Consider the following 98,776-nt stretch of genomic DNA (forward strand, 5'->3'; position numbering starts at 1 on the left):
CAGCGTTAGAGAGCGCATATGGCCATCAGTCAATTTTCCTACAGCAATATTCCTCCCGAGGCGGAAGCGCTTCGCACCGAAGTGCGGGCGTTCATTCTCGACACACTGGCCGATTACCCACCTACCTTGAGTGCGCAGTCCTGGATGGGCTTCGACGCGGAATTCAGCAAGAAACTCGGCGCGCGAGGCTGGGTCGGCATGGCCTTGCCCACAGCCTACGGCGGTGGCGAGGCGGGTCCTTTTGCACGCTACGTGATCATTGAAGAATTGCTGGCCTCCGGTGCGCCGGTATCGGCCCACTGGATCGCCGACCGGCAAAGCGGGCCGCTGATCAATCGCTTCGGTACCGAGCAACAAAAACAGCACTACCTGCCAGCCATTTGCCGGGGTGAAAGTTACTTCTGCATCGGCATGAGCGAGCCCAATTCCGGCTCGGACCTGGCTTCGATCAAAAGCACTGCTGTGCGTGATGGCGATAGCTGGCTAGTCAATGGCCAGAAGGTCTGGACCACCAACGCGCACCATTCGCAGTACATGATTGCCCTGGTGCGTACCAGTGAGAAACAAGCGGCCCGGCATGAGGGCATGTCGCAATTCATCGTCGACCTTAGCCTGCCCGGCATCACCATCCGCCCGATTCGCGACCTGGCCGGTGGCGAGCACTTCAACGAAGTGTTTTTCGACAATGTGCGGCTGCCCGCCGATGCCTTGATTGGCACTGAGGGCAAGGGTTGGGATCAGGTGACCGCTGAACTGGCCTTCGAACGCAGCGGCCCTGAACGTTTCCTCAGTTGCATGGCGTTGTTGAAAACACTGATCGACGCAGTGGGCAAGACCCCTGACGCACTACAAGCGCGGGAGATCGGACGGCTGTCGGCCAAGCTGCTGACGCTGCGCAATATGTCGTTGTCGGTCACGGCACAGTTGGCGGCGGGTGAACATCCAGCCTGGGCGGCCTCCTGTGTGAAAGACCTTGGCAATGCTTTTGAGCAGGAAATCCCCGAGGTAGCCCAGCTGTTGCTGGAAACCGAGCCACGGCAGGACGGCGGCAGCGAGCATGCACGCGTGCTGGCCTACCTGACACAGATGGCGCCCTCATTCTCACTGCGCGGGGGCACTCGCGAAATTCTGCGCGGCATCATTGCCCGCGGCCTGGGGTTGCGATAATGCGCGAGATATTCGAAGCGACGATTGAACGCCTGTTTGCCGATCTGGCGACGCCGGCTTACGTGATGGGCTGTGAAGGCGGCGAATGGCCGGCCGAGTTGTGGGCCGCGCTGGACGAGTCGGGCTTCACCCTGGCGGGTGTATCCGAAGCGCTGGGCGGCGCTGAAGCCAGTTGGGCCGATATGTATGTGTTGGTCCGTGCCGCCGGGCGCTTTTCAGTGCCCGCGCCACTGGGTGAGGCCTTGCTCGGCAACTGGCTGCTGAGCAAGGCCGGCCTGGAGGGAAGGGCGGGTGCAATCAGCGTGGCCGCCAATTCCGATCTGGTGCTTGATGGCGAGCGCGTTTATGGCACCGCCTGCTCGGTCCCTTGGGGGCGCAACGTTGAAGCGGTCGTCGCCATCGCCAATAGCCCAGCCGGTGTTGCGCATGTGGTGCTGCTGCCGCGTAGCGCTGCAAGCGAACTGACGTTGAGTCTGAATGTGGCGGGCGAACCGCGCGATGATTTGGGTTTCACTAGTGCCAAGGTATTGGCGCAAGCACCGTTGCCCAGCGGGCTCGACGCCAATGTCCTGGAATTGGGCGGCGCGATGCTGCGCGCGGCGCAGTCCGCCGGGGCGTTGCACGCGCTACTGGACATGACCGCCAACTATGCCAGTGAACGCAAGCAGTTCGGCAAGGCAATCGGTTCTTTTCAAGCCATTCAACAACAGCTCGCAGTATTCGCTGAGCAGGCTGCCGCCGCCGGCATCGCGGCCGAGGCGGCCTTCACGGAATCCAGTGCGGGGCTCGCCGCGCTGACCATTGCCGCGGCAAAAATCAGCACCGCAGAAGCCGCAAGCGTCGGCGCCAGCATCGCCCATTCAGTGCATGGTGCCATTGGCTTTACCGAGGAATATCCGCTGCATCTGCTCACCCGTCGGTTGTGGGCGTGGCGCAGTGAATTCGGCTCGGCCTCCCTTTGGAGTCAGCGTCTAGGCACTCAGATATGCCTGGGCGGCAGTGATGGATACTGGCCGTTGCTCACCAGCCATGGCCAACAACCCTTAACCCGTCTCGCGAGTAATCCGGTATGAGCCCGTTTCTTCAGATTGAGCGTGAGGGCGGCATCGTCACCGTGCGCATGAACCATCCCGATACCCGCAATGCCCTGACGACGCGTGAGCAGATTCAGGAGTTTGTCGATCTCTGCGCCGAGCTGCGCCGTGATATGTCGGTGCGGGTCATGGTGCTCACTGGCAATGGCAGCGCTTTTTGTGCCGGTGGCAACGTCAAGGACATGCACGAGCGCGGCGGCATTTTCGCCGGCTCGCCGTATGAACTGCGCAATACCTACCGTGATGGTATTCAGCGTATTCCCCTGGCGATTTATGAGCTTGATATCCCAGTGATCGCCGCAGTTAACGGCCCGGCAATGGGTGCGGGCCTCGATCTTGCCTGTATGTGCGATATCCGGCTGGCGGCGCCCAAGGCGATCTTCGCCGAGAGTTTCGTGCGCCTGGGCATTGTTCCTGGTGACGGCGGCGCCTGGCTGTTGCCGCGCATCATTGGTATCCCGAAAGCCAGTTTGATGGCGTTTACCGGTGACGCTATCGATGCAGCCAAGGCGCTGGAATGGGGCCTGGTCGAGCAAGTCTGCACCCACGAAACGCTGCAATCGAAAGCGCAGGCGCTCGCGCGGCGAATCGCCAGTAATCCCGGTCATGCGTTGCGCCTGTGCAAGCGTCTGCTGCGCGAAGGCCAACATATGCGCCTCGATTCGCTGCTGGAATTGTCGGCGGCGTATCAGGCGCTGGCACATCACACCGAAGACCATCAGGAAGCGGTAGCGGCTTTTGTCGACAAGCGTGATCCCAATTACCAGGACCGCTGATTACCCATCGCCCAATACAAGAATCGATCTGGAGTAAGCAAAATGCGTGGCGTATTTCGAGAAGACCACAACATGTTCCGTGATCAGGCCCGCCGTTTCGTCGACCGCGAAATTGTGCCCTACCTGCATGAGTGGGAAAAGAACGGCATCGTTCCCAAGGAAGTCTGGCTCAAGGCCGGTGAGAACGGCTTGTTATGCTCCACGGTGCCCGAAGAATACGGTGGCCCCGGAGGCGACTTCGGTCACTCGGCGGTGATGATCGAAGAGCTGGCGCGAGCCAACGCCACCGCCGTAGGTTTCACCACTCACTCGGAAATCGTCACCCCTTACATCGTTGCCTATGGCAGCGAAGAGCAAAAGCAGCAATGGCTGCCGCGCATGGTCAGCGGTGAATTGATTGGCGTGATTGCCATGAGCGAACCAGGCATTGGTAGCGACCTGCGAGCCATGCGTACTTCGGCGCGGCGTGATGGTGACGACTACATCGTCAACGGTCAGAAGACTTTCATCACTAACGGCGGTAATGCTGGCCTTGTGGTCACTGCCACCAAGATTGACCCTTCGGCCAAAGAACTGACCCTGATCTGCGTTGAGGAAGACCGAGCCGGCTTCGCCAAGGGGCGTCTGCTGGAAAAGATTGGCCTGAAAGGGCAAGACACCGCCGAATTGTTTTTTGATGAAGTCCGGGTGCCCGTCGGCAATCGATTGGGTGAGGAGGGCATGGGATTCAAATACCTGACTCATCAATTGGCTTGGGAACGCCTGATCATCGCGATTCGTGCCGCGCAATCCATCGACACGCTGCTGGAAGAAACCATCGGCTACACCCGGGAGCGCAAGGTCTTCGGAAAACCGGTACTCGACTTCCAGAACACCCGCTTCAAACTCGCTGAAGCCAAGGCCCAGGCCACCATGTTGCGGGTGTTCGTCGACGACTGCCTGGCCAAAGTGATGCGCGGTGAACTGACGCCGGAAATCGCGGCAATGGCCAAACTGCTGGGATCGGAAATGCAGGGCAAGCTGCTTGACGAATTCCTGCAATTACATGGCGGCTACGGCTTCATGAGTGAATACAAGATCAGCCGCGCCTGGGTCGACGCCCGGGTCGCGCGCATCTATGGCGGCACCTCGGAAATCATGAAAGAAATCATCGGCCGTACTCTTTGAAGCACAACTGCATGAGGCAAACTGATGAGTAACTCCCTTTACGACATTTCGCTGAAGCAGATCGATGGAAGCGTCCGCACCCTTGGCGACTATCGGGGCAAAGTTCTGCTGGTGGTCAACGTCGCTTCAAAATGCGGGCTTACCCCGCAATACGAGGGTTTGGAAAAACTGTACCAAGACAAAAAATCCCAAGGCCTGGAAATACTGGGTTTCCCCGCCAACAACTTCAAGGAACAAGAACCGGGTAGCGATGTGGAAATCGTTGAGTTCTGTTCAGTGAACTATGACATTCACTTTCCGTTGTTCTCGAAAATATCGGTTGTCGGCGCGGACCAGCATCCTCTCTACGCCGAGCTGACTGCCGCACAACTCGAAACGACGGGTGAGGGCCCTTTTCGGGAGCGTCTGCAGGGTTATGGAATCGAGTCAGACAACACAACGGACGTACTCTGGAACTTCGAAAAGTTTCTGATTGATCGGCAGGGCACGGTCGTTGCTCGTTTTGCTCCGGACATTGCGGCTGATGATCCTCGTTTGCTTGAAGCAATCGAAGCTCAATTAGTCCAAGAGGCGTGAAGTGGTGCTGACAGTCGATACGGTTAGCGCGCTTCGTGCGCTCGTGGCGCGTGCACGAGGTGAAAACAAGAAAGTCGCGCTGGTGCCGACAATGGGCAACTTGCATGACGGTCATATCGCCCTGATTCATTGCGCAAAGCAGCGAGCCGACTTTGTGGTCGCCAGCATCTTCGTCAATCCACTCCAGTTCGGGGCGAATGAGGATCTGGCCAACTATCCTCGGACCCCCGACGCCGATCGCGAAAGACTGGTCAACGCCGGGTGTGATGCGCTGTTTGCCCCTGCTGTCGAACAGATCTATCCAGATGGAATGCTCAATCAGGCCATCGTCAGTGTGCCGAACGTGTCTGATGGTCTTTGCGGTGCAGCACGCCCTGGTCACTTTGACGGGATGGCCACTGTCGTTGCCAAGTTGCTGAACATCGTTCAGCCAGACGTGGCGGTTTTCGGGGAAAAGGACTATCAGCAGCTGGCAGTCATCCGCTCGATGGTCAGGGATCTCAATATGGTGACTGACGTTGTCGGTGCACCGACGATCCGGGCCGCGGACGGCTTGGCATTATCGTCGCGCAACGGCTATCTGAGTGACCATGAGCGTTCGGTAGCCCCCGTCCTTTACGCTTGTTTGAAGCAAATGGCGGCGAGTATCCAGATTGAGAGGCGGGTGGATGAGCGCCAGTTGATTGAATGTCATCAACGTATAAGCGACGCCGGTTTTCAGCTGGAATACTTTGAAGTCAGGAATGCCCAGGATTTAAAACCTCTGACAAGCACCGATACTCACTTTGTGATTCTGGTGGCGGCGCGCATCGGCAAAACGCGGCTCATTGACAATCTGACAGTGGAATTTCGGACATCAAAAAGATCACCAGAGGAACAACACCAATGAGCCTTTATCGAGCGTTCACTGTTCTTGGCCTGTGCCTTGTCTCTCTTGTCGGCATGGCTCAACAAGCGCCAGTGGATGCCTATGGTGCCGACACCCAGCGTGCCAACGCCTTGCTGGTAAAAGCTGTCGCCGAATACAAAGCCAAGGGCGACACCGCTATGGCCGAGTTCAGCCGGCAGGGAGCCTATGTCGATGGTGAGCTGTACATCTACGTGGTCGATACCTCCGGTGTGATGCTTGCCAGCGGTGGGCCTTCGGTTTCACTGGTCGGAAAACCGGTGGTCAGTGTGCTGGACGACGACCTCAAGGCTGCATTACAACAAGCCATTTCGCAGCCAGAAGACGGCATCGTGCGTAGCGCCGAATACCGCTGGTGGAACTGGCAACACGGCAAGGTCGAGCGTAAGCGCGTGTTCTATCAACGAGTGAAAGATCGGGTGATCTCCGTGGGTTACTACATGCCACGGTCCAGCCCCGAGCAGGCACAACAGCTGCTGCGCCAGATTTCCGAGCAAGTTGCCAGCAACGCGAAAACCACCGTCGAGCTCATTAATCAGCACGATAAGCAGCTTACCCAGGATGATCTTTACGCCTTTGTGGTGGACCTGAAAACCAAGCGGTTCGTCGCTCACGGCTTTTCGCCCCGGCTGATCGGCACCGACTTCAAGTCATTGCGCTCAACCGACGGCAAGCCGATTGGCGAGGACATACTCAAGCAGATGAACGCGCATGAAGCAGGCGAGATCACCTATCAATGGCGCAACCCTATGACCGGGCAGAACGAATACAAGAGGACTTTTCTGCAGCGGGTTAATGGATACGTCGTGGCCGTGGGCTGCTATGCAATCAAATGATCAAGGCAGGAACAACAGGAACCCACTGTCAGGAGCGTACGCATGACTGATTTGGTATTGCTGCATGGCGGAAACCATGGGTCCTGGTGTTGGGAACACTTTGTGGAAGCGTTAAACCAGCAACCCGGATGCTTCGACCGCGTGATCACTCTGGATATGCCAGGGTGCGGCAAGAAGCGCGGTCGGGATGTTGCGTCCCTGCGGCTAGACGACGTGGTCAACGAACTTAATGAAGACCTGCATGCACTCGGCGTGAACCAGGCCGTGTTGCTTGGGCATTCCATCGCGGGGGGCGTGCTGCCAATGATGGTGGTGGCCGCTCCGCAACTATATTCGCAGCTGGTTTACCTGGCCTGCGCATTGCCCAGTGAAGGCCAATCGATTCTGGAGTTGCTTGGCACTACGCTGCATGGCGAAAGCCCGGAACATGTCGGTTGGCCGCTGGACCCAGTGCAAACAACTCCTCAAGCGCTGGCCGTGGCCATGTTCGGTCAGGACTTGAGTGAGCAAACCCTGAGTTGGTTGTTAAGCGAAGTGAGTCAGGACACGACGCCACTCTGTGTGGCGACAGACTCCATCAGTCGTGAGGGGTATCAAGGATCGATCCCGGCGACTTACATCATCACCCTGCGCGACAACATTTTGCCCATCGACTGGCAGCGCCGTTTTGCGCAACGTGCCGGTGCTGGCGTGGTGATCGAAATCGATACGGCGCACGAGCCGTTCGTATCACACCCCCAGCTGCTGGCGGATGTCGTACGGGGTATAGAGCGGCATGAGTGATGGGCAATATCGGTGTTTTAAGCCGGAGCGACGGCACGGCAAATCAACGCAACGGGTTGATCCTGTCCATCATCGTATTCAACTTTGTCTCGTACGTGTGCAGTGGCTTGCCGCTCGCGGTGTTGCCGGGCTACGTCCTCAATGACCTGGGCCTGACCTCGGTTTTCGCGGGTGTGGTGATCAGCTCGCAGTACCTGGCGACGCTCCTGGCCCGCCCCTTGGCCGGTGGCGTGGCTGATCGCCTGGGTGCCAAATACGCGGTTGTGTGCGGGTTCAGTGGCTTGATGTTGAGCGGCGCCCTGACGGCGCTCGCCATTATCCTGCCCACCCAACCCTGGTTGACCCTGACGCTATTACTGCTGGGGAGGCTGGTGTTGGGGGCGTCCACGGCCATGATCTCCACGCCCTGCTGCACCTGGGCCATCGGGTTATGTGGTGCCCCTCGGGCGGCACAGGTCATGTCGTGGAACGGAATAGCGGCTTACGGCGGCACGGCTGTTGGCGCGCCACTGGGTGTGCTGCTGCGCAATTCGATGGGTATCGCCAGTGTGGGACTGTGCACCGTGTTGCTTGGCTTGGCGTTCCTGCTTTTGGCTCTGGGCAAGCGCCCAGCGCCATTGGTTGCAGGCGCCCGGCTGGCTTTTTATCGAGTCCTGTTCGCGGTCATGCCCAACGGCCTGGTCCTGGTTTGCAGCTCGGTAGGATTTGGCGGGCTTACGGCCTTCGTCGCACTGTATTTCGATAGTCTCGGCTGGGACCACGCCGCTTATTGCTTAAGTGGTTTCGGCGCAGGCTTCATCGTTGCCCGATTGTCGTCGCCGGGAATACTGCAGCGATTCAGAGGGTACAAAGTGGTGGGCGGCTGCCTGCTTGTGCAGACGTTGGGCATGCTGCTGATATGGCTCGCGCCTTCGCCTGCGCTGGCAATTGCCGGCGGCGCGCTGACCGGCATAGGGGTGTCATGGGTCTACCCGGGGCTTGGGGTGGAGACATTGGCCAGCACTCCGGCCGTGAACCGTAACTCGGCGCTCAGTGCCCTTTCATTATTCTTCGATATTGCAGTGGGGATGGCCGGTCCGGTGATGGGCCTGGTTGCGTCAGGTTTTGGTTTTGCTGCGATATTTCTCTGTGCAGCACTGATGTCGATGGGCGGGTTTCTGGTAGTGCTCTGCCTATGGCGGAAGGGCCGTATACGCGATTAGTGTTAGTTGTTTAATAGCATACCTCTGTTTCACATAACTGACGTGCAAGTAAGCTCTCCGACGATCTGTCAGCGGGAAAATAACAGAACCAGCTATACCGCTATTGGCCGATTGCTGCGTGTCATGTCGGGTCGGAATCGACCCGAACCGAGCTCTCAGCGATATATACATAACTACAAGGAGTTCAGCGTTATAAGAATTCGACTTATGAGGACGGCAGAGTCTCTGCGGCTGCGTAGTCTGGAAAGGACATCATCGACTCGATCGCTGGGTGCTCGTAGGTTGAGGACAATACGGCGCTGAGTCGATCGCCCAACAGATTCCAGGCGCGTTTCTTCTCTTCGGCATAGTCGTGATGCAGGTAGTGGCGTCTCACCCGAGAGCCGGCCAGCACATGGTTTTGACAGCGATCGATGACGTCCAGGCTGACACTCAAGGCCTGCATCATGGTCGCTCCCGTTCGGCGCAGGTCATGCGGTGTCCAGTCACCGTTCTGGCCGTTGGCAAGGACCAGCGTATCGTCATGACGCCGCCTGGAGAGGGCCTTGCGGTTTTTGAACCGCGCCTGGCGATCGCCGACCTGTTTACTCACCACTTTTACGTCCACATGCCCATCATCCAGCTTGTTCGGGAAGCACCATTGGGAATGTCCCGTTAGGGTCTTCAGTTCCTGAAAGAAATGCAGGGCGAAGGGGGAGAGGAATACATGGTGGTCCTGTTTCTTGCCGCGAGTGCCTTTGACGTTTTCACTGGGGAGGAACCACGTCTGCTGGTCCAGATCGACATTTTTCCATTCGGCCTGGAGCAACTCGCCAATCCGGCACAGGGTGCCCAGGCTGATCCAAAGCGCGAGTTGGGTTTCCTTCTTCAGTGGTCGAATGCCTTCATATTTTTGCCCGGCGGGGAGGCCGTTGTAATCGGTGGTCATTTGCTGGAAGCGGTTGTGCAGTTCCAACAGCTCAGCCGGCGAAAGGATCCGGCTTCGTTCGGCCTCGTAATCGGCAGGGATCAGGGGGGTGATGTCGACCAGCTCCGTTGGATCGCCCTCGACCAGCAACGCCCGCCAAGGTTGGCGCTTTCTGGCCCAGCTGAACATCTGGCTGAGGTCGGCGAAGAAGCTGATCGCTTGCCGGTGAGCGCCGCGGTTGACCACGGTGCGGATCAGCGCCCGAATATCGTGTTCGGAAACATTGTTCACCGCGGTCTTGCCGAGTGCCGGGAATAGGTCCTTGTTAAAGCGCCGTTGCAACTCGGCATTGCCGTCTTTACGCGCGACGCCATCCAACAGCCAGGCCTTGGCCAGATCCTGGACGGTCAGTGTCTGCACCTTCGTCGACTTTTCTTGTGCGGCTTTTGCGTTCGTCGCGGCATGAGCCTGTGCCTTGGCGGTTTTCTTTTGCTCGTTGGGATTGATCTGCTCATCGATGAGCGCTCGGGCCTGGTTGCGGGCCTTGCGGATGTCCGTCAGGGATTTGCGCGGCCAGGACCCGCAGGAGTACTCTTTGTTCTGGTCGCCCCAGCGATAACGATAGAAAAAGCTGACTGACACACCGTCTTTACGGACTGAGATTCGACCGGCGAGATTGCCATCCTCCCGGAGGATGCGGCCGGCATCATCGGCGGTCAGCGACTCGAGTTCTTTGATGGTGATTTTGGCCATAAAATGAGTTCCCCCTACTTTTCCCCCCACAAAAACGTCGGCTCTTGATGGACGTTACTGGACTCTCGTAGAGCAGAACACCGCTGGAGCTCAAGTAAATACTAGCTTAGAAAAATCCAGAGTAAAATTTTGGAAGCTTTCAAGAAGTATGAAAAAGGAGATGGGGTGCTAGGGGTCGAGTGTTCGAATCACTCCGTCCCGACCATTATTCCTGAGTAAAATCAGACTCTTAAGCCGATCAGATAGATCGGCTTTTTTGTGCCTGCGCAAAACCCGCGCAAAACTGGCGCAAAACTACCCGGTGATTTCGCTGATATTCAGATCCGGAATCGCCTCGGACCAAATGATTTCCTCGTGGTCCCGCTGGTAGTTCTTGGTCATGCCCTCGCTCGCATGGCCTGCAATCTTCTGCCCGTCCTTACCGGCTTTCTTGTACAGGTGCAGCGACAGCGCTCGCACTTCATGGAAGCCGGCATCTCTTCTTCCTTCCATCCTGCGTAGAAATGGTCGCTCCTCCGCTTGAGGTCGTGGGTAACAAAACGCCCGCATGTGCGGTCTGTCGAGCACCGAGAGGGGGCGAAAGCTCGACTGAGGAAGTGTAGATCAGGGAGGACTTATCGCTAAGGGCGAATCGCAGGCAAAGAAAAGCCCGCGATGGGGAGGGCGGGCTTAAAGGGATGTTCACTAGGAGCTGGGGTAACAATAGACAATTGACTGTGAAAAGGTCGTGAAAGGTCGCGCTCAGTACGAGGTAGAGATTGCCTGGGCCAGTTGCTGGTCGTTCATCAGCGGCGGCGTGTATGTCGCACGATAAAAGCGAACTGCTTGCTCAAACTGAGCGCCGCGAATTTCGCCATCTGAACCAATGAATGCGAGGGCATCGTCCTTCGCTTTTTTCATCATTGAGGGCCCGTAGACTGTAAATGCTGTTGTACCTCCGAGCACCATCGTTGGGAACAGGGTAGTGGCGCTCAGCGCTCTCTCGACCGGATTCTCGACGTACCACGCCATTGCTTCAGCGCTGATTGATACCATAACGACGGCTGCCAGGGTCTTCCATGAGTCCATTCTTCGATGCTTCCATTGCGATCAGTGGGCGCCACCATACCAGAGCAGGGGATCAGCAGAAACAAGAAGCCGGCGCCGGCACCCGGTGCATCGCGATGAATGTCGAGATCGGCTGAATCACCGACACCACGTCCTCACCAGCAGGCCAACAACGTGTCCGGTTAGATCGGACACGATCCAAGTCGTTGTCCTACTGCCTCCAGGCTGAACGTATGCGGCTGGCGCCTATTGCGGTTTGCGCGCACGGTCCGATGTATTCCAACCCGATCGCGATGTGGCAACAGATCGCCGATTTCCACGCGAACAGCCTCACCGGGGGGGCGGTTTTCCTGAGGGCTGGCGGGTTTTCATGGGCGCCCATCGGGCGAACCGGCGGGCGAGGCGTTCATTGCTAGGCTTCAATGCCAGCAGCGGCTACCGCAAACCGGCAGCCGCCCTTGCGCGCCTTAAACCTTAAACCGCTCCACCAACCGCTCCAATTCATGCCCCAACCGCGCCAGCTCGTTGCTCGACGCGGCGGTTTCTTCGCAGGTGTCGGCCGTCTGGTCGGAGATGTTGCGCACGTTGATCACGCTGCGATTGATCTCCTCGGTGACGGCGCTTTGCTGTTCCGCCGCCGTGGCAATCTGCTGATTCATTGACTGAATGATCGAGACCTTGCCCGTGATGTTCTCCAGCGCACTGACCGCCCGATGGGTGCATTCCACGCTGCTTTCGCTCAGTACCAGGCTGCTTTCCATACCTGAGGCCACGGCGTGGGTGCCGCTCTGTACCCCGGCGACCAGGCTTTCAATTTCTTCGGTGGAGCGCTGGGTCCGCAGGGCGAGGTTGCGGACTTCGTCTGCCACCACAGCAAAGCCACGGCCAGCCTCGCCGGCGCGGGCCGCTTCGATGGCCGCGTTCAGCGCCAGCAGGTTGGTTTGCTGGGCGACGGCTTTGATCACATCCAGTACGCCGCCGATCTTGTCACTTTGTTCCTGAAGATGGCGCACCGCATCGGCCGATTGGTTGAGTTCTGCCGCCAGGCGCTGGATCTGTGCAATCGCCTCACCCACGATTTGTTCCCCCTCGCAGGCTTGTTGATCCGCGATGGACGCGGCCGCAGAGGCTTCTTCGGCATTGCGTGCGACGTTCTGGACAGTGGTGGTCATCTCGTTCATCGCGGTGGCCACATGATCCGTTTCGGCTTTTTGATTGCTGATGCCGGAATTTGTGTGCTCGGTGACTGCCGACAACTGCTCGGCCGCGCTGGCCACCTGGATAACACCGGAGCGAATGCCGTCAATCAGCTCATGAAGGTTGTGCATCATCTGCGCAAGGCCTGATTGCAGTTGGCCCAACTCGTCACGCCGGTCGACCTTTACAGGCTCGGTCAAATCACCCTGGGCAATGCGGTTCACTGCCTGGAGCGTGTGTTGCAGTGGGTTCACTATTTGGCGGGTGATGACCCAGGCGGCGAGTGTACCCAGCAACAGTGCCAGGGCCGCGACGAGTCCCAGCAGGGTCTTGGCAGAGGCGGCATCGGCATCGCGTTTGGTATTTTGCGATTGAATGAGGGTTTGCGTGGTGTCGAGCAACAGGTCACCCAACTGCCCCATCCGTTTAAATAGCGCCGCCTGGTCAATGTCAGGCGTGGACAGGTCGTGCAGGTGTTTCCCGTACTCGTTGACCGCATTTTCCTGCTGCTGGATCAGGTCTTTATCCATCGGCTCGATGAACAGCTCCCGGATACTGTGCAGGTGGGCTGCCAGTTGATCCAGGGTTTGTTGCAACGGTTGATAGGCACTCGCTTGAGCGTTGGTACCGATGCGCAGACGGATGATTCGCAAGTCTTTGGTGTAGTTGCTGATCTGCGCAATTTTTTCAACCTTAAGCCCGCGCTCGGTCAGTGTCACCACGGCGTACCAGCCGGTCGCGGCCAGCAAGAACGCAAGCCCCAGCACCAGGCCGAACCCCCAACTTAATTTAGCACTGACTCGGATATTGCTGATCCAGCCGAACATACAGACTCCTAAAATAAAGCAGGTTGATTATTGATCCCCTGAGTGTCGACCTACACCTCCAATGCTTTAATCGCGAGCATGTTCCACACTTCGACTTGTACCTTGCGTGAAAAAATTATCGGCAGGTGGTGTTCATCGGCTGTAGTGTCACTGAAAGGATACAGCCCTATGTTTTTCAGGCGTTGGCGGGGAGGGTGGTTAGTTAACTAAGTTGATTTTCTGGGAGCCACAATGTTGTCTTGTGCTTTAGTCGAATATTCAGGAGGACCGAGTTCTGTTTGGCCCGAATGCTTGCGGCTAACTACCAAAAGACAGGCGGCAGTCACCAGGTATTTAAAGTTTGATGGTTTTTTTCAGGTAGGAAAACAATTGGTCCTGGCAGGCCCTGTATTGGTTTTCCAGGTTCTCGACTTCCCACATGCGCGCGAGCCAGACGTCATCACAGGCGGCTTCCAAATGGTTGACGGTGGTCATCCAGGCCGTTTGGGCGTTAGCGGTTGCTTGCATTAAATGCAATAGCTCCTCATTAATCGCAAGTGCATTCGGCGAGGGGGGCTTGAGGGACATTAAAAATACTCAGAACTATTTCAATAGGAGGTATGTTTTAGGTTGCGCACTATAAGGCCCTGCTCGCGGGAGGCAGTATTCGACTAATGGCTAACGCGGTGAAACAGTAAAGTTCACAGCTTTTTTGTGCGGGTATTCACCCTGCTTATAATGTCGCTTACGCAGCTGTAGTGTGTTTCACGGATTAAACAGATGATTCGATTCAGCCGATAAGTTGAATCTTGATTCAATCTGCATTCAATAACGTGCAACTGCGTTAGTACGGTCTTAGCTGTCAGTTAGATCAGCGACTGCGGCGTTTTTCCAGTGCAGTACACAGCAGCATGCCGTCGATCAAGCGCCGGTCCAGCTCACGCTTGACCGAGGTTCATGGCCCTGTGACCGTTTGTGCCTGGCACGCCCAATGGGATGAGCAACCGCTCGATGAGCGAGCGAAGATCAAGTCACGCCAAGGCGTGCGCTACTCGCCCCTTTCTTGCTTCATGGCGTTTGGAGCATCGCTTCCACTTCCGCAACGGTTACACGCGCAATGATGCTTTCTGGAATCTTCGAAATATCGGATAAGTTGTAAACCATGAAGTCATCCCCCATGACCTTTTTGGACATCAACTCGAACGACGGAAGTATGCGGGTGTAATAGTGTTGATCGAGCCCGCAGGGGGAGTTTATGGAGTCCTTCGTTTCGTAAAACCTCCCCGACTTTTCGTCCAGGTCGACGCCGACCAGGAAAACCTTGGAGAACCCGACGTGGAATGCCAGCTGTATGGCCAGGTAGGCCACGGTTCGAGCATCAAAAAAGCCCTGGCTCATGTCCTTGCTGAACCCGATGGGTCGTTTCCGACGGGCGATCAAGGAGTGATCGGTAACCAACTCTTTTTGTCTCCCGAGCGCCACATCGAGCCACGACGGCCTTGTAGCCTTGGACAACGGGTAGAGCTGCCCGGTTGGACGAACTCAGGATGATTGCGCATGGTCTGCCCATAGCGCGACCCTTTGGCTGACAGCCATGGCGTAGTTGAATAAATCCGGCTGCTGGTTGGAAAAGCTTCTGTCCGTGCAGGCGTAAAAACTCGGTTTGATGTCGGTGTTCATAAACATCGAAATCGCGCCATTCATCGTAATCATGGGCACGTGCGCAAACTTTTCGAGGGGAAATGATTTGGCTGAAGGGCCGGAAGCAATAATAAAAACCGCGCCTGATTCGACATTCCGACAGGCATCAAAGTCGTGTAGGGTCGGCGAGCGTGCGTTTAAACACGGCACTGATGCGGGTGCAAACAACGGCAGCTTATTATCGCCAACCGGCTTGGCCCCGACGCAGGACATCTGTTTCATCCGACCTATCCATGTTGTGAAATGAAAATACATACATCTCCCGACCTGGAGCCAGCAGTAGAGTTCCTTAATGAAAAAGAATATATAAACGCGCTGACGCTTTCAGAACGTCTGTCCCATGGAAAACTGAAACACCTGCTTGTCCGCTTTCTCAGGCGTGCGGATCGGATATGCCAGGTTCACCCCCCCCCACCGAGCTGGCCATCTGGCGCATTTCCCGACGCAGCACCTATTCCAAGGTCCAACTGGTGGATGGCTCGAAAAAAACTGATGGGTATGGGCTGATTACGCGTGTAACACGGAGAAATGGGCTGACAAGCTCGCCAAGGCGGCGCGTACGCGATATTTCGCGGTCAATGGCGCCGAACTCAGCGGGATTTTTAACTTGCCGCACGGTCGCGGCAAGTTGGTCGCAGGTTCCTTAGCTGACTGGTATTACGGCATGCCCGGCCGCTCCGTGGCGACGGAACCCTTCGACTTCGCCGGAAACACCGGCGACAGGTGAATCAAAAAACCATGAGACGCTCCGTTTCTGCCTGCCGAGGGAGTTGGGATAAAGTACCAGGACCTCGCCGGCCGGCTGTTCGCCGAGAATCCCAATGTGAAACGGTTCAAGACATTGGTGGTGCTGGACCGGGTCAACGTCGGCTTGGAAGTGCCGGTTGCATAAAAAAGTTGGTCGAAGCCTGTCCCCTTTTTTCACCTCGCCTGTCATTCCAGGCAAGTGAACAAAATCGAGAGCTTCTTCCCATGCCCGCCGTCCTCCCTTTGCGCTTGCGCCCGTTGCTCAAACTGAGCCTGATGCTGAGCCTCAGCGCCAGCCCGTTGTTCGTTCCCGTCAGCTATGCCGAAGACAGCGCCGCGCGCCGCAGCTACCAGGTGCCGGCCGGCAGCCTGAGTGCGGCGTTGACCCGCTTTGCCGGTTTGTCGGGGGTCAACCTGTCGATAGACCCGGCGCTGGTCAGCGGGCGCAGCAGCAGCGGTTTGTCTGGTGAGTACGGAGTGGAAGAGGGCTTTGCCCGTCTGCTGCAAGGCTCCGGCCTGCAGCTGCAACCCATGGGTGAGCAGGCCTATATGCTGGTACCGGCGCCGGATGGCAGCAGCCTGGAACTGGCGCCGACGTCGATTCTCGGTACCACCGGCCTGTACGACGGCGACACCTACGCCGGTGGCCAGGTGGCGCGGCGTGGCTCGCAAGGCTTGCTGGGCACGCGGGATTTCATGGAAACGCCGTTCAGCATGACCACCTACACCCAGGACGCGGTAAAAAACCAGCAGGCGCGCACCCTCGGCGACCTGATCGCCAGCGACCCGTCGGTACGCGCCACCAACCCGGCCGGTGGGCGTTATGAGCAGTTCACCATTCGCGGTTTCAGCCTGTTCAACAGTGATGTGTCTTACAACGGCCTGTACGGCGTGCTGCCGACCTACACCATCGACATGGAAATGGCCGACCGCGTCGACATTTTCAAAGGCCCCACCCAGTTGATCAACGGCATCTCGCCGCGCGGCAGCGTGGGCGGCGGGATCAACGTGGTGCCCAAGCGCGCCACGGACAAGGACATCACCTCGTTCACCGGCACCTGGGCCTCCGACAGCCAGGCCGGCGGCGCGGTGGATGTGGGCCGGCGCTTCGGTGAGGACAACAAGTTCGGCCTGCGCTTCAACGGCGTGAAGCAGTCCGGCGATACCGAATGGGACCACCAGAGCGTCGACCGTGAGATGGCCGTGCTGGGCCTGGATTTTCGTGGCGAGCGCCTGCGTCTTTCCACCGACATCGGCCGCACCGAGCGCGACACCGATGCCCCGCAGGAGCGTGTGCAAGTAGCGGCCGCGGCGCCGGTGCCCAGCGCCAACGATGTGCGCCGCAACTACGCGCAGTCCTGGAGCAAGGCCCGCACCAAGGACACCTTCGGTACGGTGAATGCCGAATATGACCTCAGCGATTCGGTGATGCTCTACGGCGGTGTGGGCGCGCGTAAAAGTAACCACGAGTTCCTGCGCCATGCAGTGTCGGTCAGCAACGCAGCCGGCGCGTTTACCGTCTCGCCTCGGGATTTCACCCGCGATGAAAACGTCCGCACTGCCACGGCCGGCGTGCGTAACTGGTTCCACACCGGGCCGGTGAGCCATGAGGTCAACCTGGCCGCCAGCTACTTCTATATGGACTTCACCAACGGCGGTGCGCGTTATGCCAACGCATCGAGCAATCTCTACAACCCCGTGCAAACCCCGACGCCGTCTGTGGCCACGCGCCAGGACGCGAAGGTGTACACCGAGAACACATTCAGTGGCGTGGCCTTGTCCGACACCCTGGGCTTCTTCGATGACCGCCTGTTGCTCACCCTCGGCGCGCGTTGGCAGCGTGTGATCGTGGACGACTGGAGCAATGGCATCAAAGGCAAGACCAACTACGACGAAGAAAAGATCTCGCCTTCGGGTGGTCTGCTGTTCAAAGCCACCGACAAGCTGTCGCTGTACGCCAACTACATGGAAGGTATGAGCCAGGGCAAGATCGCACCGTCCACGTCGAGAAACGAAGACCAGATCTTCCCGCCGTTTATCAGCCGCCAGGTGGAAGTGGGCGCCAAGTACGACGCCGGCGCCTTCGCCGTGACCGCCGCCGTGTTCCGCATCAAGCAACCGGCCTACGAGACCAACTCCACCTCGCTGCTGTTCGGTCCCAATGGCAAGCGCCAGAACACCGGTGCGGAGCTGAGCGTGTTCGGCGAACCCCTCAAGGGTGTGCGCTTGCTCGGCGGCGTGATGTACATCGACAGCAAATTGAAGGACACCACCAATGGCGCCTGGGACGGCAACCGCGCGCCGGCCACGCCCAAGTACAACGTCAACCTCGGCGCCGAGTGGGACGTTCCGACCCTCGAAGGCCTGACCCTGACCAGCCGGGGCATCCACTCCAGCTCCCAATACCTGGACCAGTCCAACGTCAAGGAAATCGACGCCTGGAACCGTATCGACGTCGGCGCCCGCTATGCGTTCAAGGTGGATGACAAGCACATCACCCTGCGGGCGAATGTGGAGAACGTCGCCGACAAGCGCTACTGGAGTTCGGCCGGTGCGTCGGATGACAGCGAGCCGGGGCTGACCCTGTCGACCCCGCGCACCTACCTGCTGTCTGCCACCGTCGACTTCTAGACGCGGATTAAAAAAGTGGGAGGGGGCTTGCCCCCGATTGCGGCGGTTCAGTTGGAGCATCCTTGACTGACACACCGCTATCGGGGGCAAGCCCCCTCCCACAAATGAGAATGTTTTTTGATCGCGCCGCCCCGATATGGAATAGTACCCGCCGTTTTCCCCAGCCGGTCCAGCTGGGGTGTTTTAACGCCGAGGTACCTTCATGCAATTGTTGCGCTCCATCCCCACCTTTGCCGCCTGCCTGCTGGCGTTCTCTTCCAGCCTGTTAAGCGCTGCCCCCATCGACCTCAACGACGGCCAGCACGCGGTGCATCTGCCCGATGCGCCCAAGCGAGTGGTGGTGCTGGAGTTCTCCTTTCTCGACAGCCTTGCCGCCGTTGACGTGACCCCAGTCGGCGCCGCCGATGATGGCGACGCCAATCGCGTGCTGCCCCGTGTGCGCCAGGCCATCGGCCAATGGAAATCCGTGGGCCTGCGTTCGCAGCCGAGCATCGAGGAAATCGCGCGGCTCAAGCCGGACCTGATCGTTGCCGACCTCAACCGCCACCAGGCGCTGTACAGCGACCTGGCGAGTATTGCGCCGACCTTGTTGTTGCCCTCGCGTGGTGAGGATTACGAGGGCAGCCTCAAGTCCGCCGAGCTGATCGGCAAGGCCTTGGGCAAAAGCCCGCAGATGGAAGTCCGCATCGCGCAAAACCGTGAAAACCTGAGAAACATCGCCCAGCAGATCCCGGCCGGTGCCAGCGTGTTATTCGGTGTCGCCCGTGAAGACAGCTTCTCCGTGCACGGCCCGGACTCCTACGCCGGCAGCGTGCTGCAAGCCATCGGCCTGAAAGTGCCGTCGGTGCGCGCCAACGCCGCGCCCACTGAATTCGTCAGCCTGGAACAGCTGCTGGCGCTGGACCCAGGTTGGCTGCTGGTCGGCCATTACCGCCGCCCGAGCATCGTCGACAGCTGGAGCAAACAGCCGCTGTGGCAAGTGTTGGGCGCGGTGCGTCACCAGCAGGTGGCCGAAGTGGACGGTGACAGCTGGGCGCGCAACCGTGGCGTGTTGGCCTCGGAGCAGATCGCCGAGGACGCCCTGGCGATCCTCAAGGGCGGCAAAGCCGTACTGAGCCAATAAGCATGGGCCGTGGTTTGGCCGCAGCCGGCATCGTAGTGCTGGGCGCCGTGTTGTTCTGGCTGTCGTTGTACAGCTGGTCGCCGTTCACCCTCACCGCCACGGATGCCTGGAATGGCCTGGTGCATCAGGGCAGCGTGGGCGGCAATATGGCCTATATCGTCGCCCAGTTGCGCGTGCCGCGTGCGGTATGCGCGGCATTGGTGGGCGCCTGCCTGGGCCTGGCCGGGGCGCTGATGCAAGGCATCACCCGCAACCGTCTGGCATCGCCGTCGCTGTTCGGCGTGACAGCGGGCGCGGCGTTGGGGCTTGCGTTGTTTTCCACGGGGTTGGTCGCACCGCCGTTTGCCGGCGGTGCCTTGCTGATGACCTGCCTGGGCGGCGCGCTGGCCTGGGTCACGGTGTTCAGCCTCGGCGGTGCCTGGTCGCCGACCACGGCTCAAGGTCGACTGGTGTTGGCCGGGGTGGCCGTCGCCGCGTTGTGTGCTGCCTTGACCCGGCTCACGGTGATCCTGGTCGAGGCCCAGGCGCAAAGCGTGCTCAATTGGCTGGCCGGCTCCCTGGCCAACGTCGGTGCGGCGCAGGTGCAATTGCTTTGGCCGTGCACCTTGATCGGCGGCGTGTGGGCGCTGTGGTGCGCGCCGCGCCTGAACCTGATCAACCTCGGCGAAGACGCCGCGCGCTCGTTGGGCGTGGGCATCGCCAGCCTGCGTTTGCAGGTGTTCGTCGCCAGCCTGTTGCTGGTGGGGGCGAGCGTCTGCGCGGTCGGGCCGATCGGTTTTGTCGGGTTGATCGCGCCGAATATCCTTCGCCAGTTTCTCGGCAATGACTACCGCTGGCTGATCCCGCTGAGTGCCGCCTTGGGCGCGGTGATCGTGCTCGGCGCCGACCTGCTCAGCCGCGCCGTGGCGTTCCCGGTGGAAACTCCGGCCGGGGTGGTCACTGCATTGATCGGTGCACCGTTCTTCCTCTTTCTCGCCAGGCGCGCCCTATGACCCAGCCACGATTGCGCCTTTGGCTGCTGCTCGGTTTGTTGCTGCTGGCGACCTTCGTCAGCCTCAGCGCCGGCACCCTGTGGCTCACGCCCGAAACCGTGCTGGAGCGCCTGCTGGCCCATGACGCCCTCGACTTTGAAGTCTGGAACCACCGCCTGCCACGCAGCCTGATCGCGATCCTCGCCGGCTGCGCATTCGGCCTGGCCGGGGCGATTGTGCAGGGCGTGATTCGCAACCCGCTGGCCTCGCCGGAGATCCTCGGCGTGACCCAAGGCGCAGGCTTGGCGCTGACCGTGGCGATCATCAGCTGGCCGCACCTGCCGATTGCCTGGTTGCCGCTGGTGGCCTGCCTGGGCGGTGCCGGTGGTGCGTTGCTGTTGGCGCTGTACAACAGCGGCGTGAGTTTTTCCGGCGTGCGTTTTGCGCTGTCCGGCGTGGCGATTGCGGTGACCTTGTCCAGCATCACCGAGTTTCTGATCCTGTCCCACCCGCTGGACATCAACACCGCCTTGCTCGCGCTCACCGGCAGCCTGTGGAGTCGCAACTGGCACCATGTAGCGCTGGTGTTGCCGTTCCTGGTGCTGATCCCGCTGGGGCTGTGCCTGGCCAAACCGCTGAACCTGATCGCCCTCGGTGATGAAGCGGCCCACAGCCTGGGCACCTTCCTGGGTCGCACGCGTTGGCTGGCGATGGCCTGCGCGGTGCTGCTCACCAGTCTGGGCGTGGGCGTGATCGGGCCGATTGGCTTTATCGGTTTGGTCGCACCGCATATGGCGCGGCGCCTGGTGGGCGGGCATCACCAGTACCTGCTGCCGGCCGCGATGCTGATCGGCGCGCTGTTACTGGTGCTGGCCGACACCCTCGGACGCACGTTGATCGCGCCCAGCGAAATCCCCGCCGGGGTGCTTACAGCGGTGATTGGCGCACCGTATTTTCTTTGGTTGCTGGCACGGTTCAAGGGCTGATGACATGAGTATTCTTCGAGCACGCGAGCTGGATATCGGCTATGGCGCTACCCCCATCGTGCAGGGGCTGTCGTTCACGCCACCGGCGGGCAAGGTCACCGCGTTGATCGGCCCCAATGGCTGCGGCAAGTCCACCTTGCTCAAGGCGTTTGCGCGCATCCTCAAGCCCACGCAAGGTGAGCTGAGCCTGGACGGCCAGGCCTACGCCAGCCTGTCCGCCCGCCAACTGGCCCGGCACATTGCATTCCTGCCCCAAGTGCTGCCGGTGCCCGAAGGCGTCAGCGTGCGCCAGTTGGTCGCCTACGGCCGCAGCCCGCACAACTCGCTGTGGGGACGCCTGAGCGGCAATGACCAGGCCCAGGTGACCCAAGCCATGCAACGCCTGGAACTCGACAACCTGGCCGACCGCGCCCTGGCGGACCTGTCCGGCGGCCAGCGCCAACGCGCCTGGCTGGCGATGGTCCTGGCGCAGAACGCCCCTGTGGTGTTGCTCGACGAACCCACCACCTACCTCGACATCAGCCACCAGGTCGAACTGCTCGACCTGATGGGCGAACTCGCCGCCGAAGGCAAGACCGTGATCACCGTGCTCCACGACATCAACCAGGCCTGCCGCTACGCCGACCACCTGGCGGTGATGCACGCCGGCAAGCTGGTGGCCGATGGCGCGCCGGCGCAGGTGATCAGTGCGCAGTTGATGCGCCAGGTATTTGAGGTGCAGGTGCAGATCATGCGCGAGCCGGTGGCCGGCACCCCCATGTGCCTGGTCGAAAAAAGCACCCGTACCCAAGCCTGACGCGGTCAAAAAATGTGGGAGGGGGCTTGCCCTAATGCCGGCCAGTCAAGAGATAGCACGGGCACACAGTAACCTGTGGCGAGCGGGCTTGCCCCGCGTCGGGCTGCGCAGCAGCCCCAATAAGAGCGCTGCAGTGTGCCAGGCAGGTCCGGGGCTGTGTTTTGGGGCTGCTTTGCAGCCCAACGCGGGGCAAGCCCGCTCGCCACACTTACAGTGTTCCTCCTTAACTGATCGGCATTAGGGCTTGCCCCCGATGGCCATGGGTATCTACACAACGTTGTAGCCAAATCACTGTCGGATTACAGGCACACCGAGCCTGGGCGAGGTGCCGAGTGGTGGGGCAAGGCCCTAATGAGATGGTCGGCCCAGAGGCCGCCATCGGGGGCAAGTCGAATCGTCGCACTGCCCCTCCCACATTAGGATCTCAGTTGGCTTCAGATTTCCACGCAGCCTTCTTGACCTCAATGGCCTTGGGCAACAACCGGTTCTGGAAAAACAGATCCGCCGTCGCCTGCTGCGCCTGGATGATCCCCTCATCAATCGGCAAAATCGGCGAAGGCGGGCGGTTGTCCATGTAGCGCGCAACCACGTCGGCGGGCAGGCCCATGAAGTCGGTCAGTACGTTCAGGCTGTCTTCGCGTTGGCTGCGGGTAAGAGCTTCGGCGGCGGTGAGTTCGTCGAGCAGAGCATGGATAAACGCACCATTGTCCCGCGCATACTCGCGCCGGGCGGTGTACACCGGTCCCGACAGGCCCAAGCCTTCGCCATTGGCCAGCACATGGCTGGGGCTCTGGCTCAAGGCGAGTGACGAGTAGGGTTCCCAAATCGCCCAGGCATCGACGCTGCCTTGTTCGAACGCGGCTCGCGCATCGGCCGGAGGCAGGTACACCGGTTGGATGTCCTTGTAGCTCAGGCCGGCGTTGTTCAGTGCGCGCAGGATCAGGTTGTGGGAGCTGGAACCCTTCTGGAACGCCACTTTCTTGCCCTTGAGGTCCGCGACCGAATGCAGCGGGCTGTCGTTGCGCACCAGGATAGTCTCGGCGCTCGGCTTGGGCGGTTCGGCGCCGATGTACACCAGGTCAGCCCCGGCGGCTTGGGCGAACAGCGGCGGGATGTCGCCGGTGGAACCCACATCCAGTGCCCCCACGTTCAGCGCTTCAAGCATCTGCGGGCCGGCGGGGAATTCGATCCATTTCACATCCGTCTTCGGGAAGCGCTTTTCCAGCAGGTCATGTTGCTTGGCAAGCACCAGGGCGATGGAGCCTTTCTGGTAGCCGATGCGCAGGGTGGCGGGGTCGGCGGCCAGCGCGGTTTGCGTCACGGCCAGCAGGGCCAGGATCAGTGCGGGAAACTTCATGCTTTACCCTCTGTAAAACGATTGACCGGGCGCAGCAGACCGAGGTTTTCACGCAAGGTGGAACCGCTGTATTCAGTGCGAAACAGGCCGCGCCGCTGCAGCTCGGGCACCACCCATTGCGCGAAGTCTTCCAACCCACCCGGCAAGTGCGGCACGAGGATATTGAAACCATCGGCCGCGCCGTTTTCGAACCAGTTCTGCAGCTCATCGGCAATCTGCGCGGGCGTGCCGATCAGGCTGTAATGCCCACGGCCACCGGCAATTCGCCGACCCAATTGCGCGAGGGTCAGTTGCTCACGGTTGGCCAAGTCACTCAGCAGTTGCTGACGACTGCGTTGCCCGCTGTCGGTCAACGGCAGCTCCGGCAACGGCCCGTCCAGCGGGTAGCCGGACAGGTCGAAATTGCCCAGCATGCGCCCCAGCAACGCGACACCGACCTGCGGTTCGACCAGCGCCTGGAACGCCTCGAATTTGGCCTGGGCCTCGGCCTCGGTTGCCCCGACCACCACAAACACGCCGGGCATGATTTTCAGCGAATCCGGCTCGCGCCCGTACTGGCTCAAGCGTCCCTTGAGGTCGGCATAAAACGCCTGGGCAGTGGCCAACGAGGTCTGTGCGGTGAACACCACCTCGGCGGTCTGCGCCGCCAGCACACGGCCAGCTTCGGACGAACCGGCCTGCACGATCACCGGTTGGCCCTGGGGCGAGCGCGCCACATTCAGCGGGCCCTTGACCCGGAAGTGTTCGCCCACATGGTCCAGCAGATGCAGCTTCGCCGGGTCGTAATAGTTGCCGCTGGCCTTGTCGCGCACAAAGGCATCGTCTTCCCAGCTGTCCCACAGCCCGGTCACCACCTGATGAAACTCCTTGGCGCGGCTGTAGCGTTCGCCATGGCCGAGGTGTTCGTCGCGGCCAAAATTCTGCGCTTCGGCGGCGTTGTCCGAGGTCACCAGGTTCCAGCCCGCGCGCCCGCCGGACAGGTGATCCAGCGAGGCGAACTTGCGCGCCACATGGTAGGGCTCGTTGTAGCTGGTGGTCGCGGTGGCGATCAGGCCGATATGCTCGGTCACCGCACTCAGCGCCGAGAGCAGGGTGAGCGGTTCGAAATGGTCCGAGCGCGCCATATGGCTGGCAATCTCGCCGGTGGCGGCGGCGATGCTGTCCGCCACGAACAGCGCATCGAACTTCGCCGCTTCGGCCACCCGCGCCAGGTGTTTGTACTGGGCGAAGTCCAGCCCGGCATTCGCCGGTACGTCCGGGTGGCGCCAGGCGGCGACATGGTGCCCGGTGGCCATGAGAAAGGCGCCGAGTTTCAGTTGACGGCTCATGCTAGAAATCCTTGCGCAGTTGCACGCCGAAGTAACGCTCATCGTCACGGGGTACGGCGCGGTAAATGTAGTTGCCACCGCTGGCCAGCAGCGGTGAGTAGGACTTGTCGGCGAGGTTCTTGGCCAGCAACGCCACGCGCCAGCCGTTGCTGTAGTCGGCCAGGGCCACACTGGCGTTCCAGATGCCATAGGCGCCTTGTTTAGTGTCGACGTTCTGGCTGATGTCGTATTGCACTTCGCTCTGCCAGCTGTAGTCGGTGCCCAGTTCGATGTCCAGGCCGTTATCCAGCGGGATCGTGTAGTCGGCGCGCACGTAGCTTTTCCAGTCCGGGCTGAAGGGCAGTGGCTTGTCGTTGACGTTACACGTCGCCGCTGCACCGGCCGGGCAGGCGAACTCATCGATGCGCGCACGGGTGTAGGCCAGGGCGCCGGAGAGCTTGAGTTGCTGGGTGGCTTGCAGGGCGTAATCGAGCTCGACGCCTTCGGTGCTGACGCTGCCGGCGTTGATCAGGCGAGTCACGACCTGGCCGGCGACGGTGTCGAAAAAGTTGGCCTGGTAGTTGTCGTAGTCGCTGTGGAATACCGCCAGGTTGGTGGTCAGGCGGTTGTTCCAGGCGGTGGCCTTGATCCCGGCTTCCCAGGTGTTGGAGGTTTCCGGTTTGAGCGCGTCGGTATCGCGTGGCTGCATATTGAAGAACACGTTGTAGGCCGGGCCCTTGTAGCCGCGCGAGTAGGTGAGGTAGCTGGTGACGCTGTCGCTGATGTCGTACTGCACGCCGAGGCGGCCGGACCAGCCGTCTTCGTCCACCGAGCCGGAGCTGGAGGTGGCCGGTTGAATCCCGCTGACCGTGGTGGCCGAGGTGGAGACGCGGCGGTGATCGTATTTCAGGTCATCGTGGGTGTAGCGCAGGCCGGCGATGCCACGAAAGCGCGAGGTGAAATTCAGCGTGGTCTCGCCGAACACCGCGTAGCTGTCGCTGGTGGTGCTGTAGTCGGCGATGCCACGGTCGGTGCGCGTGGTGGTCGTGAGCGTGCGCTGATAGGTTTCCTCGTCCTTGCCATGCATGTAGAACAGGCCGCCGACGTACTCCAGGAACTCACCCTTGGGCGAGGCCAGGCGCAGTTCCTGGGAGTATTGGTCGAAGGCCAGCTCGCCCTTGTCGGCGGTGCCGGGGAAGGCGGCAGTCACCGTGCCGAGGCGGTCGCCGTCCTGGTATTGGGTGTTGTCCCAGCCGCGCCAGGCGGTGATCGAGGTCAAGGTGTAGTCGCCCAGGTTCCAGTCCAACTGAGCGGACAACCCTTTGTTGGTGTCCTCGACATGGCTGCGCGTATCGGTGTTGATGTCGCGGTTGTCGCTGGAAGCGCGCACCGGGCTCAAGGCAGTGGTGAAGCCCGGGCTCAGGGACTTGCTGACCACGCCATTCGGCGCGTCGTCATGGGACTGCATGTAGTCGGCGATCAGGGTCAGTGTCACGTCATCGTTGGGGGTGAACGCCAGCTTGCCGCGGATGCCCTTGTGGTTGTAGCCGTTGACCTCCTGGCCGTTGTGCTGGTTGTCGACGTTGCCGTCGTAGCTGCCGAACAGCGTGCTGATCGAGCCCTTGAGCACATCCGGCACCAGGCTGCCGCCGATGCCGAAACGGGTGCGGCTTTCATTGCCGCTGTAGTACGCCTGGTCGATGTAGCCGTGGGTCTCGGCGCTGGGCGCCTTGCTGGTGATGTTGAGCACGCCGGCCGAAGCGTTCTTGCCGAACAAGGTGCCCTGCGGGCCGCGCAGCACTTCGATGCGTTCCAGGTCCAGCAGGTCGAGGGTGGCCTGGCCGGGGCGCGCATAGACCACGCCGTCGATCACCGTGGCCACCGTCGGCTCCACGCCAGGGGAGGTGGAAATGGTGCCCACGCCGCGCACGAACAGCGAGGTGTCCTTGTTCGAGGCGCCGGTGCGGAAGTTCAGCGACGGCACTTGCTGGGCGATGCTTGCCACGCCGTTGCGGTTGTCGCGCTCCAGTTGTTCGCCGTCCAGCACCGAGACCGCCACCGGGACTTTTTGCAGTGACTCTTCACGCCGGGTGGCGGTGACCGTCACCGCTTTGAGCGTGGGTTCCTGTTCGTCAGCGGCAAAGGCGCCGGGCACGGGGAGGGCGGTCAGACCGGCGAGAAGGAATAAGTGCGTGTGCCTGTGCATGGTGTGTTCGCTCGAAAAAATGCCCTGAACCGCTGCGGTTCTTGCGACCGTCAGCGCCTGTGGAAACTGTCTTGGGCATTCGCTTGAGCGAGTAGCAGACAGCGCGCTTTGTTAGCGCTAACATCGACATTATTGGTAACTTGGGTTTAGAGCGTCAAAGAATTAAAAATTATTCCTATATTCTTTTTTGTTGTTAGCAGGATTATCCCGTGAGCGAAGAAAAACCGCGCAAACGCCGTGGCGCCGGGCGCGTCACCTTGAACACCGTGGCCCGCCAGGCCGGGGTGTCGGCGATCACCGTGTCGCGCTATTTCAACCAGCCGGAGCAGGTCTCACCCGAGCGTCGCGAGCGCATCGCCGAGGTGGTGGCCGAGCTGGGTTATGTGCCCAACCTGGTGGCCGGCGGCCTGGCGTCGGCGCGCGGGCGGATCGTGGCGATGGTGATCCCAAACATCTCGGGGCCGATCTTCGCCAACACAATCCAGGGCTTCAGCGACACCCTCAGTCGCCATGGGTATCAGCTGTTGCTGGCGTCCAGTTACTTCAGCGCCGAGCAGGAAGAAAGCGCGGTGCGCGCGTTCCTCGGCTGGTCGCCGGCGGCACTGGTGCTGACCAGCCGCTTTCACAGCACGGGCACCGAAAAAATGATCGCCGATGCCGATATTCCAGTGGTGGAAACCTGGGACTACGTGCCCGACCGCGCGCCGTTGCAAATCGGTTTTTCCCACTACGAAGTCGGCGTCACCGCCGCGCGCTACCTGCATGGCAAGGGTTATCGGCGCATCGCCTTCGTGCAGAACAGCGCTACGGGCGACTTCAGCGCGCTGGAACGGGGTGATGGGTTTGCCGCGACCCTGATCGAGCTGGGTGTACAACCCTGGGTCTTCGCCCCGGACGCCGACCGCGCGCCCTTCGAGGCCGGCAGGCAGGCGATGGAAGCCTTGATGAACCACGCCACACCGCCCGACGCGATCTTCTTCGCCAATGACAACCTCGCCGCCGGTGGTTTGCTGGCGGGGCAGCGCGCCGGGCTGAAGATCCCGCAGGACTGTGCCGTGCTCGGGTTTGGCGATTACCCGTTTGCCGAGATGCTGTTGCCGAGCCTCAGCACCATCAAGCCGCCCGCGTTGGAAATTGGTGTGCTGGCGGCCACGCGGGTGCTGGAAAGCCTTGGAGTAGTGCCGGTTGAGGAGGAAGTACAGCGTTTGAACCTGTTGGACTGCCGCCTGATCGAACGGGAAAGCGCCTGAGCTTTATTTGCGGCCTGGGGGCAATTTGGATACGGTGCAAGCCTGCCCACAAGGATGTCCCCATGACCGAGCCCGCCCCCAAGACCCGCCGCGCCCCCAAAGGTGAAAAACGCCGCGAAGAGCTGCTGGACGCGGCCTTGCAGGTGTTTTCCCTGGAAGGCTACAGCGGCGCTTCGGTGGCAAAAGTGGCGGCCATCGTCGGTATTTCCGTGGCCGGTGTGTTGCATCACTTTCCCAGCAAAATTTCATTATTGATGGGCGTGCTGCAACGTCGCGACGAGGTCAATCAACGAATCGCCGATGAAGTGCGCGCCGAAAAGTCCCTGACCGGGTTGCTCGGCAGCCTGCGCGCGATCAACCGTTCGAACGCCACCGCGCCGGGCGTGGTGCGCGCGTTTACGATTTTGAATGCCGAAAGTCTGCTCGACACCCAACCGGCGTGGGCGTGGTTCCAGGAGCGTTATGCGGGGATCCAGCGGCGCATGCAGGGGCAGTTTGCCGACCTGGTCGCAGCGGGGGAAGTGCGCAGCGATGTGGACATCGCCGGGCTGGTGGAAGAAATCCTGGCCATGATGGATGGCCTGCAGATCCAGTGGCTGCGCTTTCCGGAGCAGGTGGACCTGGTGGCGCGGTTTGACAGCTACATCGCACGGGTCGAGGCAGCTATCAGAACCTGAGTCGAACACAGGCAACATGTGGGAGGGGGCGTGCCCCTCCCACACTAGCCTGAGTGGGGATCAGTTACCCGCAGCACTGCCCTGGCTGCTGTCATCGCTCATGTCATAGCCATCACCGTCGCTGGTGCCGCTATCGCCTTCATTTTGATGCAGCACACCGCCGGTCTTCACCGTCGATTCACGCAGCGTCGAGTTGAGCGCCGAGCGTGGCAGCGGGTTGCTGGTGGTGGTCGACAGTTCCTGGCGGAACGGGTTGACCAGCTTGGCGTTCAGGCGAATATCCTGGGACGACGCGCCCACCGACAGGTTGAAGCTGTCGGCATCCACGACCCATTGCTTGCTCGCCACGTCGTAGTAGGCCAGCGAGCGATCGTTGAGCTCGATGGTCACGCGCTTGCTCTCGCCCGGTTTCAGGAACACCTTCTTGTAGCCCTTGAGTTCCTTGATCGCGCGTTCGACTTTCGGGTTGTTCTGGCCCACGTACAACTCGGCCACTTCGGCGCCCGCGACCTTGCCGGTGTTGGCCAGGTCGAACGACACCTTGATCGGCGCCCCGGCCACCGCCACCCCAGGGGTCACGCTGATGTTGCTGTAGCCGAAGGTGGTGTACGACAAGCCGTAGCCGAACGGGTAGAGCGGCTTGATGCCCTTTTTCTCGTAGCCGCGATAGCCCAGGAACAGGTCGTCCTTGTAGCTCATCTCGGCCAGGGTTTCCTGGTTGTCGAACTTGGGGAAAGTCGCGTAGATCGGGTTGTCTTCGATGTTGCGCTCGATGCTGATCGGCAGCTTGGCCGACGGGTTGACCTTGCCCAGCAGGATCTCCGCCAAGGCCTGGCCGCCGTTCTGCCCAGGGTAGAACGCATGCAGCGCGGCCGGTACCTGGTCGATCCAGTCGCTCATCTTCAGGCCGGTGCCGCCGTGCAGGGTGACCACGGTATTCGGGTTGACCTTGGCGATGCTCTGGATCAGCAGGTTCTGGTACTCGGGCAGGTCGAAGCTGTGGTCGAAGCCTTCACCTTCGTATTCATTGCTGTTACCGGCCGCGACCAGTACCGCGTCGTACTTGGCCAGGTCCTGCGGTGCCACCAGCGAAGCCCAGCTCATCTGCACGCCGACGAGGCCGCCCATGGTCGACAGGTAGCCGTTGCGGCGTGAGTATTCCAGCTTGATGTCGACCGGTTTGCCGGCTTCCAGGTTGACCTTGGCAAACACCGGGATGGTCGGTGGAATGCTGTTGTTCGGCAGCGGTTTGCCGTCGCCGTTGTCGAGGACTTTCTTGCCGTTGACGTAGAGGCGTACGGCGCCGTCGGCACGTACCTTGAACACCTGCTCGCCGCTGACCGTCGGGGTGATCTGGCCGCTGTAGCGAATCGAGGTGGCGGCGGTATCGCCGTTCACCGGCAGGCTGTCGGTGGACCAGTCCAGGTCGACATGGGTGTCGGTGCGGCTGGCGGCCGGGTCGCCGGACCAGTTGGTGTTGCTGAAGAACTCGGTCTTCAAGCCTTTGACGCTGTTGCCATTGCTGTCGGCATGGGTCCAGGTCGAGGTGGCCGGGTCCAGGGACAGCCCGTCGATGAACTCGACCTTGGCGCCTGGCGCCAGTTGCTGCAAACCGCTCAGCTCACTGATGTAGTTGGCGGCCATGACGTTGGCGCTGCCAAAACCGGTAGGCGGCGCGTACTTGGCCAGGGTGCCGACCACGGCGATGCGCTTGACCTTGTTCGCGTCCAGCGGCAGCAGGCTGTTCTGGTTTTTCAGCAGCACGATGCCTTCGCGCGCGGCGTTCAGGGCCACGCGGTTGCTGGTGGCGCTGTTCATGTTGTGGCTGGTCAGCGGCGCCTTGCTGTCGAACTTGTACAGGTAGATCTGCTTGAGGATGCGGCGCACCTTGTCATCGATGGTCGCGCTGCTCAGCTCGCCGCTGTCCAGGTACGGCTTGAGGATGGTGCTGTTCATCTGGTAGCCCATCATGTCCAGGTCGGTACCCGCCTGTGCCGCCGGCAAACCGTCGACCACCGCGTTGTAGTCGCTCTGCACGAAGCCCGGATAGCCCCATTCGGTCTTGAGGATGTCACGCATTAGGTGCTTGTTCTGGCACGCGAACTCGCCGTTCACCTTCTGGAAGGCGCACATCATCATCGCGACTTTGCTGTTCTTCGAGGCGGACTCGAACGGCGGCAGGGTCATTTCGCGCAGCACGCGCTCGCTGATGATTTCATCGAGGTGGAAACGGTTGCTTTCCTGGTCGTTGGCGGCGAAATGCTTGGCGTTGGCCCACACGCCACGCGACTGAATGCCGTTGATCACCGCCGGCCCCAGGCTGGCGCCGAGGAACGGATCTTCACCGGACAAGTACTCGAACGCCCGACCACTGTACGGCATGCGGTACAGGTTCATGCCTGGGCCGGTGACGAACTGATAACCGCCACTGGCGGTGTCATAGCCCAGGGCACGGCCCAGGTCGATGGCGCGACGCGGGTTCCAGCTGGCGGCCAGGTTCGGCCCCGACGGGTAGACCACGCCCTGAGCGTTGCCTTCGCTGGTGTAGCGCACGCCCACGCCGCCATCGGCGCCGTGGATCTGCGGGATGCCGTATTGGGTCAGTGGCTTGACGTCCCAGCCACCGGTGCCGCCGATGTAGGCGAGTTTTTCTTCCATGGTCATCTTCGCCAGGGTCTTGTCCGCAGCCTTTTCTGCGCGGCTTACCCGGCCTTCATCCAGGGCGGGGCTGGTGGCTGCATGCACCTGGGACACGGCCAGTGCCAGCAGGGCGAATGCCGACTGTGCACCGAGCATTTTGCGTTTATTCATGGGTCTCTCCGACAACAGTTCAGTAAACATGGCGCGCCGAGAAGTGCGTGTTGCACTGCACCTCGTCACTTTTTTCTGGGCAACAGTTGCCCGTGATCGCAATTTTTAACCGATGGCTAATTGCAACTATTTGGCGAATTTCGCAGTTTTATTAGTGTAAAAATTGTATTAGTTATTGTTGTAGATAGTGTCTAAGCGATATCACGAGGTGGCATTTTGAACCGCGAAAACCGCATAATTAAGGCAATTCTTGCGCTTGGAAGTCAAACAAAAGCTAATTTTTGCGTGAAATAAGAAATAATTTCTTACGTTCAGGAACTAAGGCTAAACCTACCAGTCGATTGGTTTAAGGAATTTTGTCGAGTCGTGGCTAACTAGTGGCATTGCTCGGTAGTTCTAAAGTGCCATGTTTACACAAGCTGTCATACACAACGCTTTGGTGTAGGGTCTTGATCGAGTTCAAGGCGCCACTTGGGCTATCTGCTGTTTTTGATCTGGAGAAAGTTGATGAAGATTTCCCTGTTGGGTGCCGGTGTTGTCCTGGGCGTTGCGCTAAGTGGCGCAGCGATGGCGGCTGAGTCCACGGACGCTGATGCGAAATCCGGGGCTGCCGATTCCACGGTGTTGACCCAGGCCCACGACGCCAAGGCAGTTAAAAAGCAGAAGGCGCAAACCACCAAGGGTGGGCGGCCGCTGAACGGCAGCCAGGCCGCGCCGAAGACCTCGAACTAACGGGGAAACGCGGTCCCCTGTGGGAGGGGGCTTGCCCCTCCCACAAGGGTTTCCCATAACCCTTTAGAACATAGCCCCTCAGATAGTCACCCATGCCCAGCTCCTCAACGCCTCTCAATGCCTGCCAACTGCACATCCCGCACACCGATCAGGTCTGCGCGTGGCTGATGCAACATGCCGGGTTGAAAACCGTTGACCTGGAGCGCGCCCGACGCCTGTCCCAGGAGGGCGGCGACACCGAGTTGCTCGGCCTGCTCACGCGCTTGGGGCTGGTCTCGGAAGTGGAACTGGCCCGTGCCTGGGCTGACCTGCTCGGCGCACCGCTGCTGCTGGCCGATGCTGCGCCGCCGCTGCTGGACCCATTGCCGGTACTGACCGAACGTTTCATGCGCCATTACCAGGTGGTGCCCGTGGGCTGGAGCCAGGGCGGCCTGCGGGTGCTGGCCGCCAACCCGTCGCTGGTCTACCCGTTCCAGGCCATGGCCTATGCCTGCGGCGTGCCGGTGTGGCTGGCCGTGGGCCCGCGCAACGAAGTCGAAACCCTGATCGAGCGCTACTACGGCCAGGGCCGTTCGGCCATGGGCACCCTGATCGAAAACCTCGACGAGCAGGGCGGCGCCCTCGAAGACATCGAACACCTCAAGGACATGGCCTCCGAAGCGCCGGTGATTCGCCTGGTCAACCTGATCCTGCAGCGCGCGGTAGAGCATCGCGCCTCGGACATTCATATCGAACCCTTCGAAAACCAGCTTAAGGTGCGCTACCGCATCGACGGCGTGCTGCACGAAGCCGAAGCCCCACCGTCCAGTTCGTCGGCAGCGGTGATTTCGCGGGTGAAGATCATGGCGCGCCTGGACATCGCCGAGCGGCGCCTGCCCCAGGACGGGCGCATCATGCTGCGCATCCAGGGCAAGGAGCTGGACTTACGGGTGTCCACGGTGCCCACCAGTTTTGGCGAATCGGTGGTCATGCGTTTGCTCGACCGCCAGACCGTGCAGTTCGATTTCCAGAGCCTGGGCTTTGATGGCCAGCGCCTGGAAACCTTCCTCGAAGTGCTCGAGCGGCCCCACGGCATCCTGCTCGTCACCGGGCCCACCGGCTCGGGCAAGACCACCACCCTGTACACCGCGTTGTCGCGGCTCAATACCGCCGAGCGCAAGATCATCACCGTCGAAGACCCGGTGGAATACCAACTTGAGGGCATCAACCAGATCCAGGTGAAACCGGCCATCGGCCTGGATTTCGCCGGCGCGTTGCGCTCCATCGTGCGCCAGGACCCGGACGTGATCATGATCGGTGAAATCCGCGACCTGGAAACCTGCCGCATCGCCATCCAGTCGTCCCTCACCGGCCACCTGGTGCTTTCGACCCTGCACACCAACAGCGCGGCGGCGAGTATCACGCGCTTGCTGGACATGGGCGTCGAAAGCTACCTGATCGCCTCGACCGTCAACGGCATCCTCGCCCAGCGCCTGGTACGGCGCCTGGACCCGGCCACCCGCGAAGCCTTCGAAGCGCCGCCGGAGTTGATCGCCGAACATGGCCTCGACCGGTTTACCGAGCAGCGCCCGATCATGCTCTATCGCCCCCGCGCCGATGCGCCGGGCGGCGGTTACCACGGCCGCAGTGCAATCACCGAACTGCTGGTGATGAACGACGAACTGCGCAGCCTGTTGATGCGCCAGGCCGACGCCGCCACCCTCGAACAGGCTGCTCGTCGTGGCGGCCTGCGCACTTTGCATGAAGAGGGCCTGCGCCAGGCCGTGGCCGGTGTCACGTCACTTGAAGAAGTGCTGCGCGTCACCCGGGGAGAGGGCGCGTGAGCCTGTTCAAATACCGCGCCCTCGACAGCCAGGGCCAGGCGCAAAACGGCACCCTCGAAGCCAAGGACCAGGACGCCGCCGTCGCCGCGCTGCACAAGCGCGGCTTGCTGCTGTTGCAGATTGAGGTGGCGGGTGCCCAGGGCCTGCGCAAGGCCTTTGGCCGGGGTCAGTTGAACGGCGCGGCGCTGGTCAGTTTCACTCAACAGTTGGCCACGCTATTGGGGGCTGGCCAGCCGCTGGAACGCTCCCTGGGCATCCTGCTCAAGCAGCCCGGCCAGCCGCAGACCCGTGCGTTGATCGAGCGCATCCGCGAACAGGTCAAGGCCGGCCAGCCGCTATCCAAGGCGCTGGAGGCGGAGGGCAGCCAGTTCTCGCCGCTGTACTTGAGCATGGTCCGCGCCGGTGAGGCGGGCGGTGCCCTCGAAGACACCCTGCGCCAGCTCAGCGACTACCTGGAGCGCAGCCAGTTACTCAGGGGCGAAGTGATCAATGCGCTGATCTACCCGGCCTTTCTGGTGGTCGGCGTGCTCGGTTCGCTGGCCCTGCTGCTGGCCTACGTGGTGCCGCAGTTCGTGCCGATCTTCAAGGACCTGGGCGTGCCGATTCCGCTGATCACCGAGGTGATCCTGGGCCTCGGCCAATTCCTCGGGGCCTACGGCCTGGCGGTGCTGGCCGGGTTGGTTGTCGGCGCCTGGGCCCTGGCCGCGCGCTTGCGCGATCCCCAGCGCCGCGAACGCTATGACCGCCGCGTTCTGGGTATCCGCATTATCGGCCCGTTGCTGCAACGGGTCGAAGCCGCCCGCCTGGCGCGCACCCTCGGCACGCTGCTGAGCAACGGCGTGGCGCTGCTGCAAGCGTTGGTGATTGCCCGCCAGGTCTGCACCAACCGCGCCCTGCAAGCCCAGGTCGCCCAGGCCGCCGAGTCGGTCAAGGGCGGCGGCACTCTGGCCAGTGCCTTCGGCAGCGAACCGCTGCTGCCCGATCTGGCGTTGCAAATGATTGAAGTCGGCGAACAGGCCGGCGAACTCGACAGCATGCTGCTCAAGGTCGCCGAAGTGTTCGACGTTGAAGCCAAACGCGGCATCGACCGCCTGCTCGCCGCGCTGGTGCCGTCCCTGACTGTGGTCATGGCGGTGCTGGTGGCGGTGATCATGCTGGCGATCATGCTGCCGCTGATGAGCCTGACCAGCAATATATGAACCCTTAAGGAAACACGCTGATGCGCCATACCCGATTCAAGCCCGCCCGCCGCCAGGGCGGTTTTACCTTGTTGGAAATGCTCGCGGTGATCGTGCTGCTGGGCATCGTCGCGACCATCGTGGTACGCCAGGTCGGCGGCAATGTGGACAAGGGCAAATACGGCGCGGGCAAGGCCCAACTGGCCAGCCTGAGCATGAAGATCGAAAGCTACGGCCTGGACGTCGGCTCGCCGCCCAAGACCCTGCAGCAACTGGTCGACAAGCCGGGCAACAGCGCCGGTTGGGCCGGGCCGTATGCCAAGCCGTCGGACCTCAAGGACCCGTTCGGCCATGCCTTCGGCTATCGCTTCCCCGGTGAGCACGGTGCGTTCGACCTGATTTTCTACGGCCAGGACGGCCAGCCCGGCGGCGAAGGCTACAGCGCCGACCTGGGCAACTGGGAATAACCCACGACCATGGCCAACGCCCAACGCGGCTTTACCCTGCTGGAGATGCTGGTGGTGATCGTCTTGATCAGCATCGCGGCCGGGTTGGTAGGGTTTGGCCTGCAACAGGGCCTGCGCGCCGCCAAAGAGCGCCAGGCCGTCGGGCAGGTGGTCGAGGCATTGCGCAGCACGCGGGCGCGGGCGATTGTCAGTGGCACCACCGAAAGCACGTTGTTCGATTTGCGCAACCTCAGCGTGCAGGCGCCGGGCCGTCCGAAAAAGTATTGGCCGGCCGGGCTGCAGGTGACCCTGCACACTGCCGAGCAAGCCGGCGCTGCGGTGGATTTCTACCCCGATGGCAGTTCCACCGGCGGCCACGTGTTGCTGGCCAACGGCAGTCGGCGTTGGCGCATCGACATCGGCTGGCTGACTGGCAGCGTGCAGTCCAAGGCCTTGCCATGAAGCGCCAGGCGGGGTTTACCCTGCTGGAAATGCTCGCCGCGCTGACGTTGATGGCGATCTGTAGCACGGTGCTGCTGGTCGCCTTCGGCCAGAGCGCGCGCTCGTTGTTGCAGGTGTCCCACAGCGACCGCCTGACCCATGCCGCCTTGAGTGTGATGGATCAGGAAGGCATGGGCCCTTTGGCCAGCGGCACACGCCAGGGCGAGTTGAACGGTATCGCCTGGCAACTGCGTATCGCCCAGCAGCCCAGCCGCATTGGTCAGGCGCATTTGTTCAGGCTTGACCTCACCGTCAGCGAAGGCCCGCGCCAGGCCAGTTTCAGCACCTTGAAACTGCGCGCTGCCGGCGTCGGGGCCGGATTGTGAAGGCGCGTCAGCAGGGCTTTACCTTGCTTGAGATCATGATCGTACTCAGCCTGCTCGGGGTGTTGCTGACCCTGGTCGGCGGCGCGTTGCTGGGCGCCAATCGCGCCGTGCTCAAGGCCCAGCGCTACACGGTCAGCCTGGATGAAATGCGTGCCGCGCAGCAGTTTTTGCGCACCGCCATCAGCGAGGCGTTGCCGCTGGATGTGACCGAGGACGACAGCCAGACCGATGGTTTTTTTGCCGGTGGGCCGCAGCGCATGCAGTTTGTCGCGACCTTGCCCGGTGTGCTTGGTGGCGGGATTCAGCGCTTCACCTTGCAGTTGGTGGGCCCTGAGTCGCAGCGCGACTTGCAGGTGGCGTTCGCGCGGTTTGAGTCCGCGGCGCAAGTCAGCGTCCCGGCCTCGCGCAGTGAGCCGCAGGTGTTGTTGAAGGGGGTCGAGGACCTGCAATTCAGCTATCGCGGGGTGTCGCCCAAGGGCCAGGCCACCGGCTGGATCAGCGAGTGGCCGTGGACCAAGCGCCTGCCTTACACGGTGCGGATTGACGCGCGGGTGAATGGCCCGGTGCCGTGGGTGACCCAGGTGGTTGCCTTGCGCCTGAACCTGTCCGGCGGGGCACCCGAATGATCCAGCATCAACGCGGTGTGGCCCTGCTGCTGGTGCTGTGGGTGCTGGCCTTGCTCAGTCTGTTGCTCGGCGGTTTGGCCGGTTGGGTGCAACTGGAAACACGCCAGGCCGCCTGGCACCGCCAGCACACCCAGGCGGTGCTGGCGGCCGAGGCCGGGGTGGCGCTGGCGATGCAAGCCGTCGCCGACCCGTTGCAGCGCAAGCAGTGGATTGCCGACGGGCGTGAAATCCCGCTGGTGTTCGACGATGCGCAGCTGCGCGTCAGCCTGCACAGCGAGCGCGGCAAGCTGTATTTGAACAGCGCCGAGGTGGGTGATTTTGCCCGCCTGGCCCTGGCCTGCGGTGCGACCCAGGCCCAGGCCAACCAACTCGCCAGAGCCCTGGAGGTGCGGCGTAACCAGGGCCTGGCGCCGTTTCGGGTGGTGGAAGAAGTGCGCCAACTGCCGGGCATGACCCAGGCGCTGTACAGCGAACTGGTGCCCGAGATCAGCCTGTGGAGCGGCCTGGACCGGCCCGATCCGGCATTCGCCAGTGCCTTGATGCGCCGCGCACTGAACCTGCCGCACCAAAGCGCGGTGGGTGCCGATCCCGGCGACGTGCTGGTGGTCAGCAGCCGCGCCCAACGCCCCGGTGGTTACCACGCCCAGGTGCAAGCCACCGTGTTATTGAGCCCCGCGCAAGGCAGCGCACAACCTTATCGAGTCTTACGTTGGCAAGAATGAACGAACAGTTAACCGCGCGGCTTCAGTCGCTGGCGCAGCCCATCACCCAGCGCTGGCGCGGCAGCCTGCTGCAACTGGGCTGGCGCCTGTGGCTCAAGGAGCTGCGTGGCTGCCTGCCGGCGTGGTTGTCGTTCGCCGATATCCCCGAGCATGTCTACGCCTGGCCGCTGACCGCACCGGTCGAAAAGCTGCCTGGCGAAGCGCGTCAGGTGCTGGTGCTGCCGCCGGAAACAGTGCTGGTGCAAACCCTGCAGTTGCCCCCGGCGACGGCGCGCAACCTGTCGACGGTGGTCGGCTATGAACTGGACCGCTTCACGCCGTTCGACGCTGCCCAGTTGTACTTTGTCGCGCGCCAGGAGCGCCGCACCCCCACGCATTTGCACGTCACGCTGGTGGCGATCCTGCGTGAGCGTCTCGACCAGATCCTCAATGACTGCGCGGCCCTCGGCTTGCAGCCCCATGCGGTGGATGTCGCCGATAGCGCAGGCAAACCCATGGGCATCGATTTGCTGCCGGCGCCATTGCGTCCCCGCCAGCGCCCCCAGGGCAAGGGCCTGCAACGCAGCCTGCCGTGGTTGTGCGGCGCCTTGCTGATTGCGGCGATGCTGCTGTGGCTCGACGACCGCCAGCGCGTGCTCGATGCCATGCAGCACAGTGTGCGCGAGCAGAAAGCCCAGGTCGCCGAGATCCAGGCCCTGCGCCAGCAATTGCTCAATACCCGTGGCGCCGCCCAGTACCTGATTCGCCGCAAGGCCGCCCAACCACCGTTGGCGGCGCTGCTCAACGAACTGACCGCGTGCCTGCCCTCGGACACCTGGCTCGACCAGTTGGAAGTCAACGACGGCGCCGACGTGTCCTTCTCCGGGCAGAGCGCCAAGGCCAGTGCCTTGATCACTCGGATCAAGGGTTGCCACAGCCTGGAAAACGCCCAGTTCGAAGGGGTGATCCAACCCGATGCGCAAACCGGCAAGGATCAATTTTCCTTGCGCGCCCACCTGCACCAGGAGGCCGCTGATGCGCCGACCACTGACACCCCGTGAACGCCGTGGCGCGGCCCTGATCGCCCTGGCCCTGGTGCTCGGCGCCGGTTACTGGCTGTTGATCGACAGTTGGTTCGCCGGCCCCTTGCGCAGCATGGGCGAGCAAGCCGAGCAGTTGCGTGAACAGCAGCAACGCTACGCCGGTGTGTTGCGCCAGGGCGACAGCCTGCGCCAGCAATTGGAGCAAGCGCGGCAGGACCCGGCCAGCAGCACCAGCCTGTTGCCCGGCGACGACCCGAGCGCGGTGGCGGCGGACCTGATGCAACGCATCGCCGACCTGATCAACAGCCGCGCCGGCCTCGGTGGCGGTTGCAGCCTGACCCAGCGCATGCCCATCACCCCGGAGCAGGACGATGCCGAGCCCTATCGCCAGGTCAAGGTCAGCCTGACCCTCAACTGCGCCATCGAACCCTTGACCGCGATCCTGCATGAGCTGGAGTACCAACGGCCGTTTCTGTTTGTCGATGAGATGAGCATTCGCCGCCCACCGAACGCGCCGGCCAGCGGTGGCGCCGGGCAACTGGTGGTGCACCTGTTGGTACGCGGTTACCTGCAACCGGCCGCCGCCCGGCAGGTGCAACGATGATCAATGTATTGCGTCCCCTGGAATGGCTGTTGCTCGGTGTGGCCGGGCTGTTGGGCCTGCTGATGGTCGGCATCCTCAGCAGCATCGGCGATGCGCCGCAGTGGTTGCCGGCGCCGGACCCCGATGCCCGCGCCACTACCGCCGCCAAGGTGCTGGTGGCGCCGAGCGCGACCCTCGAAAGCCTGGCCGGCACCTGGCAAACGCCGCTGTTCAGCCCCGACCGCAGCCCTGACCGCGCGGTGGGCCAAGCCGCCGTTTCCAGCCTGTCGAGCCTGGTGCTGACCGGTATCGTCCTCGACGGCGACCTGCGCGTGGCGTTGCTCAAGCGTGCCGATGGCCCGCCGCTCAAAGTTCACCAGGGCCAGACCCTGCCCAACGGCTGGCGCCTGGAACACCTGACGCCCCGCGATGCCCGCTTTGTACTCGACGGTCGCACCCAAACCCTGAGCCTGCGTGCCCTGCGTTTGCCGCCGCCGTCCAGCACTCCCCCGATTACCCTTCCTCACGAGTCCACCCCTTGATCGATACTTTCCCTGGCGCCTTGCGCACCACCGTGTTGTGCCTGGCCACCGCCGTTTCCCTCGGTGGCTGCGGCACCTTCCCCGAGCATCTCGACCCGGACGAGGCCCTGCTGCATGAGGCGATGCAGGGCACCGGTTCGCAACGACCACCCGTGGACCCGGCCAGCGAACAGGCGCCGGTCGACAGCGGCCAACCCCAGGCGAAGACCCCGCCCCAGCGCCAGTTGATACGCGGCAACCAGCAGTTCGTGCGCCAACCGGCAGCGGTCTCGGCCGCCAAGGAAGAGGGCAGCGGCGACATCGTGTTCAACTTCGCCGACCAGCCGATCGAAGCCGTGATCAACAGCGTGATGGGCGACCTGCTGCACGAGAACTACAGCATCGCCCAGGGTGTGAAGGGCAATGTCAGCTTTTCCACGTCCAAGCCGGTGAACAAGCAGCAGGCCTTGTCGATTCTGGAGACCCTGTTGTCGTGGACCGACAACGCCATGATCAAACAGGGCAACCGCTATGTGATCCTGCCGGCCAATCAGGCAGTGGCGGGCAAGCTGGTGCCGGAGATGCGCGTGTCGCAGCCGTCCAGCGGTTTGTCTGCACGCCTGTTTCCGTTGCGCTATATCTCGGCCACCGAGATGCAGAAACTGCTCAAGCCGTTCGCCCGCGAGAACGCCTTCCTGCTGGTGGACCCGGCGCGCAATGTGCTGAGCCTGGCCGGCACTCCCGAAGAACTGGCCAATTACCAGGACACCATCGACACCTTCGACGTGGACTGGCTCAAGGGCATGTCGGTGGGCGTGTTCGGCCTGCAACGCGCGTCGGTGGCCGAGCTGATGCCCGAACTGCAGAAAATGTTCGGCCCCGACAGCGGCATGCCCCTGGCCGGCATGGTGCGCTTCTTGCCCATCGAGCGGACCAACTCGGTGGTGGCGATCTCGTCGCAGCCGCAGTACCTCAGCGAAGTCGGCGACTGGATCCATACCATCGATGAAGGCGGTGGCAACGAGCCGCAGATGTACGTCTACGATGTGCGCAACATGAAGGCCACTGACCTGGCCAAGTACCTGCGGCAGATCTACGGCACGGGCGCGATCAAGGACGACACCCCGGCCAAGGTCGCCCCCGGTTTGCGCACCGCGACCTTGTCCTCGCCGGGCACCAACAGCACCTCCGGCAGCACGCCGGGTGGCCTGAGCAACAACCTCAATGGCAACCCACCCGCCGCTGAGGACGAGGAGCCAGCGCCCGACGCCGAGCAGGACACCGCCGAGCAGGGCGCGACCGACGACGCCCCGGCCAAAAGCCTCGACGCCGGCACCCGGATCACCGCGCAAAAAAGCAGTAACCAACTGCTGGTCCGCACCCGCCCGGTGCAATGGAAAGAGATCGAATCGGCGATCAAACGCCTCGACAACCCACCGCTGCAAGTGCAGATCGAAACGCGCATCCTCGAGGTCAAACTCACCGGCGAACTGGACCTTGGCGTGCAGTGGTACCTCGGCCGCCTGGCCGGCAACTCCACCAGCACCACGGTGGGCAACACCGCTGGCAGCCAAGGCGCGTTGGGCGGCGGCGGGGCAGGTTTGGGCGCGACGGATTCGTTGTTCTACTCCTTCGTCAGCTCCAACCTGCAAGTAGCCCTGCATGCCCTCGAAACCAACGGCCGCACCCAGGTGCTGTCGGCGCCGTCGCTGGTGGTGATGAACAACCAACCGGCGCAGATCCAGGTGGGCGACAACATCCCGATCAGCCAGACCACGGTCAACACCGGCACCTCCGACACCACGTTGAGCAGTGTTGAATATGTGCAGACCGGGGTGATTCTTGACGTCGTGCCGCGGATTAATCCGGGTGGTTTGGTGTACATGGATATCCAACAGCAGGTCAGCGATGCCCAGGACCAGGCGTCCACTGGCAGCGATACGCCGACGAATCCGCGTATTTCCACGCGGTCGGTGTCGACCCAGGTCGCGGTGCAGAGTGGGCAAACGGTGCTGCTGGGCGGGTTGATCAAGCAGGACAATGCGGAGAGTGTCAGTGCGGTGCCTTACCTTGGGAAAATTCCGGGGTTGCGCTGGTTGTTTGGCAATACCAGCAAGTCCAAGGACCGCACGGAATTGATTGTGCTGATTACCCCGAGGGTGATTACCAGCAGCAGCCAGGCGCGGCAGGTGACGGATGACTATCGCCAGCAGATGCAGTTGTTGAAGCCGGCTAACTGAGAGAACGCGGGGAAAAATGTGGGAGGGGGCTTGCCCCCGATGGCGGCCTGACAGCCGACCAGGATGTTGGATCAGACCGAGTACATATCCGTTGCTGCGGTAACGGCCACTTAGGGTTTCGCTTTTACAGCGACTCACTTTTGAACAGTGCAAAAGTAAGCAAAACGCTTCGCCCCACCACTCGGCACTTCGCCCAGGCTCGGTGTGCCCCAAATCACTATCGAATTCCGGCCAGCGTGGTTTAACGGGGCGCCTGAGATCAAGATCTAAAGCAAGATCAAGGGCGGCTCGCTTCGCATCGTGGTTAGCGTTGGCTAATACAACGTTGTGTAGATACCCATACTCATCGGGGCATAGGTATCTACACAAGTTTCAGAGACTGGCGAGTTCCCCTGTGGCGAGCGGGCTTGTCCCGCGTTGGGCCGCGTAGCGGCCCCAAAACAGCCGCTATGGAGTTTCTGATACACCGCATTCTGCTTTACTGGGGCTGCTACGCAGCCCAACGCGGGACAAGCCCGCTCGCCACAGGGAGATTTGTCAGAGGCTGAAAAGTTGTGTAGATACCCATGCCCCCGATGGGGGAGTGTCAGTTGATGCATCTGTAGCTGACCCCCTGCCTATATCGGGGGCAAGTCGAATCGTCGCCCCCCTCCCACAGTTTGATCTCCCTACATCAGGTAGACCTCGGCCTGAGCTAAAGGCCAATCTCAAAAGACATTATTTATATGAATAAAAAAACTAAAAAATAATAAAATTAGAGAATATTAGCTTATACCAAAACAGCATTATATTTTCAAAACCCATTCCGTTATGTTTGATCGCAACAGCCTACCCCTGACCTCGGATGGTACCCAGCGTGATTCAGATTCTGCGCGCCATAACCGGGTGATCATCCCCGCGGCAGAATCGTTGGAAGGGAGTTCAACGTATGTTGCCAATTCAAACCCAGCGTCACACCTAGTCCCCCAATCGCCGCAACACCCCTGAAAAAACCGAGCACCGCGCCCGCCCGCGTGACTGCCCGACTTCGCGATTTGGAATGTCTGGAGTGGCTATGAAGCAAGCCTTACAACCGACCGCCATCCTGGCGCTGGCGATCCTGGCCAACACCGCCCAGGCCCAGGACGACAGCACCCTATCCACCGTGGTGGTCACCGGTAACCGTGGCGCCGAACAACGCACCGTTACCAGCAGCCCGGTGCCGATCGATGTGGTCAGCGCCAAGCAACTGCAAAGCACCGGCAAGCCCGGTTTGATGGAGGCATTGAGCGCGGTGATCCCGTCGCTGACCCTACCGGAAAAAACCGGTTGGGACGCCAGCGGTATTGCCCGTGCGCCGAACCTGCGCGGCATGAGCGCCGCCGAAGTGCTGGTGCTGGTCAACGGCAAGCGCCGCCACACCGCGGCCACCCTGAACATCAACGGCATCAACACCGGTGCCGCGCCGGCAGACCTGGACCTGATCCCCATCAGCGCCATCGACCACGTCGAAGTCCTGCGCGATGGGGCCGCCGCCCAGTACGGCTCCGATGCCATCGCCGGGGTCATCAATGTGATCCTCAAGGCCGACACCAGCGGCACGTCGGTGACCAACATCGGCCAGGGTTATGACGGCAAGAAACAGACCGTGCAGCAAAGCCTCAACAAGGGCTTCGAGATCGGCAACGGCGGCATCGTGCAGCTGGCGCTGGACGCGCGCAGCCAGAACGATGACAACAAGGCCAGCGCCAATGGCTACACCTACGCCCAAGCCTTTGAGCAGGCGGGTCGCGCCACCTACGGCGGCTATGGCACACCGAAGACCAACCTGCTGACCTTGGGCTACAACGCCGAATTGCCGGTCGATGACAGTTTCAGCCTGTATTCCTTCACCACCTATTCTCGGCGCAAGGCCGAGCAGGGCCAGAACTTCCGCCTGCCGACCATCACCAACACCATTACCACGGGGCCGAACGGTTACCCCGGCGGCTACACGCCGACCTGGTATATCGACGAGGACGACTTCCAGGCCGCATTCGGCGGTAAAGGTACGCTCGGCGCGTGGGACTGGGACTTGTCCACCACCTACGGGCGCAACGCGGCGGAGCAGGGCACCACCCATAACCAGAACCCGTCCCTGGGCGAGGCCACGCCGAACAGCTTCACCTCCGGCACCTGGATTTCCACCGAGCTGACCACCAACCTCGACTTCAAGCGCGGCTTCGACATCGGCCTGCAAAAGCCGCTGGACCTGAGCTACGGTTTCGAACATCGCCGCGACACCTACGAGGTGCAGGCCGGTGACTATGAGTCCTATGCCAACGGCGGCTACTGCGTGGCACCGGGTAACTGTGCGTCGTCCGGGGCCCAGGTCACTAACGGCATCTCGCCGGATGAAGAAAGCAGCGCCTCGCGCAACAGCCTCGCCAGTTACGTCGACGTGGGCTTCAACCCGGTGCCGGAGTGGTACGTGGGCACCGCGTTTCGCTACGAGCATTACAACCAGGGCGTGGGCGCTACCCGCAGCGGCAAGCTGACCACCCGCTACGACTTCACCCCGCAGTTCGCGGTGCGCGCCACCGTGAGCAATGGCTTCCGTGCACCATCCCTGGCCAACAGCCTGTTCAGTGCGCGGTCCACCACCTATGGCGTGGTCGATGGCGTGTACCAATCGATCAACTACGGCGTGCTGCCGGTAGGTTCGGCCGCTGCCCAAGCCTTGGGGGCGCAGGCACTGAAACCCGAGCGTTCCACCAACTTCAGCCTGGGTTTCACGCTGACCCCAACCGATCGCCTGAGCTTCACCGCCGATGCCTACGTGATCAACCTGCGCGACCGCATCACCCTCACCGGCACCTTGCTCGGCCCGGAAATCACCCAGGTGCTGCAAGGCAATGGCATCACCTCCACCTCTGGCGGCCAGTACTTCATCAACGGCGCCGACACCCGCACCAAAGGCCTGGACCTGGTCGGCAACTACAGCCAGGACCTGGGCCACTATGGCGCGCTGAAATGGACCGCCGCGTTCAACTGGAACCAGACCAAAATCCTCAGCTACAAGGAATCCACCACGATCCTGGGCACGGCCTATGACCTGATGGACCGCCAGGCACGCAACCTGATCACCGGCGTGCAGCCCAGCACCAAGCTGATTCTCGGTGGCGACTGGAGCATCGAGCGCTTCAACCTCAACCTGGCCCTGACCCGCTACGGCTCTTACAAAGAGGTCAACGTCTCCGATGACCGCAGCCTCGACCGGGTCTACAGCGCCAAGTGGATCACCGACCTCGACCTTGGCTACAACCTCACCAAAGACCTCAACGTGGCCATCGGCGCCAAGAACCTGTTCGACGTCTACCCGAAAAAACAAGGGGTACCGAGCAGCACCATGGTCAGCAGCTACGGCACCTATTCGCCCTACGGTTTTACCGGCGGGTACTACTACACCCGCTTGACCTATGCCTTCTAGGCCGAGGAATACACCATGCCCATCGTTGCCAAATCCTATGACCTGATTGACTCGCCCGGCGCGGTGCGCCAGGCCCGTGTGTCCACACCGATCAAAGCCCTGCAGGTGGTGCCCGCGCGGCATCCCTGGCGCTGGGCCGGGTCGATCTTTGCCGCGCTGGTGCTGCTCGCCATCGTGCATTCCCTGGCCACCAACCCGCGCTGGGAGTGGGGCGTGTTCGGCCAGTGGTTCTTCTCGCCGTCGGTGCTGCGTGGCCTCGGCCAGACGCTGTTGCTGACGCTGCTGAGCACGGTGTTCAGCGCCATCCTCGGCACTGCGCTGGCGTTGGCGCGGCTGTCGGGCTCGCCGCTGCTGGCGGCCCTGGCCTGGGGCTATATCTGGTTTTTCCGCTCGATGCCGGCGCTGCTGGTGCTGATCATCCTCTACAACTTCGCCTACCTGTACGACCACATCGTCCTCGGTGTGCCGTTCACCAGCGCGGTGTTCGCCGAGTGGTCGACGGTGGACGTGCTCAGCCAATTCACCGTGGCCGTACTGGGCCTGAGCCTGATGCAGGCGGCGTACGCGGCGGAGATCATTCGCGGCGGCCTGATCGGTGTGGATGCCGGCCAGCATGAAGCGGCGGCAGCCCTGGGCTTGCCGGCCTCGCGGCGGATCTTCCGGATCATCCTGCCCCAGGCGCTGCGCTCGATCCTGCCGTCGGGGTTCAACGAAATCATTGGCCTGGTCAAGGGCACCTCCATCGTCTACGTGTTGGCCCTGCCGGAGCTGTTCTACACCGTGCAGGTCATCTACAACCGCACCCAGGCGGTGATCCCGCTGCTGATCGTCGCCACCGTCTGGTACCTGATCATCACCACCGTGCTCACCAGCGCCCAGTACTACGTCGAGCGTCATTTCGCACGGGGTACGGCCAGGGTGCTGCCGCCCACGCCGTTGCAACGTGTGCGCCGCTGGTTGAAGGAGAAAAGCCATGAGTGAAGCCCGTGCCGGCCGTATCCAGATCCAGGGCGTGGGCAAGCGCTTTGGCAATCAACAGGTGTTGAAAGACATCGACCTGACCATCGATCCAGGCAAGGTCACGGTGATTCTCGGACCGTCCGGCTCGGGCAAGTCCACCTTGCTGCGCACCATTAACCACCTGGAAAAGATCGACAGCGGGCACATCACCATCGACGGTGAATACGTGGGTTATCGACGCAAGGGCGACCTGCTTTACGAGCTCAAGGAACGCGAGATTCTCAAGCGCCGTATCGACGTCGGTTTTGTGTTCCAGAACTTCAACCTGTTCCCGCACCTCACCGCCTGGGAAAACGTCGCCGAGGCGCCGCTGGCGCACAAACGCTGGAGCAAGGCCGACGCCCAGGCCAAGGCTACGGCACTGCTGGCCAAGGTCGGCCTGGCGGACAAGGTCGATGCCTACCCACGCCAGCTTTCCGGCGGCCAGCAACAACGCGTGGCGATTGCCCGCGCACTGGCGCTGGACCCCAAGGTGCTGCTGTTCGATGAACCCACTTCGGCCCTCGACCCGGAACTGGTGGGCGAAGTGCTCGACGTGATCAAGGGCCTGACCCAACTGGGCGTGACCCTGGTGATCGTCACCCATGAAATCGGTTTTGCCCGTGAAGTGGCCGACCACGTGGTGTTCCTCTGTGACGGCGAGTTGATCGAAGAGGGTCCGCCCGAACAGATTTTCCGCCAACCCCGACATCCCCGCGCCAAAGCCTTTCTCGGCAAGGTGCTTTAGTTCAAGGAGTGACTGCCCATGTTCATCAACACCACCCGCGTGGCCCTGCTGGCGCTGGCCGTCAGTGCCGCGCAAAGCGCATTCGCCGTGCAACAGGTCGACCTCAGCCCCGACCGTCCGCGCATCCATGTGCCGCGTAACGAAGCGGCCATTGCGCAGATCCCGCCGGGCTTCAAGTTCGCCCAGCCGGGCACGTTCACCGTGGCCGTGTCCGGCGTGGCCGGGCCGCCCCTGGCGCTGCTGGCCAGCGACGACAAGACCACCATCGGCAGCGAAGCCGACACCGCGCAACTGGTGGCCGACAGCCTCGGCCTGCAACTCAATGTGGTGCAGACCAGTTGGGAGGATTGGCCGTTGGGCGTCAGCTCGGGCAAGTACGACGCGGTGATCAGCAACGTCACCGTGACCGAGGCGCGCAAGAAACGCTTTGACTTCGCCACCTATCGCCAGGATGTGCTCGGCTTTTACGTCAAGAGCACCAGCAAGATCAGCGAGATCAAGCAGGCAGCCGATATTGCCGGGCTGAAGATCATCGTCGGTTCCGGCACCAACCAGGAAAAAGTCCTGCTGGCCTGGAACGAGGCCAACGAAAAGGCCGGCCTCAAGCCTGCGCTGTTGCAGTACTTCGACGACCAGGCCGCCGGGCAGCTGGCGGTGCAGTCGGGGCGCAGCGATGCGCTGTTCGGGCCTAACTCGGTGTACGCCTATTCGGCGGCGATTACCGGGGGCATCAAGCGCGTCGGCACGGTGAACGGCGGCTGGCCATTGCAGGCGGACATTGCCGTGACCACGCGCAAGGACAACGGCCTGGTCAAACCGATCCACACCGCCCTGGAAGGCGCGATTGCCGGCGGCCAATACGCGCAGGTGCTGCAACGCTGGGGCCTGGATGTTGAGCGCGTCGACAAATCGCTGATCAACCCACCGGGCCTGCCGGATTAAGGAGCAATCGACATGGGACTGACACGACGTGAAGCGTTGTCGAGCATCGCTGCGGTAGGTGGCGAAAAAGCCGTCAAGGATGCACTCGCGGTACTCGGCCTGGGGCCGTCATCGCATCGGCGGCCGCAACCGTTGAAGCTCAAGGACGGCCTGGGGCAGGGCACCCGTGTGCTGGTGCTGGGCGCCGGGATTGCCGGGCTGGTCACCGCCCTCGAACTGACCCGCGCCGGGTTCAGCGTGCAGGTGCTGGAAGCCCGTCAGCGGGTCGGCGGTCGTACCTGGACAATCCGCCATGGCGACCGCGTGGACTACAAGGATGGCCGTACGCAGACCGCCGCGTTCGAGCCGGGGCATTACTTCAACGCCGGGCCGGCACGGATTCCCAGCCAGCACCGCACGATCCTCGATTATTGCAGTGAGCTGGGGGTGCCGCTGGAAGTACTGGTCAACAGCAGCCATGGCGCCCAGGTGCGGCCGGATGTGAACCAGCCGGCTTTCACCGTCGGCCAGGCGATCAATGATGCGCGCGGGCACTTGTCCGGGTTGCTGGCCAAAGCGGTGCAGCGTGATGCCCTCGACGATGTGCTGAGCGCCGAGGAACGCACGCGCTTGCTGGGGTTTTTGCACGTGTATGGCGACCTGTCCCAAGAGCTGGCCTTTGAGGGCACGATCCGTTCGGGGCACCTCGAATCCCCGGCACATCCCGGCGCCTTGCCCGCCAGCCGCAGCCCGTTGGCACTGGACCAACTGCTGCACCCCGAGCTGTGGGGCGCCTTGCTGCACACCGAGTTCCCGGAATTCTCGGCGACCATGTTCCAGCCGGTGGGCGGCATGGACCGCATCACCGACGCCTTCTACCGGCGCGTCAGCGATCACGTGCAACTGGGCGCCCAGGTGCGCCGGATCCGCCAGCTGGAAGACGGCGTGGCCGTGACCTATCACGACCAACGCAGCGGTCGCGAGCAGGTGGTGCGCGCCGACTATCTGGTCTCGACCTTGCCGCTGCCGCTGCTGGCCAAGCTCGACACCGACTTCAGCGACCCGATCAAGGCCGCCTTGCTCAGCACCCGCAGCGACCAGGCGACCAAGGTGGCGTGGCAATCCCCACGCTTCTGGGAAACCGACTACCGCACCTACGGCGGCTTGTCGTGGATCGAACACCCGGCGCGCCTGCTCTGGTACCCGAGCAACGACCTCAACACCCGCGAGGGCTTGCTGGTCGCAGGCTACGTGACCGGGGAGGGCGCCGATGTGTTTGGCGCGCGATCGTTCGACCAGCAGTACGCCACCTCCAAGGAGGCCGTGGAGTTGCTGCATCCGGGCTATTCCAAACACCTGCGCCACCCGCTGGCGGTGTCCTGGGAACAGATCCCCTTCAGCGAAGGCCCGTGGTTGCAACGTGAACACTTCCCGGCCGATGCCAGCGCCTTGCTCGAACAGGGCCACGGCCGTGTGTACTTCGCCGGCGACGGCCTGGTGCAAAGCGGCGTGGGCATCTGGCAGGAGTCGGCGGCCAACTCGGCGCGGCATGTGGTCGCGCAACTGGCTGAGCGCGTGACCCGACAAACACACCTCGCGGCAGTGGCCGCCTCATAAGGAACACACCCATGAGCGACAGCATTCGACGCACCAGCGTCGGCGATTTTCCGATCTCGCAGACCGTCACCGTGCCGGCCTCCGCCAGCCTGATCTTCGTCAGCGGCACCTTGCCGGACCTGGCTGATTCAAACGTTCCAGGGGTCTACGGCAACACCGAGGTGCAGACGGTTTCGGTGTTCAACAAACTGCGTACTGTCCTGCGGCAACAAGACCTGGACCTGGGCGATATCGTGCAGTTGCGCGTGTTCCTGGTCGGCGCCGAGGAAACGGGCGGCAAGCTGGATTTCGCCGGGTTGCAGCGTGGGTATACGCAGTTCTTCGGCACCCCCCAGCAGCCGAACAAGCCGGCGCGCACGGCGTTGCAGGTCGTGGCCTTGCCCTTGCCCGGTGCACTGGTGGAAATCGAAGCCATCGCCGCCCGAACAGCCTGATGCACGCGGTTGAACAGTGTGGGAGGGGGCTTGCTCCCGATAACGGTGTGTCAGGTGATGCAGAAGGTGACTGAACCAACGCTATCGGGAGCAAGCCCCCTCCCACCAGTTGATCCGTTTTTTGCCAGTTAGTCCTCATGTTCATTATGGAGAGATCCCTATGTCCACAGCACCCCGGCAACTCAAATTCGGTGCCATCCTCACCGGCGTCGGCACCGCGCAGAACGAATGGCTGCACCCGCAAATCCCCGGCGATGCCAGCGTGGATATAGACTGGTATCGCGCCCAGGCGCAGCAGGCGGAAGCGGCGAAGTTCGACCTGGTGTTCATCGTCGACAGCCCCTACATTACCCCGGATTCGGCGCCGCATTTTCTCAACCGCCTGGAGCCGTTGACCCTGCTCTCGGCCGTGGCCGGTGCCACCTCGAAGATCGGCCTGGTGGCGACCCTGACCACGTCCTATACCGAACCCTTCAATGTGGCGCGGCAGTTTGCCTCCCTAGACCTGATCAGCGGCGGCCGCGCCGGTTGGAACGTGGTCACCACCGGTCTGGAAGGCGCCGCCGGCAACTTCGGCCGTGAGCAGCATATCGACCACACCGAGCGCTATCGCCGCGCGGCCGAGCACCTGGAAGTGGTGCAAGGGCTATGGGATTCCTACGAAGACGACGCCTTCGTGCGCGACAAGGCCAGCGGTGTGTTCCTCGACCCGCAACGCCAGCATCGCCTGGATCACCACGGCGAGTTCTTCTCGGTGACCGGGCCGTTGAATATCGCGCGCTCAGCCCAGGGCCAGCCAGTGATTTTCCAGGCGGGCATTTCCGAATCCGGACGCAGCCTGGCGGCCCACTATGCCGAGGGCATTTTTGCCGGCGTGGGCAACTTCGAGGACGCCCAGGCCTATTACAGCGACATCAAACAACGCACCGCCGCCGCCGGACGCAACCCCGACCACGTGACCATCCTGCCGGGCATTTCGCCGATCATTGCCGACACCGACGAGCAAGCCCAGGCCATCGACCGCGAACGCAATGGCGAGCTGGATCTGAACAAGGCACTGGTGCAGTTGGGGCGGCCGTTCAACTACCACGACTTCAGCCAGTACCCGCTGGACGAACCCTTCCCCGACCTGGGCGACCTGGGCAGCAATGGCTATCGCGGGCATGCTGAAAACATCAAGCAAGTCGCCCGCGACCAGGGCCTGACCCTGCGCGAGGCGGCGTTGCGTTTTGCCAAGCCGTTTTCCAGCTTTGTCGGCTCGCCCAAGACCGTGGCGGATGAGATTGAACGTTGGTTTGTCGAAGGCGCGGTGGATGGCTTCAATATCCACGTCGGCGCGCCGGATGACTTTGCGCGGTTTACCGACCAGGTGCTGCCATTGTTGCGCGAGCGCGGGTTGTTTCGCAGTGAGTACAGCCACAACACGTTGCGTGGGCATCTGGGCTTGCCGGTGCCGGTGAATCGGCATACGGCTGCAAGGAGCGAGGCGGCCTGAGGGTCACCACCATTTCCAGCGGCCCTGTTGTTTCAGGGTCGCGATAATGGCTAGGCGTTTGTGGCGTAACTCCACCGACTTTTGCCGCAGTTCGCGGCAGCGGTTGCTGTTGAGAATTAGCAGGCCGACAAGTGGGCAGAGCAGGGCCAGTGCATAGAGATAGGTGTTGGGGCGCCAGAGGATGGCGGGTAGGGATATCAGCAGGCAAAGGAGGTAGATCGCGACGTTTATCCAGACCCAATGAATGCGGCCGTAGAGCACTTCAAATTGCGCAATGGAAAACACCGCGCTTATCGCTACTGCGCCAAAAAACCAATTACGCAACGTAGAAGCTTCTGGGGCTCCTGAAAGATAGGTAACCATTATCAGGACGCCAGTCAGGGCAATGCTAAAACACCCGGCAAGCATCCACCCTCCGATGACTGGCATGTAACGTTTGCGCCACGGTCGTGGATCTTCTATATAAAAAATAGAGTAGAAAAAATCCTTTCCACTCATCGTTTTCCAGTCAGGCAAGCTAACGCTGGTGTCATGGCCCAACTTCTCCAGGGCCTTTAGCGCTCTTTGCTTTTTCATTGATCGAACTCCTCATAGAGACCGACAGTGAGCGTACGAACATTGCCTGACATCGCGCTGCTCATGAACCCTGAGGTCGCAGCCAATGAATCTCTTATGTGATTGATGGTGGCTTGTTTTATTTGTGCCGCACTGATGCGCTTGCTGGTGGTTCCTGCGGCTTTTTTTAGTTTGAGCAGTTTCGTTGTCAGTCGCGGGTCCTGGATTCTGAGCAGTGCATCATTCAGCTTTACTCTTTCTTGCCGGGTAAGCCCTCTCAACACTTGCTGAATGGGTTTTCCCGTTACTTTCGTACTTAGATTGATAGTTTTTGCTGTCGTTAAGGCAGATGTAGCGACTCCTAGCAATGCGATACCGTCCAGTACAGCGACTGCAGCTTGATACCAATCCTCGCTGTCGAGACGATCAATAGTCTGCGGGCTGAATGCTTCAACACTGGTTCTGCCTAATCCGATAAGACATTGCGCAGAGCTGGCCACAGCAGCTGCTTTGCCGACGAAGGAAATCACCACACTTGCCCCCGCAGTGAACGGCATAAACGCAACTCCGCTCCAGACCACCATCCAACTCAGTATCGCCCCCGCACACGTCACCGCCGTATTCAACGCTTCACTCACCAACCGCGATTCCCGCGGCTCATGCTCCAACATCCGCTTGAACTCCACCGCCCCCACATACCGGGGCGCCTCACGCAACACCACCTTAATCGGCCGCACACTGCAAATCGCCTGGAACTCACGCAGCGTGACCACGTTGAAGTCCTCATCGATATACACCACGCCCGCGCCAATCAGCACCGGGTCGCTGTCGGTGGCGAAGAACAGTCGACGCAGGTCGATGCTGCTTTCAATGCGTTGGCGGGTGGTACGGTGGGCCGAGGGGAATCCATCGTTGAACAAGGCGGTCGTCATTCCTTAACTCCTGGGTTTTTGGGAGTCGAGAGGGTAAAGACGTAGTGGCGCAAATTAATGTCGGACGTTTCGTCATTTCAAGACAGGCACTTCCCGATCCCGCTTTGCCATCTTGTGAGCACCGTCTCGATTCGGGAACAGTGCGCCCCACGTCACTCCCGACGCACAACAGGACAAGGAACCAACATGGCAGTCGATATGTTTTTGAAACTGGGCGATATCAAGGGTGAATCGCGGGAGCAAGCTCCCTCGCCACAAACCCATTATTCACTCACCAAACCCAATGATGGGAACGATCAGGCGGTGGGGTAGGGGGGGTACCACTATTTCCAGCGGCCTTGTTTTTTCAGGGGCGCGATGATGTCTTCGCGCTTGCGGCGGATTTCTACCATCTTGTGGCGCAGTTCGCGGCAGCGGTTGCTGTTGAGGATTAGCAGACCTATCAGCGGGCTGAGCAGGGACATGACGTAGAGAAAAAGCGGTGGACGGTACGCTATCGCGGGCAGGGAAATAAGTAAGCAAATAATGTAAATACCGACACTAATCCATACCAAGTGAATTCGGCCATGGGTCACCTGAATCTTGGAAAAAAAGAGGACAACGCCCATTGTGACGCTGCCGAAAAAAAAGATTTTGATTGCCAGGCCTTCCGGGAATCTTGAGAGAAAGGTCACCAACAGTAAGACGGCAGTCATCGCGATCGTGAAGCAGCCGGCAAGTAGATCGGCTCCAATCACTAGTGCATAGCGTCTCCTGAATTTTCGTGGATTTTCAAAGTGGAAATATGCGTAAGCGCGCTCCTCAGACGTTAGTGTTTTCCAATCCTTCCATTTTTCATCCATACCAAGTTCCCCGAGGTCTTTTGCCGTTTTACGCTTGCTCATTGGCTGGCTTCTTCGTAGATGCCAATAGCCAATGTTTTGATGTTTCCTGGCATTGAGCTGCTAGCGAAACCCAGGGTTGCAGCCAAGGCGTCTCTTATATGGTTGACGGTAGCAAGTTGCATTTCCGTGGCGCTGATTCGTTTTGGCAATACTCTATTGGCTTGTTTCACCTTGAGCAGTTTTAGCGTTAATCGAGGGTCCTGAAGCCTGAGCAGCTCGTCATTCAGTTTTGCTCGCTCTTGTCGGTTCAAGCCTTTCAGTACCTGTCTGAGTGGCTTGCCGGTGACTTTCGTTGCTGTATTTACTGTTTTGATTGTGGTCCAAGCCGAGGTGGCGACGCCAAGTGATGCAATGGCATCCAGCGTTGCGTCAACGGCCTGATACCAGGCTTCGTTATCCAATTGATCAAGGTATTGCGGAGCAAACGCCTCTACGCTGGTTCGACCTAATCCAACGATGCATTGGGTGATGCTGGCAGCCAGGGCCGCCTGACCGATAAACGTAATCACCACACTCGTCCCCGCCGTAAACGGCATCAACATCACTCCACTCGTAACTACTATCCAACTCAATACCGCCCCCCCACACGTCACCGCCGTGCCAAGCGCCTCAGCCACCAATTTCGACTCCCGAGGCTCATGCTCCAGCATCCGCTTGAACTCCACCGCCCCCACAGACCTGGGTGCCTCACGCAACACCACCTTGATCGGCCGCACACTGCAAATCGCCTGGAACTCACGCAGCGTGACCACGTTGAAGTTCTCATCGATATACACCACGCCCGCGCCAATCAGCACCGGGTCGCTGTCGATGGCGAAGAACAGTCGACGCAGGTCGATGCTGCTTTCAATGCGTTGGCGGGTGGTACGGTGGGCCGAGGGGAATCCATCGTTGAACAAGGCGGTCGTCATTCCTTAACTCCTGGGTTTTTGGGAGTCGAGAGGGTAAAGACGTAGTGGCGCAAATTAATGTCGGACGTTTCGTCATTTCAAGACAGGCACTTCCCGATCCCGCTTTGCCATCTTGTGAGCACCGTCTCGATTCGGGAACAGTGCGCCCCACGTCACTCCCGACGCACAACAGGACAAGGAGCCAACATGGCAGTCGATATGTTTTTGAAACTGGGCGATATCAAGGGTGAATCGCGGGACCAAGCCCATCGTGACGAGATCGACATTACCAACTGGGGCTGGGGTTTATCGCAAACAGGCTCGATGCATTCCGGCACGGGAGGCGGCTCGGGCAAGGCCGACTTTGCCAACCTGAACCTGACCAAACCCCTGGATAAATCCAGCCCTAACCTGATGATGGCCTGTGCCACCGGCAAGCATTACCCCGAAGCCAAATTGGTGGTGCGCAAGGCCGGCGGAGCCAGCCCGGTGGAATATCTGGTAATCACTTTGAAGGAGGTCATGGTGGTGTCCTACAGCACCCGCGCTGAAACGGCCGATGATGTGTTGTACGACAGCATCGCCTTGAACTTCGCCACCGTCGACGTCAGCTATCAGCCGCAGAAAGCCGACGGCGCCAAGGACGGTGGGCCGGTGAAGTTTGGCTGGAATATTCGGCAGAACGTCAAAGTGTGATGCGCTGAGAGGGCATAGGTATCTATGCAACTTTTCAAACCCTGACACATCTCCTGTGGCGAGCGGGCTTGTCCCGCGTTGGGGTGCGAAGCGCCCCTGATGAAGACGAATGCGGTGTATCAGGCACTCCTCTGTGCCTGGTTTTGGGGCTGCTACGCAGCCCAACGCTCGCGGTGCGACGATTCGACAAGCCCGCTCGCCACAGGCCCATCACTCATTCACCAAACCCAATAATCGCCTTGGTTTCCAGATACTCCTCGAACCCCTGCACACCATACTCCCGGCCATTCCCTGAGCGCTTGTAGCCCCCAAATGGCGCCATCGGATTCCACGCCGGATGGTTCAGGTGCACCTGGCCCGCCCGTATACGCGAAGCCACCGCCCGCGCAACATCCAGGTCCTGCCCTTGAACGTGAGCACCCAGCCCGTAGACCGTATCGTTGGCGATGGCGACGGCTTCATCCACCGTTTCATAGGCAATGATGCACAGCACCGGCCCAAATATTTCCTCCTGGGCAATGCGCATGGCGTTGTCCACGTCGGAGAAAACCGTCGGCCGCGTATAGAAGCCCTTGTCAAAACCCGCCGCCCGTCCCGGCCCACCGCAGAGCAGTTTGGCGCCCTCGTCGAGGCCGGCCTGGATCATGGCCTGGACGCGATGGAACTGGGCTTCGTTGGCAATCGGGCCCAACTGCGTGTCTTCCGATTGCGGGTCGCCCACGATCAATGCATTCGCGGTGGCCGCCGCCAGGGCTTCGACTTCGGCCAGGCGGCTTCTTGGCACGATCATGCGGGTCGGCGCGCTGCACGACTGGCCGACGTTGCGAAACGCCGACATCACGCCCAGCGGCACGGCCTTGGCGAAGTCGGCGTCGGGCAGCAGCACATTCGGCGACTTGCCGCCCAGCTCCTGGGTCACGCGCTTGACCGTCGGCGCGGCGGCCTGGGCCACCAACGCGCCTGCGCGGTTGGAGCCGGTGATGGAAATCATGTCGATGTCCGCATGGGCCGCCATGGTCGCGCCGACTTCGGCACCGCTGCCGTTCACCAGGTTGAACACCCCAGGCGGCAGGCCGGCGTCATGCACCAGTTGGGCAAACAGCAGGGCACTCAAGGGCGACAGTTCGCTGGGCTTCAACACCACGGTGCAGCCGGCGGCGATGGCCGGGGCGACTTTTGCGGTGATTTGATACAGCGGCCAGTTCCATGGCGTGATAAGCCCGCACACGCCGATGGCTTCGCGCTCGATGGCGGTACCGCCTTCCACGGTCTGGAAACGGTAGCTGGACAGCAGGTCACGGGCGACTCGGACGTGCTCGGCCGCCAGCGGCACTTGCATCGCCCGCGCGAAGCCAATGGCCGTGCCCATTTCCAGGGACAGCGCCTGTGCCAGTTGCTCTTTGCGCTCAAGGATCAGTTCGTGGATTTTCCCCAGCACTTGCGCTCTCGTTTCAGCCGGGGTCGCAGACCAACCGGCAAGCGCCCCGCGTGCTGCCGCGACGGCCCGGTCGACATCCTCGGCAGTCCCGCGCGCCACCTGGGCAACCACGGCTTCAGTGGCCGGGTTGACCACCGGCAGCGTTGCCGGGATCGCCGGGGACGTCCAACGACCGTTGATATAAAACTGGTGAGCCGTGTGCGGATCAACGCTGTAGCTATTTGAAGAGTGGGTGGTCATCCAACTGGCTCCCTGGAGCGGTAATAGGCGCTGCGAACGGCACGGCCCGGTGTCTGGATACGCTAGCAAAAGGCTCCCGTGCAAAGATGCCGTTATTCAGCGCTGCAAGGGAGAATCTGCTGAATCTGGCAGGCTGGCGTGGCTCATATCAGTTTTCCTGTGGTGGGGGCGTTTGCAGGCACCGTCGAAGGTTGGGTGAACCGCCGAATATCGAAAGGGCTGATCAAGGTGCTGGTACTGCCGGTGCTGATCAGTTCGGCCATCACATCCCCCACGCCAGGGCCGAGCTGGAAGCCGTGGCCGCAGAAGCCGAAGGCATAAAACAGCCCGTCCACGCTGCCGCTGGGGCCCATCACCGGCAGGGAGTCGGGTGTATAGCTTTCGATGCCGCTCCACACGCGGATGATGTTCAGTTTCTCGGCGCCCGGTAATAGCCGTTTCATCTGGCGCATCTGGTTGAGCAGGCTCTCGGGCTTGAAAAACGCGCGGCGGTTGAGCATGTCCGGCGTGCAGCGGGCGCCGCCACCGATGATGATGTTGCCGCGCGGGATCTGGCGGAAGTAGATCACCTCTTCCTTGATCTTGGTGAACACACCGATCACGGTGGGCAAGGCGTAGGGCACCGGTTCGGTGACCGACATCTGTGGGCCGTTGGGCTCCAGTGGCACCGGCTCGCCGAAGCGCTCGGACAGGCGTGCGGCCCAGGCGCCAGCAGTAATCAACAGTTGCTCGGCGATGAACAACTGCCCATCGGTGGTGGTGACGTGGAACCGGCCATTGATCTTTTCCACGTCGGCGACTTCGGTGCTTTCTTCGATTCGCGCACCGAGGCGCCGGGCGGCGCGGGCAAAGGCCGGTGCGGCCAGGCGGGGGTTGGCGTGGCCGTCGTAGGGCGCGTAGGAGCCGCCTTTCACCTCGGGGCCGAGGAAACCGAAACGCTGGTGCAACTCGGCGCCGCGATAGATTTTCAGGTCCAGTTGCGCGGCTTCCGGCGCAGCGGCGTAGGCCTCCAGTTCAGCGATTTCATCTTCGCGATAGCACACGCGCATGTGGCCGCTGGGGATAAATTCCAGGTCGTCGTTGATCAACTCCGGCAGGCGTTTCCACAGCGCCCACGAACGATTGGCCAACTCCAGTTGCCCCAGGTAGCGGCCCTGGCGGCGCACATTGCCGAAGTTCACACCGCTGGCGTACTGACCGATCTGGTCGCGTTCCAGCAGCGTGACCGAACAACCGCGGCGGCGCAGGAAAAACGCCGACGATGCGCCCATGATGCCGCCGCCGATGATCAGCACAGCGCTTTTTTGCGGGTTCATGAAGGCTGCTCCTGTGCGGTACGGGCCACGGCGTCGATTTCGATCAGGTAGCCATGGTGCAACACCGGCACGGGCACCACGGCGCGGGCCGGTTTATGTTCACCCAGGTAGCGCGCATAAATTTGATCAAAGGCGGGCCAGTGTTCTATGCCGACCACGTACACCGTCACTTTGAGCAGGTCACCGGGGCTCAGGCCCGCTTCACCCAGGATCGCCACCAGGTTATCCAGGGCAATCGAGGCTTGCACCGCGAACGGTTGCCCGGCGCTGTGCTCGCCATTGGCGCGTACCGGCAGTTGCCCCGACACATACAGCAGGCCGCCGTGTGCCACTGCCTGGGAATAGTGCCCGCCCGGCGGTGCCGCGTGGGTGCTATGAATCGAGTGGATGCGATTACCAGCCATGCAGGCGACTCCAGGTGTGCACGCTGCCATCGGCATCCACCGCGTGATAATCCGGGAACTGTGCGCCGGTGGCACAGGCATGGTTGGGCAGGATGCGCAGCCGACTGCCGATGGGGAAACGCGTGACAAGCGCGTCACTGTTGGCCGCGCCCAGGGTGACGATGCCGTGTTCCTGGTTGGCGCCGGTGACCTGCGCGCCGTCGATCCAGTCGCCCGCTTCGCTGCACACTTGGCCATAACCGAAGTCTTGGCGCTGGCGCTGGGTGCCACGGTCACGACTCATGGCCATCCAACCGGCGTCGGTGATGATCCAGCCTTTGTCCGGCTGATGACCGATCACGGTGGTCAGTACGCTCAGCGCCAACTCATCGGCCTGGCACACGCCGATGTTGCGCATGACCAGGTCGAAGAACACATACACACCTGCGCGTACTTCGGTGACGCCGTCCAGGTTCAGCGCCGAGAGGGCCGTGGGGGTGGAGCCGATACTGACTTCGGGGCACGCCAGCCCGGCTGCGCGGAGGGTGTCTGCGGCGCGTACGCAGAGCGCGCGCTCCTGTTCGGCCAGCGCTTGCAGGGGTTCCAGGCTGTCCAGCGCGTAACTCGAGCCGGCGTGGGTCATCACGCCGCGCAGGTGCAGGCCGCCGTCGCTTAGGATGCGCGCGACGTCGATCAGTACCGGGTCCTGCGCGGCGAGGCCGGAGCGATGGCCGTCGCAGTCGATTTCGATCCACACGTCGAGGCGTTCGTCATGCTGCTGTGCGAACGCGACCATGGCCTCGGCGCCTGAGACGCTGTCGGTGAGCAGGCTGAGATTGCAGCCTTTGCGCCGCAGGGCCAGGGCCTGGGGCAGTTTGCCCGGGGCGATGGCCACGGCGTAGAACACATCGCGGATACCTGCGGCGAAACAATGCTCGGCTTCCTTGAGGGTGGAAACCGTCACACCGCTGGCCCCTGCGGCGATCTGGGCCTGGATCACCGGCAGGCACTTGCTGGTTTTGATATGCGGGCGCAAACGCACGCCCAGGCTGCTCATGCGTTGTTGCATACGCTGGATATTACGCTGCATCTGCGGGATGTCGACGAGCGCGGCGGGCGTGTCGAGGGAAGCAATCGGCGTGGACATGGCGGAGCTCGCGTGGCTGGGTACAGGCTGCACTCTACTCAGCCGTTGTTAACGTGTGGTTCAATCAGTGTTCATCAATCATTAAGTAAAATTGAATGATTTCCATCGAAGACCTGCGGCTGGCGGTGACCCTGGCCCGCTCCGAATCGCTGAGCGCCGCCGCCCGAACACTGAATGTCTCGCCGCCGGCGCTGTCCATGCGCCTGCGCAAGTTAGAGACGCTGCTGGGGCTGACCCTGGCCAATCGCGACGCTCGACGCCTTAGCCTGACGGCGGATGGCGAGCGGTTCTCGCGGGAAAGCGCGCTGTTGCTGGAACAGTTGGAAGCGCTGCCGGAGTCGTTCCGGCAACAGGACGATACCCTGGTGGGCACCTTGAGGTTGGCGGCGCCGTTTGGCTATGGTCGCCAGCGCATCGCACCGCTGCTGGCGCGGTTTGCCAAACTGCACCCGCAGCTGCGCCTGCACCTGGATTTGCGCGAGACGCCCTGGCCCGATCGCCATGACAGCGATGCGGTGATTCACATCGGGCATCTGAATGACAGCCTGTGGACCGCGCGGCCACTGACGCCAAACGAGCGCTGGTTGTGCGCCAGCCCGGCCTATCTGCATGCCCACGGCGTGCCGTCTTCGCCGGACGAACTGGCGTCCCATCGTTGCATTTGCATTCGCGAAAATGATGAAGACGTCACCCTGTGGCACCTGCGCAAAGGCCAGGGCCGCAAGACGCTGCGTGTGGAGCCTGCGTTGTTGAGCAACGATGGCAGCGTTGCTCGGCGCTGGGCCGAGCAAGGCTTGGGGTTGGTGCTGCGTTCGCAGTGGGACGTGAGTGACGCCGTGGCCAGCGGCAGCCTGGTGCGCGTGTTGGCGGACTGGAGCTTTGACAGCGCGCCGATCCTCCTGCTGGTGCCGTCGCGCAAACTGCGCAGCCCGCGCGTACAGGCGTTGGTGGCGTTTCTGGAAGAGGCGTTGAAGGCCTGAGTTATTTCACCGCGTAGACCTTGCGCACGTACACCGTGCTGGTCCAGGCGCACGGCGCGCCCTTGGCCACGAATACTGTGTCCCCGCTGTTCACCGTGACCTCGCCACCCTCGTTGTCCTGCAGGGTGACGCTGCCTTCGAGCAGGTGCATCAACTCATGCAGTTTGTGCGGGCGGCCGTGACGGGCGTAGGGCGTCGAGTCCCAGATGCCGACGCGCAGCTCGGTGATCGCATCGTCGAACAGGTTGAGCGCGCGGCACTGCGGGGTTGGGCCGATCAGGATCTGGGGCTCCGGCGCGGCGGAGGGGTTGAGCAGGGTGTGCGGGGCGAGCAGGGTCAGGCCTGGGCAGGCGGGCGCATCGGCCTGGTCGACCGCGCAGAATGCCCATTCGCTGCCTGCACTGGCCTGCACTGTTAGGCGTGTACCCAGGCCGATCACGGCGCTGCTGCCGACACCCAGTTCCAGTGTCTGTTCTGCGCTGCTGAGCAGCACATGGCCGGCGTGCACCACCAGGGTTTCGCTGTGGGGGAAGTCTTCGATCACGCTTTCGCCGCTGAACGGTACAAGCCCTGCGGACACGCCATCGTCACCCATCCAGGCGAGTTGGCGGTTGTCGCCGAACGGGTCCAGCGCGCTGAGTGCGCCGCTGTTGAAAGACGTGGCAACGCGGCTGCCGTCGGCGCGTGCCAACAGCAGGATACGGGGAGATGACATGGGGAGTGCTCCGGGAGGAAAGTCAGCCGATCGCCTGGGTGATCAGGGCAAAGGGATGGACGCCTTGGCTGGCCTGGGGTGGGGTGCCCAAGGCCATCTGCGCGACGGTGTCGATGTTCTTCAGGCCGGCCTGTTCGAGCCAGTCGCTGAGGCCACAGACGACGGGAATGTCGATGCGCACGAAGGTGTCCGGCACCTGGGCCAGCAAGGTGGCGATCAGGTGCTTGGCCTGCTCGATATTTTCCGCCACCACCGGGCCGATGCAGCGCCCCCGACCAAACGGCCGCAGCAGGGCGAAGCCGCGTAGCCGGCCGTCACGCTCGATACCCACGGCGTGCTCCACCTGCAGATCGCGCAGCACCTCGCGGCGGTCCAGGCCGCTGGCGGCTTTAGCCAGCGCGAGCAGGCTGGCGTGGTCACCGGGGTTAAGCGCACGGCAGGTTTCGCCGTCAGCCAGCGCCGGCAGGGCGGGCACCGACGCCTGGCCCTGATGTTGCTGCACGCGCCCGAACTCAACGAACCCCTGGCTTGCATACAGCGGCGCGCCGGCGAGGGTGGCATTGAGCACCGGCGTGCGCGTGCCGCAAGCGGCGAGGGCCTTTTCCATCAAGCGCCGGCCGATGCCTTGGCCCTGGTAGTCATTGCTGACGATCACCAGGCCGATGGTGGCGTAATCGCCCTGGGGGCAGGTGAAGGCGCTGCCGATCAGCCGCTCGCCATCCATGACCACGAAGCCGTCGCTGACCCGTTGCAGCATTGCCCAGTCTTCCAGGCGGTGGGGCCATTTGAGTTGCACCGACAAGGCGTGGGCGGCCGGCAGGTCGGCCACGGTCATTGGGCGGTAGGTGTAAGCGGGGTGTGGCAGGGCGGACATGGCGAGCCTCCGTAGAGCGTTGTGTTGTGTCGCGTCAGGGTGCTTGTATCCCACCTGGGTTGAGGGCTGGCAAGGGGGGCGGGAATATTCGGTAGATTCCTCGTGGTGTGCGGGGCGAGACCACAGTTACTACTTAATTGGGGTTGGGGGGCAGCAGCAAATGCCATGGGGTTGGCGTTGGAGCTGACTGGAGTAGGGCGGGTGTACTCGGTTAAAAATGTGGGAGGGGGCTTGCTCCCGATGAGGCCGTGTCAGTGGATACATCTGTAGCTGACCCACTGCCATCGGGGCATAAGTACCTACACAATTTTTTTCAGTGGGCTGTGGCGAGGGAGCTTGCTTCCGTGGCGGCCTTCGGGACGACCGCTTTTTTTGGGGGGTGAGTACATATCCGTTGCTGCGGTAACGGCTGCCTATGGTTCCGCTCTTACAGCGGGTCACTTTTGGAAAGACCCAAAAGTAACCAAAAGGTCTTCGCCCCAACACTCGGTGCCTCGCCTAGGCTCGGCATGCCCTCACTCCGGCTTTGGAGCGTGGGCCGCCGCGATGGGCCATCCATGGCCCAGCGCGGCTAACCCGGCGTCCTGCCGGGTTACCCACGCTCCAAAGCCTGCGTTCGGCCAGCGTGTTTGACGGGGCGATGCCAAATCAAAAACAAAAGCGAGGCGGCCTTAAAGCCGACCTGATTATTGAAGCGTACGCGGTGTGGCTTCTACTTCCTTAATCGCTGACGAAGTCAGCAATCTTTTGATCTGCTCTGGCTCTGGCTCTGGCTCTGGCTCTGGCTCTGGCTCTGGCTCTGGCTCTGGCTCTGGCTCTGGCTCTGGCTCTGGCTTTTGATCTTGATCTCAGGCGCCCCGTTAACCACGCTGGCCGAACGCAGGCTTGAATCCGTGGGTAACCCGGCAGGACGCCGGGTTAGCCGTCCTGGGCCATGGATGGCCCATGACGGCGGCCCACGGATTCAAGCCTGCGTTCGGGCATACCGAGCCTAGGCGAGGTACCGAGTGGTGGGGCGAGGACCTTTTGCTTACTTTTGGGTCCTTCCAAAAGTGAGCCGCTGTAAGAGCGGAACCCTAGGTGGCCGTGACCGCAGCAACGGATATGTACTCAGTCAAACCCAACGACATGGTCGGCCCAAAGGCCGCCACGGAACCAAGCCCCCTCCCACAATTCAACCAGCCACACTTTCTGCCGCCCCCACCCCCGTGCTTAAGCCTCTCCACCCCCCAAAGCCCCCTAAAAGCGCACAAACACTGGCCCTGCCCAAGCCTGGCGCGTACCGCAAAGTCTGCTGAGCCCGGCCACCAAAACGGTGGTTTGTATTGAGCGCAGGTCGTTTTAGACGGCATATGCTGATTTCACAGTGGTGTAATGAACCTGTGCTGCAACGAGGCCGACGCGCCGCCAGGGCAGCGAACGCTTGTCACACTCAACGAACTCCAGGACCGCACTCAATGAGCTTTCTTCGTCCCAAATTCATTACGTTCGACTGCTACGGTACGCTGACCAACTTCCATATGGGCACCATGACCCGCGAGCTGTTCGCCGATCGCATCAAGCCTGAGCAAATGGACCAGTTCGTCAAAGACTTCTCGGCCTACCGCCTCGACCAGGTCATGGGCGACTGGCGCCCGTACGATGAAATCCTCAAGACCGCCCTGGCCCGTACCTGCAAACGCTGGGGTATCGACTATCGCGAGGAAGGCCAGCTGTATTACGACGCCGTGCCGACCTGGGGCCCTCATGCAGACGTGCCGGCGGGTCTGTCGAAGATTGCCGACAAGATTCCCCTGGTGATCTTCTCCAATGCCAGCGACAGCCAGATCATGTCCAACGTCGACAAGCTCGGCGCGCCGTTCCACAAGGTGTTCACCGCTGAGCAGGCCCAGGCCTACAAGCCGCGCCTGGCCGCGTTCGAGTTCATGCTCGACAACCTCGGTTGCGGCCCGGAAGACATCTTGCATGTGTCTTCCAGCTTCCGTTACGACCTGATGCCGGCCCATGACATGAAGATCAAAAACAAGGCCTTCGTTGCCCGTGGCCACGAAGTGCCGGCCAACGCGTTCTACGGTTACCAGCAGATCACCGATATCGGTGGGCTGCCGGCGCTGGTCGGTCTGTAACCGCACACCTCTGAGGGTAAGACATGGGCAGTGAATCCTATTGGCTCGACACCGCACCGGCGTTTACCGGTGCCCAGCTGGGCGGCTTGCCCAAGCAGGTCGATGTGGCTGTGGTCGGCGCTGGGTTCACCGGCCTGGCGGCAGCACGGGCGTTGGCGCTCAAGGGCGCCAGCGTGGTGGTGCTCGACGCCGGGCGGGTGATCGGTGAGGCCTCGGGGCGCAACGGTGGGCAGTGCAACACCGGGGTCGCCCAGGATTACGCCGGGTTGCACGCCAGCCTCGGTGCCGCCAAGGCGCGCGCCTATTACCAGGCCTATGAAAGTGCGGTGCAGACGGTGGTGTCACTGGTTGAGCAGGAAGGGATCGCCTGCGACCTGGTGCGCAACGGCAAGCTCAAGCTGGCGGCCAAGCCGATGCACTACGAAGGCCTGGCCCGCACCTGCGAGCTGATCCGCCAGGAGGTGGATGCCGATGTCGAGTTGCTCAGCGCCGAGCAGACCCACGCGGAAGTCAATTCGGCGCAGTTTCATGGCGGCCTGCTGCAACGCAACGGCGTGCAGATGCATGTCGGCCGCTTCGGTGTCGGCTTGGCCGAAGCGGCGGCGCGGCGTGGCGCGATGATTTACGAGCACACCCAGGTCAAGGATTGGAAGGCCCAGGCCGGCGGCTATCAGGTCAACACCGCCAAGGGTTCACTGCATGCCGGGCAAGTCCTGCTGGCCACCGGTGCCTGCCAGCATGGCGACCTCGGCTGGTACCGCCGGCGCATTGTGCCGGTGGGCAGTTTTGTCATCGCCACCGAAGTCTTGCCTCAGACGCTGATCGACCAGTTGCTGCCGCAACATCGGGCCTATGTGACCAGCCGCATGATCGGCAACTACTTTCGCCTGACCCCGGACAACCGCCTGCTGTTTGGCGGGCGTGCGCGGTTTGCCATGTCCGACAGCGTTTCCGACGCCAAGAGCGGCAAGGTGCTGCAAGCGGCGATGCTGAACATGTTTCCGCAGTTGGCGCACGTGAAGATCGACTACTGCTGGGGCGGCCTGGTGGACATGACGTCCGACCGCCTGCCCCGCGCCGGCCAGCATGGCGGGGTGTTCCACTCCATGGGCTACAGCGGCCATGGCGTGCAGATGTCGGTGCACATGGGCCAGGTGATGGCCGAGGTCATGGCCGGCAATACCGCGGCCAACCCCTGGCGCGAATTGGAATGGCCGGCGATCCCCGGGCATTTCGGCAAGCCGTGGTTCCTGCCGTCCGTGGGGGCTTACTACCGCTTCCAGGACTATTTGCACTGAGTTGCCGTTGTTGCGTCACCGTCGTTTGTGTTTCCAGGACGCTCCGGACATCCGTGAGCACTCGATTCTTCCGATTATCGACAGGTAGCCTTGCTATGACTGACAACAAAAACACCCCCGAACTCATCTCCGGCCAGGACAGCCTGCGGGTGTTCGAAAGTCTCAACCGTGGCATGTCGCGCCGCCACGCCCTGCAAATGCTGGGCGTGGCCGGTGTCGCCGCCGCCGGTGCCGGCAGCCTGTTCGGCGCCGCCGGCCAGCTGTTCGCCGACGAGGCCGCCGTGGCCGGCAAAGGCAAGCCAGGCGGCAAGATCCGCGTGGCCGGCATGTCCAGCTCCACCGCCGATACCCTCGATCCGGCCAAGGGCGCACTGTCCACCGACTATGTGCGTCACTACATGTTCTACAACGGCCTGACCCGCTTCGATAAGCACCTGGTGCCGCAACTGGAGCTGGCCGAGCGTATCGACAACACCGACGCCACCGTCTGGACCATCACCCTGCGCAAGGACGTGACCTTCCACAATGGCAAGGCCCTGACGGCCGCCGACGTGGTGTTCTCCCTGAACCGCCACAAAGACCCGCTGACCGGTTCCAAGGTCATGCCGTTGATGGAGCAGTTCGCCGAGATCAAGGCCAGCGGGCCGAGCGAAGTGCAGATCCGCCTCAGCGCGGCCAACGCCGAGTTGCCGTCGATCCTCGCGGTGTCGCACCTGTTGATCGTCCCCGAGGGCACCAGCGACTTCAGCAAAGGCATCGGCACCGGGCCGTTCACCGTGGGCGAGTTCAAGCCTGGCGTGCGTTCGATTGCGGTGCGCAACAAGAACTACTGGAAACCGGGCCTGCCGTACCTCGACGAGATCGAGTTCATCGCGATTGCCGACGAGCCATCGCGGGTCAATGCGCTGCTGTCGGGCGATGTGCACATGATCAACGAGGTCAACCCGCGCTCCACCACGCGCATCAAGGCCAGCGCCAAGCATCGCGTCGTCGACGCGCCGTCGGGCAACTACACTGACTTGATCATTCGCCAGGACCAACTGCCCGGCAAAAGCCCGGAATTCACCCAGGCCATGAAGCTGCTGCTCGACCGTGAACAGGTCAAGTCCGCAGTATTCCGTGGCTTTGCGGTGGTGGGCAACGACCACCCGATCGCGCCGGGTTCGCGCTACTTCAACACCGACTTGCCGCAGACGGTCTACGACCCGGAAAAAGCCAAGTTCCTGCTGAAGAAAGCCGGCATGGAAAGCATCACCATGCCCGTGATGGCCTCGCCTGCCGCCACCGGTTCGGTGGACATCGCCGTGCTGTTGCAGCAATCGGCCAAACAGGCCGGGCTCAAGCTCGACGTGAACCGCCTGCCGAGCGACGGCTACTGGTCCAACCACTGGATGAAGCACCCGCTGAGCTTCGGCAACATCAACCCACGGCCGAATGCCGACGTAATGTTCTCGCAGTTCTTCCAGTCCAAGGCGCCGTGGAACGAGTCCGGCTGGCAGAACGAGCAGTTCGACCAGTTGCTGATGCTGGCCCGTGGCGAAACCGACGACGCCAAGCGCGCCAAGATGTATGGCGACATGCAGACCCTGGTGCACGACCACTGCGGCATCGGCGTGCCGGTGTTCATCAGCAATATCGATGGCGTTGACCAACGCATCAAAGGCTACGACAGCAACCCACTGGGCGGTTTCATGGGCTACATGTTTGCCGAGCAGGTGTGGTTGGACGCTTGAGGAGGGTCGTGGGATGAATAGCAATACACTGTGGTTGATCGGCCGGCGCTTCGGCGCCGGGGCCTTGACCTTGTTGATCGTGTCCATGGTCGTGTTCGCGATCACGGCGGTACTGCCGGGGGACGCGGCGCAACAATCCCTGGGCCAGTTCGCGACCCCTGAACAGGTGGCGGCCCTGCGCCTGAAACTGGGGTTGGACCAGCCCGGTGTGTTGCGTTACCTGCACTGGTTGATGAGCCTGCTCACCGGCGACATGGGCGTGTCGGTCTCCAACGCCATGCCGGTCGGTGAGCTGATGGCGGGCCGGGTGCCCAACACCCTGATGCTGGCCGGCGCCACGGCGCTGGTCTCGGTGCCGGTGGCGCTGGTACTCGGTATCGGCTCGGCGATGGGCCGGGGCGGGCGCATCGACAGCTGCCTGAGCTTCGTCACCCTGGCGATGGTCGCGGTGCCGGAATTTCTGGTGGCGACCCTGGCGGTGCTGATTTTCGCGGTCAACCTCGGTTGGTTGTCGGCCCTCTCGTATGCCAGCGACATCAGCTCACCGCTGCAATTTCTGCGCACCTATGCCTTGCCGGTGATGACGCTGTGCTGCGTGATTGTCGCGCAAATGGCGCGCATGACCCGCGCCGCCGTGATCGACCAGCTCGACAGCCCCTACGTGGAAATGGCTCGCCTCAAAGGCGTCAGCCCGATCCGCATCGTGCTGCGCCATGCCTTGCCCAATGCGATCGGGCCGATTGCCAACGCCATCGCCCTGAGCCTGTCGTACCTGTTGGGCGGCGTGGTGATTGTCGAAACCATCTTCAACTACCCCGGCATTGCCAGCTTGATGGTCGATGCCGTGACCAACCGCGACATGGCGCTGGTGCAGGCGTGCACCATGTTGTTCTGCGCGGCCTACCTGGGCCTGGTGCTGCTCGCCGACCTGTGCGCGATCCTGTCCAATCCGAGGCTGAGAAACCAATGAACAACCTCATTGCGAAATCCAAGCCTGTTTCCTCCGCCCTGGCACTCGCCAAGGTGTCCAGCGGCCCGTCGTGGCTGGGGCTGTTGGGTGGCGTGGTGTGCGTCGCCTGGCTGCTGGTTGCGCTGCTCGGCCCGTGGCTGGCGCCTCACCCGGTGGGGGAGGTGGTGTCCGATAACATTTTCGAAGGCTTCAGCCTCGCGCATCCGTTCGGCACCGATTACCTCGGCCGCGACATGCTCAGCCGGGTGCTGGTGGGCGCGCGGTTCACCGTCGGTCTGGCACTGGTGGCGGCGTTATTGGCCAGCATCTTCGGCACCGGCTGTGCGCTGTTGTCGGTGGTCTCGCCCAAGTGGCTGGACGAAATCATCAGCCGCATCATGGACGCCTTTATTTCGATCCCGAGCAAAATGCTCGCGCTGATCATGGTCTCGGCCTTTGGCTCATCGGTGACGTTGCTGATCTGTACGGCCGTGATCAGTTATATCCCCGGCTCGTTCCGCGTCGCCCGCAGCATGGCGGTCAATATCGAAGCGCTGGAGTACGTGCAGGTTGCGCGTACCCGTGGCGAGGGCCGGCTGTACGTGGCGTGCATGGAAATCCTGCCGAACATGCTCAACCCGGTCCTGACCGACCTGGGCCTGCGTTTCGGCTACATCGTGCTGTTGCTCAGCGGCATGAGTTTTCTCGGCCTGGGCGTGCAACCGCCGGATGCCGACCTCGGCTCGCTGGTGCGGGAAAACATCGGCGGCCTTAACCAGGGCGCGCTGGCCATCATCATTCCGGCGCTGGCCATCGGCACGCTGACCATCGGCGTGAATCTGCTGATCGACTATCTGTCGTCGCGACGTAGTCGACGCACGGGAGGCCATTGAAATGACTGAATTGATTCGCGTCGAAGACCTGCGCGTAGTCGCCTGTGGCGAGCGCGGCGAGGTGGAAATCGTCAAGGGCGTGAGCTTTGCGCTGAAAAAAGGTGAAGTGCTGGCGTTGATCGGTGAGTCCGGCTCGGGCAAGACCACCATCGCCCTGGCCTTGCTGGGGTATGCACGGCGTGGCTGTCGTTTGTCCGGCGGGGTGGTGCAGGTCGGCGAGCACGACATGCTCGCCCTGAGCGAACACCAATTGCAAGGCCTGCGCGGCAACCGTGTGTCCTATATCGCGCAAAGCGCCGCTGCTGCGTTCAACCCGGCCAAACGGCTCATCGACCAGGTGATAGAGGGCGCGCTGATCCATGGCTTGGGCACTCGGGCCGAGCTGCACGCCAAGGCCATCGGGCTGTTCCGCGACCTGGCGCTGCCGGGCCCGGAACGCATCGGCCAACGCTACCCGCACCAGGTCTCCGGCGGGCAACTGCAACGGGTGATGGCGGCGATGGCGCTGATCAGCGATCCGCTGCTGGTGGTGCTCGACGAGCCGACCACCGCACTGGATGTGACCACCCAGATCGACGTGCTGCGCGCCTTCAAACGCGTGGTGCGTGAGCGCGGGGCCACGGCGGTGTACGTGTCCCACGACCTGGCGGTGGTGGCGCAAATGGCTGACCAGATCGTGGTGCTCAACGGTGGCCAGATCCTCGAGCAAAGCGCCACCGCACCGCTGCTCAACGCCCCGAGCCACGCCTACACCCGCAGCCTGCTGGCCGCCGCACGGCCCGACACCACCATTCGCCCGCCTTGCGGCGTCGCCGGGGAGGTGCCGCTGCTGACCATCACCGGCCTCACCGCCGGCTACGGCAACAAGAACCTGCACGGCATGCCGTCGATTCGGGTACTGGAAGACATCGACCTCACCGTGCGCCGTGGCCAGGCCATTGGCGTGATCGGCGAGTCGGGCTCGGGTAAATCCACCCTGGCCCGGGTGGTGGCGGGGTTGTTGACCCCGGCCCTCGGCGGCCTGGCCTTCGACGGGCAACCCTTGGGCGGTAGCCTCGCCGAGCGCACCCCGGAACAATTTCGCCGGATCCAGATGGTGTTCCAGAACGCCGATACCGCGCTCAACCCCATGCACAGCGTGGCGGCCATCATCGGTCGGCCGTTGAAAATGTATTTCGGCCTCAAAGGCGCGGCGCTGCAAACCCGCATCGGCGAACTGCTCGACTTGGTGCGCCTGCCCCGCGACCTTGCCGAACGGCGCCCGAATGAGTTGTCTGGCGGGCAAAAGCAGCGGGTCAACCTGGCCCGCGCGCTGGCGGCCAAACCCGACCTGATCCTCTGTGATGAAGTGACCTCGGCCCTCGACACCGTGGTGGGCGCGGCGATCCTCGAACTGCTGCGCGACCTGCGCCAGCAACTGGGGGTGTCGTACCTGTTTATCAGCCACGACATCTCCACCGTGCGTGCGCTGTGCGATGACATTGTGGTGATGTACAGCGGCCACAAGGTCCAGGCCGGCAGCCGCCAGTCGTTTGCCGAGCCACCGTTCCACCCCTACACCGACCTGTTGATTCACTCGGTGCCCGAGTTGCGCCAGGGCTGGCTGGAAACCTGCGGCACCACGTCCGAGGTGCTGCCAGCGATTGGCGAGCGCGCCAACGTGCCGGAACTGTGCACTTTCCTCAATCGCTGCCCGGTGCGCGTCGACGGCCTGTGCAACCGCACCGCGCCGAGCCGTCGCAGGCTGGACAACGGTGGTGAAATCCTGTGCCACCACGACAGCGCCCACTTGCTGAATACCCAGCAGGGCGTGACCACCATGACCTTGGGAGCCTATGCATGAACGGGCGTTTTGTGAGGTTGGCCGAACAGGGCCGGCCGACGGTCAGCCTGACCGTGGATGGCGCCGCCGTCGAAGCCCTGCAGGGCGACACCTTGATGGTCGCGCTGCTGACCCAGGGCAACGCGCTGCGCCAGTCGGAATTCGACAGCGGCCGCCGCGCCGGTTTCTGCCTGATGGGCGCGTGCCAGGATTGCTGGGTGTGGACCCGCAGCGGCGAACGCCTGCGCGCGTGTTCCAATGAAGTCCGTGACGGGCTGGACATCGTTACCACACAACCGGAGGCGACATGGCCACTGCACGGGTAGTTATTGTGGGCGCTGGACCGGCCGGCGTGCGTTGCGCCGAAACCCTGCTGGCGGCCGGGATCAAACCGATCCTGATCGATGAAAACCGCCGCGACGGCGGCCAGATCTACCGGCGTCAGCCAGAAGGCTTCACTCGCAACTACGCGACCCTGTACGGCAGCGAAGCCGCCAAGGCCCAGGCCCTGCACCAGAGTTTCGACCGCCTGCGCGACGCCATCGACTACCGCCCCGACACTCTGGTGTGGAACCTCACGCCGGGGCAGCTGTGCTGCGTGAGCCAGGGCCGCCACACCACGGTGGATTACGACGCACTGATCCTCTGCACCGGCGCCACCGACCGTCTGATGCCCATCGAGGGCTGGCAACTGGCGGGCACCTACAGCCTGGGCGGGGCGCAGATCGCCTTGAAAAACCAGGCCGTGTCCATCGGCCATCGCGTGGTGTTCATGGGCAGCGGGCCGTTGCTGTACCTGGTCGCGAGCCAATACGTGAAGGCCGGCGCCGAAGTGGCGGCGGTGCTCGACACCTCAGCCTTGAGCCTGCGTCTGAAAGCCCTGCCCAAACTGCTGGCGCGGCCCGGCGTGCTGTTCACCGGGGTCAAGCTGCTGGCGCAACTGTACCGCGCCAAGGTGGCGGTGCACCTGGGGGTCAAGCCGCTGCAAGTGATGGGCGACGCGGCCAATGGCGTGAGCGGTGTGCACTTCGCCACGGGCAATGGGCACACCGTCACGGTGCAGGCCGATGCCGTTGCGCTGGGTTATCACCTGCGCCCGGAAACCCAGCTGGGTGACCTGGCCGGTTGTCGCATGGCGTTCGATGCTGCATCGAGCCAATGGTGGCTGGCCACGGATGACGCCGGGCGCACCTCGGTGAAGGGCGTGTACGCGGCCGGTGACGGTGCAAAAATTCGCGGCGCCGATGCCGCCGAGCACGCCGGGCGCCTGGTGGCGCTGGCGCTGCTGGAAGACCTGCAACAGCCGGTCGACGCCGGCCTGCGCGATGAACAACAACAGGCCCTGGCGGTGATGGATCAATTCCGCCTGGGCCTGGCCCAGGCGTTCCCGTGGCCGAGCGAACAGGCCAAGGCGTTGCCGGACAGCGCCATCGTGTGCCGCTGCGAGATGATCAGCGCTGGCGAGCTGCGCCGCACGGTGAAAGAGAAGGGCGCCTGTGAAGTCAACCGCGCCAAGGCATTCAGCCGCGTGGGCATGGGCCGTTGCCAGGGGCGTTATTGCTCCCAGGCCGGGGCCGAAGTGATCGCCGCCGCTGCCGGCGTGCCGGTGCAGGAGGTCGGGCGCCAGCGCGGCCAGGCGCCGGTCAAACCGTTGTCGATGTTGATCACCGAGGAGGTGTCGTCATGAGCGTGCAAAAAGCCGATGTGGTGATTGTCGGCGGGGGTGCGATGGGCTCGGCGACCGCGTTTTTTCTGCGTCGTCGCGGGCAGTCGGTAATCCTGCTGGAGCGCGACCAGATCGGCCAGTACGCCAGTGGTGTGAACTTCGGCAATGTGCGCCGGCAAGGGCGTTTCCTCGGCCAGCTGGCCCTGGCCAACCGCTCGTGGGCGCTGTGGAAACGCCTGCCGGAACTGATCGACGACGACCTGGAATTCATCCCCAGCGGACATATGCGCGTGTGTTACCGCGAAGATGAAATTGCCGAGCTGGAGGCCTACGCCGCCGCACCGGAAGCGCAACAACTGGACCTGAAGATTTATCGCGGCGCCGAACTGCATCAACGCTTCGGCTTCCTCGGCCCGGACGTCAAGGGCGGCTCCTATGCGCCCCACGATGGTCATGCCAACCCGCGCCTGGCCGCGCCTGCGTTTGCCCGCGCCGCCCGGCGCCTGGGCGCGCAGATCGAAGAACGCACCGAAGTGGCCGAGGTGCAGAAGGTCGGCGCCGACTTCCAGGTCACCACCACCGATGGCCGCCAGTTCCACGCCGCGCAACTGTTGATCACCGCCGGCGCCTGGGGCCAGAAGCTCTCGGCGCAGTTTGGCGAACCGGTGCCGCTGGACACCCACGGCCCGCAAATGGCCGTGACCGAGCCGGTGCCTTATGCCTTGCCCACCGTGATCGGCGTGTACACCAAGGTGCCCGAAGAGGTGATCTACTTTCGCCAGATTCCCCGGGGCAATATCGTCATCGGCGGCGGTTACCGCAGCAAGCCGGATATGCTTAACCGTCGCGCCTATGTGGAACCGCGCAGCATCCTCAACCAGGTCAGCCAGATGCGCCGCCTGCTGCCGGGCGTCGGCAACCTGAACATCATCCGCGTGTGGAGCGGCATCGAAGGCTACCTGCCGGACTCGCTGCCGGTGATGGGCCCCAGCGGCACTGTCGACGGGCTGTTCTATGCCTTCGGGTTTTGCGGCCACGGTTTCCAGCTTGGCCCGGGCGTCGGCGATGTGATGGCCGAGCTGCTCGCCACCGGCAGCACCAGTACCCCGATCGAGCCGTTCTCCATTACCCGGTTCGCCCCACCTGCCGAGCAACGGAGCCAGGCCTCATGAAACCCCGCGTATTGGAGATTCTGAAACAGCTGATGGCCTTCGACACCGTGTCATCGGAGTCGAACATGGCCTTGATTGAGTATGTGCGCGACCTGCTGCTGAGCAAGGGCATCGAGTCGCTGATCGTCAAGGACCCAAGCGGCAAGAAAGCCAACCTGTTCGCCAGCACCGGGCCCAAGGAACAGCCCGGCGTGTTGCTGTCCGGGCACACCGACGTGGTGCCGGCGGCGGGGCAGGCCTGGACCTTTCCCGCCTTCGCCGCCACCGTGCAGGACGGGCGCATCTACGGGCGCGGCAGCTGCGACATGAAGGGCTTTATCGCCCTGGCCATCGACGCCATGCTGGATGCCGCCGACCACACGTTAAAACGCCCACTGCAACTGGCCCTGTCCCATGACGAAGAGATCGGCTGCGTCGGCGTGCGGCGCTTGCTCGACGTGCTGCACCTGGCGCCGGTGCGGCCGTTTCTGTGTGTGATCGGTGAGCCGACCAACATGCAGTTTGTACTCGGCCATAAGGGCAAGGGGTCCTACCGCACGTACTGCCGAGGCCAGGAGGCGCATTCATCCCTCGCGCCGCGCTCGGTCAACGCCATCCACGTGGCCTGCGACTTTATCGCCGCCCTGCGTGACAGCCAGCAGCAGTTGCAACGCCATGGCGCCCAGGACAATGACTATGACGTGCCCTACAGCACCGTGCATGTCGGCCAGATTGTCGGCGGCAAGGCGCTGAATATCGTGCCCAACCTGTGCACCCTGGACTTCGAAGTGCGCAACCTGCCGGCGGACGACCTGGACGCGTTCCTGGAGCAGATGCGCGAGCGCGCCGAGGTGATCGTGCGCGAGGCGCAGAAGCTGTCCAGCGTGGCGGCCATCGAGATCGAAACGATCAACGTCTATCCTGGCCTCGACACCCACCCCAGTGTCGAGGCGGTGCGCTTTCTCAAGCAATTCGCCGCGCCGGGTACTGGCACGTCCAAAGTCTCGTTCGGTACCGAAGGTGGCCTGTTCAAGCAGCGCCTGGACGTGCCGGTGGTGGTGTGCGGGCCGGGTTCCATCGAGCAGGCGCACAAGCCCGACGAGTTTATCGAGATCAGCCAGATGGACGCCGGCGAGCGCTTTTTGCAAGGCTTGCTCGGTTCACTGACGGCCTAGCAGAGCCTGCCGTCCTGGGGTGAATTTCAGCACGGCACGCTGCTTTAACCGCGCTTTCGGCATCCTCGTTTGCGGCACCTCCCTAGACTGGAGCGTGTCTCGGATCAGGACTCGACCATGCTCAAGAATCGCTTGCAAGACCCCAGCCTGCTGGCTGAACTCGCCTACGTAGATGGCCAGTGGATCGCTGCCGACAGCGGCGCCACCCTGGACATCCGCGACCCGGCCACCGGCCACTTGATTGCCCAGGTGCCGGCCATGGACGCGGTGGACACCCGCCGCGCCATCGACGCCGCCGAGCGTGCCTGGCCCGCCTGGCGCGCACGCCCGGCTGCCGAACGTGCGGCGCTGTTGGAGCGTTGGTACCAGGCGATGATCGACAACCTCGATGACCTGGCGCTGATCATGACCTGCGAGCAGGGCAAACCGCTGAACGAAGCCCGTGGCGAAGTGCGCTACGGTGCCGGTTTCGTCAAATGGTTCGCCGAGGAAGCGCGCCGGGTCTACGGCGAAACCATGCCCGCACCCAGTGGTGATCGCCGCTTGCTGACCCTCAAGCAACCGGTGGGCGTATGCGCCGCCATCACCCCGTGGAATTTCCCTAACGCGATGATCACGCGCAAATGCGCGCCGGCCCTGGCCGCCGGTTGCCCGATCATCGTCAAACCCTCGGACCTCACGCCGCTGTCGGCCCTGGCCCTGGCGGTGCTGGCCGAGCGCGTCGGTATTCCGGCCGGGGTGTTTAATGTGATCACCGGTTTGCCCGCCGGCATCGGCGAAGAGCTGACCGGCAACCCGGCGGTGCGCAAGATTTCCTTTACCGGCTCCACTGCCGTCGGCCGCCTGTTGATGTGCCAGAGCGCCGAGCACATCAAGCGCTTGAGTTTGGAACTGGGTGGCAATGCGCCGTTTATCGTGTTCGATGACGCCGACCTCGAACAGGCGGTGGCCGGGGTGATGCTCAGCAAATTTCGCAACGCCGGGCAAACCTGCGTGTGCGCCAACCGCATCCTGGTGCAGGACGGTATCTATGCGCGTTTCGCGGCGCGGCTGGTGGAAGAGGTGGGCAAGCTCAAGGTCGGCAACGGCCTGGAAGACGGCGTGACCATCGGCCCGCTGATCAACCCCGCGGCGGTGAACAAAGTCGCGCGGCATATCGACGACGCCCTGAGCCAGGGCGCCCAGTTGCTGTGCGGCGCAGTTCCCAGCGGTGACAGCCAGTTCGTGCAGCCCACGGTACTCGGCGATACCCACGCCGGGATGTTGCTGGCCAATGAAGAAACCTTCGGCCCGGTGGCACCGCTGATGCGCTTTACCGACGAAGCCCAGGCCCTCGCCCTGGCCAACGCCACCCCGTACGGCCTGGGCGCCTATTATTTCACCCAGGACCTGCAGCGTTCGTGGCGCTTTGGCGAGGCCCTGGAGTTCGGCATGGTCGGGCTCAACACCGGGATTATCTCGATGGAAGTCGCGCCGTTCGGCGGTATCAAGCAATCAGGCCTGGGACGCGAGGGCAGCAAGTACGGCCTGGACGAATACCTTGAAGTCAAAGCCTTCCATATCGGCGGCTTGAACTGAATTTTTGCGAGGCATGCACCATGAGCAAGGCATTTAGAATCGCCGCGATTGCCGGCGATGGCATCGGCAAGGAAGTGCTGCCCGAAGGGCTGCGGGTACTGGAACAGGCCGCCAGGATCTGGGGCCTGAACCTGAGCATCGAAGTGCTCGACTGGGCCCACTGCGATTACTACCTGGAACACGGGCAGATGATGCCCGAGGACTGGTTCGAGCAGCTCAAGGGCTTTGACGCGATCTACTTCGGCGCCGTGGGCTGGCCGGACAAAGTCCCGGACCATATTTCCCTGTGGGGCTCGCTGCTCAAGTTTCGCCGCGATTTTGACCAGTACGTGAACATCCGCCCGGTGCGGTTGTTCCCCGGCGTGCCATGCCCACTGGCCGGGCGCGAGCCGGGGGACATCGACTTTGTGGTGATTCGCGAAAACACCGAGGGCGAATATTCTTCGGTGGGCGGCAAGATGTTCGAAGGCACCGAGCATGAATTCGTGCTGCAGGAGTCGGTGTTCACCCGACGCGGCGTCGACCGCATCCTCAAGTTTGCCTTCGACCTGGCCCAGACGCGTGCGCGTAAGAAGCTGACGGCGGCGACCAAGTCCAATGGGATTTCCATCAGCATGCCTTACTGGGATGAGCGCACGGCATTGATGGCGGCGAACTATCCCGAGGTAACGTGGGACAAGCAGCACATCGATATTTTGTGTGCGCGGTTTGTGCTGCAGCCGGACCGGTTTGATGTGGTGGTGGCGTCGAATCTGTTTGGCGACATTCTGTCGGACCTGGGGCCGGCGTGTGCGGGAACCATCGGGATTGCGCCGTCGGCGAATCTGGATCCGGAGCGGCGGTTTCCGTCGTTGTTCGAGCCTGTGCATGGGTCGGCGCCGGATATTTATGGGCAGAACATTGCGAATCCGATTGCGATGATTTGGTCGGGGGCGTTGATGTTGGACTTTTTGGGCAATGGGGATGGGCGGTATCAGGCGGCGCATGATGGGATATTGCGGGCGATTGAGGCGGTGATTGCGGAGGGTGTGGTCACGCCGGATTTGGGCGGGCAGGGATCGACTCAGGATGTGGGATTGGCAATTGCGACGCGGTTGGCTGAGGCGAATTGATCAAAACGCGGCGGCCTTATAGCCGACCGGCGTTGTGCCTGGTGTACTGGGTTAAAACTGTGGGAGGGGCGGTGCGACGATTCGACTTGCCCCCGATGGCAGTGGGTCAGCCAAAGATGCATCAATTGACACGCCTTCATCGGGGCATGGGTATCTACACAACTTTTCAGCCTCTGACAAATCTCCCTGTGGCGAGCGGGCTTGTCCCGCGTTGGGCTGCGTAGCAGCCCCCAGTAAAGCAGAATGCGGTGTATCAGAAACTCCATAGCGGCTGTTTTGGGGCCGCTACGCGGCCCAACGCGGGACAAGCCCGCTCGCCACAGGGGAACTCGCCAGTCAGTCGTTACCCCAGAAACGCATATGTACTCAGTACCCCCGCAACCGATCCACTTCCCCCACCATCTCATCCCCCCGCTCAAACCGCCGAATATTCTCCAACAACACCCCAAACGCACTCTCCGGCTGCGTCATCGCCGCAATATGCGGCGTCAACAACACCTGCGGATACTCCCAAAACGGATGCTCCGGCGCCGCCGGCTCCTCCCGAAGCACATCCAGCACCGCACCACTCAACTGCCCACTCTCCAGCGCCTCGAGCAAATCCTCTTCAACCAGGTGCCCCCCACGGCCCATATTCACCAACCCCGCCCCCGGTGGCAGTTGCGCAAACAAGCGCCGATCCAGAATCCCCTGGGTCTGCTCCGTCAACGGCAGCACACACAGCAAAATATCGCACTGGCTAAGAAACGCCGGCAGTTGCGCTTCCCCCGCATAACACTCCACCCCCGGCACGCGGTGAGCACTGCGCGCCCACCCCGACAACGCAAAGCCCAGCGGCGCCAAGGTCGCCAGAATTTGCTGCGCCTGGGCACCCAAGCCCATCACCCCGACACGCCGGTTCGCGGCCGGCTGCAGCAGGTGCGCCTGCCAACAGCGCGCCACCTGCTGCTGGCGGTAGCGCAGCATGTCGCGGTGCAGGCTGAGCACCGCCCAACTGGCGTACTCGCACATGCCGCGGGTGATGCCCGGATCCAGCAGGCGCACCACCGGCAGGCCCGCAGGCAAACGGTCCAGGTCCAGTTGATCGACACCGGCCGACAACGCAAACAACACCTTCAGGTTGGGCAGCACGCGGGCCAGATCTTCCGGTGCCTGCCAGGCGGCCAGGTAGTCGACCTCGGCGGGGTTGCCGATGTCGGGCCAGGTGCGCCATTCGATATCCGGTGCGTGTTTGGCGAACAGTGCCTGCCAGTGTCGGCCGCGCACCGGGTCAGCTTTGTAGAGCAAGGCCATGGGCATTTCCTGCTGGATGAAGGTAGCGATCATCATCCCCCAAGCCCGGCGCAGGATCTGTTGAAACGCGGGGCGAAAACAGTTGATCCGAATTTCTCACGGGGCAAGTTCGGCGTAGTTGGTTGCCCGCAGGCCGTACTCTGGACTGCATCGCAACCACCTTCCGGTTGCCGGACTCACGATGGGAAATGCCATGAATAGCAAAGTCGACGAAACCCCTCATTTGCTCCGTCAGCGCGAGCAGTTCGTGCCCCGTGGCCTGGTGACCGCGCACCCGCTGGTGATCGACCGCGCCCAGGGCGCCGAATTGTGGGACGTGGATGGCAAGCGTTACCTGGACTTCGTCGGCGGTATCGGCGTGCTCAACATCGGCCATAACCACCCCAAGGTGGTCGCCGCCGTGCAGGCCCAGTTGCAGAAGGTCTCCCATGCCTGCTTCCAGGTGGTGGCCTACCAGCCTTACCTCGACCTGGCCCAGCGCCTGTGTGAAATGATCGGCGGCCAGGACGCGTATAAAGCGGCGTTCTTCACCTCCGGCGCCGAGGCGGTAGAAAATGCGGTGAAGATCGCCCGTGCCCATACCAATCGCTCGGCGGTCATCGCCTTCCGTGGTGGTTTCCACGGGCGCACGTTGCTGGGCACCACGCTCACCGGCATGAGCCAACCCTACAAGCAGAACTTCGGGCCGTTTGCTCCGGAGGTGTTCCATACCCCGTACCCGAACGCTTATCGCGGCGTGACTAGCGACATCGCGCTCAAGGCCCTGGATGAGTTGCTGGCGACCCAGGTAGCGCCGGAGCGGGTGGCCGCGATCATCATCGAGCCGGTGCAGGGCGACGGCGGTTTCCTCACCGCACCCGCTGAGTTTCTCCAGGCGCTGCGGGCGTTGGCCGACAAGCATGGCATCGTGCTGATCCTCGACGAAATCCAGACCGGCTTCGGTCGCACCGGCACCTGGTTCGGTTTCCAGCACGCGGGTATCCAGCCCGACCTGGTCACCGTGGCCAAGAGCCTGGCCGGCGGCTTGCCGTTGTCCGGCGTAGTCGGCAAGGCGCACATCATGGATGCACCACTGCCCGGCGGGCTCGGCGGCACCTACGGCGGTAATGCGCTGGCCTGTGCGGCGGCGCTGGCGGTGATCGATGCGTTCGAGCAGGAGCAGTTGCTGGCGCGCAGCCAAGTACTGGGCGAGCGCCTGCGCCAGGGGTTGCTCGGCCTGCAGGCGCGCTACTCGCGCATCGGTGATGTGCGCGGCACCGGCTTTATGTTGGCGATGGAATTGATCAAGGATGACCCGGCCCGCACCCCGGATGCCGACCTCAATCAACGGCTGATCGATGAAGCCCGGGCCGGTGGTTTGCTGGTGATCAAATGCGGGGTACATCGCAATGTGCTGCGTTTCCTCGCGCCGTTGGTGACCACCGAAGCCCAGGTCGACGAAGCGCTGAAAATCCTCGACGGTGCCTTGGCACGGGTCTTGAACTGAGGCTGTGCCCGCTACGGGCGAACTGCATCATTGGAGGCTTGACCCCACATGGGACTGACAGATTATCGAGCGTTGCTGATCGATTGCGATGAAGTGCTGGTGGATCGCGATTCCGGGGTGTGGGCGGCGTTGCAGCCGCTGCTCGACAGCCGTGGCGGGCAGCCGGCCAAGGATCAGGTGCTGGCCGAATTCAACGCGCAGGTTGCCCAGCTCTATCCGCGTTTCGCCGAGCTGGGCTTCAGTGGCGTGTTGTGTTTTGCCCATCGCCAGTTGGCCGAGAGCTGGGGGCTGCACGCCAGTTGGGAGGAGGGCATGAGCTTTGCCCGTTCGGCGGGCAATTGGTCGTTGTTCGAGGATGCACCGGGGGCGATGCTGTACCTGCGCAAGTTCTACCGGCTGCTGGTGCGTGGCGACCGCGATGCCGAGGATCGCGGGGTGTTGTGCGAGCGATTGGGGATTGCACCGGAAGATTTCATTTCCCTGGCCGAAGACCCGCAATGGCTCACGGACCAGGGCGAGCAACTGCAACCGGTGCTGCATGTCACGCGACCGTCGGTCGGTGCACACGCGGCGCTGGACCGCTGTTTGATCGGCCGTCACCGGGCGCGGCAGCCTTCGCCTTGCGCGGCGGACTACTGCATCAACAGCATGGCGGATCTGGTGGCGCAGCATCAGCTGTCTTTACGGCGCTGATTTTGCTAGAAGATTGTCTTACAAACGGCAGTCAAGAGGTACGCAATGGAAGGGCAAGTCAAGCTGGACCGGATCGACATCAGTATTCTGGTTGAATTGCAAAAAGACGGCCGGATGACCAATGTCAGCCTCGCCGACGCCGTGGGCCTGTCCGCCAGCCCGTGCCTGCAACGGGTCAAGCGGCTGGAGTCGGCCGGGTATATTTCCAGCTACAAGGCGCACTTGAACCTGGCCAAGATCACCGACTCGGTCACGGTGTTTACCGAGATCACCCTCAGCGACCACAAGCGTGAAGACTTCGCCAAATTCGAATCGAATATCCGCCTGGTGGACGAAGTGCTCGAGTGTCACCTGATCAGTGGTGGCTACGACTACCTGGTGCGTTTCATGACCCGCAGCATCCAGCACTATCAGGAAGTGGTCGAGAGCCTGCTGGACAAGAATATCGGTATCTCCAAGTACTTCAGCTACATCGTGATCAAGTCGCCGGTGCTCAAGGATGGTGTGCCGTTGCGCAAGTTGCTGCGGCACTGAGACACGCTCGCTTTCAGGCCCTAATCCGGTGTTGATTCACCACATTGCGAAATTTTTGTCGGATGCGAAATTGACGTGATTGTGAGACTTATCATCTAGCAGCGGCCTCATCGCCAGCTCGATATTGCCGGCATCGCGGCGCTACACCCTGGGGCACATCAGCCAGCCATAACGCCAGTCAAACTGTGGGAGGGGCAGGCCCCCTCCCACATGTGAGCTGCCTACAAGATGCTCAACGGGTAACTGATGATCACCCGATGTTCATCACTGTCACGCTGGGTGGTCACTTCGGTGCGCAATGAGGCATGGCGCAAGGCGATGCTCAGGTTCTTCAGCGGGCCTTGCTGGAACACATAGCTCACGGTCAGGTTGCGTTCCCACTCGCTCTTGTCACCCGTTGGCGTGCGGATGTTCGAGCCGCTTTCGTACATGCCCATAAAGCTCAGGCCCGGCACGCCGACCGTGGCGAAGTCATAGCCGTAACGCACCTGCCAGGTGGTTTCCCCGGCGCGCTGGAATTTGCCGATCATCGACTCGGTCATGAAGTAGGCCGTGGAACCGTCACCCTGGTTCAGCCACACCGCATCGCTGTCGCTGCTGACCTGTTGCAGGCCGGCGGCAATCGTGTGGCCGTTGACCAGGTAGGTGAATAGGGCACTGCTCAGGCGGCTGTCGACCTTGCCCTTGGTCACGCCGTCGCCGTAGTAGCCGAAGGTGTAGAACGCCGGGTCGTTGCCGTTGGCGCCGTCGGAGCGGTTGTCGAAGTGGCGCAGGTCGGTGCGCAGGGTGCCCGGCCCGATCTGCCAGTCGTACTTGAGGCCCAGGAAGTTCTGCTTGTAGAAGTCCTGCAGGTTGCCGTAGTAGTACTGCAAGGTCAGGTCTTTGGTGGGTTTGTAGTCGACGCCGCCGTAGTAGAACTTGTTGACGAACTCACCGCTGACCGGGTTGTTGGCGCCCGGGATCGACATGCCCATCTGGTTGCTCGAACCACGGCCTTTGACGTGCTCCAACTGGCCGAGGGTGAAGGTGAAATGGTCCAGGTCCTTGGACTGCACCTGCCCGCCATTGAAGGTCTGTTGCAACATGCGGTCGGTGGACATCACCACCGGCAGCATCGGTACCAGGGTCCCGTATTTCAGCTCGGTCTGGGCAAAGCGCGCCTTGGCGGTCAGGCCCAGGCTACCGAACTCGTCTACCGCGCGGCCATCGTGATCGGTGGGGAACACGTTGCCGTTGAACGCAGTGCTTTGGGGGTTGTAGTGACGACCTTTGCCGGAGTCCAGGCGCACGCCGAACATGCCGATAGCGTCGACACCGAAGCCCACCGTGCCTTGGGTGAAACCCGACTCGAAGTTGGCGATAAACCCCTGGCCCCATTCCTGGGTGTAGTTGGGGTCGGCGGCGCCGCTGCGGTTGTCGGCGTTACTGAAGAAGTTGCGGGCCAGTACGTTGAGCTTGCTGTCTTCCACCAGGCCGGCGGCGTAGCCCTGTTGGGCGATCAGCAGGCCACAAAGGCCGGCGAGTACTGTCGGTGCGCGATTGAAAAGCTCCATCGGTGTCATCCCCATGTGTGTTTGGTTTTTTTGAGGGCAGTCAAAAGCGGCAGTGAAGGTTTTCTATTTGTTTTCAGGAGCAGGTTTTTCAGGAGCAACGGTGGCCGGCACGACATGCAGTCGCACCGGCGGCAAGCGGTACAGGATCAACAGCGCCAGCACGCCGATCCCGGCGCACAGCAACAGGCCGACGCCCACGGACTGCGCCAGTGCATCGCGGGCCAGGTTCAGCCAGGGCGAGGCTTCAAGGTTGGAATGCAACAGCGTTTGCGGGTCGGCATACATGGCAATGCCCTCGGCGTGATTCGCCGCGAGAAACACCCGCTGCACGTTGGCGCTGTAGAGCAGATTGACCAGCACCCCCATGCCTGCGGTGCCGAGCAGCCCGCCAACCAGGCGCAGGGACTGGGTCAGTGCCGTGGCAATCCCCAAGAACTGCCGTTCGGCCAGGGTCTGGGTGAAGACCGTGAGGTTGAGCAGGATAAATCCCAGCCCCAGGCCGGCCAGCAGGATCAAACCGAGCAACAGGTTGAACGCGGCCCCGCGCCCGACCACGGCCAGGCCCAGGCACGCCAGCAGCAGCGCGACAAAGCCCGCCAGCGGCAAATGGTTGGGGTTGCGCAAGCGGGTCACGATGCGGCTGTTGACGATGGCCCCCAAGGTGATGCTCAACGCCAGCGGCGTGATCAACAGGCCGGCGTCCTGGGGCGAGTAGCCGTAGGCGCCTTGCAGCAACAGCGGCAGGTAGAACAACAGCGAAAACATGATCGCGCCGGCCGCCACCGACAGCACGAACAACAATCGCAGGCTCGGCAAGCTGAATAACGCCGCCGGCAACAGCGCATGCGGGCAACGCCGCTCCCAGTGCCACAGCGCGATGATCGCGGCAATACAGCCCAGGCCCAGGGCGGCGCTCAACGCCAGGCTCGAATGCCCCAGCCATTCCACAAACAATTGCAGGCTGCCCAGCGCCGTGGCGATCAGCAGCGCGCCGGGCCAGTCCAGGCGAATGCCGTTGCGATGCTGCGGGCGGTACCAGGGCAGGAAGCGCCAGGCGATCAACAGCGCCAGGCACCCCAGGGGCAGGTTGAGGTAGAACACCGAGCGCCAGCCAAAGGCGCCGGTCAGGTAACCCCCCAGGCCCGGGCCAATGGCATTGACCACGCTGAACAGCGCACTCAAGAGCATTTGCCAACGCAGGCGTTGACGGGTATCGGGAAACAGCTCGGGAATGCAGGCGAACGCGGTGCCGATCAACATGCCGCCGCCCACCCCCTGCAAGGCGCGGCCGATCACCAGCACCAGCATGTCGTTGGCCACGGCGCAGGCCAGTGAGGCCAGGGTGAAAATCAGCGTAGCGGCCAGCACAAACGGCTTGCGCCCGTAGTAATCCCCCAGCCGCCCGAAAATCGGAATGGTGACGATGGACGCCAACAGGTAACCGGTGGCAACCCACGCATAGAGTTCAAAGCCATTGAGCTCGGCGACGATGCTCGGCAAGGCGTTGCCGATCACCGTCTGGTCGAGTGCCGAGAGCATCAGCACCAGGGAGATGCCGAGCATGGCCAGCAAGGCTTGCTGGAAACTCAGGGGCGGATGGGCTGCCACGGTCATGGTCGGCCCTCAGCGCAACGCGGCGACGGCGGCTTTGATGCGCGCACAGCCTTGGTCGAGGGTGGCAATCGCGGTGGCGATCGACATGCGGAAAAACGGCGCCAGGCCATACGCCGTGCCCGCCACCACCGCCACGCCCTGGCTTTCCAGCAGGTACATCACGACGTCGCTGTCGGTGTGCAGCACCTTGCCCTCGGGCGTGGTTTTACCCAGCAGGCCAGCGCAATTCACATACAGGTAGAACGCGCCATCCGGCTTGCGGCAACTGAGGCCGGGAATGGCATTGAGCAGCTCCAGGCAGCGGTCGCGGCGTTGCTGGTAGACCCGCACGCTTTGCTGGACGAAGCTCTGGTCGCCGTTGAGCGCTTCCACCGCCGCTGCCTGGCTGATCGAGCAGGCGTTGCTGGTGGACTGCGATTGCAGGGTGGCCATGGCGCCGATCAGGTCGGTGGGGCCGGCGGCGTAACCGATGCGCCAACCGGTCATGGCATAGGTCTTCGACACGCCGTTGACCACCAGCGTGCGATCTTTCAAAGCCGGTTCGATGGCCAGGATGTGCGGGTTATCCAGGCCGTCGAAACGGATGTGCTCGTAGATGTCATCGGTCATCAGCAGCACATGGGGATAGTCCAGCAGCACATCGGCCAGGGCGCGCAATTCGCTGTGGCTGTAGCTGGCGCCGGTGGGGTTGCTGGGGGAGTTGAGCAGCAGCCAGCGGGTACGCGGGGTGATCGCCGCGCGCAGCTGGCCTGGAGTCAGCTTGAAGCCGTTGTGTTCAGGGCAGGCGAGGGTCACGGGCTCGCCTTCGCAGGCCAGCACCATGTCCGGGTACGACACCCAGTACGGCGCCGGGATCAGCACCTCATCGCCGGCGCCGAGGGTGGCGGCAAAGGCGTTGAAGATCGCACTCTTGGCGCCGCTGGTCACCAGCACTTGCTGGGGGGTGTAGGCCAGGGCGTTTTCCCGCGCCAGCTTGTCGACGATGGCCTGGCGCAGCTCCGGGGTACCGGCGTTCTGGGTGTAGCGGGTTTCACCGCGCTCGATGGCGGCACTGGCGGCTTGGCGAATATTGGGTGGCGTATCGAAATCCGGCTCGCCCACCACCAGGTTGATGATGGACTGGCCCTGGCGACGCAGCTCGTTGGCGCGGTCGGACGCGGCGCTGCTGGGCGATGGTTTGATGCGTTGCACACGGGCGGCGATGCGGGAGGCAGTCACGGGCGTTCCTCGTTGATGGTGTTGACGGGGGTCACAGTACGAGGGGTGGGGGAGGGCGCCATAAGATGAGTTTGTTCTGGTTTGATAGGCAGTGCTTATGGCTGGGGTTGCACTGTTGTGGTGCCTCCAGTCCTGGCTGCTCCGGACGGGTGCCTTGGGCGGGGGTTCAGGGGCAGCCATAGCAAAGCCTTATGGCTGGTTATACGGATGGCCTGTCTTTTGCAAACCTGCCAGGTGTACGCAAAACCAAATGTGGGAGGGGGCTTGCTCCCGATAGCAGTATGTCAATCACAGATGCATCAACTGACACTGCCTCATCGGGAGCAAGCCCCCTCCCACATTTAAGGCATCACTTGTCCATTACATGAGCATCGCCATTTTGAACCTGCGCCGCCTGAAGTATTTCGTGAAACTGGTCGACATCGGCAGCATGACCCAGGCCGCCGATGTGCTGCATGTGGCGCAACCGGCGTTGAGCCAACAACTGGCGACCCTGGAAGCGGAGTTGCAGCAACAGTTGTTGATTCGCACCAAGCGTGGCGTCACGCCGACTGAGGCGGGCAAGGTGTTGTATGCCCATGCGCAGATTATTTTGCGCCAGTGCGAGCAGGCCCAGAGCGATATCAATGCCACCGGCCAGGCGTTGTCCGGGCAGGTGTCGGTGGGGTTGGCGCCCGGTACTGCGGCGTCGGCGCTGTCGTTGCCGTTGCTGCGCACGGTGCGTGAGCGCCATCCGGGCATTCTGCTGTACCTGAATGAAAACTTCGGCACCACCTTGAGCGAGCTGATCATGAACGGTCGCATGGACATGGCGGTGCTCTACGGTGGGCGTGAGGTGCATGGCTTGAGTTTTGTCTCGCTGCTGCGCGAGCCGTTGTACCTGGTGAGTGCCGAGCCGGACATTACCCGTCGCGAAGCGATCCCGCTGGCTGAACTGGCCGATATGGACATGCTGCTGCCGCGTCCCTACAACGTCATGCGCCGGTTGGTGGATGAAGCCTTCCTGCGCATTGGCCTGAGTGCGCGGGTGGTGGCCGAGATCGAGTCGTCCACCACGCTCACCGCTGCGGTGGCCGACCATTTCGGCTCGACCATCCTGCCGGAGTCGTCAGCGCGGGTGATGGTGGCGGCCACTTCGGTGCACATGTGCCGCATCGTCGAACCCGAGGTGGAGGCGCCGCTGGCGCTGTGCCTGTCGGGGCATTTGCCGTTGTCGGTGCCGGCCCAGGCGGTCAAGGCGATCCTGCTGGAGCTGGTGGCGAAGATGCGTGGCAGCCTGATTTGAGCGGTCATAAGGTCGGCTTATCACCCCAAAGCCAAAGCGTCTTGGCCGCTTTTCGAGGGGCTCGGTAGATTGGGCCCATCCACTCAAGACACGCTCGACAGGCAGGGGCCATACATGGATTCAGCACGTATCAAGGGGTTGATGGATTTGCTGGCCGAATCCGATCTGCTGGAACTGAGCTTGACCGAAGGCGACAGCACGCTGCGGCTGTTCAAGCAGGCAGGCCAGGTGATCACCAGCGTCGCGCCGACCGTGATCGCCGCGCCCAAAACCGCAACCCCCGTGGCCAGCGCCGCCGTGGAGATCAAGGCCAGCCTCTATGGCGTCTTGCACCTGACGCCCGCCGTCGGTGAGGCGCCGTTTGTCACCGTGGGCCAAGCCATCGAGGCCGGCCAGACGGTGGCGGTGATCGAGGCGATGAAGATGTTCCACCCGGTCAAGGCCAAGGTCGCCGGCAAGCTGGTTGAGATCCTCGCCCAGGCCGGCGTCGAAGTCGAAGCGGGCCAAGCCTTGTTCCGGCTCGATTGACCCCCACGCGTATTCGTTATTCAGGTGAATTCAATGTTCGACAAAGTGCTGATCGCCAACCGTGGCGAAATCGCCCTGCGCATTCAGCGTGCCTGCCATGGCCTGGGCATCAAGACCGTGGCGGTGCACTCCGAAGCGGACCGCCATGCGCAGTATGTGCAAAACGCCGATGAGTCGCTGTGCATCGGCCCGGCCGCACCGGGGCTGAGCTACCTCAACCAGACCGCGCTGCTGTTTGCCGCCAAGGTCAGTGGCGCCCAGGCGATCCACCCCGGTTACGGGTTCCTGTCGGAAAACGCCGGGTTTGCCGAGCGCATCGAAGCGGCCGGGTTGACCTTTATTGGGCCGAGCGCTGCGTGCATTCGCACCATGGGCGACAAGGTGGCAGCCAAGCGCGCCATGCGTGAAGCCGGTGTGCCGTGCGTGCCGGGGCCGGATTCGAGCATGCCGAGCGACGACGCGAGCATCCTCGCCATTGCCGCCGAAATCGGCTACCCGGTGATCGTCAAGGCGGCCGGTGGTGGCGGTGGTCGTGGCATGCGGGTGGTGCAGGAGGAGGCCGACTTGCTCGCCGCCATCGGCCTCACCCGCGAAGAAGCGCGGTTGGCGTTCGGCAACCCTGAACTGTATATCGAGAAATTCCTCGGCCACCCCCGGCACGTGGAAATCCAGGTGTTGTGCGATGCCCATGGCCATGCGATCTGGCTCGGCTGCCGCGACTGTTCCCTGCAACGCCGCCACCAGAAAGTCCTGGAAGAAGCGCCGGCGCCGGGCATCGATCCCGCGCTGATCGCCACGGTCGGCGAACGCTGCGCCGAGGCCTGCCGCCGCATCGGCTATCGCGGCGTGGGCACTTTCGAGTTTCTGTATGAGGACGGCGAGTTCTTCTTCATCGAGATGAACACGCGCCTGCAAGTGGAGCACCCGGTTACCGAGATGACCACCGGCATCGACATCGTCCAGCAGCAACTGCGCATGGCCCGCGGTGAAGTGCTGAGCGTGCGCCAGGAAGACGTGCAACTGAACGGCCACTCCCTGGAGTGCCGCATCAACGCCGAGGACCCGCTGACGTTTATGCCGACCCCCGGCCTGATCCAGCGCTGGGAAGTGCCGGGCGGTTTTGGTGTGCGGGTCGATTCCCATGTCACCACCGGCTACCGCGTGCCGCCGTACTACGACTCGATGGTGGCCAAGGTCATTACCCACGGCGCCACGCGTGAAGAAGCCATGGCACGCATGCGTCTGGCCCTGAGCGAAATGATCGTGGACGGCATCAGCACCAATATTGCGCTGCACCGCGAGATTCTGGACGACCCGGCGTTCTGCGCCGGCGGAGTCGATATTCATCACCTGGAGCGCTGGTTGCAGCAAAGGAGTCCGACATGAGCACCGCACCTTCCATCAGCCTGCTGGGCTCCAGCGCCTTGCTGTTCGAGGCCCCGGGCGAACTGGACCTGGCCCCGCAGCAGCGTATCTGGCGCCTGGCCCTGCAAGCCGGCGAATGGCCCGAGATCCACGAAGCCGTGCCCGGCATGAACAACCTGATGCTCACCTTCCTCACGCCGCCGCGTGAACTGAACGGCTTGTGCCAGCGCCTGCTGGAGGCCTGGGAACAGAGCCAGCCGCTGCCCCTGGAAGGGCGCATCGTCGAATTGCCGGTGGTGTACGGCGGTGAGTTCGGCCCGCACATGGCGGACGTGATTGCCCACACCGGACTGGATATCGAGACCATTGCCAACCTGCACTGCGAACCGCTGTACCCGGTGTATGCCCTGGGCAGCCACCCCGGTTATTGCTACCTCGGCGGCATGGACCCACGCCTGGCCACGCCACGGCGCCAGGTGCCGGTGCTGAATATCGGCGCGGGCTCGGTGTCCATCGGCGGGGTGCAGACCGGGGTGTCCGCCTCGGCTGGCCCCAGCGGCTGGAACACCATCGGTCGTACTGAAATGGCGTTTTTCGACCCCGCCCAAACCCCGCCCGCGATCTTGCGGCCGGGTGATTTCCTGCGCTTGCGCATCGAGAGGATCATTCGATGATCGAGATTTTATCGGCCACCGCCCTGGCCACCGTGCAGGACTTCGGTCGCTTCGGCAGCCTGGGTTACGGCGTGGGCACGTCGGGCGCCATGGACCAGTTGGCCCTGGTCCTGGGCAACCTGTTGCTGGGCAATCCCGAAGACGCCGCCGCGATTGAAATACCGCTGTTCCCGTTCGACGTGCGGCTGTTGCAGGACTGTGCCTTTGCGCTGACCGGCGCCGCTTGCGACGCCACCCTGGACGGCCAGTCCTTGCCACCGAACTGGGTGTGCCAGGGCCGTGAAGGCCAGGTCTTGAGCCTGGGCTATCCGACGTCAGGCAGCCGTGCCTACCTGTGTTTGGCGGGCGGGGTGGATGTGCCGTCGGTGCTGGGTTCGCGCAGCACTCAATTACGCGGCGAGTTCGGCGGCCTCGACGGCCGCGCCCTGCAACAGGGTGATCGGCTGGGGGCACTGCGTCCCGGTATCAGCCCGTTGCCGCTGGATGTCGGGGTGTTGGCGCCAAGCCTGGCGCTGCCGTTGCAGGTCGATGGGGTGCCTGCCATGCGCGTGTTGCCCGCCGCCGAATACGAGCGTTTCCAAGAAGCGTCCCGCGCGGCGTTCTGGGCCGGTGAATGGAAAATCACCACCCAGAGCAATCGCTACGGCTACCGCATGGAAGGCCAGCCGCTGCTGCCCATCGCCCCGATGGAAATTCGCTCCCACGGCATCGTGCCGGGGGTGATCCAGGTGCCCCACGGCGGCCAGCCCATCATCCAGATGCGTGACGCCCAGCCCAGCGGCGGCTACCCCAAGTTCGGCAGCGTGATCGAGGCCGACCTGTGGCGCCTGGGCCAGGCGCCCATCGGCGGTAAGGTGCGCTTTATCGAGTGCAGCTACCTGGAGGCCGTCGAGGCCCTGGAAACCAATCGCGCGTATCTGCGTGAAGTCAGCCGCCTGTTGGAACTGCACCGCGAAGGAGTGAAAGCATGACCCTTGAGGAAATTCGCCAATTGGCGCTGTGGCTCAAGGAGCACCACTTGGCCGGTGCCGAAATGAGTCGCCCCGGTGTGCACCTGACGCTCAAGCGCGGTGCCTCGGCCGCTGCTGTTGCGGCGCCTGCCGTCGCTGAGGTGCAGGACCCAGTGCTGCGCACCACTGGCATGGGGCGCTTGCTGCTGACCCATCCCCAACTTGATCAACCGTTCGTGGCGGTGGGCGATCAGCTCAGCGCCGGGCAACTGGTCGCGCTGCTGCAAGTGGGTGAGTTGTTGTTGCCCTTGCGCGCGCCCCGCGCCGCGCGGGTTGTCGATGTGCGTGTGCCGTGCGGCACCACCGTCGGCTACGGCGAAGCCTTCCTCGGAGTGGAGTACCCCGCATGAAGATTGATTTGAACGCTGACCTGGGCGAAGGCTTCGGCCCGTGGCGCATGGGCGAGGATGAAGCGCTGATGCGCCTGATTTCATCGGCCAATGTGGCCTGCGGTTTCCATGCCGGCGACCCGCTGATCATGGACAACACGGTGCGTCTGGCCAAGGCCGGTGGCATCGACCTGGGGGCGCATGTGGGCTTCCCGGACCTGATGGGCTTTGGCCGTCGGCAGATGAACATCGAGACCAAGGAACTCGTCACCCATGTGATCTACCAGCTTGGCGCGCTCGCCGGGATCGCGGCGGTCAACGGCCACCGCATGACCCACATGAGCTTCCACGGCGCCCTGGGCAATATGGCCGCCGCCGATGCGGCGCTGGCCGAGCCGTTGGTGCGGGCGGTGGCGGCGTTTGACCCGACGCTGATCATCAGCTCCTCCAGCAGCCGCGCCATCGAAGGCGCGGCCGAGAAGTGCGGCCTGCGCGTCGCCACCACGTTTCTCGCCGACCGCGCCTATGACGATGATTGCCTGCTGGTGCCGCGCAAGGTCGACGGCTCGGTGATCAAGGCGCCGGCAGCGGTGCTGCGCCGGGTGCGGCAGTTGTTGGAGGAGGGCACCGTGACCGCCCTCAGCGGCAAGGTGCTGCGGGTGCCGGCCCATTCGATCCTGCTGCACGGCGACACCCCCGGCGCGGTCGAACTGGCGCGCACCATTCGCGCCGAAATCGAGCAACTGGGCGGCCGCATCACGCCGATTTCCCAGCTGCTGGCCGCGTCATAAGCAGGCCTTATCGCCACACAACCATTGCGTCTTGGTCCAGCGTCCGAAGGCTGGATAGAGTCGAACCATAACCCGTAGCACAAGGACCACCCCATGCCATTTTCCGACTACAAAACCGCGCTGGTCACCGGGGCTTCCTCCGGCATCGGCGCCGCCGTTGTCGAGCGTCTGTGCCAGGAAGGCGTGCAGGTGCATGCCCTGGCCCGCAGCGCCGACAAGTTGCAGGAACTGGCGGCCAGGACCGGCTGCATCGCCCACGCCATCGATGTCACCGACCTTGCCGGGTTGACCCAACTGTTCGCCGAAAACACTTTCGACATCCTGGTCAACAACGCCGGCGTCGACAAACCCGGTTCCCTGCTCAAGGCCGACGCCGACGGCATCGACCTGCTCATCGACGTCAACCTGCGCGCCGTGCTGCACCTGGCGCGCCTGGCGCTGCCGGGCATGGTCGAGCGCGACTGCGGGCACATCATCAACATCAGTTCGATTGCGGCGGCCTACAACTTTGGCGGCAACTCCACCTACCACGCGACGAAGGCGGCGGTGAGCATGCTTTCGCGCCAGTTGCGCATCGATGCGTTCGGCAAGCGCGTGCGGGTCACCGAGATCTGCCCGGGCCGGGTCGCCACGGATATTTTTGCCCACGTACACGGCGATTCCGAAGCCACCTACAAGCGCTTCGTCGAGGGCTTTGAATTGCCCCAGGCCGAGGACATCGCCAATGCCATCGCCTTCGCGATTGCCGCGCCGATTGCGGTCAACATCGGGCATATGGAAATCACCCCGACCTTGCAGGTACCGGGCGGGCTTTCCACCGCACGGCCCCAGGACTACCAGGGCTGAATCCCAGCCCCAGCAAAAGAACGGATCGATCCGTCAGCGCTGCATCCCGCCACGGCCTCGCCGGGTGATTTTGATTTCTGCCCTAGCCCAATGCCGATAGGGATTGACCATGAAGCAAGACTTCGATTTGGCCGCGATTCTGCAAGGCGAGTACGCCGAGCTGATCGTCAAGGGCATCGAAATGACCTTGCAGCTGGCGCTGTTCGCCTGGCTGCTGGCGATGCTGCTGGCGCTGACACTGGTCACGGTGCGCCTGACCGGTAACACGCTGGCCGACCGCCTGGTGGCGGGGTACGTGTCGTACCACCGCAATGTGCCGACCCTGGTGCAACTGATGCTGTGGTACTTCGGCGTGCCGACGCTGCTTGGCGAGTCCACGCAACTGTGGCTGGCCAACCACAACACCGAATACCTGTTCTCGGTGATCGCCCTGGGCCTGTGCCAGGCCGCGTATTTCTGTGAAGACATGCGCAGCGGCCTGCGCGCCATTCCCGCCGGGCAGACCGAAGCGTCCAGGGCCCTGGGCCTGGGCTACGTACGTTCGATGCGCTACGTGATCCTGCCCCAGGGCGTGCGCAACTGCCTGCCGTCGCTGATCAACCACACCGTGCTGCTGTTCAAGAACACCAGCCTGGCGATGGCGATCGGCGTGATGGAACTGACCTACGCCAGCCGCGAAGTGGAGAACTACACGTTCCGCACCTTTGAGTCGTACCTGGTGGCCACGGTGTTCTACCTGGTGTTTTCACTGCTGCTGATGGGCGCCGGGGCGTTGCTCGCCCGCCGCTTCAGCAAAGCCCTGGCGAGGTAGACCGCGATGTTGGATATGTTTTCAATCGTGCAGCAGAACTGGACGCTGCTCCTGATCGGCCAATACCCTCACGGCCCACTGGGCGGCCTGGCGAGTACCCTGATCCTGGCGGCGCTGGCGTTGCTGCTGGCGTTCCCGTTCGGCCTGCTGCTGGCCTTGGCGCGGGTGTCGCCGTGGAAGGGTTTGTACTGGGTCGCCACGGTGTGGGTCTACGTGCTGCGTGGCATCCCGTTGCTGATGGTGATCTTCTGGACCTACTTCCTGGTGCCGTTGCTGATCGGCCATAACATCACCGGTTTCATGACCATGCTCTGCACCCTGGTGATCTACCAGAGCGCCTACCTGTGCGAAATCATTCGCGGCGGCATCCAGGCGCTGCCGGCCGGCCAGTATGAAGCGTCCCGCGCCCTGGGCCTGGGCTATGTGCGCACCACGGCCTGGGTGATCCTGCCCCAGGCGTTGTACAACGCGCTGCCGAGCCTGATCAGCCAGTTCATCTCGATCATCAAGGAAACCTCCCTGGGCTACGTGATCAACGTGCAGGAAGTGACCTTTGCCGCCAACCAGGTCAACAACCAGTTGCTGACCAAGCCGTTCCAGGTGTTTTTCATCCTGGCGATCATCTACTACCTGCTGTGTTTTGGCCTGACCCGCCTGGCCGGTTGGGTGGAGCAACGCATTGCCCGCAAGCGCCTGGGCGATGGCGGGCAAACCGTGGCGGGCGGTCCGTTGCTGACCACCGATAATTGAAGAGGGCTGCGCTCATGCATCCAATGATCATGTTTTCGAAAATCAATAAATGGTACGGCGAGTACCAGGCGCTCACCGACATCACCGCCGAGGTGCAACCCGGTGAAGTGGTGGTGCTGTGCGGCCCCTCGGGTTCTGGCAAGTCGACGCTGATCCGCACGGTCAACCGCCTGGAAGATATCCAGGCCGGCCAGATCCTGTTCGACGGCCAGGACGTGCACGGCACCGACGCGCAGATCAATCGCCTGCGCAGCCGCGTGGGGTTTGTGTTCCAGAGCTTCAACCTGTTCCCGCACCTGTCGGTGCTGGAAAACATCACCCTCGCGCCGAACAAGCTACGCAACCTCAAGGGCGCCGCGGCCAAACAGAAGGCCATGGAGTTGCTCGACCGCGTTGGCCTGGCCCACAAGGCCGGCGCTTACCCGGCGCAGTTGTCCGGCGGCCAACAGCAGCGCGTGGCCATCGCCCGGGCATTGGCGATGGAACCGCCGGTGATGCTGTTCGACGAGCCCACCAGCGCCCTCGACCCGGAAATGGTCGGTGAAGTACTGAGCGTCATGAAGGGCCTGGCCAAGGACGGCATGACCATGATGTGCGTGACCCACGAGATGAACTTCGCCCGCGAAGTGGCCGACACCATCTGGTTTATGGACGCCGGGCAGATTCTGGAAAAGAGCAGCCCCGACGCCTTCTTCACCCAGCCTTCGCACCCGCGAGCGCAACGTTTTATCGCCGACCTGCGGGCCCATTGAGCTGCGGCGGCTTTGCTCCCTCTGCCATTTTTGCTGGTCCAACTTTCTGGAGATTTCCCATGGGTATGAAGCATCTGTTTACCGCACTGGCATTGGGGCCACTGGCGATCGCCATCGCCCAGGCCGACCAGTTGAGCGACATTATGGCCAAGCAGTCCCTGAGCTGCGGCGTCTACGCCGACGTGCCGCCATTCTCCGCGCCGGACCCGAAAACCCGCGAGCTGGTGGGCATGGACGTGGACCTGTGCAAGGCCCTGGCCAAGACCATGGGCGTGGCCCTGGAGCTCAAGCCGCTGTCGGTTGAAGCGCGGATTCCCGAAGTGAAAATGGGCCGCGTCGACGTGATCTTCGCCAACCTGGCCTACACCAAGACCCGCGCCGAACAGATCCAGTTCAGCGACCCGTACTACATCGCCAAGGAAACCCTGGTGGTGCGCGCGGCGAATGCCGACCAGCCGAAAAGCTTCTTCAAGGACAAACGCATCAGCTCCACCAAGGGTTCCACCTCCGAGCAGTCGATCCGCCTGGCCGGTGCCACCCCGGTGACCTTCCAGGACACCGGCTCGGCCTACATGGCGTTGCAACAGAACAAGGTGGTGGGCCTGGTGACCAACACCATGACCGCGCTGAAACTGGTCAATCAGGCCAAGGCCAGCGGTGTCGAACTGGCCCTGGCCAAGGAGCCGATGGCCCTGGAACCAATCGGCGCCGGCATGCGCCGCGATGAGCCGGCGTTTCTGGCCAAGGTCAACGAGTCGTTGATGTCCATGGAAAAGGCAGGGGAGATCGATGCGATCTGGGACCGCTGGATCGGCCCGAACACCGAATACAAGATGGTCCGCGAGGACAAGGTACAGAGCTTGAGCGCATTGAAGTTCGAGCCGTTGCCGTAAGCGCTGGCGGTTGTAAAAAAGCCCGCCGTGCGTGATGCACGGCGGGCTGTTTTTTTACTGCGCTCTGTACTGGGGGCGCAGGGCCTCATCAATCATCCAGTGCGGTTGGCCGGGCCTGATGCACGTACCGCCCACCCAGCGTTCGTGGCTGGCATGGTCGAGCCAATACGCCTGTCCGTTGAGCACGCTATGGGCCAAGGGGGTCAGCGACAGCGTGCGACGCGGCCAATCCAGATGCGCTTCGGTTTCCGTCAGCAACGGCTGCTCGCCATCGATCAACGGCCGCAACAGCGCATGAAACATCATGTCCCCCAGGAACGGCAGCGGGTCGCGCCTGGCCATCAACTCGGCGAACACGCGGCCAAACGGCAGCGGCCCGGCTTCGGCGAGGTAGGTCAGGGCCAGGCGTTCGGTCAGCGACAGGCCGTCCTGGGTGCCCGGCAGTTCCTGCAACTGACGCAACAGCGCCGGGGCCAGCAAGGGCAGGGCGGGGTGTGTGCCATGGGCAAGCTCCGCCAACGGCGTCGGTGAGCTGTTGCAATAGGCCGACCAGGCCTGTTTGGCCAGTTGCACGGCATCGTCACCGATCAGGCGCCGCTGTGGCCATAGCCACGCCAATACATCGGGCGCCAGCTGGCCGATACCGATAAAGCGCTCGACACCGGGAATACGATCCACCTCGATCAGCTCCAGCCTGGGCGGTGTCTGCTCCAGGCCGGCCAGGGCACGGATCAGGAACAACTGGTCATAGGCGTCCGCCTCGCACCACAGCACGCTGTGCTCGGCGCTGGCCAAAGTGTGGAGCTGAGCGTATTCATCGTCGACGCGGCGCGTGACGTCCGATACGGGCATGCCAAAGGCCTGGCTGATGAAGGCACTGCGCATAGCGCGGAACTCTGCGGCGGGTACGTCGCGCACCGGGCCCATGCACAGCGGGTCGCTGAGCATCTGGAACCGGCCCTTGAACCCCGCCACCTGGAGGCTGTGGGCAATGTCATTGCCGCAGCGCCAGTGGGTGGTGCGCGCTTCGTCGCTGGCGGCAAAGTCGGGATGGCGGGCGGCGAAGTCAATGGCGTCGATGTGGGCCTTGAGCTTGGGCCAACTGCTGAAACCCAGTTGCCTGGCGATCTGCCACTGAGCCTGGGACAGGGTGGTATTGGGGTCCTGGGCTTTGAGCTGCGGTAACAGTTCCTTGGCGCGCTTGCGCTGTTGCTCAAGGTTGAGACGGCCATCGGTGTTGGAGGATACGGGGCGTTGCGACATACGATCTCCTTGCACAAACCTTTTCCGCTTTAAGGTTGGGAGTCGTAGAAATGAGGTAGAGCTTCACTGTCTTGGGCGCAGCCCTTTCCGCGGAAGGTGGCGTAGAGAGCGCCAGGCGGGAAATATAGGCACTGCGGCGCTTGATTGCAAATCGGGCTTGGGATCAAACCCGTACTCTTTTTTGGGTTGCACGGGGTCAAGTGTGGGAGGGGGCTTGCCCCCGATGGCCATGGGTATCTACACAACTTTTCAGATCCTGACAAATCTCCCTGTGGCGAGCGGGCTTGTCCCGCGCTGGGCTGCGAAGCAGCCCCAAAACCAGCCTCTACAGAGTGTCTGATACACCGCGTTCTTCTTTACTGGGGCTGCTAC

At 62.4% G+C, this 98,776-nt stretch carries 90 protein-coding genes and 3 pseudogenes; 67 read left to right on the forward strand and 26 right to left on the reverse strand.

Features of this window, described 5'->3' with window-relative positions; translation table 11 throughout:
* Nucleotides 1-18 precede the first annotated feature (18 nt).
* Genes FIV39_RS14680 through FIV39_RS14720 form a run of 9 tightly spaced genes read left to right on the forward strand, consistent with a single transcriptional unit; the run spans nt 19 to nt 8,508 of the window.
* Nucleotides 19-1,167 carry an acyl-CoA dehydrogenase family protein gene (locus tag FIV39_RS14680; RefSeq protein ID WP_020300774.1) on the forward strand — a complete coding sequence of 383 codons (1,149 nt, stop codon included), beginning with the start codon at nt 19-21 and terminating at the stop codon, nt 1,165-1,167.
* The gene (locus tag FIV39_RS14685) at nt 1,167-2,240 is read left to right on the forward strand and encodes an acyl-CoA dehydrogenase family protein (RefSeq protein WP_020300773.1); all 1,074 of its coding nucleotides are present in this window, start codon (nt 1,167-1,169) and stop codon (nt 2,238-2,240) included. Before FIV39_RS14680 ends, FIV39_RS14685 begins: the two co-directional genes overlap by 1 nt.
* Nucleotides 2,237-3,037, forward strand: a complete 801-nt coding sequence (locus FIV39_RS14690) for a crotonase/enoyl-CoA hydratase family protein (protein ID WP_090406375.1) — start codon at nt 2,237-2,239, stop codon at nt 3,035-3,037. The genes FIV39_RS14685 and FIV39_RS14690 overlap by 4 nt, the downstream gene beginning before the upstream one ends.
* A 42-nt stretch (nt 3,038-3,079) precedes the next feature.
* On the forward strand, nt 3,080-4,204 hold the full coding sequence (locus FIV39_RS14695; RefSeq protein ID WP_020300771.1) for an acyl-CoA dehydrogenase family protein: 1,125 nt from the start codon (nt 3,080-3,082) through the stop codon (nt 4,202-4,204).
* Between the two features lie 24 nt (nt 4,205-4,228).
* Entirely contained in the window at nt 4,229-4,780 is a 552-nt protein-coding gene (locus FIV39_RS14700) for a glutathione peroxidase (protein ID WP_020300770.1), read from the forward strand.
* A 4-nt stretch (nt 4,781-4,784) separates the two neighbouring features.
* Nucleotides 4,785-5,669, forward strand: coding sequence for a pantoate--beta-alanine ligase (gene panC, locus FIV39_RS14705; RefSeq protein WP_032904506.1), 885 nt, complete (start codon nt 4,785-4,787; stop codon nt 5,667-5,669).
* On the forward strand, nt 5,666-6,523 hold the full coding sequence (locus tag FIV39_RS14710; protein ID WP_020300768.1) for a cache domain-containing protein: 858 nt from the start codon (nt 5,666-5,668) through the stop codon (nt 6,521-6,523). Before panC ends, FIV39_RS14710 begins: the two co-directional genes overlap by 4 nt.
* A 42-nt stretch (nt 6,524-6,565) precedes the next feature.
* The gene (locus tag FIV39_RS14715) at nt 6,566-7,306 is read left to right on the forward strand and encodes an alpha/beta fold hydrolase (RefSeq protein WP_047530979.1); all 741 of its coding nucleotides are present in this window, start codon (nt 6,566-6,568) and stop codon (nt 7,304-7,306) included.
* Nucleotides 7,306-8,508 carry an MFS transporter gene (locus FIV39_RS14720; RefSeq protein ID WP_020300766.1) on the forward strand — a complete coding sequence of 401 codons (1,203 nt, stop codon included), beginning with the start codon at nt 7,306-7,308 and terminating at the stop codon, nt 8,506-8,508. The genes FIV39_RS14715 and FIV39_RS14720 overlap by 1 nt, the downstream gene beginning before the upstream one ends.
* Nucleotides 8,509-8,713: 205 nt before the next feature.
* Here FIV39_RS14720 and FIV39_RS14725 read toward each other — a convergent pair whose 3' ends face one another.
* The 3 genes and pseudogenes from FIV39_RS14725 to FIV39_RS14735 all read right to left on the reverse strand — a co-directional run bounded on the left by FIV39_RS14725 (nt 8,714) and on the right by FIV39_RS14735 (nt 11,236).
* Nucleotides 8,714-10,168 carry a tyrosine-type recombinase/integrase gene (locus FIV39_RS14725; RefSeq protein WP_047530966.1) on the reverse strand — a complete coding sequence of 485 codons (1,455 nt, stop codon included), beginning with the start codon at nt 10,166-10,168 and terminating at the stop codon, nt 8,714-8,716.
* A 294-nt stretch (nt 10,169-10,462) separates the two neighbouring features.
* Nucleotides 10,463-10,668, reverse strand: a pseudogene (locus tag FIV39_RS14730) (integrase); the annotation flags it as partial.
* A gap of 241 nt (nt 10,669-10,909) precedes the next feature.
* Nucleotides 10,910-11,236 carry a DUF2388 domain-containing protein gene (locus FIV39_RS14735; protein ID WP_090406372.1) on the reverse strand — a complete coding sequence of 109 codons (327 nt, stop codon included), beginning with the start codon at nt 11,234-11,236 and terminating at the stop codon, nt 10,910-10,912.
* Nucleotides 11,237-11,409: 173 nt separating this feature from the next.
* Here FIV39_RS14735 and FIV39_RS33465 point away from each other — a divergent pair.
* Nucleotides 11,410-11,553 (forward strand): annotated as a pseudogene (locus FIV39_RS33465) (alpha/beta fold hydrolase); the annotation flags it as partial.
* 129 nt (nt 11,554-11,682) lie between these two features.
* Here the strand turns inward: FIV39_RS33465 and FIV39_RS14745 are convergent.
* Together FIV39_RS14745 and FIV39_RS14750 are read right to left on the reverse strand one after the other, a co-directional pair.
* Nucleotides 11,683-13,239 (reverse strand): methyl-accepting chemotaxis protein, encoded by a 1,557-nt coding sequence (locus tag FIV39_RS14745; protein WP_090406369.1) that lies wholly within the window; start codon nt 13,237-13,239, stop codon nt 11,683-11,685.
* A 333-nt stretch (nt 13,240-13,572) separates the two neighbouring features.
* Complete coding sequence (locus tag FIV39_RS14750) at nt 13,573-13,746, reverse strand: hypothetical protein (protein ID WP_244176366.1); 174 nt, start codon at nt 13,744-13,746, stop codon at nt 13,573-13,575.
* A 416-nt stretch (nt 13,747-14,162) separates the two neighbouring features.
* Here FIV39_RS14750 and FIV39_RS33930 point away from each other — a divergent pair.
* A pseudogene (locus FIV39_RS33930) lies at nt 14,163-14,291 on the forward strand (hypothetical protein); the annotation flags it as partial.
* On the opposite strand, the gene FIV39_RS33725 reads toward FIV39_RS33930, so the two are convergent.
* A complete protein-coding gene (locus tag FIV39_RS33725; RefSeq protein ID WP_315899138.1) occupies nt 14,287-14,676 on the reverse strand; it encodes a hypothetical protein in 390 nt (129 codons plus the stop codon). The pseudogene FIV39_RS33930 and the gene FIV39_RS33725 overlap by 5 nt on opposite strands.
* An 84-nt stretch (nt 14,677-14,760) precedes the next feature.
* The gene (locus tag FIV39_RS33730; RefSeq protein WP_315899139.1) at nt 14,761-15,141 is read right to left on the reverse strand and encodes a hypothetical protein; all 381 of its coding nucleotides are present in this window, start codon (nt 15,139-15,141) and stop codon (nt 14,761-14,763) included.
* 750 nt (nt 15,142-15,891) lie between these two features.
* Here FIV39_RS33730 and FIV39_RS14770 point away from each other — a divergent pair.
* The 5 genes from FIV39_RS14770 (at nt 15,892) to fecE (ending at nt 22,173) form a co-directional block, all read left to right on the forward strand.
* A complete protein-coding gene (locus tag FIV39_RS14770; protein ID WP_090406360.1) occupies nt 15,892-18,297 on the forward strand; it encodes a TonB-dependent receptor in 2,406 nt (801 codons plus the stop codon).
* 202 nt (nt 18,298-18,499) lie between these two features.
* Nucleotides 18,500-19,420: a Fe(3+) dicitrate ABC transporter substrate-binding protein gene (locus FIV39_RS14775; protein WP_090406357.1), complete on the forward strand. Its 921-nt coding sequence runs from the start codon at nt 18,500-18,502 to the stop codon at nt 19,418-19,420.
* Nucleotides 19,421-19,422: 2 nt separating this feature from the next.
* The gene (gene fecC / locus FIV39_RS14780) at nt 19,423-20,412 is read left to right on the forward strand and encodes an iron-dicitrate ABC transporter permease FecC (protein ID WP_090406355.1); all 990 of its coding nucleotides are present in this window, start codon (nt 19,423-19,425) and stop codon (nt 20,410-20,412) included.
* Nucleotides 20,409-21,377, forward strand: coding sequence for an iron chelate uptake ABC transporter family permease subunit (locus tag FIV39_RS14785; protein ID WP_090406352.1), 969 nt, complete (start codon nt 20,409-20,411; stop codon nt 21,375-21,377). The genes fecC and FIV39_RS14785 overlap by 4 nt, the downstream gene beginning before the upstream one ends.
* A 4-nt stretch (nt 21,378-21,381) precedes the next feature.
* Nucleotides 21,382-22,173, forward strand: coding sequence for a Fe(3+) dicitrate ABC transporter ATP-binding protein FecE (gene fecE / locus FIV39_RS14790; protein WP_090406349.1), 792 nt, complete (start codon nt 21,382-21,384; stop codon nt 22,171-22,173).
* Nucleotides 22,174-22,597: 424 nt separating this feature from the next.
* On the opposite strand, the gene FIV39_RS14795 is transcribed toward fecE, so the two are convergent.
* Genes FIV39_RS14795 through FIV39_RS14805 form a run of 3 tightly spaced genes read right to left on the reverse strand, consistent with a single transcriptional unit; the run spans nt 22,598 to nt 27,043 of the window.
* A complete protein-coding gene (locus FIV39_RS14795; protein ID WP_090406345.1) occupies nt 22,598-23,530 on the reverse strand; it encodes a sulfonate ABC transporter substrate-binding protein in 933 nt (310 codons plus the stop codon).
* Complete coding sequence (locus tag FIV39_RS14800; RefSeq protein WP_090406342.1) at nt 23,527-24,858, reverse strand: LLM class flavin-dependent oxidoreductase; 1,332 nt, start codon at nt 24,856-24,858, stop codon at nt 23,527-23,529. Before FIV39_RS14800 ends, FIV39_RS14795 begins: the two co-directional genes overlap by 4 nt.
* Before the next feature lies 1 nt (nt 24,859).
* Nucleotides 24,860-27,043 (reverse strand): TonB-dependent receptor, encoded by a 2,184-nt coding sequence (locus tag FIV39_RS14805; protein ID WP_090406339.1) that lies wholly within the window; start codon nt 27,041-27,043, stop codon nt 24,860-24,862.
* 209 nt (nt 27,044-27,252) lie between these two features.
* On the opposite strand from FIV39_RS14805, the gene FIV39_RS14810 reads away from it, so the two are divergent.
* Nucleotides 27,253-28,293 carry a LacI family DNA-binding transcriptional regulator gene (locus FIV39_RS14810; RefSeq protein ID WP_090406336.1) on the forward strand — a complete coding sequence of 347 codons (1,041 nt, stop codon included), beginning with the start codon at nt 27,253-27,255 and terminating at the stop codon, nt 28,291-28,293.
* 62 nt (nt 28,294-28,355) lie between these two features.
* Nucleotides 28,356-28,970: a TetR/AcrR family transcriptional regulator gene (locus FIV39_RS14815; protein ID WP_090406333.1), complete on the forward strand. Its 615-nt coding sequence runs from the start codon at nt 28,356-28,358 to the stop codon at nt 28,968-28,970.
* 60 nt (nt 28,971-29,030) lie between these two features.
* On the opposite strand, the gene FIV39_RS14820 is transcribed toward FIV39_RS14815, so the two are convergent.
* Complete coding sequence (locus FIV39_RS14820; protein ID WP_090406330.1) at nt 29,031-31,781, reverse strand: beta-glucosidase; 2,751 nt, start codon at nt 31,779-31,781, stop codon at nt 29,031-29,033.
* Nucleotides 31,782-32,288: 507 nt separating this feature from the next.
* On the opposite strand from FIV39_RS14820, the gene FIV39_RS14825 reads away from it, so the two are divergent.
* From FIV39_RS14825 to FIV39_RS14920, 19 genes are all read left to right on the forward strand, one after another.
* Nucleotides 32,289-32,513, forward strand: coding sequence for a hypothetical protein (locus tag FIV39_RS14825; protein WP_090406327.1), 225 nt, complete (start codon nt 32,289-32,291; stop codon nt 32,511-32,513).
* A gap of 92 nt (nt 32,514-32,605) precedes the next feature.
* Complete coding sequence (gene gspE, locus FIV39_RS14830) at nt 32,606-34,336, forward strand: type II secretion system ATPase GspE (protein WP_090406324.1); 1,731 nt, start codon at nt 32,606-32,608, stop codon at nt 34,334-34,336.
* On the forward strand, nt 34,333-35,535 hold the full coding sequence (gene gspF / locus FIV39_RS14835; RefSeq protein WP_090406320.1) for a type II secretion system inner membrane protein GspF: 1,203 nt from the start codon (nt 34,333-34,335) through the stop codon (nt 35,533-35,535). The genes gspE and gspF overlap by 4 nt, the downstream gene beginning before the upstream one ends.
* Before the next feature lie 20 nt (nt 35,536-35,555).
* Nucleotides 35,556-35,981, forward strand: coding sequence for a type II secretion system major pseudopilin GspG (gene gspG, locus FIV39_RS14840; RefSeq protein ID WP_024076412.1), 426 nt, complete (start codon nt 35,556-35,558; stop codon nt 35,979-35,981).
* Between the two features lie 9 nt (nt 35,982-35,990).
* A complete protein-coding gene (locus tag FIV39_RS14845; RefSeq protein ID WP_090406317.1) occupies nt 35,991-36,422 on the forward strand; it encodes a type II secretion system protein in 432 nt (143 codons plus the stop codon).
* Nucleotides 36,419-36,787 (forward strand): type II secretion system protein, encoded by a 369-nt coding sequence (locus tag FIV39_RS14850; RefSeq protein WP_090406315.1) that lies wholly within the window; start codon nt 36,419-36,421, stop codon nt 36,785-36,787. The genes FIV39_RS14845 and FIV39_RS14850 overlap by 4 nt, the downstream gene beginning before the upstream one ends.
* The gene (locus tag FIV39_RS14855; RefSeq protein ID WP_090406312.1) at nt 36,784-37,413 is read left to right on the forward strand and encodes a prepilin-type N-terminal cleavage/methylation domain-containing protein; all 630 of its coding nucleotides are present in this window, start codon (nt 36,784-36,786) and stop codon (nt 37,411-37,413) included. The genes FIV39_RS14850 and FIV39_RS14855 overlap by 4 nt, the downstream gene beginning before the upstream one ends.
* Nucleotides 37,410-38,135: a general secretion pathway protein GspK gene (locus FIV39_RS14860; RefSeq protein ID WP_090406310.1), complete on the forward strand. Its 726-nt coding sequence runs from the start codon at nt 37,410-37,412 to the stop codon at nt 38,133-38,135. The genes FIV39_RS14855 and FIV39_RS14860 overlap by 4 nt, the downstream gene beginning before the upstream one ends.
* Entirely contained in the window at nt 38,132-39,175 is a 1,044-nt protein-coding gene (locus FIV39_RS14865; protein ID WP_090406307.1) for a type II secretion system protein GspL, read from the forward strand. Before FIV39_RS14860 ends, FIV39_RS14865 begins: the two co-directional genes overlap by 4 nt.
* Entirely contained in the window at nt 39,150-39,761 is a 612-nt protein-coding gene (gene gspM, locus FIV39_RS14870) for a type II secretion system protein GspM (RefSeq protein ID WP_024076406.1), read from the forward strand. The genes FIV39_RS14865 and gspM overlap by 26 nt, the downstream gene beginning before the upstream one ends.
* A complete protein-coding gene (locus tag FIV39_RS14875; protein ID WP_090406304.1) occupies nt 39,758-40,282 on the forward strand; it encodes a general secretion pathway protein GspN in 525 nt (174 codons plus the stop codon). The genes gspM and FIV39_RS14875 overlap by 4 nt, the downstream gene beginning before the upstream one ends.
* Entirely contained in the window at nt 40,279-42,501 is a 2,223-nt protein-coding gene (gene gspD / locus FIV39_RS14880; protein WP_090406301.1) for a type II secretion system secretin GspD, read from the forward strand. Before FIV39_RS14875 ends, gspD begins: the two co-directional genes overlap by 4 nt.
* 1,054 nt (nt 42,502-43,555) lie before the next feature.
* Nucleotides 43,556-45,949, forward strand: a complete 2,394-nt coding sequence (locus FIV39_RS14890; protein ID WP_090406297.1) for a TonB-dependent receptor plug domain-containing protein — start codon at nt 43,556-43,558, stop codon at nt 45,947-45,949.
* 15 nt (nt 45,950-45,964) lie between these two features.
* Nucleotides 45,965-46,930: an amino acid ABC transporter permease gene (locus FIV39_RS14895; protein ID WP_090406295.1), complete on the forward strand. Its 966-nt coding sequence runs from the start codon at nt 45,965-45,967 to the stop codon at nt 46,928-46,930.
* The gene (locus FIV39_RS14900) at nt 46,923-47,696 is read left to right on the forward strand and encodes an amino acid ABC transporter ATP-binding protein (RefSeq protein ID WP_090406292.1); all 774 of its coding nucleotides are present in this window, start codon (nt 46,923-46,925) and stop codon (nt 47,694-47,696) included. Before FIV39_RS14895 ends, FIV39_RS14900 begins: the two co-directional genes overlap by 8 nt.
* An 18-nt stretch (nt 47,697-47,714) precedes the next feature.
* Nucleotides 47,715-48,638, forward strand: coding sequence for an ABC transporter substrate-binding protein (locus FIV39_RS14905; protein WP_090406289.1), 924 nt, complete (start codon nt 47,715-47,717; stop codon nt 48,636-48,638).
* A 12-nt stretch (nt 48,639-48,650) separates the two neighbouring features.
* Nucleotides 48,651-50,234, forward strand: coding sequence for a flavin monoamine oxidase family protein (locus FIV39_RS14910; protein WP_090406286.1), 1,584 nt, complete (start codon nt 48,651-48,653; stop codon nt 50,232-50,234).
* An 11-nt stretch (nt 50,235-50,245) separates the two neighbouring features.
* Nucleotides 50,246-50,668, forward strand: a complete 423-nt coding sequence (locus tag FIV39_RS14915) for a RidA family protein (RefSeq protein ID WP_090406283.1) — start codon at nt 50,246-50,248, stop codon at nt 50,666-50,668.
* Nucleotides 50,669-50,828: 160 nt separating this feature from the next.
* Nucleotides 50,829-52,163, forward strand: a complete 1,335-nt coding sequence (locus tag FIV39_RS14920; protein WP_090406280.1) for an LLM class flavin-dependent oxidoreductase — start codon at nt 50,829-50,831, stop codon at nt 52,161-52,163.
* A gap of 3 nt (nt 52,164-52,166) precedes the next feature.
* Here the strand turns inward: FIV39_RS14920 and FIV39_RS14925 are convergent, their stop codons facing one another.
* On the reverse strand, nt 52,167-52,739 hold the full coding sequence (locus FIV39_RS14925) for a hypothetical protein (protein ID WP_090406277.1): 573 nt from the start codon (nt 52,737-52,739) through the stop codon (nt 52,167-52,169).
* Nucleotides 52,736-53,650 carry an NAD synthetase gene (locus FIV39_RS14930; protein ID WP_090406275.1) on the reverse strand — a complete coding sequence of 305 codons (915 nt, stop codon included), beginning with the start codon at nt 53,648-53,650 and terminating at the stop codon, nt 52,736-52,738. Before FIV39_RS14930 ends, FIV39_RS14925 begins: the two co-directional genes overlap by 4 nt.
* A gap of 186 nt (nt 53,651-53,836) precedes the next feature.
* Between FIV39_RS14930 and FIV39_RS33475 the strand changes: the two genes are divergently transcribed.
* On the forward strand, nt 53,837-53,962 hold the full coding sequence (locus FIV39_RS33475; RefSeq protein WP_261384976.1) for a hypothetical protein: 126 nt from the start codon (nt 53,837-53,839) through the stop codon (nt 53,960-53,962).
* Nucleotides 53,963-53,973: 11 nt separating this feature from the next.
* Here FIV39_RS33475 and FIV39_RS14935 read toward each other — a convergent pair whose 3' ends face one another.
* Together FIV39_RS14935 and FIV39_RS14940 are read right to left on the reverse strand one after the other, a co-directional pair.
* On the reverse strand, nt 53,974-54,534 hold the full coding sequence (locus tag FIV39_RS14935; protein WP_146371542.1) for a hypothetical protein: 561 nt from the start codon (nt 54,532-54,534) through the stop codon (nt 53,974-53,976).
* Nucleotides 54,531-55,445 (reverse strand): NAD synthetase, encoded by a 915-nt coding sequence (locus tag FIV39_RS14940; protein WP_090406271.1) that lies wholly within the window; start codon nt 55,443-55,445, stop codon nt 54,531-54,533. Before FIV39_RS14940 ends, FIV39_RS14935 begins: the two co-directional genes overlap by 4 nt.
* Before the next feature lie 186 nt (nt 55,446-55,631).
* On the opposite strand from FIV39_RS14940, the gene FIV39_RS14945 reads away from it, so the two are divergent.
* Nucleotides 55,632-56,120 (forward strand): Hcp family type VI secretion system effector, encoded by a 489-nt coding sequence (locus FIV39_RS14945; protein ID WP_065948050.1) that lies wholly within the window; start codon nt 55,632-55,634, stop codon nt 56,118-56,120.
* Between the two features lie 214 nt (nt 56,121-56,334).
* Here FIV39_RS14945 and FIV39_RS14950 read toward each other — a convergent pair whose 3' ends face one another.
* From FIV39_RS14950 to FIV39_RS14965, 4 genes are all read right to left on the reverse strand, one after another.
* Entirely contained in the window at nt 56,335-57,798 is a 1,464-nt protein-coding gene (locus FIV39_RS14950; protein WP_090406268.1) for an aldehyde dehydrogenase family protein, read from the reverse strand.
* Between the two features lie 143 nt (nt 57,799-57,941).
* A complete protein-coding gene (locus FIV39_RS14955; RefSeq protein ID WP_090406264.1) occupies nt 57,942-59,114 on the reverse strand; it encodes an NAD(P)/FAD-dependent oxidoreductase in 1,173 nt (390 codons plus the stop codon).
* Nucleotides 59,111-59,518, reverse strand: coding sequence for a RidA family protein (locus FIV39_RS14960; protein ID WP_090406261.1), 408 nt, complete (start codon nt 59,516-59,518; stop codon nt 59,111-59,113). Before FIV39_RS14960 ends, FIV39_RS14955 begins: the two co-directional genes overlap by 4 nt.
* Nucleotides 59,508-60,644: a DSD1 family PLP-dependent enzyme gene (locus tag FIV39_RS14965; RefSeq protein ID WP_090406258.1), complete on the reverse strand. Its 1,137-nt coding sequence runs from the start codon at nt 60,642-60,644 to the stop codon at nt 59,508-59,510. The genes FIV39_RS14960 and FIV39_RS14965 overlap by 11 nt, the downstream gene beginning before the upstream one ends.
* A 95-nt stretch (nt 60,645-60,739) precedes the next feature.
* Here FIV39_RS14965 and FIV39_RS14970 point away from each other — a divergent pair, with 95 nt between their 5' ends.
* Nucleotides 60,740-61,624, forward strand: a complete 885-nt coding sequence (locus FIV39_RS14970; protein ID WP_090406255.1) for a LysR family transcriptional regulator — start codon at nt 60,740-60,742, stop codon at nt 61,622-61,624.
* 1 nt (nt 61,625) lies between these two features.
* On the opposite strand, the gene FIV39_RS14975 is transcribed toward FIV39_RS14970, so the two are convergent.
* Nucleotides 61,626-62,339 carry a cupin domain-containing protein gene (locus FIV39_RS14975; RefSeq protein ID WP_090406252.1) on the reverse strand — a complete coding sequence of 238 codons (714 nt, stop codon included), beginning with the start codon at nt 62,337-62,339 and terminating at the stop codon, nt 61,626-61,628.
* Between the two features lie 22 nt (nt 62,340-62,361).
* Nucleotides 62,362-63,213 carry a GNAT family N-acetyltransferase gene (locus tag FIV39_RS14980; protein WP_146371544.1) on the reverse strand — a complete coding sequence of 284 codons (852 nt, stop codon included), beginning with the start codon at nt 63,211-63,213 and terminating at the stop codon, nt 62,362-62,364.
* Between the two features lie 1,457 nt (nt 63,214-64,670).
* On the opposite strand from FIV39_RS14980, the gene FIV39_RS15000 reads away from it, so the two are divergent.
* The 12 genes from FIV39_RS15000 (at nt 64,671) to FIV39_RS15055 (ending at nt 78,716) form a co-directional block, all read left to right on the forward strand.
* Entirely contained in the window at nt 64,671-65,339 is a 669-nt protein-coding gene (locus FIV39_RS15000; protein ID WP_090406246.1) for a haloacid dehalogenase type II, read from the forward strand.
* Nucleotides 65,340-65,362: 23 nt separating this feature from the next.
* On the forward strand, nt 65,363-66,637 hold the full coding sequence (locus FIV39_RS15005) for an NAD(P)/FAD-dependent oxidoreductase (protein ID WP_090406242.1): 1,275 nt from the start codon (nt 65,363-65,365) through the stop codon (nt 66,635-66,637).
* A gap of 95 nt (nt 66,638-66,732) precedes the next feature.
* On the forward strand, nt 66,733-68,370 hold the full coding sequence (locus FIV39_RS15010; RefSeq protein WP_090406238.1) for an ABC transporter substrate-binding protein: 1,638 nt from the start codon (nt 66,733-66,735) through the stop codon (nt 68,368-68,370).
* Nucleotides 68,371-68,383: 13 nt separating this feature from the next.
* Nucleotides 68,384-69,340: an ABC transporter permease gene (locus FIV39_RS15015; RefSeq protein WP_090406235.1), complete on the forward strand. Its 957-nt coding sequence runs from the start codon at nt 68,384-68,386 to the stop codon at nt 69,338-69,340.
* The gene (locus FIV39_RS15020; protein WP_090406232.1) at nt 69,337-70,212 is read left to right on the forward strand and encodes an ABC transporter permease; all 876 of its coding nucleotides are present in this window, start codon (nt 69,337-69,339) and stop codon (nt 70,210-70,212) included. The genes FIV39_RS15015 and FIV39_RS15020 overlap by 4 nt, the downstream gene beginning before the upstream one ends.
* A 1-nt stretch (nt 70,213) precedes the next feature.
* The gene (locus tag FIV39_RS15025; protein ID WP_090406229.1) at nt 70,214-72,055 is read left to right on the forward strand and encodes an ABC transporter ATP-binding protein; all 1,842 of its coding nucleotides are present in this window, start codon (nt 70,214-70,216) and stop codon (nt 72,053-72,055) included.
* Entirely contained in the window at nt 72,052-72,360 is a 309-nt protein-coding gene (locus FIV39_RS15030; protein ID WP_090406226.1) for a (2Fe-2S)-binding protein, read from the forward strand. The genes FIV39_RS15025 and FIV39_RS15030 overlap by 4 nt, the downstream gene beginning before the upstream one ends.
* The gene (locus FIV39_RS15035) at nt 72,342-73,721 is read left to right on the forward strand and encodes an FAD/NAD(P)-dependent oxidoreductase (RefSeq protein ID WP_090406222.1); all 1,380 of its coding nucleotides are present in this window, start codon (nt 72,342-72,344) and stop codon (nt 73,719-73,721) included. The genes FIV39_RS15030 and FIV39_RS15035 overlap by 19 nt, the downstream gene beginning before the upstream one ends.
* Entirely contained in the window at nt 73,718-74,872 is a 1,155-nt protein-coding gene (locus FIV39_RS15040; protein WP_090406219.1) for an NAD(P)/FAD-dependent oxidoreductase, read from the forward strand. The genes FIV39_RS15035 and FIV39_RS15040 overlap by 4 nt, the downstream gene beginning before the upstream one ends.
* Nucleotides 74,869-76,026: an acetylornithine deacetylase gene (argE, locus tag FIV39_RS15045; RefSeq protein WP_090406216.1), complete on the forward strand. Its 1,158-nt coding sequence runs from the start codon at nt 74,869-74,871 to the stop codon at nt 76,024-76,026. Before FIV39_RS15040 ends, argE begins: the two co-directional genes overlap by 4 nt.
* 117 nt (nt 76,027-76,143) lie before the next feature.
* Nucleotides 76,144-77,604: an NAD-dependent succinate-semialdehyde dehydrogenase gene (locus tag FIV39_RS15050; protein ID WP_090406213.1), complete on the forward strand. Its 1,461-nt coding sequence runs from the start codon at nt 76,144-76,146 to the stop codon at nt 77,602-77,604.
* Nucleotides 77,605-77,624: 20 nt separating this feature from the next.
* Entirely contained in the window at nt 77,625-78,716 is a 1,092-nt protein-coding gene (locus tag FIV39_RS15055) for a tartrate dehydrogenase (protein WP_090406210.1), read from the forward strand.
* A 366-nt stretch (nt 78,717-79,082) separates the two neighbouring features.
* On the opposite strand, the gene FIV39_RS15060 is transcribed toward FIV39_RS15055, so the two are convergent.
* On the reverse strand, nt 79,083-80,009 hold the full coding sequence (locus FIV39_RS15060) for a 2-hydroxyacid dehydrogenase (RefSeq protein ID WP_146371548.1): 927 nt from the start codon (nt 80,007-80,009) through the stop codon (nt 79,083-79,085).
* Between the two features lie 193 nt (nt 80,010-80,202).
* Between FIV39_RS15060 and gabT the strand changes: the two genes are divergently transcribed.
* Genes gabT through FIV39_RS15075 form a run of 3 tightly spaced genes read left to right on the forward strand, consistent with a single transcriptional unit; the run spans nt 80,203 to nt 82,722 of the window.
* Complete coding sequence (gene gabT, locus FIV39_RS15065; protein WP_090406208.1) at nt 80,203-81,495, forward strand: 4-aminobutyrate--2-oxoglutarate transaminase; 1,293 nt, start codon at nt 80,203-80,205, stop codon at nt 81,493-81,495.
* 48 nt (nt 81,496-81,543) lie between these two features.
* Entirely contained in the window at nt 81,544-82,188 is a 645-nt protein-coding gene (locus FIV39_RS15070; protein ID WP_090406205.1) for an HAD family hydrolase, read from the forward strand.
* A 45-nt stretch (nt 82,189-82,233) separates the two neighbouring features.
* Nucleotides 82,234-82,722 carry an Lrp/AsnC family transcriptional regulator gene (locus FIV39_RS15075; protein WP_010449292.1) on the forward strand — a complete coding sequence of 163 codons (489 nt, stop codon included), beginning with the start codon at nt 82,234-82,236 and terminating at the stop codon, nt 82,720-82,722.
* Nucleotides 82,723-82,943: 221 nt separating this feature from the next.
* On the opposite strand, the gene FIV39_RS15080 is transcribed toward FIV39_RS15075, so the two are convergent.
* The 3 genes from FIV39_RS15080 to FIV39_RS15090 form a co-directional block, all read right to left on the reverse strand.
* Complete coding sequence (locus FIV39_RS15080; protein WP_146371546.1) at nt 82,944-84,275, reverse strand: OprD family porin; 1,332 nt, start codon at nt 84,273-84,275, stop codon at nt 82,944-82,946.
* A 63-nt stretch (nt 84,276-84,338) separates the two neighbouring features.
* Nucleotides 84,339-85,889, reverse strand: coding sequence for an MFS transporter (locus FIV39_RS15085; protein ID WP_090406200.1), 1,551 nt, complete (start codon nt 85,887-85,889; stop codon nt 84,339-84,341).
* Between the two features lie 9 nt (nt 85,890-85,898).
* Nucleotides 85,899-87,107 (reverse strand): aspartate transaminase, encoded by a 1,209-nt coding sequence (locus tag FIV39_RS15090; RefSeq protein WP_090406197.1) that lies wholly within the window; start codon nt 87,105-87,107, stop codon nt 85,899-85,901.
* A gap of 379 nt (nt 87,108-87,486) precedes the next feature.
* On the opposite strand from FIV39_RS15090, the gene nac reads away from it, so the two are divergent.
* The 12 genes from nac (at nt 87,487) to FIV39_RS15150 (ending at nt 97,141) form a co-directional block, all read left to right on the forward strand.
* Nucleotides 87,487-88,392 (forward strand): nitrogen assimilation transcriptional regulator NAC, encoded by a 906-nt coding sequence (gene nac, locus FIV39_RS15095; protein ID WP_090410064.1) that lies wholly within the window; start codon nt 87,487-87,489, stop codon nt 88,390-88,392.
* A gap of 114 nt (nt 88,393-88,506) precedes the next feature.
* Nucleotides 88,507-88,920, forward strand: coding sequence for an acetyl-CoA carboxylase biotin carboxyl carrier protein (locus FIV39_RS15100; protein ID WP_090406194.1), 414 nt, complete (start codon nt 88,507-88,509; stop codon nt 88,918-88,920).
* A gap of 33 nt (nt 88,921-88,953) precedes the next feature.
* Nucleotides 88,954-90,306 (forward strand): acetyl-CoA carboxylase biotin carboxylase subunit, encoded by a 1,353-nt coding sequence (gene accC / locus FIV39_RS15105; protein WP_090406191.1) that lies wholly within the window; start codon nt 88,954-88,956, stop codon nt 90,304-90,306.
* Nucleotides 90,303-90,959 (forward strand): 5-oxoprolinase subunit PxpB, encoded by a 657-nt coding sequence (gene pxpB / locus FIV39_RS15110; RefSeq protein ID WP_090406188.1) that lies wholly within the window; start codon nt 90,303-90,305, stop codon nt 90,957-90,959. Before accC ends, pxpB begins: the two co-directional genes overlap by 4 nt.
* Nucleotides 90,956-91,930 carry a 5-oxoprolinase subunit C family protein gene (locus FIV39_RS15115; protein ID WP_090406185.1) on the forward strand — a complete coding sequence of 325 codons (975 nt, stop codon included), beginning with the start codon at nt 90,956-90,958 and terminating at the stop codon, nt 91,928-91,930. The genes pxpB and FIV39_RS15115 overlap by 4 nt, the downstream gene beginning before the upstream one ends.
* Nucleotides 91,927-92,319, forward strand: a complete 393-nt coding sequence (locus FIV39_RS15120) for a hypothetical protein (RefSeq protein WP_090406182.1) — start codon at nt 91,927-91,929, stop codon at nt 92,317-92,319. Before FIV39_RS15115 ends, FIV39_RS15120 begins: the two co-directional genes overlap by 4 nt.
* Entirely contained in the window at nt 92,316-93,089 is a 774-nt protein-coding gene (locus tag FIV39_RS15125) for a LamB/YcsF family protein (protein ID WP_090406179.1), read from the forward strand. Before FIV39_RS15120 ends, FIV39_RS15125 begins: the two co-directional genes overlap by 4 nt.
* 93 nt (nt 93,090-93,182) lie before the next feature.
* Entirely contained in the window at nt 93,183-93,935 is a 753-nt protein-coding gene (locus tag FIV39_RS15130; protein ID WP_053138772.1) for an SDR family oxidoreductase, read from the forward strand.
* A 109-nt stretch (nt 93,936-94,044) separates the two neighbouring features.
* The gene (locus FIV39_RS15135) at nt 94,045-94,746 is read left to right on the forward strand and encodes an amino acid ABC transporter permease (RefSeq protein WP_090406176.1); all 702 of its coding nucleotides are present in this window, start codon (nt 94,045-94,047) and stop codon (nt 94,744-94,746) included.
* A 6-nt stretch (nt 94,747-94,752) separates the two neighbouring features.
* On the forward strand, nt 94,753-95,496 hold the full coding sequence (locus FIV39_RS15140; RefSeq protein WP_090406173.1) for an amino acid ABC transporter permease: 744 nt from the start codon (nt 94,753-94,755) through the stop codon (nt 95,494-95,496).
* A 23-nt stretch (nt 95,497-95,519) separates the two neighbouring features.
* The gene (locus FIV39_RS15145; RefSeq protein WP_169899070.1) at nt 95,520-96,248 is read left to right on the forward strand and encodes an amino acid ABC transporter ATP-binding protein; all 729 of its coding nucleotides are present in this window, start codon (nt 95,520-95,522) and stop codon (nt 96,246-96,248) included.
* Between the two features lie 59 nt (nt 96,249-96,307).
* On the forward strand, nt 96,308-97,141 hold the full coding sequence (locus FIV39_RS15150; protein WP_090406171.1) for an ABC transporter substrate-binding protein: 834 nt from the start codon (nt 96,308-96,310) through the stop codon (nt 97,139-97,141).
* A gap of 54 nt (nt 97,142-97,195) precedes the next feature.
* Here FIV39_RS15150 and FIV39_RS15155 read toward each other — a convergent pair whose 3' ends face one another.
* Nucleotides 97,196-98,404 (reverse strand): DUF1835 domain-containing protein, encoded by a 1,209-nt coding sequence (locus tag FIV39_RS15155; RefSeq protein WP_090406169.1) that lies wholly within the window; start codon nt 98,402-98,404, stop codon nt 97,196-97,198.
* Nucleotides 98,405-98,776 lie beyond the last annotated feature (372 nt).

Source organism: Pseudomonas grimontii (assembly GCF_007858185.1).
GTDB classification, from domain to species: domain Bacteria; phylum Pseudomonadota; class Gammaproteobacteria; order Pseudomonadales; family Pseudomonadaceae; genus Aquipseudomonas; species Aquipseudomonas grimontii.

Excerpts from the sequence above, each read along its gene's own strand:
- FIV39_RS14680 (WP_020300774.1), top strand. The coding sequence starts at position 19 with ATGGCCATCAGTCAATTTTCCTACAGCAATATTCCTCCCGAGGCGGAA.
- FIV39_RS14685 (WP_020300773.1), top strand. The coding sequence starts at position 1,167 with ATGCGCGAGATATTCGAAGCGACGATTGAACGCCTGTTTGCCGATCTG.
- FIV39_RS14690 (WP_090406375.1), top strand. The coding sequence starts at position 2,237 with ATGAGCCCGTTTCTTCAGATTGAGCGTGAGGGCGGCATCGTCACCGTG.
- FIV39_RS14695 (WP_020300771.1), top strand. The coding sequence starts at position 3,080 with ATGCGTGGCGTATTTCGAGAAGACCACAACATGTTCCGTGATCAGGCC.
- FIV39_RS14700 (WP_020300770.1), top strand. The coding sequence starts at position 4,229 with ATGAGTAACTCCCTTTACGACATTTCGCTGAAGCAGATCGATGGAAGC.
- FIV39_RS14710 (WP_020300768.1), top strand. The coding sequence starts at position 5,666 with ATGAGCCTTTATCGAGCGTTCACTGTTCTTGGCCTGTGCCTTGTCTCT.
- FIV39_RS14715 (WP_047530979.1), top strand. The coding sequence starts at position 6,566 with ATGACTGATTTGGTATTGCTGCATGGCGGAAACCATGGGTCCTGGTGT.
- FIV39_RS14720 (WP_020300766.1), top strand. The coding sequence starts at position 7,306 with ATGGGCAATATCGGTGTTTTAAGCCGGAGCGACGGCACGGCAAATCAA.
- FIV39_RS14725 (WP_047530966.1), bottom strand. The coding sequence starts at position 10,168 with ATGGCCAAAATCACCATCAAAGAACTCGAGTCGCTGACCGCCGATGAT.
- FIV39_RS14735 (WP_090406372.1), bottom strand. The coding sequence starts at position 11,236 with ATGGACTCATGGAAGACCCTGGCAGCCGTCGTTATGGTATCAATCAGC.
- FIV39_RS14745 (WP_090406369.1), bottom strand. The coding sequence starts at position 13,239 with ATGTTCGGCTGGATCAGCAATATCCGAGTCAGTGCTAAATTAAGTTGG.
- FIV39_RS14750 (WP_244176366.1), bottom strand. The coding sequence starts at position 13,746 with ATGCAAGCAACCGCTAACGCCCAAACGGCCTGGATGACCACCGTCAAC.
- FIV39_RS33730 (WP_315899139.1), bottom strand. The coding sequence starts at position 15,141 with ATGAAACAGATGTCCTGCGTCGGGGCCAAGCCGGTTGGCGATAATAAG.
- FIV39_RS14770 (WP_090406360.1), top strand. The coding sequence starts at position 15,892 with ATGCCCGCCGTCCTCCCTTTGCGCTTGCGCCCGTTGCTCAAACTGAGC.
- FIV39_RS14775 (WP_090406357.1), top strand. The coding sequence starts at position 18,500 with ATGCAATTGTTGCGCTCCATCCCCACCTTTGCCGCCTGCCTGCTGGCG.
- fecC (WP_090406355.1), top strand. The coding sequence starts at position 19,423 with ATGGGCCGTGGTTTGGCCGCAGCCGGCATCGTAGTGCTGGGCGCCGTG.
- FIV39_RS14785 (WP_090406352.1), top strand. The coding sequence starts at position 20,409 with ATGACCCAGCCACGATTGCGCCTTTGGCTGCTGCTCGGTTTGTTGCTG.
- fecE (WP_090406349.1), top strand. The coding sequence starts at position 21,382 with ATGAGTATTCTTCGAGCACGCGAGCTGGATATCGGCTATGGCGCTACC.
- FIV39_RS14795 (WP_090406345.1), bottom strand. The coding sequence starts at position 23,530 with ATGAAGTTTCCCGCACTGATCCTGGCCCTGCTGGCCGTGACGCAAACC.
- FIV39_RS14800 (WP_090406342.1), bottom strand. The coding sequence starts at position 24,858 with ATGAGCCGTCAACTGAAACTCGGCGCCTTTCTCATGGCCACCGGGCAC.
- FIV39_RS14805 (WP_090406339.1), bottom strand. The coding sequence starts at position 27,043 with ATGCACAGGCACACGCACTTATTCCTTCTCGCCGGTCTGACCGCCCTC.
- FIV39_RS14815 (WP_090406333.1), top strand. The coding sequence starts at position 28,356 with ATGACCGAGCCCGCCCCCAAGACCCGCCGCGCCCCCAAAGGTGAAAAA.
- FIV39_RS14820 (WP_090406330.1), bottom strand. The coding sequence starts at position 31,781 with ATGAATAAACGCAAAATGCTCGGTGCACAGTCGGCATTCGCCCTGCTG.
- FIV39_RS14825 (WP_090406327.1), top strand. The coding sequence starts at position 32,289 with ATGAAGATTTCCCTGTTGGGTGCCGGTGTTGTCCTGGGCGTTGCGCTA.
- gspE (WP_090406324.1), top strand. The coding sequence starts at position 32,606 with ATGCCCAGCTCCTCAACGCCTCTCAATGCCTGCCAACTGCACATCCCG.
- gspG (WP_024076412.1), top strand. The coding sequence starts at position 35,556 with ATGCGCCATACCCGATTCAAGCCCGCCCGCCGCCAGGGCGGTTTTACC.
- FIV39_RS14845 (WP_090406317.1), top strand. The coding sequence starts at position 35,991 with ATGGCCAACGCCCAACGCGGCTTTACCCTGCTGGAGATGCTGGTGGTG.
- FIV39_RS14850 (WP_090406315.1), top strand. The coding sequence starts at position 36,419 with ATGAAGCGCCAGGCGGGGTTTACCCTGCTGGAAATGCTCGCCGCGCTG.
- FIV39_RS14860 (WP_090406310.1), top strand. The coding sequence starts at position 37,410 with ATGATCCAGCATCAACGCGGTGTGGCCCTGCTGCTGGTGCTGTGGGTG.
- FIV39_RS14865 (WP_090406307.1), top strand. The coding sequence starts at position 38,132 with ATGAACGAACAGTTAACCGCGCGGCTTCAGTCGCTGGCGCAGCCCATC.
- gspM (WP_024076406.1), top strand. The coding sequence starts at position 39,150 with ATGCGCCGACCACTGACACCCCGTGAACGCCGTGGCGCGGCCCTGATC.
- FIV39_RS14875 (WP_090406304.1), top strand. The coding sequence starts at position 39,758 with ATGATCAATGTATTGCGTCCCCTGGAATGGCTGTTGCTCGGTGTGGCC.
- FIV39_RS14890 (WP_090406297.1), top strand. The coding sequence starts at position 43,556 with ATGAAGCAAGCCTTACAACCGACCGCCATCCTGGCGCTGGCGATCCTG.
- FIV39_RS14895 (WP_090406295.1), top strand. The coding sequence starts at position 45,965 with ATGCCCATCGTTGCCAAATCCTATGACCTGATTGACTCGCCCGGCGCG.
- FIV39_RS14900 (WP_090406292.1), top strand. The coding sequence starts at position 46,923 with ATGAGTGAAGCCCGTGCCGGCCGTATCCAGATCCAGGGCGTGGGCAAG.
- FIV39_RS14905 (WP_090406289.1), top strand. The coding sequence starts at position 47,715 with ATGTTCATCAACACCACCCGCGTGGCCCTGCTGGCGCTGGCCGTCAGT.
- FIV39_RS14910 (WP_090406286.1), top strand. The coding sequence starts at position 48,651 with ATGGGACTGACACGACGTGAAGCGTTGTCGAGCATCGCTGCGGTAGGT.
- FIV39_RS14915 (WP_090406283.1), top strand. The coding sequence starts at position 50,246 with ATGAGCGACAGCATTCGACGCACCAGCGTCGGCGATTTTCCGATCTCG.
- FIV39_RS14920 (WP_090406280.1), top strand. The coding sequence starts at position 50,829 with ATGTCCACAGCACCCCGGCAACTCAAATTCGGTGCCATCCTCACCGGC.
- FIV39_RS14925 (WP_090406277.1), bottom strand. The coding sequence starts at position 52,739 with ATGAAAAAGCAAAGAGCGCTAAAGGCCCTGGAGAAGTTGGGCCATGAC.
- FIV39_RS14930 (WP_090406275.1), bottom strand. The coding sequence starts at position 53,650 with ATGACGACCGCCTTGTTCAACGATGGATTCCCCTCGGCCCACCGTACC.
- FIV39_RS33475 (WP_261384976.1), top strand. The coding sequence starts at position 53,837 with ATGGCAGTCGATATGTTTTTGAAACTGGGCGATATCAAGGGTGAATCG.
- FIV39_RS14935 (WP_146371542.1), bottom strand. The coding sequence starts at position 54,534 with ATGAGCAAGCGTAAAACGGCAAAAGACCTCGGGGAACTTGGTATGGAT.
- FIV39_RS14940 (WP_090406271.1), bottom strand. The coding sequence starts at position 55,445 with ATGACGACCGCCTTGTTCAACGATGGATTCCCCTCGGCCCACCGTACC.
- FIV39_RS14945 (WP_065948050.1), top strand. The coding sequence starts at position 55,632 with ATGGCAGTCGATATGTTTTTGAAACTGGGCGATATCAAGGGTGAATCG.
- FIV39_RS14950 (WP_090406268.1), bottom strand. The coding sequence starts at position 57,798 with ATGACCACCCACTCTTCAAATAGCTACAGCGTTGATCCGCACACGGCT.
- FIV39_RS14955 (WP_090406264.1), bottom strand. The coding sequence starts at position 59,114 with ATGAACCCGCAAAAAAGCGCTGTGCTGATCATCGGCGGCGGCATCATG.
- FIV39_RS14960 (WP_090406261.1), bottom strand. The coding sequence starts at position 59,518 with ATGGCTGGTAATCGCATCCACTCGATTCATAGCACCCACGCGGCACCG.
- FIV39_RS14965 (WP_090406258.1), bottom strand. The coding sequence starts at position 60,644 with ATGTCCACGCCGATTGCTTCCCTCGACACGCCCGCCGCGCTCGTCGAC.
- FIV39_RS14970 (WP_090406255.1), top strand. The coding sequence starts at position 60,740 with ATGATTTCCATCGAAGACCTGCGGCTGGCGGTGACCCTGGCCCGCTCC.
- FIV39_RS14975 (WP_090406252.1), bottom strand. The coding sequence starts at position 62,339 with ATGTCATCTCCCCGTATCCTGCTGTTGGCACGCGCCGACGGCAGCCGC.
- FIV39_RS14980 (WP_146371544.1), bottom strand. The coding sequence starts at position 63,213 with ATGTCCGCCCTGCCACACCCCGCTTACACCTACCGCCCAATGACCGTG.
- FIV39_RS15000 (WP_090406246.1), top strand. The coding sequence starts at position 64,671 with ATGAGCTTTCTTCGTCCCAAATTCATTACGTTCGACTGCTACGGTACG.
- FIV39_RS15005 (WP_090406242.1), top strand. The coding sequence starts at position 65,363 with ATGGGCAGTGAATCCTATTGGCTCGACACCGCACCGGCGTTTACCGGT.
- FIV39_RS15010 (WP_090406238.1), top strand. The coding sequence starts at position 66,733 with ATGACTGACAACAAAAACACCCCCGAACTCATCTCCGGCCAGGACAGC.
- FIV39_RS15015 (WP_090406235.1), top strand. The coding sequence starts at position 68,384 with ATGAATAGCAATACACTGTGGTTGATCGGCCGGCGCTTCGGCGCCGGG.
- FIV39_RS15020 (WP_090406232.1), top strand. The coding sequence starts at position 69,337 with ATGAACAACCTCATTGCGAAATCCAAGCCTGTTTCCTCCGCCCTGGCA.
- FIV39_RS15025 (WP_090406229.1), top strand. The coding sequence starts at position 70,214 with ATGACTGAATTGATTCGCGTCGAAGACCTGCGCGTAGTCGCCTGTGGC.
- FIV39_RS15030 (WP_090406226.1), top strand. The coding sequence starts at position 72,052 with ATGAACGGGCGTTTTGTGAGGTTGGCCGAACAGGGCCGGCCGACGGTC.
- FIV39_RS15035 (WP_090406222.1), top strand. The coding sequence starts at position 72,342 with ATGGCCACTGCACGGGTAGTTATTGTGGGCGCTGGACCGGCCGGCGTG.
- FIV39_RS15040 (WP_090406219.1), top strand. The coding sequence starts at position 73,718 with ATGAGCGTGCAAAAAGCCGATGTGGTGATTGTCGGCGGGGGTGCGATG.
- argE (WP_090406216.1), top strand. The coding sequence starts at position 74,869 with ATGAAACCCCGCGTATTGGAGATTCTGAAACAGCTGATGGCCTTCGAC.
- FIV39_RS15050 (WP_090406213.1), top strand. The coding sequence starts at position 76,144 with ATGCTCAAGAATCGCTTGCAAGACCCCAGCCTGCTGGCTGAACTCGCC.
- FIV39_RS15055 (WP_090406210.1), top strand. The coding sequence starts at position 77,625 with ATGAGCAAGGCATTTAGAATCGCCGCGATTGCCGGCGATGGCATCGGC.
- FIV39_RS15060 (WP_146371548.1), bottom strand. The coding sequence starts at position 80,009 with ATGGCCTTGCTCTACAAAGCTGACCCGGTGCGCGGCCGACACTGGCAG.
- gabT (WP_090406208.1), top strand. The coding sequence starts at position 80,203 with ATGAATAGCAAAGTCGACGAAACCCCTCATTTGCTCCGTCAGCGCGAG.
- FIV39_RS15070 (WP_090406205.1), top strand. The coding sequence starts at position 81,544 with ATGGGACTGACAGATTATCGAGCGTTGCTGATCGATTGCGATGAAGTG.
- FIV39_RS15075 (WP_010449292.1), top strand. The coding sequence starts at position 82,234 with ATGGAAGGGCAAGTCAAGCTGGACCGGATCGACATCAGTATTCTGGTT.
- FIV39_RS15080 (WP_146371546.1), bottom strand. The coding sequence starts at position 84,275 with ATGGAGCTTTTCAATCGCGCACCGACAGTACTCGCCGGCCTTTGTGGC.
- FIV39_RS15085 (WP_090406200.1), bottom strand. The coding sequence starts at position 85,889 with ATGACCGTGGCAGCCCATCCGCCCCTGAGTTTCCAGCAAGCCTTGCTG.
- FIV39_RS15100 (WP_090406194.1), top strand. The coding sequence starts at position 88,507 with ATGGATTCAGCACGTATCAAGGGGTTGATGGATTTGCTGGCCGAATCC.
- accC (WP_090406191.1), top strand. The coding sequence starts at position 88,954 with ATGTTCGACAAAGTGCTGATCGCCAACCGTGGCGAAATCGCCCTGCGC.
- pxpB (WP_090406188.1), top strand. The coding sequence starts at position 90,303 with ATGAGCACCGCACCTTCCATCAGCCTGCTGGGCTCCAGCGCCTTGCTG.
- FIV39_RS15115 (WP_090406185.1), top strand. The coding sequence starts at position 90,956 with ATGATCGAGATTTTATCGGCCACCGCCCTGGCCACCGTGCAGGACTTC.
- FIV39_RS15120 (WP_090406182.1), top strand. The coding sequence starts at position 91,927 with ATGACCCTTGAGGAAATTCGCCAATTGGCGCTGTGGCTCAAGGAGCAC.
- FIV39_RS15125 (WP_090406179.1), top strand. The coding sequence starts at position 92,316 with ATGAAGATTGATTTGAACGCTGACCTGGGCGAAGGCTTCGGCCCGTGG.
- FIV39_RS15130 (WP_053138772.1), top strand. The coding sequence starts at position 93,183 with ATGCCATTTTCCGACTACAAAACCGCGCTGGTCACCGGGGCTTCCTCC.
- FIV39_RS15135 (WP_090406176.1), top strand. The coding sequence starts at position 94,045 with ATGAAGCAAGACTTCGATTTGGCCGCGATTCTGCAAGGCGAGTACGCC.
- FIV39_RS15140 (WP_090406173.1), top strand. The coding sequence starts at position 94,753 with ATGTTGGATATGTTTTCAATCGTGCAGCAGAACTGGACGCTGCTCCTG.
- FIV39_RS15145 (WP_169899070.1), top strand. The coding sequence starts at position 95,520 with ATGATCATGTTTTCGAAAATCAATAAATGGTACGGCGAGTACCAGGCG.
- FIV39_RS15150 (WP_090406171.1), top strand. The coding sequence starts at position 96,308 with ATGGGTATGAAGCATCTGTTTACCGCACTGGCATTGGGGCCACTGGCG.
- FIV39_RS15155 (WP_090406169.1), bottom strand. The coding sequence starts at position 98,404 with ATGTCGCAACGCCCCGTATCCTCCAACACCGATGGCCGTCTCAACCTT.